This is a genomic window from Aurantimicrobium minutum (assembly GCF_029893825.1).
GTDB classification, from domain to species: domain Bacteria; phylum Actinomycetota; class Actinomycetes; order Actinomycetales; family Microbacteriaceae; genus Aurantimicrobium; species Aurantimicrobium minutum_C.
In genome coordinates, this window is record NZ_JARXXV010000001.1 from 746,588 (window position 1) to 861,121 (window position 114,534).

A 114,534-nucleotide genomic window follows, 5' to 3' on the forward strand; every position below is an offset into this window, starting at 1 on the left:
GGCCAACACCAGGACCGCCACCACCGTGTGGGATACAGAAAGTCTTGTGCAGGTTCAGGTGAGAGACGTCTCCGCCAAAGTCACCAAAGCGTGCAAAGCCGGTCATGGCGTTGAGGTTGGCACCATCGACATAAACCTGACCACCTGCAGCGTGAACTGCTGCGGTGATGTCGGTAACAGCGTGCTCATACACACCGTGGGTGGAGGGGTAGGTGATCATGAGTGCGGCCAGGCTGTCGCTGTGTTCAGCGATCTTGGCCCGCAGGTCATCAAGATCAACGTTTCCGACCTCGTCACAGGCCACCACAACCACACTCATTCCTGCCAACACGGCAGATGCTGCGTTGGTGCCGTGAGCACTGGAAGGGATCAAGCACACGGTGCGCTGTGCATCACCGTTAGCCAGGTGGTATCCACGAATGGCGAGAAGACCGGCAAGCTCACCCTGACTTCCAGCGTTGGGCTGGAGCGAGACAGTGTTGTAACCAGTGAGGTCGACCAGCCACTTTTCCAGCTGAGCAATGAGCTCAATGTAACCGGCAACATCTTCGGCAGGAGCGAAGGGGTGAAGCCCACCAAACTCTGGCCAGGTCACGGCTTCCATCTCGGTTGCCGCATTGAGCTTCATGGTGCAGGACCCCAGAGGAATCATGCCGCGGTCGAGCGCGTAGTCGAAGTCAGCTAGACGCTTGAGATAGCGCATCATGCTGGTTTCACTGCGGTGGGTGTTGAACACGGGGTGCTCAAGGTAGCTCGAGCTGCGCACCAAACCTGCGGGAACTGCAGCAGGCACTGCCTGATAGGCAGCATCTGCTCCGAAGAATCCAGCAACTTCTTCCACTTCACCGGGGGTAGTGGTCTCATCAACCGAGATGGTGATGGTGTCGACATCAACTAGGTTGAGCAGGTAGCCAGCATCCTTGGCAGCGGCAGCAATCGCTGCTGCCTTACCCGGCACCGACACGTGCAGGGTGTCAAAGAAGTTGTCGTGTGAGACGGTGACACCGCCGGCGCGAAGAATCGCTGCCAGTGCGGTGGCACGTTCGTGAACCTGGGTAGCGATTTCTTTCAGGCCTTCAGGGCCGTGATAGACCGCATACATTCCTGCCATCACGGCCAGGAGAACCTGTGCAGTACAAATGTTCGAGGTGGCCTTGTCACGACGAATGTGTTGTTCACGTGCCTGCAAAGTCAGGCGGTATGCAGGCTCACCATTGGCATCAAGGGAGACACCAACCAGACGACCAGGCATGCTGCGCTCAAGACCGGCACGAACGGCAAGGTATCCCGCGTGTGGACCACCAAAGCCCATAGGAACACCAAAACGCTGAGAAGAACCAATGGCCACGTCTGCACCAAGTTCTGCAGGCGAAGAAATGAGGGTTAGTGCCAGCAAATCTGCTGCCACGATGGTGATTGCTCCTGCAGCCTTAGCCTTGGCAATGACGTCACTGGGGTCCCAGATCCGGCCAGAAGCGCCAGGGTATTGAATCAAGACACCAAAGGCTTCGGGGAGTTCAGCACCTGCGGCCAGATCAAGTTCAACAACCTCAATACCCACAGCCGCCACACGACCAGCAATCAAGCTCTTGGTCTGAGCCAGGGTGTCCTTATCCACCACGAAGACGTTCGAATCCACCTTGGAGGAACGACGAGCCAGCAGCATTGCTTCGACAGCAGAGGTGCTCTCATCCAGCATCGAGCCGTTTGCTGTGTCCAAACCAGTGAGGTCGGTAACCATGGTCTGGAAGTTGATGATTGCTTCCAAGCGACCCTGAGAGATTTCAGGCTGGTAGGGGGTGTATGCGGTATACCAGCTGGGGTTTTCCAACACGTTGCGCTTGATTACTGCGGGAGTGATGGTGTCGTAGTAACCCTGACCAATCAGGGAGCGACGCAGGGTGTTCTTTGAAGCAAGCTCACGCAGTTCGGCAAGTGCCTCGCGCTCGGTTGCAGGCTCAGGGAGCAGAGTTGAGCCATCAGCACGGAACTGGTCGACATGAATCGACTCAGGAATAGCAGCCTCAATGAGGTGCTCAATGCTGTCATAACCCAGCTGCTTCAACATGTGTGCTTGAGCAGCAGAATCGGTTCCGATGTGGCGGTTGACGAACGCGTTCGACATTCTTGTTTCCTTGCGTGAAAGTGCACTAAAAGGTGGAGCTGAGCAGCCCAGCAGGCTGCGGTGAAATTACTCGCCGGTGAGAGCGGTGTATGCAGCTGCGTCGAGCAGTGCAGGCACGTCAGAGAAGCTGACCTTGATCAACCAGCCAGCGCCGAAGGGGTCTTCGTTGACGAGCTCTGGGCTAGAGACAACAGCGTCGTTGACCTCGGTGACGGTTCCGGTCACAGGTGCGTAAAGTTCACCAACACTCTTGGTGGACTCGATCTCACCCACCACGGTGCCCGCGGTGATGCTGGAGCCAACCTTGGGCAGCTCTACATAAACAACATCGCCGAGCTTCTCAGCTGCGTAGGCAGTGATACCCACGGTTGCGCTGTCGCCGTCGACAAGCAGCCATTCGTGCTCTTCGGTGTACTGGAGGTTGGTGGGGTTAGCCATGGTTAGTTCTTCTTTCTGCTGTAGAAGGGGAGAGCGGTAACGGTATAGGGAAGTCGGGTTCCGCGGATGTCCACATCCACGACGGTGCCAAGCTCAGACACCGAAGGATCGACGAATGCCATGGCGATGGGGTATTCCAGTGTGGGAGAGAGTGCACCAGAGGTAATCACACCCACCTTGGTATCCCCGGAATAAATCTCGTAGTCAGCGCGAGCAGCACGCTTGCCCTCTCCGACCAGTCCAACCAGCACGGGAGCGTCTGCGGAAACACCCTTCTCGCTAGCTGTGCGGCCGACGAAGTCGCCTTCTTTACTCATCGCAACGACTTTGCCTAAACCTGCCTGCACTGGTGCGGTGGTGAGGTTGAGTTCGTGACCATAGAGAGGCATACCTGCTTCTAAGCGCAGAGTGTCGCGGCACGCCAAACCGGTGGGCACAAGCCCACGGCTTTCCCCGGCAGCCATCAGTGAGTTCCACAGAACTGCTGCGTGCTGAACATCGACATAGAGCTCAAAGCCGTCTTCGCCGGTATAACCGGTGCGACCAATCAGCATGGGGTTACCCAAGAAGGTTGCTGGCAGTGACCAGTAGTACTTGAGGGTCTCCAGTGTTGACTCGGGACGATCAGCTGCGTCAGCAGCAAGCTCGAGGCCCACGGTGTGCTGCAGAATCTCCAAAGCGTTGGGGCCCTGAACAGCAATGAGTGCCGTGGCATCACTCTCGTCCATGACGTTGACATCAAAGCCGGTGGTGCGGTGGGTCAATGCTTCGACGGCAGGGAAACGGTTGCCTGCATTCGCAACAACCAACCAGTGCGTCTCCCCCAGGCGATAAACCACGAGGTCATCGATGATGCCGCCTGCTTCGTTAAGCAGGAGGGAGTACTTGGCCTGACCAATATTGATTGCTGAGAGCTTGCCCGCGAGTGCGTAGTCGAGGAATGCTCCTGCGTCTGGGCCGGTGACGGAGATCTCTGCCATGTGGGAGATGTCGAAGATTCCGGCAGCGGTGCGCACGGCGTGGTGTTCTGCCAGGTCACTGTCATAGCGCACGGGCATCATGAAGCCCGCAAAGTCGGTGAAGCTTGCACCGAGCGCTTCGTGCACAGCGTGCAGAGGCGAGTATCGAGGTGAGTCTGACATGAGTTCTCCGATCGGTTTAACACCTTCGTGTGGGAACTCCCCCTCTGTCATTGGTGCCTGAGAGCTTCGCTGCTGGTGCAGCTTTCACCGTGGGCGAGATGTGTTGTTCCACATCTTCTTTTCAGAGTGGTCCGTTCGGTGCGGTACGCGTACCTGAGAGATTGTCGGGGAGGATTGCTCCTTCGGTGTTCACCTCGGGGGTGAACTCTCCCGCATCGATCGTTTGACCTCGATATTCAGTTAGTTCCTCAAGTCTACGGCGCATAAGGCAGATAACCACCACGGTTTTTGGCGATATCGGAACGAATACAGAAACTGACCTCAAGTCAGGGTTGAAGGTAGAAAGACGTGCACGGGAGGATTTCCACTGCAGATAGTGCTCTTCTGGCGTTTGAGTCAGAATGACACTAAGATAGTTCTACTTAGAGTCATTCTGACTTTTACAAAGTAGGGACTATGTCAACTTCTGAGAGCCATGTCGCACTCGCCGTGTCCACGGTGATCTTTGCACTGCGCCCCTCAGCAGAAGGTGAGCCCGAACTCGTACTCCCCCTGGTCCGGCGCATCCGCGAACCCTATGAGGGACAGTGGGCACTACCCGGCGGTCCCCTCAACCTGCACGAAGACCTGGCAGAGGCAGCATCGCGCACACTTCTAGAAACCACCGCACTCGAGCCTCGCTACCTCGAACAGCTCTACGCCTTCGGACAGCTCGATCGCTCCCCCGATGACCGCGTGGTCTCGATTGTGTATTGGGCACTCGTGGCAGGTGAAGAAGCTGACCGTGCAATCCAGAGCGAAAACGTGCAGTGGTTTAGCGCAGATGACCTCCCCGAGCTCGCCTTTGATCACAACCTGATTGTGGATTACGCACTGTGGCGTTTGCGCACCAAGCTCGAATACTCCCGCATTGCTCACGGCTTCTTAGGTGAAACATTCACATTGGCGCAGCTGCGCGAGGTATATGAAGTCGTTCTGCGCAAGCCGGTAGACCCTGGAAACTTCCGACGCATGGTGGAAGCATCCGGAACCGTGGTTCCCACCGGCGAGCGCCTAGCGGGCACTCCCCACCGTCCACCCCAGCTCTATCGCTACAACACCTCTATCGATTTATCAGACCAAGGTCCACTCTCACGCCTGGGTGCACCCCGCACCCTGGCTTCCACCCGAGGAGAACACTGATGACCCCGACCGCCTCGGTCAACGACCGCATTCAACTCATTGCCCAAGGCAAGAGCAGCGACACCACCTGCTCCCCCTCGCTGGCGCAAGGCCCCTGGGAGTTCGACAAGGGAACACCTGGCTATGGCCCTGGTGCCTCGATGGGAGATGTCATCCCCACCGGGTCTCCTGTGCAGGGCGGATTGCCCGAGGAATACAAGGTTGCGAGCAATGACGAGCTCCACGAGCGCATTCGTGCGGCGAAGGAGACCCTCGGCGACAAGGTTGTCATCTTGGGCCACTTCTATCAGCGCGATGAGATTGTTCAGCATGCCGACTACCTCGGAGACTCTTTCCAGCTTGCCGTTGCCGCGAAGGGCCGCCCCGAAGCAGAAGCCATCGTGTTCTGCGGCGTGCACTTCATGGCAGAAACCGCAGACATTCTCTCCTCCGATAACCAGAAGGTCATCCTGCCCAACCTGGCTGCCGGCTGCTCTATGGCAGATATGGCCGATATTGACTCGGTGACCGCGTGCTGGGAACAGCTCGAAGAGCTCTATGGCACTGAACCAGATGAGCAGGGTCGCGTTCCTGTAATTCCTGTGACCTATATGAACTCATCTGCTGCCCTCAAGGGGTTCTGTGGTGAACATGGTGGCATTGTGTGCACGTCCTCGAACGCGGCAACAGTTCTGGAGTGGGCTTTTGAGCGTGGACAGCGCGTTCTGTTCTTCCCCGACCAGCACCTGGGCCGCAACACTGCCAAGGCGATGGGTATTCCGGTTGAACAGATGCCGTTGTGGTGGGGACGCAAGCCCCTGGGCGGAAACACCGAAGAAGACCTTCACGATGCGAAGGTGATTCTGTGGAACGGTTTCTGCTCTGTTCACAAGCGCTTCACCGTTGAGCAGATCGATAAGGCTCGTGCTGAGCACCCTGGCGTTCGTGTGATTGTTCACCCCGAAAGCCCCATGGCCGTGGTGGATGCCTCTGATGAATATGGCTCCACCGATTACATCCGAAAAGCCGTTGAGGCGGCTACTGAGCCAACCACCTTCGCTATCGGTACCGAGATCAACATGGTGCAGCGCCTGGCAGCTCAACACCCCGAGCACACCATCTTCTGCCTCGACCCTGTGGTCTGCCCCTGCTCCACGATGTATCGCATTCACCCCGGCTACCTAGCCTGGGTACTCGAGCGCCTCGTCGCCGGTGAAGTAGTCAACCAGATCACCGTGGATGAGTCTGTAGCTGAGCCTGCACGTGTTGCACTCGAGAGGATGTTGGCAGCAAAGCCAGCCAACTAAGTCATGGCCAAAGTAGTTGTTATCGGCAGCGGCGTCGCAGGTTTGATCGCCGCCGCACAGGCGAGCCGTGATCACGAGGTAGTCCTTGTGACCAAGGCAAACTTGGCCGAAAGCAACACTCACTATGCCCAGGGCGGTATTGCTGCGGTGGTCTCTAGCGAGGACACCGTGGCAGAACATGTGGCAGACACCATGTTTGCCGGTGCTGGCATGTGCTGGGAACCTGCCGTCGAAGTTCTCTGCACCGAAGGCCCTGCCTGCATTAATGACTTGGTCAACTACGGCGTTGAGTTTGACCGTAAAGATGGTGCCTTGGCGATGGGTTTGGAAGCAGCCCACTCCCACCCTCGAATCGTGCATGCCGGCGGGGATGCCACCGGTGCTGTCACAAGTTCTGCGCTGGTTGAGACCGTGAAGCGCACCGCTACCGATATTCACGAATATGCATTCGTGGCCGACATTGTGGTGGAGAACGGCAGAGCGTGTGGTGTTCAAGTCTTAGATGCCGACGGCCTGCATTTCATTGCAGCCGATGCCATTATTTTGGCCAGCGGTGGCGCTGGACAGCTTTACCGCCACACCACCAATCCCAGTGTCACAACTGGTGATGGTGTTGCAGCGGCGTTCCGCGCCGGTGCTCAGTTAGCGGATGTGGAGTTCTACCAATTCCATCCCACCGCCTTGGCTGTTCCGGGATCTTTCCTCATCTCAGAAGCAGTACGCGGTGAAGGTGCTGTGTTGGTCGATGCACACGGCAATCGCTTCATGCAAAAGATTCACCCCTTGGCAGAACTGGCACCACGTGACGTTGTTGCCCGGGGTATTCAGCGCACCATGATCGAACAGGGTGGTCAGCCTGTCCTGCTCGATGCCACCTCACTGGGTTCAGATTTCCTTTCCCAACGCTTCCCCAGCATTACCAAAGCGTGCCGCTCCTATGGCTTGAACTGGGGGAAGGAACCTATTCCGGTTACCCCGGCAGCCCACTATTGGATGGGTGGCATCGCCACCGATACCTTCGGTCGCACCTCTGTGCCGGGATTGTTTGCCGTGGGTGAAGTTGCCTGCACCGGAGCTCATGGGGCAAACCGCTTAGCTTCCAACTCTCTACTTGAATCAATCGTCTTTGCCTACCGGGCGGTATCCGCTATTGGTCAGGGCTGGCCTGCTGATGCCCCCAGCGTTCGCTGGGAGCAGGCAGGCCCCCTGCACGAGCTCGAGCTGAAAGAACCAGACCACACCCAGACAGCACAGGTGGTGGACCGTGTGGAGTTGCAAACACTGATGTGGGACAACGTGGGTCTTGCCAGAACCCGCAGTGAACTTGAGGCAGCCATGACTCAATTGCACTCCTGGCGCCCAGCTGATCCAGCACACCGCCTCTTCCCTGACTGGGAAGATGCGAACCTCTTACTTCTTGCTCGCACGGTGACCGAGGCTGCCCTTGCGCGTGAAGAATCACGCGGTGGACACTTCCGCCTCGATTTCCCCGAGACCGACCCCACCCAAGCACGACCTATCACCCTGGTTCGAAAGGCTTAACCATGTTGGATCAGAACACCATTGACCAGGTCGTGAAGGCAGCACTACTCGAAGATGCCCCCACCGGTGACATCACGTCCCTGCTGGCGATTACCGAAGAGGCGAGCGCAACCGCTGTCCTGGCAGCGCGTGAAGCAGGAACTTTCTCCGGTGCTGACGTGTTCGAAGCAGCATTTCGTCTGACTGACCCTCGCATTACTGTCGAGCTTCTCAAACACGATGGTGACCGGTTTGTTCCTGGTGACGAACTTGCAAGGGTGAGCGGACCTGCCAGAGGTATTCTCACCGCCGAACGCATTGGCTTGAACTTCACCCAGCGCATGTCCGGCATTGCCACGCTCACAGCCAGATATGTGGATGCCATTGCTGGCACCGGTGCCACCATCCTGGACACCAGAAAGACCACCCCGAACCTGCGAGCCTTCGAACGTCACGCAGTGGTCTGCGGTGGCGGAACAAACCACCGCCTCAACCTCTCCAGCGCCTTCATGGCTAAGGACAACCACTTGGCCGTCCTGTTGGCTGGTGGTAAGGATCTGACCACAGAATTACGCCGGGTGAAGTCTGAATTGCCAGCCGATGTGAAGTTCGAGGTTGAAGTTGACCGCCTCGACCAAATTGAACCGGTCATTGCCGGCGGTGTGGACATCATCATGCTCGATAACTTTTCACTCGAAGATCTCAAGACAGGTGTTGCTCAGGTTGCCGGTCGTGCCGTCGTGGAAGCAAGCGGCGGGGTGAACTTGGACACTGTCCGCGCCATTGCCGAAACCGGTGTGGACGTAATCTCGGTTGGTGCTCTCACACACTCTGCCCGTGCCCTGGATCTTGGCCTTGACGTCACGATTGATTCCTAGGCCCTGCTCATGATCTATCTCGATAACGCAGCGACAACGCCGGTCATCCCGAAGGCACTAGAAGTTGCGTGGTCCTATCTCACCACTGAGTTCGGCAATCCTTCGAGCACCCATGAACTTGGTCTGCGTGCTGGTACTGCACTAGAAGATGCCCGTGCCAGGTGCGCAAAGTGGCTGGATGTTCCAGGTGCTGACATCGTTTTCACCTCCGGAGGAACAGAGGGAGACAACCTCGCCATTACCGGCCTCGCTCTTGCCAATCCTCGAGGCAAACACATCATTTCTGTCCCCACCGAGCATGAGGCAGTGCTCGAAACCCTCAGATTCCTGGAGCGTGTGCACGGCTTCGAGATCACCTGGTTGAGCGTGGACCGTGAAGGCATGATTGATCTCCACGAGTTCACCTCCGACTTGCGCCCAGACACCTCGCTAGTCACGCTGATGTTGGCAAACAACGAGGTCGGCACCATTCACCCCCTGCCAGAGATCATTCAGGCAGCCCATGCCGCAGGTGCCCTGGTTCACACCGACGCAGTTCAGGCCGCCGGTTGGCTTGATATTCGCGGCGGGAAAAATGGAACACTTCTTTCCGGTGTTGATGCCCTGACCATCTCTGGCCACAAACTTGGTGCACCTAAGGGAAGTGGACTCACCTACATTCGTGGACGCTACGCAGTAGAACCTCTTCTTCACGGCGGAGGCCAGGAACAGGGTCGGCGCTCAGGCACTGAAAATGTGGCATGGGCACTCGCCCTGGCCACCGCACTCGAAGCACTGCCCGAACCCACAGCAGAAGCAGAGCGAATGGGCACACTGCGAGATGAATTCATCTCCGCCGTGACCAGCACCATTCCTCACGCTGCGCTCACCGGAAGCCCAGCACACCGCCACCCAGCCATTGCCAGCTTCACCTGCGCTGGACTGAACGGTGAAACACTGCTTCTCGAACTAGAACAACGAGGCGTCATCGTCTCGAGTGGATCGGCCTGTGCTGCAGGCAGCGATGAACCATCCCACGTGCTGCTTGCGTGTGGCATCGATGCCGACACCGCACAAACTTCAGTGCGGTTCAGTTTCTCCCACCACACCACGGCAGAAGAACTCCACCTCGCAGCAGCTGCCTTTGCCGAGGCAGTAGCAGCAGTCAGTTCACTTTCGAACTAGTTACTTCGCGGTCTTTGCTTCAACAACGCTCTTGAGCTTGCCGAGGCCATCGGCAAAGTTCTTAGCCATCATCTTGTCGAACTTGAACAATGCGTTCATAATCTGACCGCCGAGGCCACGCTCGCCACCCAGGAACCAGGTCACCGTGGTGACCCCGTCAGTTTCTGTGATGAGGTATTCACTCAGCGCTTTGTCTTTGCCATTGAACTCCATGTCAAAAGCAATCTTGTTGGGCTTGGTGCTGACCGTCATGGTCATAGAACCAGAACCAATGCGCTTGCCCTTCCATGCATACACAGCACCAACGCCGGTAGCTGGGGTGCTGATGCTGCTGACAATGCTGGGGTCCATAGCAACGAAGGGAGACCAGGCATCGAGCTGGTTGAGGTCGTTGAGAACATCAAACACCACGTCAATGGGGGCGTTGATGTCTTCGGAAACTTGGAGGGAATAAGGCTTAGGCATGCCCACAAGCTTAAAGGGTTGAACCTGTTGGCGCGAGCGCGATCAACACTTCATTGCGCTTGAGAAACCACGGCTTCCAGGGAGGATCAAAGCGAGCAAAATAGACGCCACCTTCGGTGACTAATCCCGCCTCTGCGACAAGGCGTTCAAGTTCTGTACCTTTACTTTCAAAACGTTCGGCATTCCACCCGCCACCAAACTTAATTGCCGCCACGTCATGTGCTGAAACAACCTGGGTGCTCACACGAGAGTTCGCAGGTAGGGGAATGCTGCTCACATCCATGCCTGCAGGGAGGACGAAGGACACTGTGTGCTCGTGGGCCGAAGCACTGTGTTGCAACACCGGTGCCGTCATTGCGATTTTCTGGTTATTTCTGTTATTTCCCGAGATGTAACTCACCAGTGGACCAAAGGCAACGTTTCCTGCCCGCATGAAATCACCTTGGACAGTTGTTTGCACGAGAACATACTGCGGGTAATGACGTATTTCGAAAGAACCCAACTCTTTCAGCACGGTGTAGGGCTGTTCTTCAGTCATAACGCCAGTGTAAACACCTGGACTGTTAGTCGACTGAGAATACTGAGCATCGGGCGTAGAGTTATTCAGCTATGCAGCAATCCCTCCTGCCTCCCACCTCCAGCAAAGACATCGCCAATATTGCGATTCCGGTCAGTCTGGAATTCGTCTTTATCCTGGTGTTGAACTTCATCAACCAGGTCGTTGTCGGCGCTCTGGGAGCCGTTGCTGTTGCGTCGGTGGGACTAGTCAACAGCTTGAACCTCATCCCCACCATGACCCTGGGCGCACTGGGAACAAGTGCGTCCATATTGGTCGCACGCGCCTATGGCGCCAAGCGAGAGAAAGAACTTAGCACTGCAGTTTCTTCCGCACTGGTGGTGGCCATCGGTATTTCTCTGATCATTGCCACCCCAATGATTGTGTTTCCTCACAACATCTTGCAATTCTTTGGCGCATCCACCGATGTGCTCAAGCAGGGGCCTGAATTTATGGCTGTGTTGGCACTGAGCCTTCCCTTTGCCGTCGTCTCTGCTGTGTTTAGCGGCATTCTGCGCTCTGCAGCACACCCCAAGTCTCCGATGGTTGCCACCATCATCACCACGGTGTTGAACACCCCCTTAGCCATCATCTTGGTTTTCGGCTGGGGTGTGATTCCTTCGATGGGAATCGTGGGTGCCGCCTGGGCAACACTGATTGTCAGCGTGATCAAGGCCATAGTGCTCGCCATTCAAACCTTTGGTCTCTACCGCATAGCCGGATGGGAACTGCCTGGTAACTGGGGTGGCTGGAAGTTCGTGCTTGTTCCCCTGTTTGTGTTGGCCGTGCCCCTGGCATTGACCACCATTTTCTGGACATCTGGCAACTTCATTTACAACGTCATTGCCCAGCAAATCAGCAACGATGCCCTAGCGGTGCTTCAGATTTTCGGCGCGCTTGAGGCAGTGTTCTTTGTTGCGAGCTTGGGTCTCATGAGTGCGGTCACTGCCCTTGCCGGCCGTGCCGTGGGTGCCGGTGACGGAGCGTTAGCCAAAGCGTGGATTGCCAAGATCAAGCGTGTGGGTATCTGGACTGGTGTCGGTTTTGGCGTGCTCTTTGCGTTGAGTTCCTTGGCCGTGCCTGACATGTTCCCCGAAATTGGTCCTTCGGTCTTGGTGCCGGTCACCTTTGCGATCTTGCTCAATGCCGCCATTCAGTTCGTGAAGGTGCGCATTGCCCTGCTGGGAGCAGCCATCTTGCCCAGTGGTGACGATGTGAAGGGTGTGGTCATGGGCGACTTCATTGCACCGTTCTTTGTCGGTGTTCCCATCGTGATCGCTCTCGCATTCTTCACACCGCTAGGAATTTATGGCCTCTTCATTGGCCGCACCATTGAAGAATTCTTCAAGGTGTTCTTCTTTAGTTGGCGCGAACGTCGAATTCAGTGGCAGGCCGTGGCGGATAAGCACTTCGTTCCTGAAGAGCTACCCGATGAGCCCACGACGGGCATCATTCAGATTCCTTAAGCAAAAGCTTGGTTCATGCGCACAGCAATGAGTTTTTCCACCAGTGCATCTGGCAAGGCACCATCTATGGGGAATTTCATTCCCCCGCCTTTTTCTGAGACTTCGTAACCTGCGAGGTCATCCATCATGACCTTGAATACCTGGCCTGAGTGCGGGTAATAGCCAATGTGTTTCTTATAGGAGGCGAAACCAGCCACAACCTTGCCGTTGACTCTAAACCCGGGCATGCCATAGGAAATGCACTGTTCAGCTTCAGGGATAACGTCCAAAATCTGCTCACGCAGGTGAGTCAGCGTGGAGCGTTGAGGCTCGGGCTGAGCAGCGATATAGGCATCAACTTCTGCAGTAGACATCAGAGACCGTTGTTCGCCCGATACACCGCAACCACAGCGTTGGCGTGGCCATGCCCCATGCCGTGCTCGGTTTTGAGGTAGTCGACCTGCTCCATGTGCTTCTTGTCTTTGACTGCGTCTAATTGGTCCATCCAGTGCGAGATTGGTTGACCATACTTCTTCTCAATAGAAGGGAAGTAGGAAGCGGGGCCTTGAACTTTTTCGGTCATGAAAATCAGAATACTCACTGCACTACAACTGGGGTAGTTAACGACACATGCCCCCGAATGTTCGGGGGCATGTGGTCAAAGATGAATCGTTAGCGGCGGTTGTCGTTGCCGTTGAATCCGCGACCAAACAGTGGTGCGAAGTAGCAGGTGTCAGATGCGCCGGCTGCAATAAGCAGAAGGCCGATCAGCATGAATACTGCACCAATGGGACCCCAGGTGAGTGCAGCAATTGCAAGAACCAGACCAACAATGATGCGTGCCCAACGACCGAAGGTCGATGACATGAAAGCGGTGAAACCCATAATGACTCCTTGTTCCGGGGGTAGTTCTAGATTACTGCCACGCGCCAATAATGAGGCCCATAATGGTCAGGTTCACCACATCACTGGAAACTTCAATTGCCCACACCTTGAATCCTTGACCTGCAAAAAGACGATGGGACAGCGACGACGCGGCAGCAAGACCAAGACCTAAGAGCAAACCAACAAGCCCACCTTCAAGAGCTCCGAAGTGGGGCGAAACCGCCGCGACAAAGTAAATAACCGTAGCTACAGCAATTGCTTCGACGAATGCAGCAATGGCGGTGGCGCCGAAAGTGACCGCCATATTGCCGGTAACTTCCATGTTGTTTGGATCTTTACCCATCGCTCTCCACCAGATAGGAAAAAACGTCTTGGGGCCAAACCAGATTGCACCGGCAATAAATGCGGCCACAAATGCAACAATTATGGCAAGCCAGTTGAGCTGGGTAAATACCCACACAGGGGCGAATAGTGGTGCTTCAAACATGAATTTTCCTTACGCGAATTGATTCCATGTTAGGACCGCTCAGTGGCATTACTCACTAACCTCTCACCCCATTTCAGGAGGATACTGAAACTGGAGGGGGTGCTCCCTTTCAGGAAGAGATACATCATGGATATCGCAGGCAAGGTTTTTGTTGTTACCGGTGGCGGTAACGGAATTGCACGAGAACTCGTTCTTCAGCTCCTGGCCAAAGGCGCAACAGTTGCTGCCGTGGATCTCAATGCCGAAGGTTTGAAAGAAACCAAGAAACTTGCTGGCAAAGATGCCAAGCTCTCCACCCACACCCTCAACATCACGGACCGCGCCAAGGTGATGGCACTGCCCAAGGCAGTGATCACCAAGCACGGTCAGGTCGATGCCCTGGTGAATGTTGCTGGAATTATTCAGCCGTTTGTGAAAGTGAATGACCTCGAATTCGATGCCATTGAGCGTGTGATCAATGTCAACCTCTATGGCACCATCAACACCGTGAAGGCCTTCCTGCCCGAATTGCTCAAGCGACCAGAGGGTTATGTTGCCAACGTTTCCAGCATGGGTGGCTATGCCCCTGTTCCAGGCCAAACCATCTATGGCGCCACTAAGGCAGCAGTGAAACTGCTGACTGAGGGGCTGCACTCCGAGTTGATGGACACCAACGTTCATGTCACTGCGATCTACCCTGGCGCCATTGAGACCAACATTGCTCAAAACTCAGGTATGGCTATGCCAGCAAATACTGATGTTCACGAAGGCAATAAGTTCAAAATGACCAGCGTGAAGGTGGCAGCAGAAACCATCATTGGCGCCATAGAGAAGAACGCCTACAAAGTCTTCATTGGTTCAGATGCCAAGACCATGGACAAGCTCACGCGCCTGATGCCACAGAAGGCAGCAGAGCTGATTTATAAGCAGATGAAGTCTCTGCTGGGCTAATTACCCCAGGTAGTCAGCAAGGGACTGGAAATAACTTTCCATTCCTGCTTTTGCCAGAGGAATGTGCTCTTCTGGAAGCTCGCCATACTGGCTGAAGCGAACCCACGTGCCAGTTGGACGCTCTTCGAAGTCGACTACAACCTTGGCGAACTCGCCTGAGAGGTCTTTCGCCACGAACTCGGCAGGGTCCTGGGTGTAGAACATGGTGTGTTCGAGGAGCTTGCCCTCTTCGACTGCGGTGTATTGACCCCAGAAGCAGGACTGCATGTTGTGCTCGGGCACATCAACCGCAATAGCCCAGTTACCGCCGACAACCGGCTCAGAAACTGACGAACCAACCACGTTCGTAAGAACGGTGGGGTGATACCAAGCCTCGAGCTGAGCTGCATCCGTCCATGCTTCCCAAATGCGTGCCATGGGCTGGCTGTATTCGCGCTCGACAGAGTAGAGGAAGTTGTGTTGCATTATTTCTCCTTCGGTAGGAACATCTTGCCCACCAACTTGATCACGGCTTTCTTGGGGAAGAAACGCACCAGCCCAGCAGCGAAAGCGTTCGATCCGCCAACAACAACGGAGGGAACATTCTTCTCCAGTGCTGAGAAGGTTGTCTCCACCACGGCAGAGGCTGGCATTGCCTTGCCCGCGGGTGAACCACCGGCAACAACAAAGAATTCAGACTCAGTGGAGCCAGGGCTCACAGCCAGGACACGAACCTTGGATTCACCGAGCTCTCCCCAGAGAGCTTCGGTGAAGCTGCGAACAAAGGCTTTTGTAGCGCCATAGACGGCCATGCCGGGCACCGGTTGGAAAGACGCGGTGCTGGCAATGTTGACCACAACACCACTGTTGCGCTGAACCATAGCTGGCAAGAATGCCGCGGTGAGATCCACCAGGACACCGATGTTGAGAGTGATCTCTTCTTGCGTCTTGCTGCGATCTTCCTTCACGAAGAAACCGTTGAGACCAAAACCTGCGTTGTTGATTAACACATCAACACTGAGCTTCTTCTTGGCAATCTCTTTCTCGAGCTTGGCCACAGCATCAGGTGCGGTCAGGTCATGAGGCACGACCTCTACCTCTACCGAGTACTGCTTCTTCAGACGAGTTGCGAGAGCTTCTAACCGGTCCTTGCGACGCGCAACAAGAATGAGGTTGCTGCCGCGGGCAGCAAAACCATCAGCATATGCAACGCCAATGCCCGAGCTCGCTCCCGTAATCAGAGCAGTTTTGCCGGTGTATTCCATGAAGAATCCTTCTGAACTCGCAAATAGTTGTTCGGCGTCAAGTCTAGGACTTCCCCGGTCTTTGTTACCGTTGTTTCATGACCGAGCACGCAGCTACTCCCCCCACAAAGCCAGACGTGACAGAGATGCTCTCTGAAGCAGCGGCAGCACTGGTGAGCTCGACCTACCCAGCACCGCAGGCCGAAGAAGTACTTCGAGGTCTCGCCGAGGCATATAACGCCGATGCTGAACTCGTTCTGCTGCCCACCCTGGTCCTCACCGAGACCAAGAAGCACGGGGTTCCGCAGCTGCGCGTGGTGAAGAACAGCTACCGATTCGACCAAATGGTGGAAGTTCAGTCAGTGATGGCGCATGCCCGCCACAACAAGGACGATGCCCACGATGTGGCGGAGAGTTTGCGAGCGATTGGCAGCAAAAAGCCGATATATCCTTCCTGGTTGCGGGTCATTGGTTACGCACTTTCGGCTCTGGGCTTTGGTGCGGCATTTCGTTTAGACCTTCCCGCATTGGCAGCAGTGACCCTCATGGGTTTACTGGTGGGCGTATTGGTCTTGAATTTGAGCCGCAGTACTCGTTTTGCTGCACTGCTACCTTTGATCGCCACTTTTGTCGCAGGTCTCATGGTTGCGGGAACGTCACTACTGTTGGACAAACCAGATCCTGTGCGCATGGTCGCTATGCTCATAGTTGTGCTCTTGCCGGGTGCAACCCTCACCTCAGGAATAATTGAACTGGTCAGTGGCTATATGGTTTCTGGGTCATCGAGGCTGATGTATGCGCTGATGATTTTGGGCAGCATGGCTTTCGGCGGAGCCTTGGCCATTGCTGCCAGTGGTATTCCTTCCTCTCGCCTGGAAGATGTCACCGCAACCTTGACGCCTGAATGGGTTGCTTGGGCAGGTGCTGCCATCTACGGCATCGGCACCTTCCTCTACTTCTGCACGCCAGTGCGACTGTGGTTGCCTAGCTTGTTTGTGATGATGCTGAGCTTCGCCATCTCCGTCTTAGCTGTGCCCAGCCTGGGAGTGCCCCTCTCGGCAGGTATTGCCACCGCATTCGGGCTCATTACTTCATGGGCAATCAATGCTCGCCTGGGTGGAGGTCCTGGTGATCTTGCGATCTTCTTGCCCACCTTCTGGCTGATTGTTCCCGGCTCCACCGGCTTTGTTGCCATGACCGGTGAATTGGAATCAGCAAAGAACCTCAGTGATGTTGCCAACACTGCCATGCTGACATTCTTTGCCATGGCCATCGGCATGATGTTGGCCACAGCGGTTTATCCGCTGCTGACCAAAATCACTCCTGATGCCAAGCTCATTATGCGCAACGGTAAGGGTCTGATTTTGAGTGCGGTGAATATCAAACCCACGAAGTAGTGGTTCTACTGATTCTTCGTTCTTCTGCGCATGATCAAGAAGAAGAGAATCATCAGCAACAGCAGCGCCGAGAAAACATACACCAGTACGGGCATCATGGGCTGAGGTGTGTGAGTTTCATCTGCTTGTGCTGTCTGCACCACCTTGACACCGATAGCAACTGTGATGACCTCGCCACTTGTGGACAGACCGTGCAACACAACTGTGTGCTGGCCAAGTTCTGCAGCTGAGCTGAGTGGGAATTGACCCGTGAATGCTCCGGTTTCATCAGCAACACCGGCGCCCAGGCGCACAGGCGTGGAGAAAATCCATGCCTCGAGAGGAGAACCCGGTGTGTAGCCATCAGCTTGCACTTCAACCATGGCGCCTGGGTTCAAAATGAGTGATGACCCAGAGGTTGATGAATTTGTTGTGTTTTGCAAGACCACAGAAACACCCTGCTCGGTTTGAACCGTCACCGATTGTCCCGTGACCGTCATCCATGCGTCGACCTGGTTTCCATCCACCAGAGCAACAACATTGCCGGTTTGTGGAGCATCAAATTGAATACCTGGGTAGGGTGCATTTTTGAATTCAGGGATGGCCGAAATCACCGCTGGAGTTTCGATTGTTGGTGCAGGTGTTGGAGACGCAGACACGATGCGTGGAGCAGCCACGATAACTGGTGCACTCGGCAGAGTTGCCGAGGCAGTTCCTGCCTCTGAACCACCCATCACGTTCATGGCCACGACAGAAACGGAGAGTGAAGAGTTTGGCGTTAGCCCCGTGTATTCACAACGCGCGGCTGTCGGAGAGCTGAAGATACATCCAGCGGGAGAAACCGAATATCCCGTGATTGCAGCGCCACCGTTAGAGATGGGAACTTCCCACGAAACAACGGCGGTAGTGGACGAGGTTGGCGTCACAACAACGTTGCGAGGTGCGCTAGCTTCCATCGCTGGAATACCTATTGCGGTTGCGCTGTTCGATCCCATGTCCGTGGTGTTGGCAGAGGTGATGACAACAACCTCCACGTCATAGGCCACGCCATTTGTCAGTCCAGTGAAGGCGTATCGACTCGCGGTCGAGGCATAGAGATTAACAGTTGGCAACGCAGTTCCGCCGTGTGGAGTCAGTGTGATTTCGTATCGGCTAAACGTTCCACCACCAAAGTTCGTTGGTGGTTGCCAGGTCACCGTCAATGTGGTGTTTCCTGGAACAGCAGCTAGCGAACGAACAGAATCTGGTGTTGTTGCAGGGGAAATAGCAGGTGAAGCGTTGGAATCAGCGCCGGTGCCTGCCGAGTTGATGGCGGCAACAGTGAGGGTGTAGCTCTCACCATTGGTCAACCCTGAAATGGTGCAGGCAGGAGGCGTTGCCGCGGGGACCGCAGCACAGTCACTCTTCGAGATTGCAGGGCCAGAAGTGGGGGTAGCGGTAACGATGTAATTGCTGATGGGAACACCGCCACGGCTGGCAGGAGCGGTAAAGGCAACTGTGATTGCGGAATCGCCGGCAGATACGGAGGTTATCTGAGGCGCAGTTGGAGCAATGGCGTGGATGCGGAATGTTCTGCTGACAGGGCTGGCTGGTGCATACACATCATTACCGGCAGGCTGGCTCACGGTGACGTTACAGATTCCCACCGCTAATGGAGTAATGAAACCTGAAGCATTCACACTACAGATCGAACCCGTCGAAGAAGAGTAGTTCAGAGTGAGCCCAGAGTTGACGGTGGCGGATGCTGAGAAACCGGCAGAACCATAATCACGATCGGCAATAGCCGGGAAGGTAATGGTTTGGTTGAGCATGCCGGCAACAATCGTCTGTGTTACAGAGGTTGCTGGCAGGTAGTTGCTTGTGCCCGACTGGCTGGCTGTGATGACACATTGACCTGAAGCGAGGAAAGTGACAACACCTGCATTGATCGAACACACGGTTGCCAAACCGTTTGTAATTGCCAATGAAACGCTCGTTCCACCACTGGAGCTTGCCGTTGGGGTGTAGACCGTGCCTGGCATAGGCTCTGCGGGAACATCAGAAGTGAAGTTCAGAGTTTGTGCGGCGCGAACTATTGAAATGTTTGCCGTGGTTGATTCCTCTAAATAGGTGGAATCAGCGGCACGAGTTGCCGTGACGGCACAGGTGCCGACACCGGTAGAGCTCAAAACATTGTTGGTCACCGTACACGGACCACTGGTGTGCACAATCGTCAGCGCACCACTACCAGAACCACCAGAGGCAACGAGGTTAAGACTTTGGCCATAGGGAACACTCGACGAGTTAGCAAAAGAAATCGGCGCTTGGTTGGTCTGGGTGATGGTCAGTTGTGGACTTCCCGCAACGGTCGGAAGAACATAGTTCCCCGCATCTGGACCTATCAGGTATCCCTCGTTGACAGCAACGGTGACGGGCTTGTTTGCCGCCACAGCAGGGGACGCCACGGTTGCAACAAGCTTGGAGTGGTCAACACTCACATCATCACCGGCAACAAGGCCAACTAGATCAGCGGCAGAGGTTGTCGCCAACTCCACTAGTGAGCTGCCGTTGTATTGACGAAGCCCGGGAGATACGATCACGTTCAGCGACAATGGCTTCTGCGAAATCGTGATGGTGACGTCATTTGACCATGCGGAAATGGCGTAGGAACTATCTGCGGCGCGACGTGCGTGGATCACACACTCCCCTGCAGACAGCGGAGTCAATGTCGTTCCAGAGACGGAACAAGCTCCAGATACTCGAGCAAACGAATACGCACCAGAACCTGTTCCACCAGTTGCGGAGAGTGCCAACGTTGACCCGTATTGAACAGTGGTACCGCTGGTGACAGTGACACCTGCCTGAGTTGCGGAAGCAATGGCAATAGTGGCGGTCTGAGTTTGATCGAGGTAGTTGGTATCACCTGCACGTGTGACGAGAACCACACAGCTACCAGCGCTAGTGGGAGTCATGATGGAAGACGCCACGTTACAGGGACCACTGGTGGTGGCAAAGGTCAGTGCACCAGTACCCGAACCACCTGTTGCGGATAGCGCGATGTTTTGACCGAAGATGGTACTCAGCGCACTGGTCACTGTCAGGGATGCCTGCGATGTTCGCGTGATGCTCAGAACTGGGGATCCAGTAACTGATGGCAACTGGTAGTTAGCGGCATGAGTACCGGTGAGGAAACCAGTGGCAACCGTCACGGTGACAGCTTTATTGGTTCCAACATCAGCACTAGAAACAATGGCAGAGAGTTTGCTGTCGTCTGTTCCCACTGAATCACCGTTGAGGATTCCCGTGAGATTCGCTGCAGAAGTAGCCGCGAGTGCAACACTGCGTGAGGTGTTGTACTGGCGCGAACTGGGATCGACAGTGACGGCAAGTGAGAGTGGCTTCGGAGTAATTGCCACAGTGAAGTCAGAAGTCCAGCTAGATGCGTTGTACCCAGAATCACCCAGCTTGCGTGCATGAATCACACAGTTGCCTGCTGCTGTTGTGCTCAATGTGGTGCCGCTGACCGAACAGGGGCCCGAGACTTTGGCAAAGGAGTAAAAACCTGTTCCTGAACCACCTGATGCACTCAACGTCAGAGTTGAACCATAGACAACCGTATTGGTGTTTGTCACACTCACCGCTGCTTGATCTGCGGCGGCAACGCTGACCGTGTAGGTCGCACTAACTGCTGAATAGTTCGCATCTTGCGCCTTGGTTGCTGTGATGACACAGTCACCTGCTGCGGTGGGGCTCAACGTTGCCGTTGAAATCAGACATGGTCCGCTGTCGACAACGTAGCTTGTTGCACCAGAACCACTACCACCGGTTGTGGCCAGAGCCAGACTCTGGCCATAGGTGAGTGTAGTTCCCGAAGTGAAGCTGAAGGCAGCCTGATCTGCTCGCGAGATGGTGACCTTGGGGGAGCCTGAAATGGTGGGAAGGAGGTAGTTGCCCGCATCAAGACCTTCGAGGAATCCGTTGGACACAGTGACGGTCACACTCTTGTTGTTCCCCACATCGGCTGTCGAAGTAGCCGCCGAGAGGAAGCTGGTGTTGATAGTGACATCGTCGCCGACTTCAATACCGCTCACATCTGCCACGGTAGGTGTGGCAAGGGAGACTGTAGTACTGCCATCCCACTTGCGATCTTGGGGGGAAACGGTGAGTGTCAATGGTTTTGGCGTCATTGACACGATCACATTAGAAGACCACGCCGAGGTGGTGAAGTTGGTGCTGCCGAGCTTGCGGGAGTGAATTTCACAATCACCCACGCCAAGTGGGGTGAGCTGGTCCCCTGTGATGGAACACAATCCACCCACCTTGGCGTATTCGTAAGCACCAGTGCCATCGCCACCGGAAGAGGTCAGCGTCAGAGTACTTCCATAGACCACAGTGGTGGCACTGGTCAGGCTCACGGTCGACTGGGTTGCTTGAGAGATTGCCACATTGCCCGTGAGGGTTTGAGCTGTGTAGTTTGTGTCAGCCGCGCGGGTGACCATAACCACACACGTTCCCACGCTGGTAGGAGTCACGATGGAGCTTGCCACCGTACACGGTCCACTTGTGGTGGCAAAGCTCAGAGCACCAGTGCCTGAACCGCCCGTGGCGGAGAGTGTTAAGTCCTGCCCATAAATGGTGCTGAGGACAGTTGTCCAGGACAGCGCAGACTGGCTCGCCTGCGTCACTGTCAGCACAGGTGTCCCCGAAACTGTAGGCAGTTGATAATTCGCTGCATGGGTTCCGGTGAGGTAGCCCGTAGCCACAGAAACAGTTACTGCTTTGTTCGTTCCCACATCAGCGGCTGCAATTGTGGCTGTCAGCTTGCTGTCATCTGTGCCGACCGAGTCGGAGTTGATGATTCCAGAAAGGTTGGCAGCAGTTGTTGATGCCAAGCTCACCGCACGAGAAGTGTTGTAGGCACGCGAGGCGGGAGAGACCGTCACTGACAGCGTCAGTGGTTTTGGCGTGATCGAAATTGCCACACTCGAAGACCAGCTTGAGGCGTTGTACCCGGCATCCCCGGCCTTACGAGCATGAATGACACAATCTCCAACCGCAGATGTGGAGAGTGTTAAGCCACTGACGCTACAAGGCCCCGAAAGGGATGCAAATTCCAAAGAACCAGAACCTGACCCGCCTGCTGCGGTCAACGACAACGTGTCGCCATAGACCACTGTTGAACCACTTGTCACACTCACAACAGCCTGATCTGCATGGTTTATCGTGACGGAGTAGCTGACAGTTTCAGCGAGGTAGGTGGAATCCTGTGCCTTCGTTGCCGTTACAACACAGGTTCCGGCAGCAGTAGGCGACAAAGTTGAGGCACTGACCGTACACGGACCACTCGTGACGGCGTAGCTTGTAGCGCCAGTACCAGTTCCACCGGTCGAAGACAGCGCGAGATCCTGGCCATACGTTGTAGCAGTCAAGGACGTAAAGCTCAGTGCAGCTTGGTTAGCCCGGGTAATGTCCACAACTGGCGAGCCAGCAATGGTGGGAAGTTGATAGTTCGCCACATCAAGACCACTAAGATAGCTTGCACCCACGACCACAGTCACGGCTTTGTTTGCTCCCACAGCAGCCGAAGCAACAGTGGCGCTCAGTTGTGAATGATCAACAGTGAGGACATCACCATCAACAACACCGCTTAGATCTGCCACAGTAGTGGCGCTCAAGGAGATGTTTCTGGTTCCGTCGTATTGACGTGAAACCGGTGACACACTCAGCGTCAAAGGCTTGGCAGTGATGGAAACCGTGACATCTGCCGACCAGGCAGAGGTGAGATAGTTTGTGCTCGATGCACGGCGTGCATGCACGACACAGTCGCCCACAGACAGCGGAGTCAGAGTTGTACCAGTGACATCACAGTCACCAGTGACCTTGCTGAAGATGTAGCTTCCTGTGCCATCTCCCCCACTGGCACTGAGTGTCAGCGTTGAACCATAGACAACTGTGGTTGCACTGGTCACCCTCACCGTGGACTGTGTTGCCTGCTCAATCGACACATTTCCAGACAGTGTTTGTGCCGTGTAGTTTGTATCCGCTGCACGGGTGACCACGACCACACACGTTCCCACGCTGGTGGGAGTCACGATGGAGCTAGATACGGTACACGGACCACCCGTGGTGGCATAGGAGAGTGCACCAGTTCCAGAACCGCCGGTTGCAGAAAGCGTGAGGTCTTGCCCATACACAGTTGTGAGTGCACTAACCCAGGACAGAGCACCCTGGTTGGCCTGAGTAATAGTCAGAACAGGAGTACCGGTCACTGCAGTCACCGAGTAGTTAGCCGCATTGGTGCCGGTAAGATATCCCGTCGCAACCGAGACAGTGACCGCTTTGTTGGTTCCCACATCAGCGGTTGCAACGGTGGCGGTCAACTTGGTGTCATCTGTGGTGACCGTGTCACCATTGATGATTCCAGTCAGGTTAGACGCACTCGTTGCAGCAAGTGCCACGTTTCGAGAGGTGTTGTATGCGCGCGAGGTGGGAGAGACGGTAACCGCGAGGCTGACAGGTTTAGGGGTGACCGAAACCGTGAAGTCTGCAGACCAATCTGAGGTGAGGTAGGAGCCGTCGGTGAGTTTGCGAGCATGCAGCACACAGTCACCAGCAGCGGTCGTCGACAATGTCGATCCGCTGATGGAACAAGGACCACTCAGCATTGCGTAGTCTGCTGCGCCAGAGCCAGTGCCTCCAGAAATACTCAGAGTGAGAGTCTGGCCATAGACAACAGTGTTTGCGCTGCTGACCGTAACCGTTGCTTGAGTCGCAGAGTTCACTGTGACGGTGTAGTCAACAGTGGTGACGAGATACGTAGAGTCTTGGGCCTTGGTAGCGCGAATGACACAGTCACCTGCTTGCGATGCGGTGAGTTGGTCCACGCTCAGTGAACAGCTTCCGCTGACTACGCTGTAAGAAAGTGCACCACTACCGCTACCACCGGTTGCGGCAACGGTGAGTGTTCCGCCATAGAACATGGAGGTGGCGCTGGTGAAGCTCAGGGATGCCTGGTTTGCTCGAGTGATGTTCACCGTTGGGCTACCGGCGATGGTGGGGAGTAAATAATTACCAGCATCAGCTCCGGTGAGATAGCCAGAAGCGACCGTCACAGTCACTGCCTTGTTTGATCCAACCGCTGCCGTGGTGACCGAAGCACTCAGTTTGGAATGATCCACTCCAACGCTGTCGCCAGCTTCCACCCCTGTCAGGCTAGAAGCGCTCGTCGTGGCCAACGAAACCGATGTTCCACCATTCCATTGGCGGTCTACCGGGGTGACCGAAACTGTCAATGGTTTAGCACTCACACTGATGGTGACCGTGCTTGACCAAGAACTCGTGGAGTAGTTGGTGCTGCTGAGCCTGCGGGCCTTGACCACACAGTCGCCGACGGATCCTGCAGTGAGCACATCACCGGTGAGGGTACAGTCACCAGTTGTGACCGCGAAGTCATAGTTACCAGTTCCGTCACCGCCACTGGCAGTAAGTGTTAGTGAACTTCCATAAACAAAGGTGGTTGTGTTGGTCACAGTTACAGCAGACTGTGTCGCTTGGGTGATACTGACGTTCCCCGTCAAGGTTTGTGCGGTGTAGTTCGTGTCAGCTGCACGGGTCACTACAACCACACAGGTTCCCACGCTGGTGGGAGTAACAATCGAGCTAGAAACCGTACACGGACCACTCGTTGTTGCATAGCTGAGTGCACCAGTGCCGGAGCCACCGGTAGCTGACAGGGTCAGTGTTGAGCCAAAGGCAGTTGTCAGCGCACTAGTCCACGACAGCGCAGATTGTGACGCCTGAACAATCGTGAGAACGGGAGTCCCGGAAACAGAGGACACATAGTAATTCGCTGCATTCGTTCCAGTGAGATAGCCCGTAGCCACCGAAACAGTAACTGCCTTGTTTGTTCCCACATCTGCCGTGGTCACGCTCGCTGTCAGCTTGGTGTCATCGGTAGTGACCGTGTCAGAGTTGATGATTCCGGTCAGATTCGAGGCCGAGGTTGACGCCAGGGCAACGTTCGTTGAGGTGTTGTAGGGCCTAGATGTGGGCGAAACTGTCACGCTCAGCGTCAACGGCTTTGCCGAAACAGTAATTGTTTGGTTCGCTGACCACGCAGAGTCGTTGTAGTTGGAGTCCCCGAGGTGACGACCACGAACCACACAGGTGCCCGCACCATTAGTGCTCAGAGTTGACGAAGAAATACCACACGGACCACTTACGACTTCGAACGAATATCCCAGCAGACTTTCACCACCGGAGGCGGTCAGCGAGAGAGTATTGCCATAGACAACAGTGGTGCCACTGGTCATGGTGACCGTACTTTGATCGGCCTTCACGATGTTGATGGTGGGTGAACCCGAAATAGTGGGCAGTTGGTAATTTCCCGCCTTTGTACCGGTTAAGTAGCCGGAGGCAACAGTGACCGTAACTGCCTTGTTATCTCCCACAATTGCTGTGGCAACCGTTGCTGAAAGCTTGGTGTTATCAACCGTGACGGCGTCGTTGTTAATGATTCCGGTCAAGTTAGCTACTGTTGTGGAGGCAAGCGTGACCGTCCGAGTGGTGTCATATGCCCGTGAAGGCGGAGAAACCGTTACAGCCAGGGTCAGCGGCTTGGGGGTGACGGACACTGTTTGTGTCGACGACCATGCAGAAATGTTGTAGCTGGCATCTGCAGCACGACGAGCTTTCACAACACAGGTATCTACACCACTAGCAGTGAGAGCATCACCTGTAACCGAACAGTTTCCTGAGACAACGGCATATTCATAAGCACCCGTTCCCGAACCACCGCTTGCCGTCAACGTCAGCGTCGAACCATACACAAATGTGGATGCGCTGGTCATGCTGACCGTTGACTGCGTGCCTAATGTAATAGTCAGCGTTGGAGAGTTGGAGACAGTTGGCTCAAAGTAGTTGCCTGCGTTTGTTCCACCCAAGAAACCAGAAGATACGACAGTGGTGACGGGTTTGTTCACTCCTACTGTTGCATCTGCAACAGTGGCAGAAATCTTGGTGTTATCGAGGGTAACAACGTCACTTCCGACAACACCCGTGAGGTTTGCTGCGGTGAGTGTGCCAAGTGTGACAACAGCCGAACCGTTGTATTCGCGAGAACTAGGAGTGGGGGTCACCACAACAGTGAGTGGCTTCTTGGTGATCGTAATGGTGGTGTCTGCACTCCATGCAGAGACGTTGTAACCACTGTCACCGGCGCGACGCGTTTTGACCACACAGTCACCAACGGCGGTGGGGGTCAGGGTGGAGCCAGTTAAAGTACAGTTGCCGGATACCTTGGCAAATTCGTACGCACCAGTACCGCTACCACCCTGAGCACCCAGGGTGAGGTTTGTTCCGTACTGCACGGTCGAAGCGCTACTGAAAGAGACCGCTGCCTGATCCGCATAGGCAATCGTGATGGTCTGGCTCGCACTTTGCACCAAATAGTTGGTGTCTGCAGCACGGGTGTAGGTAACCACACAGGTTCCCGCACTAACTGGAGTCAGGATCGACGAGGCAACCTGACACACACCCGTATTACTAACATAGGTCAATGCACCGGTACCACTACCGCCTGTAGCGGAGATAGAAATGGTTTGCCCAAAGACTGTAGACAGTGCACTCGTGACCGTAATGGCAGCTTGCGAAGCCTGCGTAATGGTGACAACAGGTGAGCCAGAAATGGTAGGCAACTGGTACTTGGACGCACTTGTTCCCGTGAGATAACCGTTGGCAACTGCAACGGTTACTGCTTTGTTTGTTCCCACGTCTGCTGTCGCGACCGTTGCACTGAGCTTCGTGTCATCAACTCCGAGTGTTGCTGAGTCACCTGCTATTACGCCAGTCAGATTGGCGATAGAGGTTGCACCCAAGGTCACTGACCTTGTGGTGTCATAGGGGCGAGAAGTTGGTGACACTGTCACTGCCAGTGTCAGTGGTTTAGCAGTAATCGTTGTGGTGAAGTTTGCTGACGTTGCCGACTGGTTGTAGTTGGAATCGCCCGCCTTGAAGGCGTTGTAAACACAGTCCCCCACACCAGTGGTGCTCAGTGTTGTGCCAGAGATAGTACAAGGCCCCGTCACCATGGTGAATGTGTAGCCAGAGGCACTACTGGAACCACCGGAAGCAGTCAAAGAGAGTGTGGATCCATAGACAAGTGTTGACGCATTCGTCACTGTCACGGTGGACTGATCTGCCTTGGCAATTACCAAGGTGCCAGAAGTACTACCTGTGTAGGTTGCATCACTGATCGTCGCGGTGACGTTGTAACTACCTGGTGCAGTAGGTGCTGTTGAACTCGAGGCATAAGTAGTGCCCGCAGTTCCGACGTAGGTCAGAACAACGTTCTTTCCAACAGGAGATGTAGTTGCGGTAACAGGTTTCGCGCTGCCGTTATAGGTCTGGGAAAGATTACTCAGAGTCACCGTTGCGAGGGCTCGAGAGGAGGTTGTGATGGTTGCTGGAGCAACATAGCCCGTGGCTGCAGTAAATGAAACGGAAATATCTACCAAATCACCAGGGTTAGCACCGCTCACTGTGTAGACGCCACTGACTGAACCTGAGACTGTTTTTGATACACCGCCGACAGAAGCTGTAGGGGTGATAGTTCCCACCCCTGTACTCGTGATGGTGAAGGTTGCACCAGAAGTGGTCGCAGTGACGTTTGCGATTGAAGCTGTTGCTTGCAGGTTGGTAGTCGCTGAACTTGTTGCAGAAACAAGGCCCATGGAAGTGGCATTGCTGTAGTACGGGATGACTCGGAAGTCATATGCAGTTCCCGAGCTCAGACCGGTCACTGTTGTCGAAGTCGAAGTAGAAGAAGCCGCAACAGTAGAGGTAGTGGCAACACTCCAGTAGTTAGCGCCAGATGCTGACTTTTCAACGCGATATCCAGATGGCGTTCCGGAAGATGCAGGCGCGCTCCATGACAAGTTGATTTCAGAAGTGGATCCTGATTTGGCAGATGCTGTGAATCCGGTTGCCTTCTGAACTGTGTATTTAACTACAACAATTCCGGAACCACCGTCGCCACCTTCATTCCAATACTGAGGACAGGGTGCGCCCGTTCCACCACCACCACCACCTGTGTTTGCAGTTCCTGAAGGAGCCTTGGTTATGCTGTTGTATCCAGTACCGTTTGCTCCACCACCGGTACCACCTGTACCGGCATACGCGTTTGAACTGTGGAAACCACCACCTCCACCACCGCCGTAGTAGCTACCGGTTATTGCAGAGAGTAAACCAGGTCCACCATTTCCAGAGGTGTAACCGCTGGCAGCACCACCAGCGCCACCAGCGCCAGCACCACCACCAGTGGGGTAACCGTATGCTCCTGAAGTTGAGCTATTTGAATAACCCCAACCACCTGTGTAGGAAGTTCCGATTCCACCTAAGTAGTAAGTGGATCCAGATCCACCACCACCATTGGCCCCGGTTCCCGGCGCCTGCCAGGTCCAACTAGCACCGTTTCCGCCACCGAGGACTGTGGTCGTTCCGAAAATAGAACTATTTCCGGTTGCTGCTGAGGTTGCATTACATGTCGATGCCGTCGTGATACTTCCGCGACCACCTGCACCCACCGTGACAGCAGTGTTTGCAGCTGGGGTGACGGCCTGTGCCAGGTTTTCGTAGACGCCACCGCCACCACCACCGCCTCCAACGTGGGAACCTCCACCGCCACCACCGCCGACGACAAGAACTTTGGGTGTAGTAACGCCTCGGGGAGCAACCCAGTTACCAGAACCAGCCGTGAACTGGATGGTGCAGTCATTACCTGAGGCGCTCACGGAATTCACAAGAGTAGTTCCTGATATTTGTTGCTCACAGGATCCCAGATCAGAAGAAACAACCGGGTAGTTATAGATTGCAACTTTCTGGATGCTTCCTTCGAAAGCAGAGTCAGCCCAGTTGCTTTTGCCTATGTAGTTTGAGGTTCTTGCTGCTGTAAGAGGTACCGCAGTTGTAGCGACAGTCGACTTGAGCACTCCGTCGATGTACAAGCGACAGTTGGTGCCATCCACAACAGCACGGTATTCCTTCAAACCTGAAGTAATAGTTCCTGGAGCCGTGCAGTTGAGAAGGATCGATGCGCCCGAGTACAGCTGGAAAGAGAGATTATTTGTTGTACCTTCACGTGCAAAAAGTATGTTGTTGGACTGTTGGCCCGAGCCAAAGTCAATCAGTCTTTCCCAGTTATCCGCTGAAGTTCCGAAGTCAGCAGTTACTGAGACTGTAATTCCCTTGGAAAAGTCCGGTGTGCCAATGTTGGCCATTGCATATTTGGCAGCGTTGGTATCAAAACTGAACTTGTTGGTAGAGAAAGTTGGTGAACCATAAACAGTGGCGTTGTTTCCATTTCCGCTCAGGTCATTCCACGTCGTTCCCGTTCCTGGATATGAAACAGATTGGGTCGCGTCCAGGTTCAGGACTACATTCGTGCCCGAAGGAACAATTACTTCTGGCGATGAGCGGGCATAGCGAATGACAACTACACCGGAACCACCATTACCACCAGCTTGAACAGTGTTATCGGCGTAAATACCACCACCACCACCTCCACCACCGGTGTTGGCTGTTCCAGAAGCTGAAACTCCAGTGCTGGTGGTACCGACGGCACCACCACCGATTCCTCGCCCACCACCGGTTCCTGACATGGCGGTACCACCACCACCACCACCAGCGAAGTAAACCGCACCGGAATAGGCTTCACCGACACCTAAAGAACTTTGTGCAGCAGTGGAAATCCAGGAAATGGATGCACCGTTACCGCCCTTTCCACCAACTGCGGAGGCAGCAGCAGTTCCAGCAGCGCCTGCACCACCACCACCACCACCTACCCACCAGGATGAGCCTGAGTAAGCACCTAGAGAACCGCTATTTCCCTGGCCAGCAGTTGCAGTACCTGCTGCGAGGCCACAGCAGCTACCACCACCACCAGAACCACCGTTTCCACCAGCAACCATTGAAACACCGCCACCGCCACCGACGGCAGTCTGTGTAGTTATTCCGGTTCCGGAAACAGTTGAATCCGAACCGTTAGCACCGTTGTAACCAGTTGCCGAACCACCGGCGCCCCCAGCTCCACCTGCACCAACTCGAATTGAAACTGTGTTGCTTGTTATTGGGAAACTAGTTTGTTGAATCAAACCACCGGCACCACCACCACCTGCGTGGCGGGAACCACCGCCACCACCACCGGCAACGACGAGGAGGTCAATGCTTGTGGCTGTAGCTGGTGGCGTCCACACATATGTGGTTGAGGCGGTCTTGAACGCAACGTAACAGTAGCTACCGTCGTCATAAACGGAAACACCGGAGGTGTTATCTACGTTTGCTACACACCAGTTATTTGTAACCGTCGCAGCTTGAACAGGGGTTAACCCTGCGATGATAACGGCGAAAATAATGCCTGTGGCAGTAAGGAAATGTCCCAGATTCCACGGTCCATGTTCAACGCGGTATTTCTGAATTCGGCGAGGAAGTTTACGCAAGAACTTCAGTACTGATCCGACAGAATTGAGCAGGAATTGAAAGGTTCCACCTACGACAATGAGCACCGTGACAAGCATGGGCACGATGCGTCGTTGCAAGAAATTCTTGGTGGGATTCATAACTGGTGCTGTGTATAAACTCAGCGCTTAAATTTACCCGTTTTTAGACCCCAGGTCTAACCTGTAAGTTCCCCGAAACCCTGCTGAAAACATGATTTCACCAGCACTTTTGCTTTACCGAGGAAGGATGAGCTCTGGCCCATTCCCGCGAATTGGATTAACGGGATGTTCCTGCAGTGCAGAGGCAACCGGAATAGCCGCTGCAACAGCAGCATCTACTAGCTCTTGAGTGCCCACCACAGTGGGATCCAACCACTGTTCCCACATGCCTTCAGGCAAGGGAACAGGGTTGCGATCGTGGATATAAGCAAGAGGTTCAACGGTGGCCATGGTCAAGATGGTGGCGGTGAGCATCCAGGGATCCTCTGGTTGTGCTCGCCACCACGAATACAACCCAGCAAAGGCAATGAGCTTGTCGTCATGAATATAGTGAGGGACTTTGACTCCGTCCTCAACAACCCATTCGTAGTAGCCCGAGGCAGGAACTAAACATCTCTTCGACTTCACCGCATCGCGCCACGACGCTTTGCTGGCTGCGTCCTCGCTGCGTGCATTGAAGGTGGAGAACTTGGGCGGCTCTCCCTTCACCCATGAAGGAATCAAGGACCAGCGTGCGCTTTCTAAGCGGCGCTGGATGGTGCCATTCTCATCCTGGGAGTCCACCACGATAGGAACCTGATTGGTGGGTCGAATGTTCCAGCTAGGAGCTGGAAGGTTCTCCCCCACCAATTCGACGTTGAAGACGTCTTCCAGCACTTCAGTGGGTTCCGCTAGAGCATAGCCTCCACACATGCTGGTCTCCTCCACAGTCTGGCCCGCGCTTTCAGCGCTGCAACCAGCTTAGATTCAGTCCTTCAGAGTAGATGAACGGCGTGTGTTGTGACGAGCAATCAATCCCGCTCCAAGACCGAGAAATACAGTGCCGAGTGAACCCCACAAGAGCGTCACTTCAAGGAGGTCCGATCCAGTGTTTGCAAGTTGTGCCGCAGGTGTTGCCGAGGGTGTTGCCGAAACAGAAGGCGTAGGACTAGGGGTGTTTTGCGGCGCAGGAGCTTCGACATACGTGGTGAAATTGATGCCCGTTGGAGCGTAACTATTCCATGCTGCAGACCCTTGCTTGTAGATAAATGCTCGCCCCGGCACTGAAGTAACCGTGGCCATACTGGCCTGTGCAGACGAGCTACACGAGGGGAAATCTAAGACAAAGGCATATCCAGTTCCACTTTGTACAGTTGCTGGGGACGTGAACGTAACGGAGAGCGTTCCACCCGAGGCAACAGAAGCCAATGCAGCGGGTGAAATAATTTGCACAGCTAGTGCCGACCCCGTTGGACGACCTGAACTGGTTGCATAAATGGAAACCTGCAGGTTATCTGACGTGTAAATCCATAACAATGGAATATCGATCGACGTCAGTGACCCCGTGATTCCAGCCGTAAAGGTTGTCCCTGCAGCGTCATTGATGCTCATAGGCCCCATAAAGGAACAGAGTGGTCCGCCACTGCCGCCGGTTGTCAGCGATTGGGTCTGATCTACTTGAGGTGTGGCATAGGCAGCTACTGGAGCACACAGACTAAGTACCACCGCCACAATCACGGTAAGACTTCTCACAAAATTTGGCACAACAACTCCTTCAGGTTTATCCCCTGAAGGAGGCTAATTCAGTCGTTACATGCAGATGAGAACTTCATACATGTGTGAATTGCGATTAGACGTTGAAGCGGAACTCGACTACGTCGCCATCTTGCATGACGTAGTCCTTACCTTCCATGCGGGCCTTGCCCTTGGCACGTGCTTCGGCAACAGAACCGGTTTCCACCAAGTCTTCGAAGGAAATGATTTCTGCCTTGATAAAGCCACGTTCAAAGTCGGTGTGGATCACACCAGCAGCCTGGGGAGCCTTCCAGCCCTTACCAATAGTCCAGGCGCGTGCTTCTTTAGGGCCTGCAGTGAGGTAGGTCTGAAGACCCAGTGTGTCAAAACCAATACGAGCAAGCTGGTCGAGACCGGACTCTTCCTGACCGGTTGAGGCCAGCAACTCGGCAGCATCTGCAGCATCGAGGTCGATGAGCTCTGATTCGAGCTTGGCGTCCAGCAGAACAGCCTTTGCAGGTGCAACCAGATCTTCGAGCTCCTTGCGCTTCGCGTCATCGCCGAGCACGTCTTCATCCACGTTGAACACATAGATAAAGGGCTTCGCGGTGAGGAGCCCCAGTTCCTTGATGGGGGTCAAGTCCAAAGAGGTAGAGGACAGAGGCTTGCCGTCGTTGAGCACCTTCTGTGCTTCCAGAGCAGTTTCCAGAGCAACAGGCTCAGCCTTCTTGCCCTTGACTTCCTTCTCAATACGAGGAATAGCCCTCTCCAGAGTCTGGAGGTCAGCCAAGATCAGCTCAGTGTTGATGGTGTCCATGTCAGAGGCAGGGTTGACCTTGCCATCAACGTGAACAACGTCAGGGTCGGAAAAGCCACGCACTACCTGTGCAATGGCGTCTGCTTCACGAATGTTGGCCAAGAACTTGTTCCCCAGGCCTTCACCTTCAGAAGCACCCTTCACAATGCCGGCAATGTCGACGAACGACACTGCTGCAGGCAGCAGGCGTTCGGAGCCGAAAATGCCGGCGAGAACACCCAGGCGCTCATCGGGGAGGTTGACCACTCCCACGTTGGGCTCAATCGTGGCGAACGGATAGTTCGCTGCGAGAACGGTGCTCTTGGTCAGAGCGTTGAACAGGGTTGACTTGCCGACATTGGGCAGTCCCACGATTGCGATAGTTAGAGCCACAAGGGTTAATCGTACCGGTCAGATTATCCACACTCTTGCCAATATCAAGTGTTACATGTAACAATTTCAGGTATGTCTAGTCGCATGAGAGTTGCACAACACCGCAAGCAGATGAAAGAGGAGGGCTACCGCCTTCTTCAAATCTGGGTACCCGACCGCACAAATGAAAAATATCTTGCTGACATGAAACGCGAATATGCCAGCATCAACAAAGCAGACGAGCAGGACGACATCATGGAATGGCTCGATAACGTTTCTGGTTGGATTTGGGAAGAATCTGAATGAGGCGTGGCGAAATATGGACAGTTGCTGGAGGAACCTTTTCCAGCAAACCTCGCCCTGGAATCATCATTCAAGATGATGCAGCATATGGATCGACAAGCGTGACGATCATTCCCCTCACTTCCATGCCGAGTGAGCTACAACGCGTTCGAGTGGCTATCCAACTTGAAGCGCCAGACGGCACAGCAATCGAAAGCTTTGCTCAAGTTGACAAAATCACAACCGTTAAAGCACAAGCAGTAAGCAAAAGAATTGGTGCGTTAACTCTTCCCGAAATGCGAGCAGTTGAACGATCACTTCTCGGCCACTTGGGGATCGGTTCGCTTCGTTAGCTATAGGTTGAGCTGCACAGTGTCTGCAAAAGCAAAGTGCCAACCAAACCACCACCACGCAGCAATCACGGCTACCCGGGTGGTTCTGGACTTCATTACGTGATCAAGCATGTCCCCTATGGGAACAACGATGTCGGGTTTCCGCTGCGCAAAGATTTCAACACAGATAGCCGCGAGGGCGATCAGGGCATAGCCGGCTGCAACAAGATTCCAGATCATGACTTTCTCCAGAAACGTAGAAGCCCATAACCTGCTGCAATCCACAGCCCCACAAAGACGAGACGTCCCCAGTGGTTTTCCACGAACGGGTCTAGGAGTACTGAAATAGTCGGGAAGTTTTCATTTCCATTAGGCATCGTGACGCTGAGAATAAATGCCGTAGCTTCCCACAAACACAATAGAACAGCAGCCATTGACCAGAACCACATCGAGCGGAGCATCGCTTTGCGCGGACGCTGGACTCGTTCCAGAGCAGGCTCCCACGCCACGATCAGCACTGTGACACCAATTGCGATGAAGAGGGCTAGATCAATCCAGCTATGACGTGGCGCGAGAACTAGAACTGCGCCCAATACGCCCGTAATACCAATGGTGATGACCTTAGGCGCAACTATCGGCCCCTTGAGAATAACAATCTTGCCGCCCGTGAGACGGTCTACCACCAGCATTGCTGCGAGGACGAAGAAAAGGATGCCGTCGACATATGCACCCCACCAGGTTTGGAAGCTGGCCATGATGGTGAGCACAACTATCCACAGGATAGAGCTCAGCGACCACCGAGGTCCGGAAACTTCGGTGGTCACTGGCATGGAATATCTAGTTCTGGGGAAAGCCCAGGTTGATGCCACCGTGGCTGGGGTCAAGCCAGCGGCTAGTGATGGCCTTGCCACGAGTGAAGAAGTGCACGCCTTCAGCACCGTGAGCCTTGGTGTCACCGAACAGTGAGTTCTTCCAACCCCCGAAGGAGTAATAGGCAACAGGCACAGGGATGGGCACGTTGATACCGATCATGCCGACCTCGATTTCGTTCTGGAAACGACGAGCAGCACCACCATCGTTGGTGAAGATCGCGGTTCCGTTACCGAATGCACCGTTGTTGATCAGTTCAACACCTTCGTCGTAGCTCTTCACGCGAACGATGGAGAGCACAGGGCCGAAGATTTCCTCGGTGTAGACCTTGGAGGTGGTGGGTACGTTGTCGATCAGGGTGGGGCCAAGCCAGAAACCGTTCTCGGCACCATCGAAGGTGTCGTTACGACCATCGTGAACAACGGTTGCACCATCAGCGATAGCAATATCGATGTAGCTTGCAACCTTGTCACGGTGAACCTGGGTAACCAATGGACCCATGTCGCAGTTGCGACGGCCGTCACCGGTGGTGAGCTTACCCATGCGCTCCACGATCTTCTCAATCAGTGGGTCAGCAACAGGCTCAACAGCAACAACAACGGAGATCGCCATGCAGCGCTCACCGGCAGAACCGAAGCCCGCGTTGATGGCAGAGTCAGCAACGAGGTCGAGGTCTGCATCTGGCAGAACCAGCATGTGGTTCTTTGCGCCACCGAGAGCCTGAACACGCTTACCGTTCTTTGCTGCGGTTTCGTAGATGTACTGCGCAATTGGAGTAGATCCTACGAAGGAGATGGCCTGAACATCAGGGTGTTCAAGCAGACCGTCAACGGCTTCCTTGTCACCGTTGAGAACATTAAAGACTCCGTCAGGAAGACCAGCTTCTTTCAGAAGCTGGGCAATCCACAGTGCAGCACTGGGGTCCTTCTCTGAAGGCTTGAGAACAACAGTATTACCTGCAGCAATTGCAACAGGGAAAAACCACATGGGAACCATTGCGGGAAAGTTGAAGGGAGAGATGACGCCCACAACACCCAGAGGCTGGCGGGTTGAGTAAACATCAACACCGGTGGAGGCGTTCTCAGAGTATTCACCCTTGAGCATCTGGTTCAAGCCACAGGCAAACTCAACAACTTCCTGGCCACGAGTGATTTCACCCATGGCGTCAGAAAGTACCTTGCCGTGCTCGGAGGTGATGATTTCAGCCAGTTCACCCTTGCGCTCGTTGAGCAGCTCGCGGAACTTGAAAATGATCTGCTGACGCTTTGCCAAAGAGGCATCACGCCATGCAGGGAAAGCAGCCTTTGCCGAAGCAATCGCGGCAGTAATTTCGGCCTGGTTAGCTAACGCAACTTCTTTGGTGATTTCACCAAGAGCTGGGTCATAAACAGGTGCGGTACGACCGGACGTGGAGGGGCACTCTGCCCCATCAATCCAGTGAGAAACAACGGGGAGTTGCGACATAAATATCAGTTCCTTCTGTGCTCCCCTACTCTAGCCGTGGCAACCCCTGATTGTCAGTACCTGCTGACACACTGGAAGCATGGACTCCACTCTGTTTCTTATTCTTGGGCTTATTGCGGGAATTATTGCCGGAATCGCTATTGGCTGGGCGTTGCGCGCCCGTAAGTCACTTCCTTCTGATGCAGGTGATCTTGCCGTTCGTGTAGCTACCGCAGAAGCGCGTGCTGCCGGTAAAGACGAGCAGATTCAGACTCTTGAACGCATGCTCTCAGAATTGCGCGATGCTCAAGAACGCAAGCAAGCAGACGAAGCAGAACGCGCCAAGGAACAACACAAGGTTCTTGAAGCTCTTGCTCCGGTGAAGGAAACTCTGCAGGCCATGCAGACCAAGGTCAATGACTTGGAGAACCAGCGCCAGGAACAGTACGGCCAAATTGCTCAGCAACTGACCGAGTCCCGTCAGTTTGGTGAAGAACTTCGTGCAACTACCCAGTCTTTGGCTTCAGCACTGAGCTCAAACAGTGTTCGTGGAACCTGGGGTGAAGCACAGCTTCGCCGCCTTGTTGAAGTGGCAGGTCTCACCGCTCACGTTGACTTTGATACCCAAACCACCATGACGACTGATGGTGGAACCATCCGCCCTGACATGGTGATCAACCTGCCCGGTGGAAAAACCATCGTGATTGACGCCAAGGTTCCTTTCAACTCCTACCTCGAGGCAAGCCAGATTCCTGTCACCGCGACCGGTGAAGAAGCAGCACGCCGTGATGCACTCATGAAAGCACACGTCAAGGCAGTTCGTTCTCACGTAGACGCACTGAGCTCCAAGAGCTACTGGAGTGGTTTCGACTTCAGCCCAGAATTCGTCCTGGCATTCATTCCCAGTGAATCGTTATTGGCATCAGCCCTCGAAGCAGACCCCACCCTGCTGGACTACGCCTTTGGTAAGCGCGTAGCACTCGCATCTCCGGTCAACCTCTGGGCAGTTCTGAAGACCGTCTCCTACACCTGGCAGCAGCAGGTCGTAACGGATGAAGCAAAGAAACTCTTTGATCTGGGTATTGAGCTTTACTCGCGTCTGAGCACAATGACCAAGCACACCGAAGACTTACGTAAGGCAATTGAGAACACGGTAAAGCACTACAACGGCTTCATTTCTTCACTGGAGACACGTGTGCTCTCTACCGCACGTAAGTTCCCCGGTATAGACCCCACCAAGATCTTGGCCGAAGGGATTGAGGTGCATGAAGCACCCAAGCCGTTGACTGCTGGTGAACTTGTTGATCCCGATCAAGCTGAACTAGAGAACTAGAAGGTCGAAACCTTTGCGGTAAACGATTCCGGATGCTCTTCCGAAACAGATTTACTGACCACCGCAGCCAGTATTAGCAGAATTGCTGGAACTGCAAAGGTCAGTAACAGTCCACCAATGTTCGAGAGTGCGCCAAGTGATGGACCGACACTGAGGTTTGCTGCGTAGCAAACAAGCCAGAAAAAGGTCATTCTTGTGTTCACTCTTCCTGGGTCATCTCCGAGAGCGGCAACGCACATGGCGACGCCGATGGAGTTACCCAACCCCCACAACAAAGCACCAGCGAGTGAAAGTTCAAAGACACTGCTTGTGGCAAAGACCACGATTCCAAGAGTTGCGATCAGCGACGAATAGAGAATGACTCGTCGACGACCAATTGCATCTGCAATAGGTCCACCCACGAAACGCATCAGGACGAATCCCAGCCCAAAGAGCGTGTAACCCCATGCCGCGAGCGCGGCTGAATATCCTTGCTGTACCAATGCAATAGGTAGCCACACCATGCCGGTGCTCTCCGAGAAGATAAAAGCTGCACCGATGAGCGCGATTTGCCTGGTTCGAGGTTCGGCAATGACTTCTTTCATTGACACTTTGACCACGTGATCTGGGTCATCGACATTACGAGCGAGTTTTCCGTTGTCCTTGGCAATAAAGCTCGAGGCCACTACGGAGATACCCAAAACGATCAGTCCTACAGCAACAAAATCTGCAGTAAGCGTCACGCCAGCTGAAATTGCCATACCAACAAGTGCTGCGCCAATAAGCACCCCGAGGCTGTAACCGCCGTGAAGGAGAGGGACCCGGTTCTTTGCAGACAACCGGTTAATGTTTGAGGCTTCCAAGTTGTTATCGAAGTCAGCAAGACCAAGCGGGATGCCCAGCAGGAAGGTGATGACGAAAGAAAGCGGCGCTATTTCCCAGAACATATTGAGTCCCAGGAATGCCATGCCCAATCCCAACAAGCTGAAGCTCAAGATTGAAACGAAGCGTGAACCAAATTTCCCCACCAAGTGTTCAGCAGCTAGAACTCCAATGATGGAACCCATCATCAGCGTTGCTGCATACCAACCCATAGTTGGGAGGTCGAAGGATAATGAGTCCTGAATTGCAGGTCCTTGAGTGGACCAGGTTGCAACGAGTAATCCACGCGTGAGGAATAGCGTGAATACAGCCCAAAACCAGGTTCTCATTGACATCACTATGTGAGCCTAGCGAGTATGTGAAGGACTTTTCGTTGAGAGTTTAACTGCCATGATGGAAACGTGAGTTCCCCATCTGCCAACGCGCCTAGGGCTCTTTTTGCCGGACGCGTTTTGGCATTCACAGGCATCGTTCTGGTTGCCTTCAGCATGCGTGCTGCTGTTGCTGCACTCTCTCCCCTGATTCCGCAGGTCAACCAAACCTACGAACTCAACACCACAGCAATTGGACTACTCGGTTCTATCGCTCCCCTGAGCTTTGCCTTTGGTGGCATCGTGACACCACGCATTGAAAAGCGCATCGGGCTTGAGCGCACGCTCATCGTTGCCGTGTTGTTCATGATTGTTGGACACCTCATTCGCGCGGCATCAGTGAACTGGCAAACTCTTTCACTTGGCACCCTGCTTGCGCTTGTGGGCATGGGCTTTGCCAATGTGGCTATGCCACCAACTGTGCGCAAGTACTTCCCCGACAAGGTCAGCACCATGACCGCCATCTACATGTCGGTGCTCTCGGTCAGCGCATTCCTTCCCGCTCTCATTGCTGTTCCTGTCGCAGATGCTGTGACCTGGCGTGGTTCGCTCCTGCAGTGGGCAATCTTCCCTTTGATTGCTTTGGTTCCGTGGGTTCTTGAGTTCCGATCTCACCGTAAAGACACCCACTTCACAGCTCCAGAAGCAGCACCTCAGGTCAAGCGAGTTCACGCCTGGCGCTCCCCCACTGCCTGGGCAGTGGGCATTGTGCTGGCTGTGAGCTCCGTTACTGGCTATGCCATGTATGCATGGATGCCACTGATCCTGATCGATATTGCAGGTGCAACCCCAGCAGAAGCAGGTGCCATCCTGGCACTGTTTGCAGGCGTGGGATTGCCCTTAGCTTTTGTCACCCCTGGCGTGGCCAAGCGCATGGGTAAGCATGCCCACTGGCTGGTCACCATCTCCAGCCTGTTTTATCTCGTCGGCTACCTGGGCTTCTTGCTCTCACCACAGCAAGGAACCTGGTTATGGGCAGCAATTCTAGGAACCGGATGCCTCGAGTTCCCGCTTGCCATGGTGCTGGTGAACCTGCGCACCGAAAACGTGCGCAGCTCTATGGCCCTCAGTGGCTTCGCTCAGATTGTTGCGTATCTCAGCGCTGCAGCAGTTGTCCCCATGATGGGGCTTATCTTTAGTGCAACAAGTAACTGGACGGACGTCCTCATTGCACTTTTAGTGCTCTCCGTTGCTGCAAACGTTCCTGCAGCGTTGATTCTGCGTCGCAACAAAACCGTTGACGCAGAACTACTTGCGAAGAATTAAACCTCGAGCCAACGGTCAGCGCGGTAGTCGGTCTGAACACGACGGATGGTTCCAGACTTACCGCGCAGAATGATGCTGTCGGTGCGAATGATGGGTCCCTTGCGGCGAACACCCTCTACCAGACCACCGTCTGTTACACCGGTTGCCACGAAGAAAGTGTTGTCACTGGTGACCAACGAGTCCTGGTCATAGACGAAGTCGAACTTGAGACCAGCGTCCAGACCCTTCTGCTTTTCTTCATCTGTCTTGGGAGCAAGCATGGTCTGGATCTGGCCGCCGAGTGCCTTAATGGCACATGCAGTCACAACGCCCTCGGGGCTTCCACCAATACCAACACACATGTCGATGCGTGATTCGTAGCGGGCGGCGTTGATACCACCAGCAACGTCACCGTCGAGGAGGAGACGTGTTCCAGCTCCGGCGTCACGGATTTCTTGGATCAGGCCTTCGTGACGTGGACGGTCAAGAACAGCAACGCGGATCTCTCCAACGGGCTTGCCCATTGCCTTGGCCAGGGCGCGGATGTTCTCACCGATGGGCTTGCGAATATCAACAACACCAATACCGGCTTCGCCGGTAACGATCTTGTTCATGTAGAAGACCGAGGAGGCATCCAGCATGGTGCCGCGGTCAGAGACGGCAATGACGGAGACCGCATTCTGACGGCCCGCAGCAGTCAGGCTGGTGCCGTCGATGGGGTCTACGGCAATGTCGCAGGCAGGGCCACGACCGGTTCCCACCTTTTCTCCGTTGAATAGCATGGGGGCTTCATCTTTTTCGCCCTCACCGATGACAACGACACCTTCGAAGTTCACGGTGGAAAGGAAGGCACGCATGGCGTCGACCGCAGCCTTGTCGGCTGCGTTCTTGTCGCCATGGCCGATGAAGGGCACTGCACGAATAGCTGCAGCTTCGGTGGCGCGCACCAGCTCCATACCTAGGTTGCGATCAGGGTGAAGGTTCAGGATTCCGGTGTTTGTCGTAGTCACATCTCCACCCTAGGCGTCGACGCGCGTCGCTTCCCAGACGACGGGCGTGTTACTGATGTATTCGTTTCGTTCTTACCCGAATCACGACTTGTGACAGCTGGTTAGACTAGGAGGTGCGCTTTCCCTCTTATATTCGCGCCACAATCAAGGAGATGACATGCCCGTCGCAACCCCGGAACAGTATGCAGAGATGCTCGACAAGGCAAAGGCCAAGGGCTTTGCATACCCCGCGTTCAACGTTTCGAGCTCACAGACGCTCAACGCTGTTCTCCAGGGTCTAACCGAAGCTGGTTCTGACGGCATCATCCAGGTCACCACCGGTGGTGCTGACTACTTTGCTGGTCACACCGTTAAGGCACGTGCAACCGGTGCTCTCGCTTTCGCAAAGTTTGCACACGAAGTAGCGAAGAGCTACCCCATCACCGTGGCACTTCACACCGACCACTGCCCCAAGAACGCACTCGATGACTTCGTTCTTCCTCTGATCGCAGCAAGCGAAGAAGAGGTCAAGGCTGGCCGTAACCCTATCTTCCAGTCACACATGTGGGACGGTTCTGCTGTTCCTCTGGCTGAGAACCTCGAGATTGCTCAGATGATGCTCGAGAAGACCAAGAACATCAACGCCATCCTTGAGGTTGAGATCGGTGTTGTTGGTGGCGAGGAAGACGGCGTCTCTCACGACATCAACGACAGCCTCTACACCACCATTGAAGACGGCATCAAGACCGTTGAAGCACTGGGTCTGGGCGAAAACGGTCGCTACATGGCCGCTATGACTTTCGGAAACGTTCACGGTGTCTACAAGCCCGGAAACGTAAAGCTTCGCCCCGAACTCCTCAAGGAAATCCAGGAAGGTGTTGCTGCCAAGTTCGGCACCGGCGCTAAGCCTTTCGACCTCGTATTCCACGGTGGTTCTGGTTCTACTGACGCTGAAATCGCAGAAGCTGTTGCCAACGGTGTCATCAAGATGAACGTTGACACCGACACCCAGTACGCCTTCACCCGCTCTGTTGCAGACACCATGTTCCGCAACTACGACGGTGTGCTCAAGGTTGATGGCGAAATGGGCAACAAGAAGATCTATGACCCTCGCGCATGGGGCAAGCTCGCTGAGACTGCCATGGCAGCACGTGTTGTGCAGTCGACCCAGCAGCTCGGTTCTGCTGGCCACTCGGGCAAGTAAGACACTCTGTATGGCTGAGTCACCTGAGAACACCCCTGCTCCCGTGAAGGAAGAGAAGGCTTCTCAGGTGACCCCGCCAGTGAAAAAACAAGACGACTCGAAGCAGGCTCCGACTCCTCTGACTCCTGAGCAGAAGAAGGAGCGGAGCCTTGCTCTCGATCGCATGATCACTTGGGGCTTGATTTTTGTCGCCGTGTATTCGGTGTTCTCTGGACTTGGCGATTACATCAACCCTCGAGCAGTGATGAATCAGCTCTTTGATGAGCTCAATACTCTCAACCCTGCTTTCAAGCTCGACACCTTCACGAACGTGGCATTCGCCGTGAAGATGGGCTGGGTTGCCGTGACCATGCAGGCTGTTGTCTTGGCCATGGTGGTGTGGATCTCACGCCAACGCATGAAAGCTAAGAAGTTCTCGTGGTGGATTCCTGTAGTTGGAGCACTGATCTCTAACGCACTGTCCACCGCGTGTATTTTTGTGATTCTGTTTGCAGACCCAAGCTTCCAAGAATCCATCACCGCGTTGATGAAATAACAAATAAGTTCACGACGAAGGCCCCGGCACTATGCCGGGGCCTTCGTGTTGTTCTATCCGTGAAACTACATTCGAACGAGTGAACCACCCGAGCGCTTACGAGAAAGAGCATCGATGGTTGCAGCTGCGATCAGAACGCCACCGGTAACCAGGAAGTTGATACCTGCTGGCAGACCGATCAGACCCAGACCGTTGTCGATGATGGCGATAACCAGTGCACCGATAGCTGCGTGGATGAGCTTTCCACGACCACCAAAGAGGCTCACGCCACCCACAACTGCGGCGGCAACACCGGAGAGCACAATGGAGCGTCCTGCGGATGCTTCCACCGAACCGAGGCGGCTGACGTGGAGGAGACCGGAAACCACAGCGAGTGTGGAACAGATCACGAATGCGGAGATGCGGATCGAGGCAACCTTGATACCGGAACGGCGGGCAGCTTCAGGGTTACCACCAACTGCGTAGAGGTGACGACCGAAACGGGTGCGGTCCAGTACGAAGGTTCCGATGAAGATGATGGCAATCACCACGGGGATGACGATGGGAACACCGCTAATGGGAAGAATCGAAACGCTTCTGTTCTCGTTCAGCACGGCAACCAGGATTGAGGAAAGACCACCAATCACAATCACCTTGGCAATCATGAGCGAGATGGGGCGAGAGGTGAGTCCTGCCTTGCTGCGGCGAGCGCGGTCCCACAGGGAAAGTCCCAAGGTAACAAGCACCATCACAACAACCATCAGCCAACCACCCCAGTCAGGCATGTTGGAGTTCATCAGCGCGAGGATCTCAGGGATGTCAACGCGGTAAAGACCACCGTCGCCGAGCATGATCAGCTGGAGACCCTGGAAGCCCAGGAATAGACCCAGTGTGACCACGAAGGAGGGAACACCAATCTTCGCCACGAAGAAACCAATGAAGGAACCAACGAGCAGACCAACACAGAGTGCACCGAGAACGGCAATAGGCCAAGGGAGTCCCATCTTCTGGTTCAAGATGATGAACAGACCCATACCTACACCGGCGGTCACACCAGCAGAGAGGTCGATTTCTGCAAGCAACAGAACAAACACCAGAGCACAGGCAAGAACGGTGAGTTCAGCTGCCTGGACGAAGAGGTTTGCCACGTTGAGCTTGGTGAGGAAGTAGGGGCTCAGGCCCGTGAAGAGCACGGCCAATGCAAGCAGTGCAACGACAGCGGGCAGTGCGCCCATGTCACCGTTCTTGATGCGCTGGAAGTAGCCAACGATCTGGTCTTTGAGGGTTCCCTCTTGACCGGAAGCAATCAGTTGTGGTGCAGACATTAGTTGACCTCTTCCAAGCTCTTGGTTCCAGTGATGTAACCAACGACGTCATCGCGGTTGGTTTCACTGGTCTTCAGGGATGCAACCATGCGACCGAGGTAGAGGACTGCGATGTCATCGCAGACCTGGAATACGTCAGCCAGGTTGTGGCTAATGATGATGACAGCGATACCGCTGTCTGCAAGGCGGCGAACCAGGTTGAGTACCTGCTCGGTCTGGGCAACACCCAGTGCAGCGGTGGGCTCATCGAGGATGACCATCTTGGCATTACGTAGAACGGAGCGACCAATCGCTACAGTCTGGCGCTGACCACCGGAGAGTGAGGACACCTTCTGACGTACAGACTTCACGGTGCGAACCGAGAGGGACTGCAGTGCCTTGGTGGCAGCGAATTCCATCTCGGCTTCGTTGAGGGTTCCCATGGTGGTCTCTTCGCGACCGAGGAACATGTTCTGCACGATGTCGAGGTTGTCGCACAATGCGAGGTCTTGGTACACAACTTCGATACCAAGAGCGCTGGACTGGCGTGGGGAGGTGAGGTGAACGTCTTCGCCTTCGAACTTCACTGTTCCCTCATCGAAAGGCTGAACGCCCGAGAGTCCCTTGATCAGTGTTGACTTACCTGCACCGTTGTCACCAACGAGTGCGGTCACGCGACCTGCATATGCCTTGAAGTCGATGCCTTTGAGAACCTCTACAGGTCCAAAGCTCTTCTTCACGCTTGCAAGTTCAATGAGTGGCACATCCATGCCCATCTCCCTTGATTCTGGCTAACCCATTTTTAGTTAGCGATTTATAAAAAACTTGTGGCCTCAGGCGAGGAATGTCACTCGCGCGGGCGGTGGTGCTGATGTAAATGACTTGGCGCCGATCGAGGGTACGACCGGCGCCAAGCCTGACTTACAAGGTTGTTACTTTACGCCGTACTTTGCACAAGCGTCCTTGAGAGCTGCGGTGCAGATCTCGGATGCCTTCGCGTCACCAGCGGTTACAACGTCGATGACCTTTTCAGGACCGACCTTGATGGGGGTTACTGCAATGAAGGGGGTTCCATCTGCAAGCTTCTTGTCTGCAGTTGGGTTCTCGCCCTTGAGGATTGCAATGATGGTGTCTGCAGCTGCGGTTGCTTCAAGCGCTACTGGCTTGTAAACGGTGCAGGTCTGCTTTCCGAGGAGTACGTTCTGCAGACCAGCTACAGATGCGTCCTGACCAGAAACAGGAACGGTCTTGCCGTTCTTGTCGAGGATGTTGATAACTGCAGCAGCGTTGGTGTCGTTTGCTACCCAAACAGCGTCAACGTTTCCACCGAGAGCGGTGTATGCCTGCTCGAATGCGGTTCCAGCCTTAGCGCCGTCCCAGGTACCAGGGGTTTCCTGAGCAGGCTTGATGCCAGCAGCCGACATTGCTGCAACAGCACCGTCGTAGAACATCTTTGCGTTACCGTCAGCGGGGTCTCCACCTACGTAAACAACAGAAGCAGTTGCGGGGTCCTTGCCAGCAGCCTTGAGGCCGTCAACGATGCACTCACCTTCGAGCTGACCAACGTACTCGTTGTCGAACGATACGTAGTAGTTAGCACCCTCGAGTGGGCGGTCGTAAGCGATAACTGGGATACCCGCCTTGGAAGCCTTAGCAGCTACCTGTACACCTGCACCGTTAAGGTCGTCGAGAACCATAACGCCACAACCCTTGCTCATCATCTGGTCAGCAATGGTTGCGTACTTTGCGGTGTCACCCTGTGCGTTCTGGATGTCAGCTTCGAAACCAGCAGCGGTCAGAGCCTTCTCCAGCTGGGGGCGGTCCTGCGACTCGTAACGAGGCGAAGACTCGGTGTCAGGAAGAATTACACATGCGCGCTTACCTGCAGCGTTGGTGTCGCTGCCAGGAGTGCCGTTGCTGGCACAGCCTGAAAGGGTAAGTGCTGCTACTGCGGTAAGTGCAGCAATTGAGATCAATGAAGACTTCTTCATTTCTCCCCCTTCATAAATAAAAAAGGATCCCGAGCGAGCTCGGGGGTGGTACGTCGGTGAACCACGTATTTATGTTGCCATAGCCAACAAATAATTTTCAAATCATTTTGGTCACAAACACATAACAAATAAGGGAAGTTTCGTTATTTGTTGTTTTACTCAACAAAAGGTTGAAGGTTAGTGTTGAGCATTTTGATCACTTATTTTGAACACTTTCTTTGGCTATTTGCGCCAAACTTCGCAACAATAGCTCTGTGAGCACAACCCCACCCATCCCCGCTCGTCATGCACTGACGACCAAGGGCAGCAACCGTGAAGACATTCGTCGACACAATCTCTCTGCTGTGCTCACTCTGCTTTCCCGAACCGGCGAGATGCCCCGCTCTGCACTAACTGAGTTGACCGGGCTCAACCGTTCCACCATCTCCGACCTCGTTACAGAGCTCGAAGACCTCGGGCTGGTTACCGAATCTGAGGCGGTGACAACGCAAGGCGTTGGCCGCCCCAGCTTGATGGTCTCCCCCGCCGAAGAAGTTGTTGCCTTTGCGGTAAACCCCGACATCGATGCCATCACCGTGGGCGTGGTGAGCTTTTCCGGCAAGGTCATTGCCAAGGTCCGCCAAACCACTGCTGTGCAGCCCGCGGCTGCAACGGCAGCAGATATTGCCAACAAACTCATTGATCAGCTTCGCAAGGACCTGCCCAACAATTACCGCATTGCCGGAATTGGAGTTGCTATCCCTGGTCAGGTTCGCCACGCAGACGGAGTTGTTCGACTTGCTCCCCACCTGAACTGGGTCGAAGTTCCCTTCGCGCGCATGTTGCAACAGCTCAGCGGCCTCCCTGTTTATATCGACAACGATGCTTCGCTCGGCTCACTTGCCGAACGTGACTTTGGTGCAGGTAAAGGCTTCCGCGAAATTGTCTACCTCTTCGGTTCTGCCGGTGGTATTGGTGGCGGTGTAATCCACGACGGTATTCCACTGCGGGGCTCCGCAGGCTATGCCGGTGAGCTCGGCCACGTCCGCATCTCTGACTCTCCTCAAGAAGATGGTTCTGGCCTCACCGGAACGCTAGAGTCCCTAGTTCGTCGTGACGTGCTGCTGGCGGCCCTTGGACTCGACAACGCTGACGATGAACAACTTGCTGCTGCCCTGGCTGCAGATAAGTCCGCCAAGGTGCGCAAGATTGCCGAAGCGCAGATAGATGCTCTGGCCATTGCCGTGGGCAACTTCGTGAATATCTTTAATCCGGAAGTCATCCTGCTTGCCGGTTATCTCTCCACGCTCTTTAGCTACGACCCCGATCGCTTGCTTAGCCGATTCCGCTGGAGTTCACTGACCGCTTCACAGGACCGCATGGTGGTTCGCCAGGCAGCGCTTGGAGCAAATCTGCTCATGGTTGGCGCTGCCGGTCTTGCCCTTGCTCCACTGGTGAATGCACCGGCGAGCACGCAGCTCACACCCGTTCGCGGAAAGTAGTCCTAGCGACTCTCGCCAGTCAGGAATGCGCCAATCTGGTGGCGTGCCTGCTGGATCAAGGTGATGTCAGAAACTGCCTCGGCCAGTGGTCGCACAGGTGAATCCCTCAGACCCTGCTCAACAAAAGATGCCAGAGCTGTTGCTTGGTAGCTCAAGCCCTCATGGGCAACAATGCCGGAGTTGTCATGCCAGGTGGCCACAGGAGCTGGGTTGAACTCAGAAGCAAACAGCGTCAGGGAAGTGGGCGTGAAGAAAGGCTCACCAACGGTGAGCATTCCTGCAGATCCTGAGATGGAAGCAGAGGTGGGAGTGAAAGCAGAGATGGAGGTCGTGATGCTTGCCTGCGCTCCGCTTGCATAACCCAGCAGCACAGACACAGTGTCATCCACGCCTGAGGGTGTCAGGGTTCCAGCGGCAGAGACCTTCTGTGCTGCACCGAGTACGAGCGAGGTGAAAGCAAAGTTATAAATACCCAGATCGAGTAATCCACCGCCGGCGATGGGATCCACCAAACGGGGAATGTGGAGCAGTGCTTGGCCAAAGTCTGATTGGACTAGCTTCACCTCACCCAAGATGCCCTCAGCAAGGACCTGGCGAATCACATCCGTTTGCGGCAGATAGCGGGTCCACATTGCTTCCATCACCAGCACACCTGCTGCCTGGGCGGCAGCAGCGATAGCTGCAGCGTCTTCAGCAGTGGGAGCCAGTGGCTTCTCAATCAGTACGTGCTTACCGGCAGCTATTGCGAGCTCTGCGTGTGCACGGTGGTGCTGCGGATGGGTTGCCACATAGACAACATCGATATCTGGGCGTGCAAGAAGGGCCTCATAGGACTCAAGAGCAACCTCAATACCGCGGGCGGAAGCAAATGCTTCAGCCCGTCCAAGTGTTTGCGAGGCAACTGCCACCACGCGCTGGGTGGTGTGCTTGTGGGTGGCGTCGGTGAAGACTTCGGCAATCATGCCCGGACCAATGATTCCCCAGCGCAGAGGAGGTACTGATTCGCTGGGAATCAGTCGAGGTGCGGGAAGACTGGTGGGCAACATAACTACGACGCGCGCTTAGGTCGAAGTTCTTTCGGCAGTGAGAAGATGAGGTCTTCTTCTGCGGTCTTTACTTCTTGGACATCGTGGAAACCTGCTGTGGCAAGAACGCCGAGCACATCTTGAACGAGTTCTTCAGGAACCGAGGCGCCACTGGTCACTCCAACGGTGGAGACTCCCTCGAACCATTCCTGCTGAATTTCATCCGCGAAGTCCACACGGTGAGAAGCCTTAGCTCCATACTCCAGAGCTACTTCAACCAAACGAACTGAGTTCGAGGAGTTGGCTGAACCCACCACTATCACCAGATCAGCATCTGCTGCCACCTTCTTGATGGCAACCTGACGGTTCTGTGTGGCATAGCAAATGTCATCACTGGGAGGATCTTGCAAGTTGGGGAAGCGCTCCCGAAGCAGGCGAACCGTTTCCATGGTTTCGTCCACACTCAATGTGGTTTGAGATAACCAGACAACCTTGTTGGGGTCTTTGACTTCAATGGAATCAACCGCGTGGGGACCATCCACGATGGTTACGTGGTCAGGAGCTTCTCCTGCTGTTCCTTCGACCTCTTCGTGGCCGATGTGTCCGATCAGAAGGATTTCGTAGTCGTCACGGGCAAAGCGGACAGCTTCACGGTGAACCTTGGTCACCAGCGGACAGGTGGCATCAATGGCTTGCATGTTGCGAGATTCCGCAGCAGCCACCACCGCTGGGGACACTCCATGAGCAGAGAAGACCAGGTGTGAACCTTCGGGAACTTCGTCTACTTCGTTGACGAAGATAGCCCCGGCTTCTTCCAAGGTGGAAACAACATGCTTGTTGTGAACAATCTCCTTGCGCACATACACCGGTGCACCATAGGTTTCGAGTGCTTTCTCCACGGTGACCACCGCACGGTCAACACCAGCGCAATAGCCGCGAGGGGATGCCAGCAGAACACGCTTAGGTTCTGGCGATGGCAATTCAACCAACGTCTTGGTGGGACGTGGGACTCGGGGCATACCTAGACCGATGTTTCGTGCACTCACAAGTTCCAGTGTAGGTGACAGGGGTGAGTGTTTGTCGGGAGTCTCGACTACCGTAGAAGGTATGAGTGAAGAGGCATCCACCCCGGAAGATCCGTGGCCCATTGCTGCACTCACCACCAAGCTCAAGGCGTATCTCGATCGCTTAGGCCTGGTCTGGGTTGAGGGCGAAATCACCCAGTGGGATCAACGCTCCTCTGGCATCTTCGGAAAGCTCAAAGATCTCACCGAAGACTCGACCATGGGCTTCACCATCTGGTCCAATGCCCGCACCAAGATGCCCGATGACATCAAGCAAGGCGACCGGGTTATTGCGCTGGTCAAAGTCGACTTCTGGAAGAAGAACGGCAACCTTGGGCTCAACATCTTGGAACTGCGTCATGTGGGTCTGGGCGATCTCTTAGAAAAGTTGGAGCGCTTACGCGCTCAGCTGGCTAAGGAGGGCCTGTTCGATGCAGACCGCAAGGTTCCGCTGCCGTTCTTGCCCCAATGCATTGGCCTCATTACCGGTCAAGACTCTGATGCAGAAAAAGATGTTCTGCGCAATGCGCATCTGCGTTGGCCACAGGTGGAATTCAAGGTGGTTCACACCAAGGTTCAAGGTGATCAAACTGTTCCTGAAGTTATTGCTGCCATACAGAAACTCGATGCTGACCCCGACGTAGACGTCATCATCGTTGCTCGCGGAGGTGGTGACTTCCAGAACCTTCTACCCTTCTCTGACGAGAAGTTGGTGCGCGTGGCAGCTGCCTGTGTGACACCACTGGTCAGCGCCATCGGCCATGAGGCCGATGCACCGCTACTAGATAACGTTGCCGATCTGCGCGCCTCCACCCCCACAGACGCTGCCAAGCGAGTCGTTCCTGATGTGGGCGAAGAGTTGGCACGTGTTGCAGATGCCCGCAGTCGCATCTCAAACCGCGTAACAAACTTCCTCACCCAGGAAATGGACCGACTTGAGACCTTACGTAGCAGGCCTGTGCTGGCAGATGCCGACTGGATCATTTCTACCCGTGCCGAAGAAATCGTGCGCAACGTTCAACGAGGCAGTGACTTAGTCGATCGTGCACTCCACAATGCCTCGGTAGAGACGCAGTCCTTGAAAACTCAACTCCGTGCACTCTCACCCCAGCAAACACTGGACCGCGGCTACGCCATTGCCGTGTTGCCGAACGGGAAAGTTGTTCGAACGGCAAAGGATGCACCGGCCAAGGCAGAGTTTTCTCTCACCCTCGCTGAGGGCACTATTGACGCGGTTTCGGCCGGTCCACGGAAGGTAGAATCGTAACCATGGCAGCACCAGTAGATGTCTCGAAGCTCAGCTACGAAGACGCACGCAATGAACTCGTTGCCGTTGTTTCTCAACTGGAGCAGGGCAGCCCTACTCTTGAAGAGACGCTGGCCTTGTGGGAACGCGGCGAAGCACTGGCTCAGCGCTGTGAAGAATGGCTCGTGGGCGCCAAGGAGCGTTTGAACGCTGCCCGCGCCGGACTTGAAAAAGAATGAGCAAGCAGCCCAAGATTGTCGCCGAGCTAGGTCGTCCTGAGACACCAGCTGAGACTGCCGCTCGCAAGGCAGAGAATTCCAGGCTGTATCGCTCTCGCAAGACGATCAATAACTTGATCTACTCTCTCTTGGTCACTGTTGGACTCGTTCTGGTGATCTACTTCATGGTTCCCCGCGCTGAGGGTGACCCCAACTGGAAGATTGACTACGTCGCCCAGAGCGAGATTGCGTCGCAATCTCTGGGTGAGGACTTACTCGTTCCCGCGATGCCTGAGCAGTGGCGCGCAAACGCAGCAGAGCTGCGTAACGCCACAAACGGTCAGGTCATCAGCTGGTATATCGGTTTCATCACTCCGGCAGATAAGTTCATTGCCTTCAATGAGGCATTCGATGCCGATGCCACGTGGATTTCAAACACGCTCAAGGACTACCCCGCCACCGGTGAAATCACTATTGATGGCCAGGTGTGGACTGTGTATGACAATCGCGCTATGAATGACGCAGGAAACGTTCAATACGCCCTGGTCACCACTTCTGGACGTTCAACAGTTGTGCTCTTTGGCACGGCAGACAACGCAGAATTTGAACAACTTGCCACATCCATCACGGCGGATCTGAGGAGCGCACAATGACCAGCTTGACTCCAGCTAAAGCATGGGCAGAGATGATTCGTGGCAACGAACGTTTCGTTTCGGGAGCTCCTGCACACCCCCGCCAGGATGTTGACCGCCGTGCTGAACTCGTAGATGAACAGCGCCCCACCTCTGCCCTGTTTGGATGCTCCGACTCCCGCCTTGCTGCGGAAATCATCTTCGATAAGGGCTTGGGGGATTTGTTCGTGGTTCGTAATGCGGGCCAGATCATCTCCGATTCGGTGGTTGGTTCACTGGAGTATGCAGTGGGTGTGCTTGAGGTGCCCCTCATAGTGGTGCTCGGTCACGACAACTGTGGTGCGGTCAATGGCGCCATCAACATGTTGGGCAAAGACTCCACTCCTCTGCCACCCCACATTGAATCTTTGGTTTCCCGGATTGTTCCGGCTATCCGTCGCGTTGCCGGCAAGGCAGGTCTCTTCGCACCAGATGGCACGCTGGATCCTCACGCCGTGGACGCACTCGAAGTTGGCCGTGAACACTTACGTGACACCATTGCCGAACTGATGGAAAGCTCAGAACTCATTACCCAGGCCATTGCAGATGGCAACCTCGCCATCGTGGGTGCTAACTATCGCCTGGGCCAAGGCCTGGTACAGCCCGATGTCGTTGTCGGCGACATCGGACAATAATTCTTCACTGGCACCTGAACCAAGGAGCGCTCATGGCAACGAATAAAGACTTCCGAGTCGAGCACGACACCATGGGTGAAGTGCTGGTCCCCCTCACCGCACTCTATGGAGCGCAGACTCAGCGCGCAGTGGAGAACTTCCCCATCTCGGGCACCACGCTTGAGCCTGCCCACATCGCTGCACTGGCACAGATTAAGAAGTCTGCTGCTCTGGCTAACGCCGAGCTGGGTGTGTTGAACCAGAGGATCGCAGACTCCATTGCCTGGGCAGCAGACCAGGTGATTGCTGGTAAATACAACGACCAGTTCCCGATTGATATCTACCAAACAGGTTCTGGCACCAGTTCAAACATGAACATGAATGAGGTGTTGGCCACCCTCGCCTCGGGCAAACTGAAAAAAGAAGTTCACCCCAACGACCACGTGAACTGCTCACAGTCTTCTAACGATGTCTTTCCCACCTCCGTTCACGTTGCCGTCACGAGTGCACTGCTGAAAGATCTCATTCCTTCTTTGGAATATTTGGCTAAGTCACTAGAAAAGAAGGCAAAGAAGTGGGCAACCGTGGTCAAGTCCGGTCGCACTCACCTGATGGATGCCACCCCGGTGACACTGGGTCAAGAATTTGGCGGCTATGCCGCACAGATTCGCCTGGGTGTTGAGCGCATCAAGGCTGCTCTGCCCCGCATCGCCGAAGTCCCCCTTGGCGGCACAGCAGTGGGCACGGGCATCAACACCCCCAAGGGCTTCCCTCAGTTAGTGATTAAGAAGCTGGCGAAAGAAACCAAGCTTCCCATCACCGAAGCACGTGATCATTTCGAAGCACAGGCTAACCGCGACGGTTTAGTCGAAGCCTCTGGTGTTCTGCGCACCATCGCGGTGTCTATGACCAAGATCTGTAACGACATTCGCTGGATGGGCTCAGGCCCCAACACTGGTCTTGCTGAGATCCACATCCCCGACCTCCAGCCAGGCTCCTCCATCATGCCCGGCAAGGTGAATCCTGTAGTTCCCGAGGCAGTGCTGATGGTGTGTATGCGGGTCATCGGCAACGATGCTGCCGTGGTGATGGGTGGGGCCTCTGGACTTTTTGAGCTCAACGTGGCCATCCCCGTGATGGGTAGCTCCGTGCTCGAATCTATTCGCTTGCTCTCTTCTGCCTCGCGCATTTTGGCTGATAAGACCATCGCGGGCCTCGAAGCAAACGTGAAGCGTGCGCGGGCAATGGCAGAGTCAAGCCCCTCCATCGTGACCCCGCTGAACAAATACATCGGCTACGAAGCAGCTGCCAAGATTGCCAAGCATGCCGTTGCCACCGGCAAGACCATACGTGAATCCACCATTGAACTTGGATACGTCGATGGAAAGAAACTCACTCTTGAACAACTCGATGCGGCACTGGATGTGCTGTCCATGACTCACCCCTAATTGTTTAGATCCTTATTCACACCCACTACTTGGAACATCAATGAAATACACACAACTGCGTGACTTGACCGTCTCTCGCATCGGCCTAGGCTGCATGGGCATGTCTCACCTCTTCACAGGGAAAGATCAGCCTGATGAAGTTCACATCGCCACCATTCACCGCGCCCTCGAACTCGGTGTGACCTTCTTTGACACCGCAGAGATTTATGGTCCCTTCAAGAACGAAGTTCTGGTCGGAAAGGCACTGAAAGCTCACCGTGATGAGGTTGTCATTGCCACGAAGTTTGGCCTGATGACCGGCGAGGGTGCTGACCGCAAGCTCGGTATGGACTCGAGCCCTGCCAACATTCGCTACGCCGTTGAACAGTCGTTGAAGCGCCTGGACATGGACTACATCGACCTCTACTACCAGCACCGCGTGGACAAGAGCATCCCTATCGAGGACGTCATTGGCACCCTCAAGGAGCTCATCGACGAGGGCAAGATTGGCCACATCGGTCTCTCTGAAGCAGGTCAGCAAACTCTGCGCCGCGCTAACGCAGTCCACCCCATCACCGCATTGCAGTCCGAGTATTCACTGTGGACCAGAGATGGTGAAGACGGAACCTTGGATCTTCTGCGCGAACTCGGTATTGGCTTTGTTCCCTACTCTCCCCTGAGCCGCGGAATGCTCAGCGGCAAGATCACCTCACTGGAGCAATTCAACGAGGATGACTGGCGTCTCACCAACCCGCGCTTTGAGCCTGAGGCATTCGAACAAAACAAGCTCATCGTTCAGAATGTGATTGAGATTGCCAACGAAGTTGGCTGCACACCTGCCCAGCTGGCCTTGGCATGGCTGCTGGCTAAGGGTGCTGACTGGTCACCCATTCCTGGCACCGTGCGCATCAGCCACCTCGAGGAAGACCTCGCAGCTGTTGATGTTGTTCTCACCGACGACCAGGTTGCCCGACTCGATAACATCACTCAGCCCATTGGTGATCACCACAATGCGGCACAAACCAAGATGTTTGACCGCTAGGAAACTCGCATGACCACCTTTGCTGTTATCGGCCTCACCGAGCCAAGTCTTCACTTGGCGGATGCCCTGCGTGCCGCAGGTGCGCAGGTGGTCGGCTTTGATGCAGCACCTCCGCAATATGCTCCGGTGGCTGTTGCCGAGAGCATCGATGATGCGGTGCAGGGTGCAGATGTTATCTTGAGCTTCACTGCCCCCAACCTTGCATTCAGCACGGCTGAGAAGGCAGCTTCAGCGCTCAAGAACGGTGCGCTGTATGCAGATTTCAGCGCCACGAGTCCTGAGACAAAGAGGCGCCTCTCAGAGGCACTTCCTGCTGGAGCATATATTGATGCGGCGCTGGTTTCAGACAGCACCGTCGAAGCCTCTGGTGCGAATGCTCAAGGCTTCGCCGATGCACTGAGCGCCCTGTCTGTGGAGACTGTTGCTGTTTCGTCTGTTCCAGGCGATGTTGCCGCCAGAATGCTGCTTCGCAGCCTGCTGGCAAAGTCTCTGGCGACAGCAGTGACAGACACCCTCTGGGCGGCCGAGAGCCTCGGACTCGAAGACTGGGCGTGGGAAGAAGTGCAACGCCAGCTCTCAGAGATGACCGGCCAGGATGCTCAAGACCTTATCGATGACACCGCGACAAACTTCAAGCGTCACCAGATTGAGATGCAAGACGTGGTGGAGCTCCTTGCGGGTAGTGAATATGAGAGCACCATGGTTGCCCCCATTCAGTTCAACCATGGCCGGATCATGCACGGCAAGAAGATTCCTCACAGCAAGGCACCACATAAGAAGTGGATTAGATAAGCAATCCCCGGACAGAAACCAATGTTTCCTCTGCTCGCGCTATCTCTGAGGCACTAAAACCAAACCACCAAGGTTGAAGGACATCTCCTATTTCAGCGCTGAGATGCCGGAGATACTTTTTGTCTTTCTTTGAAAGCTCTGCCAGTTCGAAATCTTTTCCTGGGGTTGCCGCTAGAAGCGTAACGAGATCCCGAAGATGTCGTTCTCTGTTGACTCGGTCAACCTGGTGGGCGGCAGATTTCGCAACAATCGCTCCCACACTGTCTGGAATCTGAATTGTAAAACTGCGCACTCCGTCGGAGAGGACGTATGTATCACGCCTCGCCAGAGCCTGTGCAGCGCCAGCGGTTTTCAAAACCTCATGACCTGCCCATTTCACAGGCCAGGTTATTTCCCTGCTCGCCATGATATCAATAACATCTTCACCGCGTCGAAACCGATGAAAGCCCCCTGCCCAGCTGGGTATTTGGGGTTCAAACCCTAATCGCTGGATGGGCGCAGCTATTGAACCGATGGAATTTCGAGACAGGTCTATTAGCGCATCTACGTCACGCGTCAATCGAGTTTGGCCAAGTCCCGCCCGGAGTGCATGCAGCTGAACCATGGCACCGCCAACAAGCACCCATGATCCTTCTGGTGTTGCTTCTGCAACCTCTTTGAGGAGATTCCAGAGTTGTTGATCCTTTTCAATTGTTATTGAGAATGTATTTCCTGCCACAATCTCAGCTCCTGTTCAACAAATTCAATACCAGCAGCTCGCACACGAGCATCGGTGCTTCTCGCAGCATCTATGGCGATGAGGATGGAGGGTGTATTCCCCACGACTCGCTGCTTTCCGTCTCGCCATCTATAAACAGCAAGATTTCCCTGAACGTAACTGACAGCATCAAAGGCTCGAGGAATATCTGCGATATCTGTGTACAAGTGCATCGCGGAACTGGTACCGAGGACATCATGATCGATCAAGGAAATCGCTGAATCAGCGGTGAGAAAAACCCGAGCACTTTGCTCGTCAATATTGCGTGCTTGAAACCACTCAACAGTGATGAGTCTGTGTATCTGTGAAACAAAGGTGAGCGCATCAGTGTTGAGAAGTCGAAGCTCAGCACGAGTTGATATCTCTCCGCCCAGTCCACTGATTGCAGTGATCATCTCCCAGGAAAGATCAGAATCCCAGGGCCGGCCATTGACTCTGTTGAGCACCCGATACTTTGCTACTTCGGCAGCATCAATGACCCAACGCCCAGCAACGTTTGTTGCTTCCAGGCCTCCAGTCCGCACAAGCTCCGTAACTCGCCTGCGAGAGAGCCCCAGTTCTCGGGCAACGCGTGAAGTTGATACATACATAAATAATACCTTTTGAGGAATAGTTTATTATTCGTTACTTAAACAAACAAGGGGCGCTGTAATCAGCGCCCCTTGTATTGAGTTTGAGACTAGTGGTCGAGCTGCTGCTGGAGCTGATCGAGCACGATGTAGCAGGGAAGAACCTGGGCAACGCTCGCGTTAGGTTCACGGCCTTCCTTGATCGCTGCCACGAACTCACGGTCCTGGAGTTCAATACCGTTCATCGAGACATCCACGTTAGAAACGTCAATGACTTCTTCCTTGCCGGTGACGAGGTCGTCATAGCGCGCGATGTAGGTGTTGGTGTCACCGATGTAACGGAAGAAAGTACCCAATGGTCCGTCGTTGTTGAACGAGAGCGAGAGGGTGCAGATCTTTCCAGTTTCGGTAGCCAACTGGATCGACATGTCCATTGCGATGCCGAGTTCTGGGTGCTTGGGTCCCTGAATAGCGTTCGCCTTCACGATCTTTTCACCGGTCTGGTACTGGAACAGGTCCACGGTGTGGGCTGCGTGGTGCCAGAGCAGGTGGTCAGTCCACGAGCGGGGCTGTCCCAGTGCATTCATGTTGGTGCGACGGAAGAAGTAGGTCTGCACATCCATCTGCTGGATGTTGAACTCTCCGGCAGTGATCTTGTTGTGAACGTACTGGTGAGAAGGGTTGAAACGGCGGGTGTGACCTGCCATCGCAATCAATCCTGTTTCCTTCTGCACATCCACGATGTCCTGAACACCGGCAAGGTTGTCTGCCATGGGGATTTCCACCATCACGTTCTTGCCAGCACGCAGTGCCTCAATGGTTTGGTCGTGGTGCATCTGAGTAGGGGTGGCCAGGATGACACCATCGAGATCTGGCTGTGCCAGAAGCTCGGTGTAGCTATCAAAGCCCTTGTCTGCACCATACTTTTCAGCCACTTCATCAGCCACATTCTGGCGGCTGTGAGCGACGTACTTAATGGTGGCGTCAGGAATATTGGCCAACGCATCCAAGTGCTTCTGACCGAAGGCTCCCAGGCCAACAACAGCAATATTGACGGTCATGTTTAGTCTTCCTTCGGAGTAAGAATCAGGTGCCCAACAGAGGTGTTCGATGCGGGGACGTGGTTGAAGCGGTAGACCTCGTTGACCTTATCTCCCAGTGCACCACGCATGATCAACCACATGATCAACTCAACACCTTCAGAGCCGGCTTCGATCATGTATTCCAGGTGTGGCTTGTATTGCAGAACCTCTGGTTGGTTGATTAGGTCATCCATGAATTGGATGTCCCAGGGCAGGTTTATCAAACCGGCGCGAGCGCCCTGGATTTGGTGGCTCATGCCACCGGTGCCCCAGACTTCAACGCGCAGGTCACCGTCGAACTGTTCCACCGCACGCTTGATGGCTTTACCCAGCGCCAAGCAGCGCTCACCGGATGGCTGAGGGTTCATCACCACGTTGACGGGCAGAGGAATGACTTTGGTGGGCCACTTCTCTGGTGAGCCATACATCAGCGACATGGGCACGGTCAGACCGTGGTCCACCTCAAGGGCGTTGAGGATGGTCATGTCGAAGTCATCCATGATCAGCGAAGCACCCAGGTGGGTTGCCAGCTCAGGAGCACCCTCGACGACAGGAATGGGACGGGGGCCATAACCCTCGTCGCAGATGGCGAAGCTATCTGCAATACCGAGGGCAAAGGTGGGCATGATGTCCATACCGAAGTAGGAAGCGTGGTCGTTATAGACAATGATCGCCACATCGGCAGGGTTGTCTTTTGCCCACTGCTTGGAGAATTCGTAGCCATCAAACATGGGCTTCCAGTAAGCATCTTGTGTCTTACCGGAGTCCACGGCGTGACCGACAGCGGGAACGTGACTGGTGGCAATACCAGCAACAATCTTGGCCATTACGCTTCACCTCGTTCCTTCTTGGAGCGCCATCCTTCGATGTTTCGACCACCGTTAATCATCATCTGCTGATATTCCTCAGGGTTCATATCTGTCATGGTGCTCACAGCCTGAACGTAGGAGAGTCCCTCAGCCGCAAAGATCTTGGAGAGGAAGTAGACATTCCCACCGAGATCCAGCATGCGCTGGAAGTCCCGATCAATGACTGCCTGCTTCTGCTCATCCGTCATGTCCCACTCAGCCAGGTAGGCAGGACCGTCAGCTAAGAAGCGTTCACGGTTCTTAGCATCGCGCAAGCTCATGCAGAACTGGTTGAGGTGGAAACCCTTCTGGGCTGACTCAATCGTGAAGATGGTCGTGCCAGGGATGTCCTTGTACTGCTCAAAGTTGGGCTTCATGATTAGCTCCAGTAGAGGTTGTTTGGGTTGGTAACAAGCAATTTCTCCTGCAGTTCCGGCGTCACTGCAATGGAGGGAACATAGTCAACCAAGATGCCGTCATCGGGCATCTCAGTTTTCATGTTGGGGTGCGGCCAGTCCGTGCCCCACAAAACGCGGTCGGGGAATTCCTCAACGATCTTCTTCGCGAAGGGAACAACGTCGGCGTATTCAGGTGAACCGCTCTTGGTGAGGCGATCTGGGCAGCTGACCTTGCACCACACGTCTGTGTTGCCGCGCATAAAGTCCAGGAACATTTCGAACTCTTCGTTCTCAACCGGCTTGGTCACATCAGGGCGACCCATGTGGTCAATAACCAGAGGAATATTCAACGAGTTGAAGAAGTCCTTCTTCTCTTTGAGATCAGCAGGCTCGAAGTAGAGCACAACGTGCCAACCCAAGGGGCGAATCTTTTCAATGATCTCGCGGTAGTAGTCATCTGGCTTGGGATCAACCAATCGCTTGACGTAGTTGAAACGCACGCCGCGCACACCCAGATCGTGCATGCGCTGCAGTTCTTCAGCGGTGATGTCGGGCTTCACGGTGACAACACCACGAGCCTTACCGTTTGCGCGTTCGAGCACATCTAAGAGTGCGGAATTGTCAGAGCCGTGACAAGTTGCTTGCACAACCACGTTCTTTTCAAACCCGAGGAAGTCACGCAAGGCAAAGAGCTGTTCCCAGCTGGCATCGCAGGGAGTGTATTTGCGCTCAGGAGCGAACGGGAACACATCTCCTGGTCCAAAGACGTGGCAGTGGGCGTCTACTGCCCCGGCAGGAACAACAAACTGTGGCTTGCTGGGGTTGGGGTGCCAATCGAGCCAGTCGGCATCTTTCACAAATGCGCTCATAGTCCACGCTCCGCCAGCTTGGCGTCCAGACGTGGGAAGACGGCGCGAGCGTTCCGAGAGAAGATGTTGGTGCGTTCTTCTTCCGAGATATCTGCTGCATCGATGTAACGCTTGGTGTCATCGAAGTACTGACCGGTCTGGGGGTCGATGCCGCGCACGGCACCAATCATTTCTGAACCGAACAGAATGTTCTTGTTGTCGATGACATCAACCAGTAGATCAATACCTGGCTGGTGGTAGACGCAGGTGTCAAAGAACACGTTGTTCATCAGGTGAGTGTCCACGCTGGGCTGCTTCAACATGTCAGCAAGACCACGGTAACGACCCCAGTGATAGGGAACAGCTCCACCACCATGAGGAATGATGAACTTCAAGGTGGGAAAGTCAGCAAAGAGGTTTCCCTGCAGCAACTGCATGAATGCCGTGGTGTCGGCGTTCATGTAGTGAGCACCGGTGGCGTGGAAGTTGTGGTTACACGAAGCCGACACGTGAATCATGGCTGGAACATCAAGTTCCACCATCTTCTCGTAGAGCGGGTACCAGAACTTATCCGTCAACGGAACGGTCTGCCACTGACCACCAGAGGGGTCTGGGTTTAGGTTCACACCAATGAATCCCAGCTCGTTGACGCAGCGTTCCATTTCTTTGATCGTCTCGGTTAGATCAGCACCGGGCGACTGGGGCAACTGAGCAACACCGACAAAGTCTTCGGGGAAGAGATCAACAACGCGTTTGATCAGGTTGTTGCAGGCAACTGTCCACTCGAGAGAAATACGCTGGTCACCTTCATGGTGACCCATGGCAGAAGCGCGAGGAGAGAAGATGGTGAGGTCCGAGCCACGTTCCTTAATGAGCTTGAGCTGGTTTTGCTCAATGGTCTCGCGGATAATCTCATCAGAGATCTCAGGGTATTCGGGGCTGGGCTGACCTGCTGCATAGGCAGCAAGCTGGTCAATGCGCCACTGGTTATGTAACTCAGGAGCCGTTGTGTAGTGGCCGTGGATATCGATGATCATGCGTTGTTCTCCCAAGCAGATTCGAGGACATAGATTGAGCCCGACATCAGCATGCGGGCGGTGCGCAGCAGCGCAGATTTGGTCACAACAGGTGAACCAGAAGAGTTATCAACTTCCATTTGGACGGTGAAGAACCCTGTGGGGTGCTCCACTTCAATGTCCATGCTGGAGCCAACTGAATCCAGGCCCGCAATCTCTGCAGCAACGCTGCCCTCGAGCATGCAGGCAGTGGCAACAGAGACAGCACCGAGAACACCAATGCTCTCGTGAACACGGTGAGGAATGAAGGTGCGAGTGGCAACCAGACCGCCATCTCGGGCGGGTGCCAGCAGGCTCATCTTGGGAACGGTCTTGTTGGTGACATCTCCAAGATTCATCATCGGACCAACCGCAAGACGAATCTCTTCAACCCGGGCCTTAAGTTCAGCATTCGCCTCGAGCTCGGCAGGAGTTTCATACCCGGTAATGCCAAAGTCTTGAGCATTCAGACAAACAACAGGCATTCCGTTATCAATACAGGTGACCTTGACCCCCACAACCTCATCCACCACATTGCCGGTGGGCAGCAGCGCACCACAGCTGGAGCCGGCAACATCTTCGAAGTTGATGTTGATGGGAGCATGTGTGCCAGGCACGCCATCAATGCGCGCAGAGCCTGCATAGTTGACCACTCCACCTGGAGTCTCCACGAAGGCTGTTGCCTTCGAGTCGGTGTTCTCCATGTAAATCGCAACCGGTGTCACGCCATCTACTGCGGGGACGAGTCCCTTTTCGATAGCGAAGGGTCCCACACCGGCCAGGATGTTGCCGCAGTTTTGTTGGTCACTGACCTCAGCACGGTCTGGCCACACCTGCAAAAACAGGTAATCCACATCAATGCCGTCGCGTTCAGACTTCTTCACCACAGCAACCTTGGAGGTCAGCGGGTGACCGCCACCCATGCCGTCAATCTCACGCACATCGGGTGAACCCATGGCGGCAAGCAAGAAGGTGTCTCGCGCTTCGCGGCGTGCTGGGAGATCACTTTCTAAGAAGTAGAGTCCCTTGGATGTTCCCCCGCGCATCACTGCGCAGGGAACAGCTACTTCAGAGTTATTCACCTGCGTAGTCCTCGTAGACCAGTCCCTTAGCAGCGAGCTTCTCGCGCATGTTGTAAATGTCGAGACCGAGCTCACCTGCAGCCAAGCGCTTGCGCTTGTCTGCTTCGTTTGCTTCGCGGGCACGTGCTGCTTCAAGTACTCGCTCAGCGTCTTCACGTTTGACCAAGCACACACCATCAATGTCAGCCACGATGACATCGCCTGGGCGAACCAGTTGGTCTGCCATCAAGATAGGTGTTTGAACGTTTGCAATGGTTTCCTTGACGGTTCCCTGCGAGCTAATGGTCTTGGACCATACAGGGAAACCCATCTCGGTGAGGGTTGCCACGTCGCGCACACCTGCGTCAATGACGAGGCCGCGCACGCCGTGTGCCATCAGGCTCTCGGCGAGCAGGTCACCGAGGTAGCCGTCATCACAGGGGCTGGTGGGGGTGACGACGAGGATGTCTCCGGGCTGTGCTTGTTCAACAGCAACGTGAATCATCCAGTTATCACCGGGGGCAACTTCACAGGTCAACGCGTTGCCGGCGATCATGGCTGGGAAGATGGGGCGCAGACGGCGGTTGAGCAGTCCAATTCGTCCTTGTGCCTCGTGCACGGTGGCGGAGCCGAGGGCGGCAAGACCGTCCACAATTTCCAGTGGGGTTCGTGGTGTTCCTCGAACGACGCGTGCCATGATTCTCCTTCGAATGTGCGCAAATAAGCCTGTTCTAAGCCAAGTGCATTGAAGGGAAGAAAACCAAGGAGCCTTCCGGATAGTGGAAGGGTAATCTTGGCGAGTTAGGAACCTGCTTGCAGGCGGGCGGCATCGCCCAGACCTGCCTCAACCAGCTTTCGTGACAGCGCAGCACCAGTAACCTGCATCACGGGCACCAACTTGCCCAGGTCGCGACCATCGCTCGGGGCAACAATTCCCAGCGCGGCGATGACATTGCCGCCCTTGCCGCGCAAGGGCACAGCAATGGAAACCGCGCCCTCTGCCAGCTCCTCCTGGGTCTTGGCAAATCCCTGAACCTTGATTGTTTTGAGCTGCGTTTCCAGAATTCCAGGATCCGTGATGGTTTGCTCGGTGAAACGATCAAGGGAATTCAGGACTGCCTTCTGGAGTTCCGCATCGCCGTGAGCCAGAAGCACCTTACCTACACCTGTGGCATGCAGGGCAAGCCTGGAACCCGGCTTACTAATAACTTCAAGGGTTCTTGAGCCGGCAATACGCTCCACGATCAAACAGCGCAGGCCGTCTAGTACTGCAATCTGCACAGCGTCGTTGTGGAGTTGATACACATCTTCCATATAGGGAAGAGCCACTTCTCGCAGTTCAGAGTGCACCGAAGCTAAGAGTCCTAGGCGCCAGATTTTGCTTCCGATTTCATAGTCACCATCAGAGCCACGCACCAGCGCATTCTGATTTTCCAGTTCGTGCACTAACCGGTGAACAGTGGTCAGGGGAAGCTCAGCTCGACGAGCAATGGACGCCAGTGACTGTCTGCGGTGCTTAGCATCGAATGTGTCGAGAACTGCGAGCGCGCGACCAGTCACGGTGCGAGTCGGAACACTCTTTTCAGCCACGGTTCGAGTCTAAGTCTCTAGTGACCGTCGAGTTCGGCAGCAATCGAGGCGGCAGCATCCGTCAACGTTGACACCAAGCGATTGACGTCAAGTCTGTTCAAGTGAACAATCACACCCACCGCAGCAACGCACCTACCGTTGCGCATGATGGGAACCGCTACAGATCCACTGCCTCTGGTCATTTCTTGGCGGGTAATCGAATACCCGTTCTTGCGCACCTCTGCCAAGTCTTTTCGCAAAGCATCAGGCTGCGTGATCGATTGTGGGGTTGGCCTGGTCAATGGTGTTGCCAAATACTGCTCAATGGCTTTTTCGGGTTGATAGGCCAACAGCACCTTGCCCACACCCGTGGTGTGCAGTGGCAGGTGCCCACCGGCACGACTGATGGTGGGAATACTTCGCTCCCCCACCAAGCGGTCCACATAGAGCGCTTGGCCGCGGTCGAGCACAGCCAAGGTCACGTTCTCCCCTGTCTCTTCATAGAGGCGGGCAAGTGTGGGCAATGCACTTTCACGCAACCGCTCACTCAAGGGAGCATGCTGAGCGATGGTCCACAGCTTGGTGCCCACACGAAACTTTCGATCAGAGCCTTTGGAGAGGAAGCCACCTTGTTCCAGGGTTCCCACGATGCGGTGGCAGGTGGACATGGGAAGCTTGGTGATTTCAGCAATCTGGGTGAGCGTGAGGGCACTGTGCTTGGGGTCAAAGCAGCCCAAGATGTCCATGGCGCGCTCAAGGAGCGCGGTGGGCGCACCGGTGTCTACTCGTGCTGGACTCATTGTGGGCTCCGTTCAGAAACTTCCATCACATGAAACTTTAGTCTTGTTGCCGCCTTTCGCATAAGCCTGAATAGACCTAGACGTTCACCCCAACACGAAAAGGTTCAATGATGACCATCTCTATTCGCACCCAGGTAGGAATTCTGGGCGCAGGCCCTGCAGGCCTGCAATTGGCTCACCTCCTTCAGCGCGCAGGCATTGACTCCGTTGTTATTGACGGCCGCAGCCGCGAAGACATTGAAGGCACCGTCAAGGCAGGCATCCTGGAAGCACCCGCCGTTGAGGTTCTCGTGGACACCGATGTTGTCTCTCGTGACTACGTCGAGACCATGCGTCACGACGGTATCGAGTTCCACTTCGACGGTCACGCTCACCGCTTCGACTTCCCTGCCCTCACCGGCAAGGGTGTCTACCTCTACCCCCAGCACGAAGTGCTCAAAGACCAAATCAAGGCCCGGGTTGCAGCTGGCGTGACTCCCCAGTTTGAGCACCTCGCCGACAAAGTAGTAGACGGCCCCAATGGCCCCATGATCGTGGGCAAGACCGCCACCGGCGAATCATTCGAGATTTCAGCTGACTTCGTCATCGGCGCAGATGGTTCGATGAGCATCGCTCGCGAATACGTCACCGGCGATCGCTTCAGCGGCATGGCACGTGAATATCCCTTCGGTTGGTATGGCATCCTCGTCGAAGCACCACCAAGCTCGGAAGAACTCATCTACTCTCGCTCCGAAGAAGGCTTCGTACTCATCTCTACTCGTGATGAGAACATCCAGCGTATGTACTTCCAGTGCGACCCCAACATGGATGTCAATGCTGTCACCGATGAGCAGATTTGGGACAAGCTCCAAGCTGGCGTGGCAACACATGAACTCAAGCGTGGAAACATCTTCCGCAAGGACGTTCTCAAGTTCCGCAGCTACGTCCACGACAGCCTGCGCAAGAACAAGGTCTTCCTCATGGGTGACGCAGCACACACCGTTCCGCCCACCGGCGCTAAGGGTCTCAACCTCGCATTTAGCGATGTCTTGTGGCTGAACCGCGCACTGCGCGAGTACTACCGCTCCGGTTCTGAGAAGTACTTGGACACCTACCAGGAAGACGCACTCAAGCGCATCTGGAAGGCAACCAACTACTCCTACATGATGACCACCATGCTTCACATCGCACCGGATGCAACCGAGTTCGACAAGAAGCGTCAGGTTGCTGACCTTTACTCACACACCGAGTCTCTAGCTGGCCAGACCTACATTGCCGAAGGATATGTCGGTTGGGACTATAGCGCAGACGACTGGCGCTAACCAGCACTTAACCAAGAAGAGCCTCCGACCCAGCAGTCGGAGGCTCATCTTTTTGTTAACTCTTTAGAACGGGTAGGGAGCAATCTCACTGCGGACAGTGAGCCATTGCATTTCGGTGAAGGCCTCAATGTTTGCTTCAGCACCACCAAAGCGTGAACCGTTACCCGAGTTACCTACACCACCGAAGGGGATGTTGGGTTCATCGGCAACGGTCTGCTCGTTGATGTGGACCAAACCAGTGGGAACAGAGTCTGCAATCTCCATTGCGATACCCACATCTCCCAAGATGCTCAAAGACAGACCGTATTCCGTGTCGGAAACCAGGTCTATGGCTTCTTTGGTGGTGGAGTACTTGAATACGCTGGCAACGGGGCCAAAGATTTCCTCACTGTAAGCGGGCATATTTTTTGTCACGCCGGTGAGTACGGTGGGCTTGTAGAACAAGTCCTGGTGAGTTCCACCAGCGACCAACGTTGCACCAGCATTGACCGTGGCCTTCACGAGGGAGTCCATACGTTCAAGCTGCTTGTGGTCGATAACGGGCCCAAGAGCAACCTGCTCGGTGTGAGGGTTACCCACGGGAAGGTGCTGTGCCTTGCCCGCAAGAATCTCTACGAATTCGTCATACAGAGACTCATGCACAACGATGCGGCCGGTGGACATGCAGATTTGACCCTGGTGCAGGAACGAACCAAAGGCAGCTGCGCTTGCTGCCTTGGCTACGTCAGCACCGGGAAGAACGATGATTGAGTTTTTTCCACCAAGTTCGAGGTGAACACGCTTGAGGTTGGCTGAAGCAAGTTCGCCCACCTTGCGGCCCGCAGCGGTGGATCCAGTGAAGGAGACCACACGGACATCTGGAGCTTCAACGACAGCAACGCCAACATCTGCAGCACCAGGAATGACCTGGAGCAGACCCTTGGGAAGTCCGGCTTCTTCGAAGACACGAGCGATCACATGACCACCGGTGATGGGTGTGCGGGGGTCAGGCTTGAGCACGACGGCATTGCCGAGCGCAAGCGCAGGTGCTACTGAACGAATGGAGAGGATCAGTGGGAAATTAAAGGGCGAGATCACACTGACAACACCGGCAGGGCGACGGCGAGAGATACTCCAGTGGTCGTTGTTCGACGGGTGAACTGATCCCATGGTGTGTGAGGGCAATGCGGATGCTTCGTAACAAATACCTTGAGCCATGTGGGTCTCAAGACCAGCCTTTGGGGGGATTGCTCCTGTTTCGCGCATGATCCACTGACCGATCTCTGCCTCATGCTCGTGCCAAAGGTCTCCCGCTTTACGCAAAATGGCAGCACGCTCTTCAGGTTTTGTTGCAGCCCATGCAACCTGGGCTTTGGCAGCATCCTTGGCAGCACGGTGAGCGTCCTGCACTGAGCCGAGTCCCACAGAAGTCAGTACTTGTCCCGTGGCTGGCTCAAAGACGTCCAGGTTGCCACCGCTGGCTGCAACCCAGTCACCATTGAAGATTTTTCCAGCCCACGTGGTGGGGTCTAAAAAGTTCATTACTACTCCTCGTTGATTAGTAAATAAGGTCGAATAACTAAGTGTTCAGTTACGGGTTTTCAGCAGGTCTTAGCTCACGATGTTTCGAATGAGGCCAAGAGTTCAAGACCACGGTCAGCCCAGAGAATTTCCTGTTCTGCGCGTGAGATAAGCCCTTCATAGGTGTAACGCTTAAATGCAACAACCTTCTGATGGTCTTCTGGCGAGGAAATCTCCAGACGCTTGACCAACAAGGGGTTGGTCAAGGTGTTGATTTCAATAAGTCGGGAAGTCCAGTCCTGGAGCAGCGCTGCGAAATGCGCTTTGTGCTCATTCAGAATGACGCGAGCATTCTCTGGCTCAGCCCATTCCAGATAGGCAGCCTTGAGGTGGGCAGGGTCACGCTCAAGAAAATAGGTGATGGGCTCGTTCATCCACGACCTGAATGCATCTCTTCCAGAGCTAGAGATGGCATATTGGCGCTTACGCCCACGTGGACCCCAGGGAATATCACTACCTTCAAGGAGGCCTTCGGCCTCCATCTTGCGAAGTTCAGGGTAAATCTGCGAGTCAGGCGCATTCCACACGTGGGCAACAGATTGCTGGAAAAGCTTGGAGAGATCATACCCCGTCATGGGCTCGACAGTAAGGACAGCAAGGAGTGCGTATCGAAGACTCATCTCAACTCCCTAAGTCGAATTGTTGTAACTAACTATAGACATATGTATTGTGTCTTTAACACTATCTATAGTGATAGTTAGTTTCAACGAGGAGACATGATGGTTGCTCAGAACTTAGGCAGCACAACAACGACCAAGATTACGAACTACCCACTCAACGCGTGGTACGTGGCTGCATGGGATTACGAGGTCACTCGGAAACCTATGTCACGCACAATCGCTGACCGCCCACTTGCCCTCTATCGCACCGAGGACGGAAAGCCTGTTGCATTGGCAGATGCCTGCTGGCACCGCCTCGCTCCTCTTTCTATGGGAAAGGTTGTCGGCAAAGACGGAATCCAGTGCCCTTACCACGGCATCGTATTCAACGCAGCAGGTCGCTGCATATCTATGCCCGCTCAGGAAACCGTTAACCCCAGCGCCACTGTTCCCTCGTTCCCTGCAGTTCAGCGTCACCGTTACGTCTGGGTCTGGCTCGGTGACCCCACCCTCGCTGACCCGGACACTATTCCCAATATGTTCCAGATGGATCACCCCGAGTGGACCGGCGATGGTCGCACAATCCACGCCGACTGCAACTACCAACTCATCGTGGACAACCTCATGGACCTCACCCACGAAGAATTTGTTCACGGCTCCAGCATCGGCCAAGCAGAACTGAGCGAGTCAGACTTCACCACTACTCACGATGACACCTCCGTCACGGTGACCCGCTGGATGAAGGGCATCTACCCTCCTCCTTTCTGGAAGAAAAACCTGCACGATGTCTTCCCCGGCTATGAGGGCAAAGTCGACCGTTGGCAGATCATTCGCTTTGAGGCCCCCGGAACCATCTGCATCGACGTCGGCGTAGCTAAGGCAGACACCGGAGCACCCGAAGGTGACCGCAGCCAAGGCGTCAATGCGTTCGTGATGAACACCATCTCCCCAGAATCTTCCAAGACCAGCCACTACTTCTGGTCCATCCAGCGCAACTACCGACTGGAAAGCCAAACCATTACAACTCAAATGCGTGAAGGTGTGCACGGCGTATTCGGCGAAGACGAAGTCATGCTTCGTGCCCAGCAGAGGGCCATCGACGCGAACCCTGACTACGAGTTCTACAACATCAACATTGATGCAGGTGGAATGTGGGTACGTCGCCTCCTTGAACGCCAACTCCTCAAAGAAGGACGCCTTGGAACGAAGCAAGAAGAGGGTTGGACAGAGTAACAATGGCTGCCACAAATATCGAAATTTGGCAGCAAGGCGAAATCATTGAGATTTCGCAAGCTGCCAATGACATCAAAAAAATCGTCATTCGTCAGTCGAATCCCGCAAAAGCTGACCCTGGATCTCACATTGACCTGATGGTGAACGTTGACGGCGAAATGGTTCGTCGTTCCTACTCTGTGGCCTCCCAGAGCGAAGACCTTCGCGATCTCACTCTGGGAGTGTTTTTGGTTCCCAACTCTCGCGGTGGCTCTATTGCAGTCCACGAGCTCGCGGTGGGGGATCAACTCGACATCACCCAGCCCCTTCAGAACTTCCCGCTGCGCGTAGGTGCCGAGCGTTATGTTCTTATCGCTGGTGGTATCGGCGTTACCGCCATCATGGCAATGGCGGCTGTCCTCAAACGCATTGGGGCAAACTACACACTGATGTATGCAGCGCGCAGCAAAGAAGCCATGGCCTTCCGGGAGGAACTCCAAGCTATCCATGGGGACAACCTTCAGATCTTTTTAGATGAGGACAAGAACTTCATCCAGATTCCAGAGCTGATCGCCTCGTTGGATGACAACACAGAGCTATATATCTGTGGCCCGATTCGACTGATGGATGCTGTGCGCCGTATTTGGTTGGAAAGCGAACTAGAAAACACGAACCTTCGCTTTGAAACCTTCGGTGCTAGCGGTTGGTATGACCCCGAAGAATTCATTGTTCGAATTCCCGCGAAAAATGTTGAAGTCCTAGTGGGCAAGCAGCACTCAATGTTAGAAGCCCTTGAAGCAGCTGGTGTTGACATGCTCTCAGATTGCCGGAAGGGCGAGTGTGGCTTGTGTGAGGTTCGCGTGCTCAGCCTCAACGGCCGAGTTGATCACCGCGATGTCTTCTACAGCGAACGCCAAAAGGAACAGAACGAGAAGATTTCCTGTTGCGTCTCACGAATCGTGACCTCAGAGTCAGGCCTAGCTGCTGATGCTTCTGGACCCGCAGTTGTGGAAATTGTCACAACCTAATCACCGGTTAGTCCTCGAGCGGTGAAATGACGACCGAGGTGGGTGAAAGGTCGGGAATCTCTAACATCATCTTGGTCAAGAGCTTGCGCAGCTGTGTCTGCTCGCGTGAGCTCAATCTGCTCAAAATGATGTCCTCGCCTGAAAGGGAAATAGGCATCATTTTGTCGTGCATCTCTGCTCCCTCAGGAGTGAGATAAAGGTGACGTGAACCACGAGGTCCGTCACTGACGGCGATGAGCTTGCGATCGATTAACGTATTGACCGCCTTGGATACTACGGCCTTATTCATGGCCAAAAACTCTGAAACGTCAGTTGCAGTGCTTCCTGGCGTATTGGCCAATGCTGAAATAACTCGCCAGTCATTGGTTCCGAGGTTGAACTCTTGCCGCAGCAACATTGACTCACGCCACACGAGTGCATTTGAAAGCAACGCAAGTAGGCGAGGAGTAAAGGCGTCACTATCGATCAGCTTTGCGAGCGGCTCAGTAATTATTTGTTGCTTGCCGATATGAGGAACGCTGGAACCCGAGGCGACAGTAATTGCCTTAACGGTTCTTTTTGTAGCAGTCATTTCCCCAACCAGATTGTTCTGTGCTGAAAGTAGTTAATCAACATCGACCAACGAACCCAAAGTTTAACAGTGGATTCGTTGGCCAATGTTGAAAGAAACGCTAGTGAGCCTGAGCCGCTAGCGCCTCTGCATCGATGGTTGCGATAGAGCGGGTGTCCTGGAAAGCACGGATACCTTCGATGCCTTGTTCGCGGCCAAAGCCGGAGTTCTTCATGCCGCCGAAGGGTGCGCGAAGGTCAAGACGGGTTGCGCCGTGGTCATTAATCCAGACGTAACCGCACTGCAACTGAGAACCAACACGTTTCGCAGCAACGGGGTCAGCAGTCCATACCGAACCTGCTAGACCAGCCCAAGTGTCATTTGCAGCAGCGATTGCTTCTGATTCAGCGCTGAAAGGAATCAGCGGAATAACTGGTCCGAACTGTTCCTCAACGACGACTCCCAAGGAAGGGTCTGGGTTGATAACAAGTGCAGGGCGGACGAAGTTACCTGCAGCAAGTTCACCAGTTGGGAGTTCACCAAACTCGCGAACATCTGCACCAGCATCTTTAGCTTCACGGATGAGCTTCTCCACAAAAGCCTTCTGGCTTGGTGCGTGGAGTGGCCCCATGGTGGTTTCGGGGTCAAGACCGTAGCCGAGCTTCACCTTCTCGAGACGAGCAGTCAGACCAGCAACGACCTCGTCCATTCGAGATTCATGAACGTAAATACGCTTGGCGTTCATGCAGATCTGTCCAGTTGTGTCGAAAATGGCACCATATAGGCGGTCGAGGTGAGTGTCATCGATGATGGCATCTTCGAGGAAGATAGCTGCATCGTTTCCACCGAGCTCCAAGGTCACGCGAGTAAGCGCCTTGGACGCCATGGACATAATGCGCTTTCCACCGCCAACGCTTCCTGTGAAGCAAACTTTGGCAATGTCTTCACTCTCAATGAGTGCAGCCATGTCCTCGTCCTTACCGGTGACAACATTGAGAACACCAGCTGGCAACTTGGCAGCAATTCGTTCAATGACCCGAGTGGTTGCCAAAGGCGCTGTCAGGGGTGGCTTAACGATGACCGTGTTTCCTGCGAGTAATGCGTGTGGCAGTGCAGCACCGAGGATAGCGATGGGCCAGTTGAATGGCACGATGATGGTAACCACACCGAGGGGCTGGTGCTGCACCTCTGTGGAGACGGGGATTCCAGGGGCTACCGGAAGAGTCTTTCCGGTGTCGACTTGGTCTGCAATCATAAGCGCCAGATTCCAGCGGATTTCGAAGACGAGAGAGTCGATCCAACCCTCGAAACGGACCTTGCCGTTCTCGCGGGAGAGAACTGCTGCATCGTCATCACGTGCTTCGGCGATACCTTGAATAGCTTCAGACATCAGGTCTGCACGTTCAATTGCCGACATGGATGACCATGAGGGGAATGCGTTCTTTGCTACAGATATTGCGTAGTCAACATTTTGCTTAGTAGCCGCAGCCGCGTAGCCAACAACTTCGCCGCGCTTGGCGGGGTCTGCAATTTCTAGGTGTTCTACGGTGTCGCGCGATGCGCCACCGATAAACAACCCCGTACGGATGATGTCTTTATCGCCCATTATCAAAGCACCTCTCTGTGTTCTGAATCTTGTGTGCCAACTGTCTTAGTTTGCATCTGTTGAGTCAGCCTAAAGTACAAATGGTTTACTTGTAAACAAGATTTCATAACTTTATGTTTACAAGTAAACAACGAAATGATAACGTTCTAGAAAATCTTGTTTATGTGTAAACAGGAATCGTGTTACTGTCATCACATCAACCCAGTTCGCTGGTGTTGATAAACCGAAACTTTGATCTCGAAGGAGAGATCGCCAACCAGGGTCATCAACGAGGAGGCACCTGATGAGTACATCAATTTCACTCAGCAGTGAACCGAAGCACACGGTCGCTGAGCTCGAAGACTTGGCATATGAACTACGCGAAAAGCTTCTATACCTCTGCGGAACCTACGAAGGGGCGGTCCACATCGGTGGCGACTTGTCCTTAGCTGACATGCTCACCGCGCTGTACCACTACGGCCTCAACGTAGACCCTGATGACATTTCAAACCCCCACCGCGACCGCTTCATCTTGAGCAAGGGTCACGCAGCTGTGTGCATGTATATCAGCATGGCCATGCGCGGTTTCTTCGACTTTGACGACATCGTTGCCACCTACGGTCAACTTGGAAGTGCCTACGGAATGCATCCCTGCAAAGTCCAGCTTCGCGGTGTTGAAGCATCTACAGGATCGCTAGGTCACGGCCTTCCTATTGCTGTTGGCATGGCAAAGAGTGCCCGCCAGAAGGGAGAGAAGCACCGCGTCTTCTGTGTCCTCGGCGATGGCGAAACTGGAGAGGGATCCGTCTGGGAAGCAGCCATGGCAGCACGCAGCAGCCAGCTCGGTAATCTCATTGCTTTTGTTGACCGCAACCACCAGCTGATGACCAGCTTCAGCGAAGACCGGGTCGTGCTGGAGCCTTACCTTGGCAAGTGGGCATCCTTCGGCTGGAACGTTGTTTCCGTTGATGGCCACAACATGCAAGACCTCGTCAACATCATTGACAACCTGCCTAGTTCTGACAGCACCCGCCCCACTGTCGTCATCTGCGAAACCATCAAGGGTAAAGGCGTTGACTTCATGGAGCGCAATATTGCTTGGCACGCTGGCTCGCTTGGTGCTGCTGATTTAGAACGAGCGATGGCCGCTCTCGAGTCCACACGTAAGGTGGTGTCGGCATAATGCCCGTTACATTTACATTCGGCGAATGGCTTTCAGCCCGTTCCGTTATTGGGTCCACTCTTGCTGAGCTTGGCGGGGAATACGACAATCTCTGGACAATAACCCCAGAAATCGGAGCTACCCTCGGTGAATTCCGAGCACTCTATCCAGACCGCTTTCTCGATGTCGGTATCGCGGAGCAAGTCAGCATTGGTGTTGCTGCAGGCCTGGCATACGAGGGAAACATTCCCGTTGTTTCGGGAATGCTCCCCTTCCTCAGTATGCGTGCGTTGGAGCAAATTCGCTCTGACGTCTGTTACCCCAATCTTCCAGTAAAGATCATTGGTACTCATGGAGGTTTGGTAGGTAACGGTGGATCCACACACTATGCAGTTGAAGACCTTGCTCTGATGTGCGCTCTCACCAACATGACTGTGACATCCATCGCTGACCCGCTCATGGCAGGAGATATTCTCCGCCAGTCTATGAAGATGTCTGGACCTATTTACATCCGTTTGGGCGTAGGTAAGTCAGACATGGTTCTCTACGAACCAGGCCAACACGACATTCAAATTGGCAAGGGTATCGTCGCACGAGATGGATACGACGCAACCATATTCACGCACGGAACCACCGTTGCACAGGCATTGGAAGCCGCCGAAACTCTCGGCGCGTTAGGCCACTCAATCCGAGTGATCGATATGTTCACCCTCAAGCCCATCGATGCAGACCTCATTGAACGCTGCGCCAAGGAGACAGGTGGACGTTTCGTGGTACTGGAGGACCACCTTGCCTACGGAGGTCTTGCCTCGCGCATAGCTGATGTATTGGTTGACCGAAACATTAACCTCACCGCATTTGAACGACTGGGTATCCCCCAGGTTTACGCGGGATTCGGCGGAGATGAGGAACTGCGTGACAAGTACGGCTACGGACTGACTTCAACTATCAGCGCAATCATGCGAGTGTTAGCTACGAAATAGTTCGTATCCAAACAATTACACATTCAACGGAGAATTTGATGAAAACAGTAGCGGTCACCAAGATTGGTAGCCTGCGTGATGCCAATGAGGACACTCGTGGCGTCATCGGGGTTGTCGATTTCCCGGAACAACCACTCGGCCCCGAAGATGTGTGCGTTCGGGTTGCATACGCTGCTATTTGTGGATCAGATCCACACCTAGCAGAAGGTTTCTTCGGCACAGATGTTCCTATTGGCCTGGGACACGAAATCTCCGGTGTGATCGAAGCCCTCGGCGAACGCGCAACACGCACAGGACTGAAAGTCGGCGATCGCGTTGCAGGTAACTTCCTGCGTTTTTGTGGAACGTGTGGGCCGTGCCGTGACGGCCAGCAACAATTCTGTGAATTTATTCAGGACTACAACCGTCCCGGCATGGCTGAGACAGTTACATGGCACGAATCACAGGTATACAAGCTTCCGGAAAATATCAGTCTTCTTAAGGGTTGCCTGCTTGAGCCCACCTCTGTTGCAGTACGCATTGCCGACAAGACCAACATACGTGTCGGCGACCGTGTTGCAATCTGTGGTGGTGGCCCTATCGGTCAACTCGCTCTTCAGATGATGAAGATGAATGGCGCCACTTCTTTGACTCTCATTGAACCAATTGCAGAACGGCGCGAAATGGCGCTGCGTCACGGTGCAGACTTTGTGATTGACCCGATCTCTGAGAACCAGGGTGAGCGCACCAAAGAGATTACCGATGGTCGCGGATATGACATTGTCATTGACGCATCAGGTTCTCCCCGCGCAGTTAAGGGTCTTTTAGATATTGCCGCCAAGGGCGGAACGGTTATTTATGGGGCAATGTATCCCCACGACTTCGAGATGCCCCTGAATCTCTCGGACTACCTCTACTTAAAGGAGCTGACCCTTACCGGGGTCTTTATCTCTCCCTACACATTCCCTCGCGCATTGCAGATTCTTCCTCACTTGAATCTAGATGAGCTCACCCAGTCAGTGATTGACCTAGACAACGCCGCAGAAGCGTTCGAGGTTCACATCAGCGGCAAATACCCAAAGGTTGTAATCCGTTGTAACAACCTGGAAGACAAAGGAAGTAAGTAATGAGTGCAACAAATGCTTCCACTGAAGTACCTATGGCACTTGAAGCCAGAGACATTTTCAAACACTTCGACGGGGTCCACGCCCTGAGCGGTGTCAAACTGTCAGTTAAGACTGGTGAAATTCACGCTTTGCTAGGTGAAAACGGTGCTGGAAAGTCCACACTGGTCAAAGTAATCACCGGTATTTACACTCCTGACTCTGGAGAGATTCTCCGAAATGGAGAATCTGTGGAGTTTGCCAATGTTCGTGTGGCTAATCGTGCGGGCATCGTTGCCCTGTACCAAGAACTCTCGATCATTCCTTCTATCAGCGTTGCAGAAAACATCATGCTCGGCGAGCAAACCCCAAGCAAGGGTGGCATCGTGCAGTGGGCTGAACTCCGTAAGCGCGCACAGGAACAACTTGACCGCCTAAATCAGAAGATCCCCCTCAACAGGCTTGCTGGTGAACTCTCCCCTGTCCAACAGACCATGGTTGCTTTTGCTCGTGCCCTAGCAACGGATGCTCGTGTTCTCATCCTCGATGAACCCACAGCTTCGCTGACTGACACTGAAATCAAGGACCTTTTCGCTGTTTTGCGAAAACTTCGCGACCAAGGTGTAGCAATCATTTACGTTTCGCACCGCCTCGAAGAGGTTTTTGAGCTGTGTGATCGCCTTACCATCATGCGTAACGGCGAGACCATCATTACTAAAGATGTCCAAGAATCCAACATTGAAGAAGTTATTTCCAACATGGTGGGTCGGGCAGCGGGACAGCTCTATCCAGAGCGTGGAACCGCAACAACAGAAGTTGCGCTCACGGTTGAAGGACTCAATGGGCGGCGTGTTAAAAACGTCAGTTTCACTGCCCACAAGGGTGAAGTCCTCGGCATTGGAGGCCTCGCTGGCTCCGGTCGAAGCGAACTTCTTCGTATTCTTGCCGGCGCACAGAAACACTCAACTGGCACAGTCACAGTTGGCGAAGAAGCACTGCCAAGTTCTCCTAGCGTGGGGAAAGCGCTTGATGCTGGAATTGCGCTGGTTCCTGAAGAACGTCGCAGTCAGGGTGTAATTCTTAGCGCAAGCATTCAAGACAACATTGCACTGGCAAACATCCCTTCTGTGAGTTCATTGGGAATTGTCTCCGGAGTCAAGATTTCGACCATTACCAAGCGTGGAATGCTCGATCTGCAAATCAAGGCTCGCGGACCTCACCAAAACGTTGGTGAGCTCTCCGGCGGAAACCAGCAAAAAGTTGTTCTTGCCAAAATGCTTGCACGCAAACCCAAGGTGCTCCTCATGGATGAGCCCACCCGAGGCATCGACGTTGGGACAAAGGCGGAGATTTACCGCCTCATTCGCGAACTAGCTGCCGGCGGAACCACCGTCATTGCAGTTAGCTCTGAACTTCCCGAGCTCATCGGTATGAGCGACCGCATCATCATCATGCACGAAGGACAAATTTCTGGGGAAGTCGAGGCAGCGGTTGCTGACGACGAACTTCTCCTCACTTACTGCTACGGAAAGGCAAACTGAGATGACAACCACTAACGCACCTGCACGTGCAGGGCAAGCAATCGGAAGAATGCTGCTCCAGGGCGGAACTGTTGTTGCGCTTTTGCTGCTGATTATCTTCTTCTTCGCGATGCGTCCAGACATTTTCTTGACGTTCGTGAACGTGAAGAACATCCTCTATCAGGTATCAATCCTGGCCATTATTGCTGGCGCACAGACTGTCGTCATGGTCGTTGGTGACTTTGACCTTTCTGTAGGCGCCACATCCAGCCTTGCTGGGGCGGTAGCAGGTGCTCAAATGATCGGCGGAGCACCAATCTGGCAGGCAATATCTGTGGCTCTTCTTGTCGGCCTGATCGTCGGTCTTGTCAACGGTGTGCTCATTGCCTACCTCAACCTGACGGCTTTCGTGGCGACTCTGGCAACCATGACTTCAGTTGTCGGTTTTGCATTCCTTGTCACTGAGGGAACGACGTTGTTCAACTTCCCCGCTGAATTCAACGAACTCGGGCAGGGAAAGTTCCTCAATATTCCCATTCCTGTCTACTTCGCACTCGTAATTTCGGTCATCATTTGGGCAGTACTTAAGTTCACAACTATTGGTCGAAGCTGGCACGCTATCGGCGGAAACGTAGAAGTGTCTCGCCTTTCTGGTGTGAACGTTCGTCGTGCACGCCTTCTTGCTTTCACTGTCGCTGGCCTGGTGTCAGCAATTGGTGGAATCCTGCTCGCCGCCCGTCTCGGTAGCGCAAGCGCCGTTCAGGGCAGCGACAACATGATGTTCTCTGTCGCCGCGGTATTCCTCGGTATGACAGTGATCAAGTCCGGCATGGCCAACCTCGGCGGAACCATGATCGGCGTCGGCATCATCGGCGTGATGAGCAACGGCCTGAACATCCTGGGTGTAAATGCATACATCCAGCAGGTTGTCACCGGCATCATCATCATCCTGGCAGTGACTCTGTCAGGCCTTAAGACTCGTGAGAGATAGCTCCAGTTACCTCTCGCTAGAAGCTGGGCGAAAGTCATTTCGTTCGGAGTTCCAAGTAAAAAATCGCAATCACAACAAAGGAGTAATGAAATGCGAAACAAGTTCAAGTTGTTGGTGGCTGCTGCAGCTGTTGTTGCACTGTCACTGACCGGCTGTGCCGCTTCCGGCGGTGGAGAGGCTGACAAGCCTTTCAAGGTCATTGCATTCACATCTGGTAACCAGACACCTGTTGGTGCATGGTGGGTCAAGGCAGTAACTGCTAAGGCTAAGGAACTGGGTTGGGATCTCACCATGATTCAGGGTGACTTCGACTTCCAGAAAATGAACCCTGCAGTTGAAAGCGCAATCGGTCAGGGTGCAGATGTCATCCTCGATGGATACACCGACTACGCATCGATTGGTTCTATTGTTTCTGCTGCTAAGGATGCTGGCATCCCTATCTTCGCAATGGACAGCGGCACCGAACCAACTGACGCTTTCGTTTCAAACGTCACCACTGACCAGCAGGGCATCGTAGACAGCACCGTTGAGGCACTGTCGACCGAACTCGGTGGCCTCAAGGGCAAAAACGTCATGATCATTGGTCACGACCCACACCCTGGTATCCGCATGCGTGCCGGCCTTGCTGAGGAAGCATTCAAGGCAGCTGGCGCAAACATCGCTGGTGGAGAAATCCAGAAGGTTCAGTCTCCTGCTACCGGTCGCACCGAGGCACTTGCTCTCGTAGCTGACTACCTCGCAGCAAACCCTAACGGTCTTGACGCTGTGTGGGTTGGCTGGGATGACGCAGCACTGGGTGCTTCGAAGGCACTTGCTGAGGCTGGTTCTTCCGCCAAGGTAACTGGTGTTGACGCAACCAGTGAGGCAATTGCTGAGATCACTGCAGGTGGAAACTTCCTCGCAACGATCGAGCAGCCTTGGCCTGCAATTCTGGACACCGTCATTGGCTACATCGTGACCTACCAGAAGGATGGCACGCTGCCTTCAACCAACTTCGAGACCGTGGGTACCACCCTGGTCAACAAGGTGAACGCAGCAAAGATCACCCCTTCGGACAAGCTGTAAAGCTCATCCATTAGCAGTGGGGGCGGGACAGTCCCCCGCCCCCACTGCACCACTCCCTTCCCACCAATTCTTAGAAAGTTCAACTCATGCGTTTAGAAGGCAAAGTCGCCATTATTACTGGTGGAGCTAGCGGCATCGGTCTCGCGACCGTCAAAAAGTTTGTGCGCGAAGGCGCAAAGGTTCTCATTGCCGACATCAACCTTGCTCAGGCAGAGGCAGCCGTTGCAGAAATCGACGCCCTAGGTTTCCCGGGGGCAACCGCAGCTGGCCAGGTCAATGTCTCCATCTACCAAGAGGTCGAAGCAATGGTTGCACTCACCGTTAAAACTTTCGGCAAACTCGACATCATTTTCAACAATGCGGGGATCGCCGGCGGTAAACCTCTCCTCGATCATGATCCCGAGGTTGACTACATGCCCATGATTCGCGTTGACCAGGACGGTGTTTACTACGGCATCCTGGCGGCAGGTCGTCAGTTCCGTGACCAAGGCACTGGTGGTGTCATCATCAGCACCTCCTCCATCTATGGTGAGCAGGCTGCTGAGTTGGCCTTCTCCTACAGCGCCGCCAAGGCAGCTGTTATCTCGTTCACACGCTCGGCCGCATACGAACTGGCTGAATACGGCGTTCGTGCTGTCGCGATTACACCTGGTCGCGTGGGAACCCCCATTATCAACCAGTTCAGTGATGAGCTGAAGACCCTGTTTGCCTCTGAGCAATTACGCAACAAGCTCACCCTGCCCGAAGAAATCGCAGATACTGTCGCCTTCTTGGCATCAGACGAAGCCAATGCCATCAACGGAACCGTGGTTCACGTTGATGATGGCTACTCGGCATTCAAGCAGCGCTTCGACCTTCCCTCTTTCTAGTAGTGATTAGGAGAGCCTCATGACGATCGTTAACCCCGTGGCATGTCTGATCAATGTCCTCATTGGTGATGCATCTCCTGAGGCTCTCCCTAGCTCTTTAGACTCCCTCAAGAATCTGGGCTACACCCACGTGGTGTTGGGTCCCATGGATCCTGCAACACCCGATGCTCCCGTCATCAAGCAACTCTTCGCTGAACGTGGGCTCTCCCCTATCACCATCTTCGGCGGCCAATCTCCTGAAACCTCAGTGGGATCCGAAGATGCCGATGTTCGTGCTGCTGGCCTGGCTAGCATGAAAGCGACCGTGGACCTCACGGTCGCACTCGGTGGAACCCAGATGAATGGGGTTCCTTACGGAGTATTTGGAAAGCCATATGCACCAGCACCTGCCGGGTATTTTGCCCGCGCAGCTCGAGAAGTAGGTAAGGCCGCGGAGTACGCCCACGAACGGGGCGTAACGATGACGTTCGAGGTTCTCAACCGCTATGAAACGTCTCTCATCAATACAGCTGTACAAGCAATGGACTTTGCCGAGCTCAGCGAATCAGAGCACCTCAAGATTCACCTCGATACGTTCCACATGGCCGTTGAAGAAGCCGACATGTTTGCAGCAATTACCCACGCACTGCCTCGTCTGGGATACCTCGAGTTGGGCCAGTCAGGTCGTGGAAAACTGGGCACAGGCGTCGTAGATCCCGTTGCTGTTGTGTCACACGCACTCAAAGCCGGATACACCGGACCTCTCGGAGTAGAAGCCTTCACACGCACGATTCTCCCCGGTTTTGTCAGCGATGCTCTCGCTATTTGGCGTGAACCCTACACTTATGGACTTTCACTTGCGTCAGAGGCTGTTGAGCTGATTCAGCAAGGCGTGCACGCCAGCAAGAACTAAAGAAATTGCCACACCTTCCCTCCACACATCACTGAAGAGACTGCAGATACGAGAAGACAATGAAGATCGGAATTCTTACCTCCGGAGGCGACTGCCCCGGTCTGAATGCCGTGATTCGTGGCATCGTACTCAAAGGCTCAGAAGCCTATGGTTTTGATTTTGTCGGCTTCAAACACGGCTGGCGAGGTGTCGTCGAGGGAAGCTTCATTCCCCTCGCCGAGGAACAAGTCCGTTTCCTCGGTAACCAAGGCGGAACAATCCTTGGCTCATCTCGCACTAACCCTTATGAAGGCCCCTTTGGTGGTCCCGACAACATCAAGCGCATGATGCTCAAGCACGGGATTGACGCCATCATTGCTATTGGCGGTGAAGGTACGCTCACTGCAGCACGCCGACTTTCAGAAGAAGGCATCAATATTGTGGGTGTCCCCAAGACCATTGACAATGACATCCAAGAAACTGATTATTCGTTTGGCTTCACCACGGCGGTGGAGATTGCAACAGAAGCTCTCGATAGGATTCGCACCACTGCTGAATCACACGACCGCTGCATCATCGTTGAGGTAATGGGACGTCATGCAGGCTGGATTGCTCTGCATGCAGGAATGGCCGCAGGCGCTAATGCCATTCTGATCCCGGAACATCCTGTGAGCCTGGGCCAGATTGCCGAATGGGCGATAGAGGTCCGAGATCGCGGCAGCGCTCCCGTTTTTGTGGTCTCGGAGGGCTTCACACTTGACGAGATGGATGAAGCTCACTCTCACAAGGGGCTTGATCCCTTCAATCGTCCACTTCTGGGCGGAATCGCAGATATTCTCGCTCCCCAGATAGAAGCACTCACCGGCATTGAGACACGCTCTGTTTCACTCGGTCACGTTCAACGAGGTGGTGTCCCCAGCGCATATGACAGGGTCTTGGCCACTCGATTAGGTATCGCTGCTGTCGACGCTGCACACGACGAACAATGGGGTTACACGGTAGTTCTCAAAGGCACAGAAATTGAAAGCGTCAGCCTTTCTTCAGCAACACAGAAACAAAAGTACGTTCCCGAATACCGCTATCACGAGGCATCAGCCCTCTTTGGCTAATGGCGAGTGAAATGGAGATGAACCATGGAATTCTTAGTCAGATTTGAGATCAATCAACCCGAATCGATGACACAGGACGAGCGTGAACGGTTGCGCACGATTGAACGTGCTCGAGCGATGGAATTGCGGGAACAAGGAATTCTGAAGCGACTGTGGCGCATCCCTGGCCGCCGCGCAGTGGTAGGCCTGTGGGACACAGTAGATGCAACGGCACTTCATGAGGCCCTCGCCTCATTGCCCATGTTCCCGTGGATGGATGTCCACGTGGAAGCCCTCGCCACACATCCCCAGGAGATGTGATGTCGAGCAAACCTGACATCGAAGGAACATACGTTTTCGGCATAGAAGATAACCGTCGCGGTTATGCCCTCAATAAGTTGTGCTCCACATTCACTTCGGCCGAAAACCGTCAGCTATTTCTTGGTGATGAAGCTTCTTATTGCGACAAATTTGATCTCTCCCCCGAACAGCGTTCGGCCATCCTCGAGCGTGATTGGGTGAAAATGCTCGATCTTGGCGGATCCATTTTCTACATTTTCAAACTTGCACAGTTGGATAAGAAATCTGTTCAGTATTTGGGAGGCATCTTCACCGGGATGAGTACCGAAGAGTTTATTGCTGAACTCAAAGCAGGAGGGCGGCACTTTGGCTGAAATTATCTGGGGCTTGGCAACAAGCCACGTCCCATCCATTGGTGCCGCCATGGACAATGCAAAGACTCACGACGAATACTGGAGTCCCCTATTTGAGGGATACCAACCAGCTCGTGACTGGATGGCACAACACACTCCTGACGTAGTTTTGGTTATTTATAACGACCACGCCAATGCCATAGATCTTGATTTGATGCCTACATTTGCAATAGGCACTGCGTCCCATTTCCCTGTTGCGGACGAGGGCTGGGGACCAAGGCCCGTTCCACCCGTTCTTGGGCACCCTGAACTTGCTACACACATCGTTGAAAGCCTGGTTGATGATGAGTTCGACATCACTGTGGCAAACCAACTTCAGGTAGATCATGGTCTCACCGTTCCGCTATCGGTGTACACGCCTGAACCTGGAGACTCCTGGCCTTGCCCCGTCATCCCGGTGCTGGTCAATGTTCTGCAATACCCCCAACCCACTGCCAAGCGCTGCTATGCCCTCGGTCAAGCAATTGGCCGAGCCATCGCTTCCTACCCAGAGAACATCAAGGTCGCCATTTTTGGAACTGGTGGCATGTCCCATCAACTCTCTGGGGAACGTGCCGGGTTGATCAATGAATCCTTTGATCACATGTTCCTCGACAAAATTCAAACCGATCCCGAGGAACTCACTCGCATCACTCGGGAAGAATACATTCGCGAAGCCGGTTCTGAAGGCATTGAATTGATTATGTGGCTTGTCATGCGCGGAGCTATGAATCCCGTCATCACGCGTATCGCTGAGACCTACCACGTGCCGGCATCCAACACTGCAGCAGCACTTGCCCTGTTTGAGAACTCGGAGAACCCATCATGACCACTTTTGTCCTCGTTCACGGCGCATGGCACGGTGGCTGGTGCTGGGGCCGCGTAGCGCCCCGATTGCGTGACGCCGGCCACGCTGTCTTCACACCATCACTCACTGGGCTGAGTGACCGAGCACACCTTATTTCCCCTTCGGTGAACCTCAGCACCCACGTTGAGGACATCGTTCGCATGCTCGACGCTGAAGACCTCACAGATGTCATTCTCGTCGGCCACAGCTATGCCGGCATGGTCATCAGCGGTGTAGCTGAACAACGCCCAGAACGCCTTCGTCTGCGCATTCACCTCGACGGTTTCTTGCCCGAAAATGGCGAAGCAGCCATTGACATCCTTCCCGAGGTTCCCGCTTCTCACTATCGGGAAGCTGTTAAGGGCCCCGGCTTCGGTTGGATGATTCCACCACGTTCTCTTAAGAAACTCGGGGTAACAGATCAGGCAGACATCGACTGGCTCACTCCTCGCCTCACACCACAACCCTTTGGCACATACTGGGAGCACATCGTGCTTACCGAGGCATCAGAGTCTGTGCCAGGGGTCTATATCGAGTGCGTGGACTGGATGCGTGTATTCACTCGCTTTGCAGAACGCGCTGCCGCCAAAGGATGGCCAACCTATGAACTCGCCACATGCCATGAAGCCATGGTGACGGCACCCACAGAGCTCACCGCGATGCTCCATGAGATTGACGCTCAACACTAAAACAGTGTGTTCTAAACTTCGAGGCCCCCAGACCAGCAGGATGGGGGCCTCGAACTTGTGAGAGAAATCTAACTCAGTCCTAATAAACGCAGTGCGTTCTCTCTCATAATCAACGGACGAACCTCGTCCTTGAAGGGTGCATTCTCGAAGTCACTCATCCAGCGATCTGGGGTGAGCAGCGGGTAGTCAGAACCAAACAAAACCTTGTTTCGCAGGAGTGAGTTTGCCTGGCGAACCAGTGCTTCAGGGAAGTACTTAGGTGACCATCCCGAGAGATCTATCCAGGTGTTGGCTTTGTGGGTGGCAACCGCGATTGCTTCATCCTGCCAGGGCACAGAGGGGTGGGCCATGATGATCTGCAGTTCAGGAAAGCGTGCAGCAACCTCATCTAAGTGAATGGGGTTAGACAGCCCGATCTTCATACCGCTGCCACCGGGAGTTCCTGCGCCAATACCGGTTTGGCCAGTGTGGAACAGGGCAGGGACTCCTGCTTCTTGCAGCACCTCATAGATGGGGAACACTGCCTCGTCATGGGGAGCAAAGTTCTGCACGGTGGGGTGGAACTTAAAGCCCTTCACTCCGGCATCGCCAATGAGCTTCTTGGCACTCTCGGCTGCCTTCTTGGGCTGGAGGGGATCAACTGAACCAAAGGGAATGAGCACGTCGTTGTTCTTGGCAGCACCTGCTGCAATTTCACAGCTGTCAATCGGGTTGTGACCCAGAGCAGTTTCTGCATCCACGGTGAACACCACGGCAGCCATCTTGCGCTCCCGGTAGTAGTCAGCAATCTCATCCAGAGTCGGACGAGCTGGCTCAGAGCGGAAGTAGGAAGTAGCGGCATCGATGAGCTTCTGAGGCAGCGAGGCGTGCCCGTGTGAGTCCACTTCAATGTGGACGTGCATATCGATGGCAACCAGGTTCTCTACATCGAGACCGTATTCATAGCTCATAACTTCATTATCCCTGAGGTGGTTCGGTAGCGACGTGCGCATGCATCCTGCGCTTGGGCCAAGCGGCCCAGGCAGCGGCAACAAATGCCAAGCAAGCACCCAGCAAGATCATGAGTCCGGTGGTCTGCGCACTGGGGAAGAAAAAGTCCAGAATCAGAGCCATCAACAGCTGCCCGGCGATAGAGCCCAGCCCCATCAGAAGAACACCAATCTCCCGCACCACAACAGCCGTGATCCCAATAAAGATGACGCCGATGGCACCGCCTAAATAGAAATAAGGCTGGCTAGGCAAAGAAGAGGGTAGCCCCACAGAGAACGAGTTGAACATGGCGACAATCAACAGCACGCCGGTTCCCACCATGAAGTTGAGGAAGGTGGACGTCAGTGGCGTGCCCGCAATCACGGTCATGCGACCGTTTGCGGCATCTTGCCACGCCACCATGACGCCACACACCAGTGGTAACAGCAGAGGAAGCAAAGCTGAGGCTGCCATCGAATGCCCAACCAGAGACAGTGCCACCGCAGCAATACCCAACGCAGCACCGCCCACGCGGTTCACGGACAATGGCTTCTTGCCGGCAGGTCCAATACCCCACAGATCCAAGAACAAACCGCCCATGGACAAACCCGCAACAAATGCCACGGTGTAAAGGGCAACGCCCGTGATTCCCACCACCAGGGTTTGCGAGAGCACATATGCAGCACCAGCGCTCCCAGCGAGGGTGAACCACTTAGAAATTCCCCCCGAGCGCAGCGCAGCGATGAGCTTGCGCCACCCTTCCTTGCCCTTCTTGTTGAAGGAGAAAATCAGCAACAGGATCAAGAAACCTGAGCCGAAGGAAATCACACCCGAGAGGAAAGCATCCTGGATCTCAACAGCTAGTGCACCGTTGATGCGTGCTTGGCTTGTGCGCAGAACACCGGCAACAACGGCGAGCAATATTGCCACCCACGCAGCCATCACTGGCTTGTGGGTGTGGTGAGTCATATCTCTAGGGTAGGCGGTAACCAGAGCAGTTAACGAAAGAACCCCTGGCCATCGGCCAGGGGTCTTCGTCTTTGAGGAGAACTAGTTAGTTGTTGCTGTTGCCGAAGGCAGGTCGGTTGGAGAGGGCATCATGTGGCCACCCTGCATACCCTTGACGTCACCTTCGAGGCCGCGCATCATGTCGTCCATGTCACCTGGCATCTGCATGCCACCGACGCCAGGCTGGCCGGGCATGATCTGAACTGTGCCACCGCCGAAGCGAACGTCATCGTGACCGCGGTCAAAGCCACCAAAAACAGCACCTGCGAATGCGAGCCACAGACCAAAGAGGAAGATACCAATCACGGCAAAGGCACCGCTGACACCAACAGCAACCTTGGCAAGAACGTTGTTCTTGCCTGCCTTAGAGGACCACACCCACGCGATGATACCCAGCGCTAATGCGGGAATGGGCAGGAAGAAAGCAAGGACCAGCGCGACAATACCGAGAGTCTGACCGGGGTAGGTGGTGTGTTCACCAGCTGCAGCTGCCGAGGACTTGGGTGCGGCAGTCTTAGCTGCAGCTGCCTGTGGAGCTTTTGACTCTTCTGCTGGATCAAAGTTTGTGGGGGTGGACTTAGCCATTGAATTCTCCAATAAGGGGATGTTGTGCTTTCACGCTACCCAGGCTTCTTATGAACCAGCTGAGAGAAATATAAGAGCTAGCCTAGAAAGATGGCGCACCCGAAGAAACCCGTTTCCGTTCACATCCGAGCTTTCGCAACGTGGATTGTGATTTTTCCCTTGGTTGCACTTGGACTGACGTTCTTAGGTCCTGCACTCGGCCCACTTCACCCCGTGCTGAAGGCCTTTATTCTGACCATCATCATCGTGCCGCTGGCTGTGTACCTGTTGGTGCCCAACCTGCTGGCCTTCTATGAGAAAGTCACTGAGAAAAAGTCTTCAGGAAAGTAATTAGGAAGGGTTGATGCCGAAGGCAACTGCCAACTTCTCGATCTTTTCTGCACGACCCAAACGGGGCAGGTCGGAACCATCGCGGACGACACGTCCGCGTGCTTCGAAGTCCGCCAGGAAGCTCCTAGCCCAGGCAACATCGGACTGAGTGGGGCTAATGGCTTCGTTAATGACCGGGATCTGGTCGTGATGAAGACACAGCTTTCCGGTCATGCCCAAAGCAACGGCGTGCTCGGACTTTTCACGCAAGATTCCATAGCTGGTTCCCACCGTTGGACCATCAATAGGACCAGGGATATTGCCAATACGGCTGGCAACAACCAGGCGTGAGCGAGGATAGGCCATGGCGATGTCTTCAACGCTGGTTCCGGTGTCGCGGCGGTAGTCGCCACTGCCGAAGGCCAGGCGAAATGCGCCGCGAGCGCAAGCAATCTCTCGTGCTTCTTCAATACCGAGCGCTGATTCAACCAGTGCCAGCACACGGGTCTTTCCGCCGAGGCGGTCAAAGGTTTCGGTGACGTGAGAGCCATCTTCAGTCTTGGCGAGCATGACGCCCAAGAGTCCTGGAACATCGCGGAGCTGGTCAATGTCGTCTGACCAGAAGTCGGAGGAACGGTCGTTGATGCGAACCCAGGCCTGCTTAGTTTCTAGCCACTTGGCAACCTCGTCGCGGGCAACACTTTTCTGCGTGGGGTCAACGGCATCTTCAATGTCGAGGACAATCTGGTCTGCTTTGGAAGCAAAAGCGGAGTCAAAGTCTTCTGTCTTTGCACCGTTGACAAGCAGCCAGGAACGAGAAATTTCTGCAGAAACCATTCCTCAACCTTATTGGAACGAGTGAGTTACTTCCCCACGAAGGCGGTGATGGCTTTAGCCACCTCAAGAGGAGCTTCCACCACTGCTTGGTGGGATGCGCCAGAGATGATGACCTGCTGTGCCCCTGGAACACCGTCCTTGATGATGGCGCCTGCTGCTGGTGGAGATCCTGGGTCGATTTCTCCTGAGATCACCAGCACAGGCACGGTGATGTCTTTCAAGAAGGGTCGTGCGTCATAGGTGCCCAATGCTTCACAAGTCTTGATATAGGAAGAGTCATCAGTGGTGGCAACCATATCCAGCAGTGCCTTCACTGCACCTGGGTCTTTGGTGATGAAGTCATCAGAGAACCAGCGTGAAGGCAGTGAGGGAACTAGTGATGCTGTGCCATTGGCTTGCACCTGAGCAATGCGCTCGGTCCAGCCTTCAGGGCCCCCCATATATGGGGCAGAACACACCACAACCGAGTGGGTCACACGGTCCGGGTATTTGTGAGCAATTTCAAGAGCAATGGCACCGGCGACCGAGACTCCGGCATAGGCAAAGCGTGAGACACCGAGTTCATCCAGTGCCTTGACGACCGCATCTGCTACTTCTTCGAGAGTGTAAGACTCGGTGGGTATGGGAGATTTTCCATGACCTGGCATATCGAAGCGCACGATGGAATAGTGCGCGGCGAGCGCAGGCATTGCTCGCTCCCACAGGTGGATATCGGTGCCCAGGGCATTACCGAGTACGAGTACGTTCTGTGCTCCTGCAAGCTGGGCTGCGGGAACTTCTGAGGTGACGTAGATCTGAGGGATGGTCATATTTTCACCTTAGCCAGTGTTCTTTCTTAGGCAAGCACTGCTTTCAGTGCAGCAACAATGCCATCAAGATCTTCAGGGTGAACCAGCACTCCACGATCAATAGTGTTTCCAGTGTTGATGCCCTGCACCAAACGCTTGAGTGGGATCTCCAAACGCTTGCCCGTGGCGGTTCTGGGCACCGAAGGAACCCAGATAATCACGTCGGGGACGTGTCGTGGTGAAAGCTCGGTGCGGATGAAGGTCTTCAGTGCTTTCTCTGTCGCTTCTTTATCCAGCTCGCCATTGGCCACAGCCAACAGCGCAAGCACACCCATGCCGCCATCTGGATCTTCGAAGTGAAGAACGAGTGAGTCTTTCAACTCTGGACGGGGATCCAAGATGGCATAGAACTCTGCAGTTCCTAGGCGAACACCACCGCGGTTGAGCGTGGCATCGCTTCGACCGGTGATGGCCCAGGTGTTGCGTTCGGTGTGAATGAGCCAGTCTCCGTGACGCCAGATTCCTGGCCAAGTGTCGAAGTAGCTGGCGGTGTAGCGGTCAAAGTTCTCATCACCCCAGAAGAAAGCAGGCATTGAGGGAAGTGGTGCAACACAGACGAGCTCGCCTGGCTCTCCCGAGACTTCCTGTCCATCTGGGCCCCAGCTGTAAACAGCTGCGCCCAGCGGGCGTACCGCCATTTCACCGGCGTTGACGGGGCTCAGCGGTGACCCACAGACGAATCCACTACAAATGTCTGTTCCACCAGAAGCAGGTGCCAACATCAGATCTGGGCCAACCTCGGCATAGACCCAGCCGGCAACATCTGCTGCCAGGGGTGAACCCGAGCATTGGATTTCACGCAGGCGTGACAGATCCCAGGTCTTTCCTGGGGTCAGTCCCGAGTGGGCACAGACAGCAAGATAAGCAGAACCGGTGGTGAGGTAGGTGGACTTGGTTTCTGCCAGTACTGCCCATTGCGACCATTCACCATCGAGCGCAGGCCAGCCAGGGTCTCCATCCATGAGCACCATGGCTGCGCCCACCAGGAGCGAGGAGACGCTGAGGGTCCACACCATCCAGCCCGTTGTGGAATACCAGAACGTGCGGTCACGGTCAGTGATGTCGAACTGGAGTGAAATGTCTTTGTAGTGCTCGAGCAAAAGTCCACCATGGCAGTGCACGATGGCCTTGGGTTTACCGGTAGTGCCAGAAGAGAACAGAATCACAAGAGGGTACTCAAAGGCAACAGGGACAAACTCCATGGGTGCAGTGTTCTTAGTGAACTCGGCATAAGAGAGAGCTCCTGCTGGAATCTCACACTCCGCATCGAGATAAGGCAACACAACTGCCTTCATAGCTGGCAGTGCTGCACGAATACGATCGAGCTCATCTGCACGAGAAATCGACTTTGCTCCCCACTTGTAGCCATCAATGGCAACAATGAGACTGGGGTCGAGCTGCTCTATGCGATCGAGCACACTCTGTGGCCCCATCTCAGGTGGTACCGAGCACCAGATGGCACCCAACGATGCGGTGGCAAAGTAGAGAGCCACGGTCTGGGGAATGTTGGGCAGGTAGCCCACTACCCGGTCACCCTCGCCAATTCCTTGTGCAATCAGTCCAGTACGCAGTGCTGCAATTTCATCCAGTAGCTGCTGTCCGGTCCATTCGGAAGAACCGGTGGTCTGGCTCCGATTAATCAAGATGGGTACATCAGCGTGCTCAACCAGTGCACGATGAATGTGCTCAGCAAAGTTGATGCGTGCACCGGGGAACCACTGGGCTCCGGGCATCGTGCGAGAGCCGAGGACAGCGGTGTGGGGTGCGTGCGAGATGATCTCGAAGTGATCCCAGATCTGCTGCCAGAAGTCGTCGAGGTTTGCTACAGACCATGCCCAGGCCTGGTCATAATTCTCGAAGTGAACGCCATATGTGTTCTCGATCTTCTCGAGGAAACGACCCATCTCGGTGGTGTTCCACTGATCGCGTGGAAGTGCTGGGCGAAGCTCAGTTCCTAGCGCAGTCGACATTGACGTTCCTTTCATTACAGGTGAGCTTTAGAAGCTCTGACCTGCTGCCTTGAGTTCATTGAGCCGAGCAGAGAATCCCCGGCATGCTTCTTGAAGTGCGGCATAGCACTGTTCAATATCTGCTCGATTGTCGTAGTTGACCACACCGCAGGCTGCCTCGATCGCGCCATCAACAAATACGGGTGCGGCAATAGCAACTGCGCCGGGGAGGTACTCACTGGCGGAGTAGGCATAGCCCCGGTCTCTCACGTTGGAGAGTTCACGAAGAAGTGCACGCTTACCGGTAATGGTGTCTGGGGTGTATTCAGCAAGGGGTAGCTCAACTACCTCATCGATGAGTGCCGCATCAGAATATGCGAGTAAAACCTGGCCCACCGCGGTTGCGTGCAGAGGGATCCTGGAACCGATCCGGCTTTGAACCGGAACATCCACCACATTGGTCAGCTTCTCCACATATACAGCGTCCAGGCCGTCAATGACCGCAAGCTGCACTGTTTCGTGGGTGACATATTGCAGGTTGAGCAAAAAAGGCATCGCGATTTCACGCAAGCGGCCATGCACGGGAGTGAGGAGACCCATCTCCCAAAGCTTGATTCCCAGACTGTAGTAGTTGGAGGAGTCTCGCTGTAAGAAGCCGCCTTCTTCCAACTCGCCGGCTAAACGAAACACGGTGGCAACAGGTAGCCCGGTTGCTCGCGATATCTGGCTCAGGGTAAGCCGTGGTGTCAATGCACTAAATGCTCCGAGCACACTCAACGCCCTCGCCGTGACGGACTTGGAGGGTGTGGGAGGAGTAGAGCTCGTGGTGGACATCGTGTTTTTACTCTAGGTCAGATAGATGCCCCGCGGAAGAAAGTTTTTCACTCAATGAAAAAGAAACTTGCGTAGGCGCATAGATACGGGAAAACTGAGGTCAGGTTTTAAGTGATGTCACTGTCGACTCCACCTAAATAACGAGGTCCCCATGTCTGAAACTCCTAGCTGGCAAGAACTACTTGATCTGGTAGAACAGCTCAACAACAGCGATTACGAGAACGCCAGCGTTCAGTTTGGAAATGTCTCTGTTCGACTCTCAAAGAGTGAGAACTTCGTCGACGCAACACCCGTTGCCGCCGCACCTGTCGCTGCACCCGCACCTGCACCTGCACCTGTAGTTGCCCCAGCAGCTTCTGCTGCTGCTGCGCCAGCAGCCCCGGCAGCTCCCGTCGTTACAGGTGACACCATTGACGCTCCCATGATTGGTGTGTTCTATCGCCGCCCAGCACCTGGCGCTGATGAGTTCGTGAAGCCCGGAGACACCGTCACTGCCGAAACCACCATCGGCATCATCGAGATTATGAAACTGATGAACCCCGTGGTTGCAGGTAAGGCTGGTGTGCTGGGTGAATTCTTGGCCGAAGATGCTCAGGCTGTTGAGTTCGGTCAGCCACTAGTTCAGATCACCCTGAACTAACTTAGGCCGCAGTCAGATCATGACCACAACAACCAAGCCAGTCGTCCTGGTGGCAAACCGTGGCGAAATAGCCATGCGTATCATTGCGGCAGCTCGCCGTATTGGCGCCTCCCCCGTTCTCGCTGCCAGCGTGGCAGATGCCAACTCTCCCGCAGCGCGTGCAGCTGACCGCGTCATAGTTATTGGCGCTGCCCAGGCAAACCTTTCCTACCTTCGACCTGAGCAGGTTGCCCAGGCCGCCGTGAACGCAGGCGCAGCCGTCGTTCACCCGGGCTATGGCTTCTTGAGTGAACAGCCCAAACTGTGTGAACTTCTTGAAGAAGAAGGCATTGCTTTTGCTGGCCCCCGCCCTGAAACCCTGCGTGCTGTGGGAGATAAGGGAAGTGCTCGCCTGGTAGCTATTGAGGCAGATGTTCCCGTTGCACAAGGCGTTGAAATCGACGACCCTTCACAGGTTCGCGCCCTCGGCGAGAAGCTGGGATTCCCACTGCTCATCAAAGCTATTCACGGTGGTGGCGGACGCGGTATTCGCCTCGTCACCAACCTGGATGAACTCGAAGAACTCGCACCACAGGCAGCACAAGAAGCAGAAGTTGCCTTTGGTAATGGTGCTCTCTACCTCGAGCGCTACTACGGCCGCGCTCGCCACGTTGAGGTGCAGGTCTTCGGCGATGGCGAAGGCAACGCCTGGATCTTCGGCGACCGCGACTGCTCCGTGCAGCGCCGCCACCAAAAACTCATTGAAGAATGTCCAGCACCTGGCTTGAGCCAATCTCGCCGCAAAATTCTGCACGACTCTTCACGCCGCCTTGTGGAGGCATTGAAGTATCGAGGCGCTGGAACCGTCGAGTTCTTGGTCGATACCCAGAGCGAAGATGTGGTCTTCCTCGAGGTCAATGCCCGTATTCAGGTAGAGCACCCCGTCACCGAAGAAGCCTTCGGCGTTGACCTAGTAGCTGCCCAACTTCGCTTGGCATTGGGCATGGATCCCGAATTGCCACAGGTGGGACCTGTTCCTCCTGCCAGCGTGATTGAACTGCGTATCAACTCCGAAGACCCCGACAACAACTTCATGCCCAACTCAGGAGTTCTCACCGAAGTGAGCTGGCCCAAGGGTCCCGGTATTCGTATCGATACTCAGGTAGAGACCGGTTACAGCTTCCCTCCCTACTACGACAGCTTGATGGCCAAGCTCATTGTTCGAGCCCACGACCGCAAGGCAGCTGTAGCGGGAGCGCTCGCAGCGGCACAAAACACCACCATTGCAGGACTGAAGACCACCCTGCCCATGCTCGAGTATGTGCTCTCGCACGAAGATTTCATTGCCGGAGAAGTCCCCACCAGCTGGTTTGGACCGATCTGGGAAGAACGAAAGGCAGATAGCAATGTCTGAGATGACTCTCACGGGCCAGAAGCGTCGCCAAGGGCCGATCAAGATTGTGGACACGAGTATTCGTGACGGCAATCAGAGCCTGTGGGCTGCCACCGGCATCACCACCGGCATGGCCGAGGCTATGGCTCCCATCTATGAGCGCATGGGCCTCCACGCCCTGGACTTCACCAGCTCCACTCACCTGGTGATGGGAACCAAGTTTCATGGCGAGAACCCCTGGGAGCGCATCAGCCGCGTGCGCGCTGCTGCACCCAACACTCACCTCTCGTGCATCACCACCGGCATGCGCTTCATGTCATGGGAGAAGGCAGAAGAGTCTGTCTACCGGATGTCGTTGCGCGTCATGGCTCGCCATGGCCTCAGCAGACTCATGATTGCCGAGCCAGGTAATGACATTGCCCAGACCATCAAGGTTGCAGGCTGGGCCAAGGAAGAGGGCATCACCGATGTTCTCGCTGGTGTTGTGTACACCACCAGCCCCGTGCACACCGATGAGAAGTTCCTGGCGGCAACCACTGCCTATGCGAACTGCCCCGATATTGACTCTGTCTATTTGAAAGATCCTGGTGGTCTGCTCACTGCTGAGCGCACCCGTGAACTGGTTCCCAAGATGCGTGCAGCGCTGGGCACGAAAACCTTTGAACTACACAGCCACTGCACAACTGGTGCTGCGCCACACCTGTACCTCGTTGCCGCAGAGCTTGGTGTGGACGTTCTCCACACCGGTATGGGTCCGCTTTCGAATGGAACTGCCCAGCCCAGCCTGGAACACGTGCTGGCAAACCTTGACGCCCTAGGTATTGAGGTTGATCTAGACCGTGACGCAGCTGCCGAAGGTTCTGCACTGCTGTGGGATTTTGCTAAGAAGCAGAAGCTTCTGCCAGGTACTCCTAACGAGTATGACCTCAGCTTCCACAGCCACCAGGTTCCTGGCGGCATGATGGGGACTCTCAAGCGTCAGCTAGCCGAAATCGGTATGAGTGATGCGCTTCCTGCCGTGATTGAGGAAGCTGGTCGCGTCCGCGCAGACCTCGGCTACCCCATTATGGTGACCCCCTTTAGCCAGTTCGTGGGCAGCCAGGCACTGATGAATGTCTTGGCCGAAAAGAGTGGCCAAGAGCGTTACAGCCGCATTCCCGATGAGGTTGTGAAGTTTGTCATTGGCGACTTTGGTAGCCCTGAAGGTGAGATCCTTCCCGAGATCTTGCAGCGTGTGGCAGATAACCCTCGTGTTGCTGAGCTCAAGGCAGCTCAGCGTGAACGCTCCTTGGAAGAGCTTCACGCCGAATACACCGGCAAGTTTGGCAAGAAGCTCAGCGAAGAAGATCTTCTGCTGCGCATCGTGATGCCTCACGACCAGGCAGAAATTGCCATCAATGCCGCTCCTGCTCCCGCGTGGAGTCCCGGAGCTCGCCTAGGCTCAGGTTCAGGTGCCGTGAATTCTGTTCAAGAATTCATTGATGCTGCCAACAACTTGCCCACCTGGAAATCTCTGTCCGTCCAGCGCGATGGCGCCACCGTTTCTCTCTCTCGATAACTCACTGCACTAGGAATACTCATGACCAACGCAAGCCTGCTCCCCCGCCTCAAGGCAACCAAGGGCATCATGTTCGATATTGATGGCTGCTTGGTCATCTCTGATGGCCCCAGTGGCGCTGGCGGAAGCGTGCTTCCGGGCGCCATTGAGTCCATCAAAATGGCAGAAGACACTGGCCGCGCGTACTGCGTGTTTACCAACGGAACCGCGCAGCGCCCCAAGGAGATTGCTCACCACCTGCGTGAACTCGGCTTTGATATTCCTGACGAGCTCGTATTCACCCCTGCCGTGGTCGCCGCAGAGGTCATGAAAGAGAAGTATGGCGACCAGCCCATCTTGGTTTTTGCTGCCGAGGGTATGCTCGAAGACTTCCGCGAGCGCGGCGTGAACGTGGTGGACACCGCCGCTGCCATGGCTGGTGCAAAGCACGGCGCTGTGGCTGTGGTGATCGGTTGGGACACCAACTTCGGCAAGGACAAGATCCAGCTCGCAGCTGAAGCTATTCGCGACGGTGCTGAGTTGTACACCACCAGCTATGCGCCCATGTTTGCCTCGGCAGAGCGTTTAAACGTGGGCGTCTCCGGCTTCATCACTTCCGGTCTCATGTTTGTCACCGGTAAGAAAGACTTCGAAATCTTAGGCAAGCCATCCCAGCACTCCATGAATGTGGTCAGCCGCGTCCTGGGAACCCCTAAGGAAGAGATCTTGGTCATAGGTGATGACATCAAGCTCGAATCCGCGATGGCCCGCAAGGGCGGAGCACTTGCCGGCCTGGTCCTCACCGGCACCAGCTCCCGCGAAGATGCAGCAAATGCAGACCCCGCAATACAGCCTGAGCTGATTGTGGAGTCCATGACTGAACTCAATGGGCTCTTTGCCGAGGCAGACGCCTCCTAAACACCTTCACAGCAGTAATGGCCTCTCCATTTCGGAGAGGCCATCTGTGTTAATTCGTTTGTTGAATTACTTGGGTTCACCAATGCGGTGGATGGACTGCAGGCGGGTGTAGGCATTGATGCCTTCAGGGCCGTATTCCATACCCAGGCCTGAATCCTTCCAGCCACCAAAGGGTGCGGCTAGGTTGGATGCGTAGAAGTTGATACCCATTGAACCGGTTTCGATCTGTGCCGCTAGCTCAGCACCGTGATCTGTATCGGTGGTGAAGATGTTTCCACCCAAACCATAGGGGGACTGGTTCGCAATGCGAACTGCGTCCTGTTCGTTCTCATAAGGAACCACAACAAGAACAGGGCCAAAGATTTCTTCCTGAGCCACGCGCATGGAGTTATCCACGTTGGCGAAGACGGTGGGCTTGGCGAAGTAACCGCGGTCAAGACCCTCTGGTCGACCAGAGCCACCAGTAGCAACTGAGGCACCTTCTTCTTGACCAATCTTGATGTAGTTGGTCACCGTGTCATATTGCTTCTTCGAAGCTGAAGGTCCGAAGACGGTGCTCTCGTTGAAGGGGTCACCCTGCTGAGAATTCTTCACAGCAGTGGCCACTGCATCAACAACCTCGTCATAGCGTGAGCGGGGAGCAAGAATGCGGGTGGCGTTGTAGCAGGTCTGGCCAGTATTACGCAGTGAGGTGCGAGTCACCATCTTGCCGAAGTACTCCAGGTCAGCATCTTCGAGCACGATCGAAGCTGACTTACCACCGAGTTCGAGGGTGACGGGCTTGAGTAAACGACCACACTGTTCAGCAAGGAATCGACCCACTTCGGTGGAGCCGGTGAAGGCCACCTTGGCAACATCAGGGTGCTCCACGAGTGCGCCCACGGTGTGGCGGGTGCAGGTAACTAGGTTGATCACACCTTCAGGAAGCCCTGCAGCAACTGATGCTTCCATCAGAATGCGCAGATCCAGTGGAGTTTCACTGGCAGGCTTGATCACGACGGTGCACCCAGCAATGAGTGCTGGTGCGAGTTTGATCATGACCAAGGCAACCGGATAGTTCCAGGGCGCAATCAGTGCACACACACCACGGGGGTGACGGTGAACCTCGGTGTAGTGACCGGGACGGTCGGGGTAGGGACGAGAGTCCTTCTTCTCGACGAAGTCGGCCAGACCTGCGTAGTAACGCAGCAAACCTGCACCGTGACCTGCCGCCAGGCGGGTCTCCGAGATGGGGGTTCCATTCTCACTGGTGATGATCTGGGCCAGTGCTTCCGCACGGGATTCAAACTCATCTGCCAGTTTGCGCATGTAGTTGGCACGCTCGTGGGCGCTGATGTCGCGCCAGCCCTTGCCGCGGAAAGCTGCGGAAGCGGCAGCAACTGCCTTGTTGATGTCTGCTTCGTCTGCGGCAGGAACCTTTGCCCAGATTTCTTCCGTAGCGGGGTCGGTGACGTCGATGAATGCACCGGAGCCAGACTTGACCCACTGACCACCAATGAACAGGTCATCGGTATACATCTCTAAAGCAGTCATTGTTTTACTTCTTTCACGCGTGTGGCGTTAGTGATTACAGATTGTCGAGGCAGAGCACACGAATAGAGTGCTGAAGCTCAGCTTCAGCCATCGCACGTCCTGTAGGAGTGATCATTTCGGGCATGATGTCCTGCTCAAGTTTGAGTCGAATCTGCTGAGGTGTCTTCCCGAACCATTCCGCGGAGAAGCCAAGCCCAACAGGGTTGAAACGCCAAAGCCGGTCAGCATCACGCATGATGGAATCTTCGATACTGTGACTGACCGGACGGGTGTCGTGACCGTCAATGATGTCGGTGACTTTCTTGATGAATTCATCGTCATAACCACATCCAGGAAGGATCTCTCGGGCAATGTCGCAACCAAAAATCTCGTGCTGAACACGGACATCGCTGGTCATGAAGTTTTCGCTACGGAAACCTTCAGACAGAATCTTGCTTTCATCAACCCGTGACCACCCTGCGTCATGAAGCATTGCCGCAACACGGGTAACTTGAGGATCAGCTTCAGGGTGTGCGTCTAGGAGGAACTCAGCAAAGAGAAGTGTGAGAGGGAGGTGTATGTCGTTCATCCGTGAGCGGGTGTAGGGCTCAACAGCTTTCCAGATGTTGTCCACGCTTGCATAGGTCCCTGAAGGCAGTGCACCGTTACCCAGAGTAGGAACATCCTGAAGAGAGTGAGTAAATTCCATCTACTTTTTCCTTGCTAGTCCGTCACGATTGTTTTCAAGGCGACAGCAGAGTCTGCTGCCAAGTCTGCGGGGATGTTTTGACCGGCGGTCAGCGCACGGCGCACCGCCATGTAATCAAGCACGTCATTGACGGCATCGACAGCAATGATGCGACCGTTCTTGTAATACAGAACGCTGAATTTGTCTTCGTCAAGGTTTCCACGAACCACCTGCTGGTCGTAGCCCTGGAGCAGTCCTGCCATCTGGAGCTTGAGGTCTGCCTGGTCACTCCAGAACCACGGAACAGCGCGGTATTCCTCTTCGCCACCAAGCAGGCTCTTAGCTGCCAGCTTGGCCTGGTCGACCGCATTCTGAACAGATTCGAGCATGACCATACCTTCACCACCGAGTGGGTGGGGCAGGTAAGCAACATCACCGCAGGCCACAACACGGGGATCTGAGGTGCGAGCATGAGAATCCACCACAATGGCACCGTTCTCAGCACGCTCAAGACCCAGCTGGTCGGCCAATTCGCCACGAGGGGCAACACCAATACCGACCATCACAGCATCGGCTGGGATGACGTTGCCATCTTGGAGTTCAACACCGGTAACTGTGCCGTTTTCACCGTGGAGCTTGGTCAGTCGCTTCTCCAGCAACACCTTTGCACCACGCTTGGTGTGAGCCTCTAAGAAGAAGTCACTGACAACAGGTCCCACGGCGCGAGACATCAAACGATCACGCGAGTGCACCACGGTGACGTTCTTGTTGTATTTGCGGGCCACCGCAGCAACTTCCAGGCCAATGAATCCGCCACCAATAACAACAATGTCGTTGATGTCTGCCCAGCGAGCCTTCAGCTCGTTGGCGTCATCGAGGCCTCGCATGTAGAGCACACCGTCGAGGTCGGCACCATCACAGGTGAGACGCTTGGGGTCAGCACCGGTGGTGAGAGCAAGCTTGTGGAACGGAAGTTCACGGCCAGTGTCTGTCACAGCAACACCGTGCTCAGCACCCCAGGAAAGGGACACCACCTTCTCCGACGGAATCACAACAATCTTGTTGTCGACATAGAACTGGGGCAGACGAAGTTCCAGAGATTCTTCATCAGCTTCCCCCGCAAGATAAGCCTTGGAAAGCGGCGGGCGCTGGTAAGGGCCGTGGTGTTCTTCGCCCACAATGGTGACCGAGCCCTCAAAGCCGTCTTCGCGCAGCGAAACAGCGATCTGCATACCTGCTTGACCGCCACCAACGATGAGGATGTGCTCGGTCATGATTAGTACTGTTCTGGTGCGATGTTGATGCGAAGACCGTCGAGGTCTTCACGCATCTTGAGCTGGCAGCTCAGACGTGAAACGGGAAGACGCTCAGCAGCGGTGCCATCGAGCATGTCATCCTCAAGGGGACCCATCTCGTCGAACTTGTCAATGAACGCTGCATCGACGTAAACGTGGCAGGTTGCACATGCGCAGGAGCCACCACACTCGGCAACAATTCCCTTAACGCCGTTCTTGACTGCGGTCTCCATCACGGAGTCGCCCACGCGAGCTTCCAGAGTGGTTTCGGTTCCGTCGGGGCTGATGTAGGTGACGTGTGGCATAAGTTTTCTTTCTTGGAGGGATGAAAAGGGATAAATGGTTTAGATGAACTGCTTGCCACCATCAACGATGATGGTTTGGCCCGTGATGTAGCCAGCATTGCTGGAAGCTAAGAACAGGGCAGTTCCCACAATGTCTTCGGGCTGGCTCGCGCGCTTAATGGAGCGACTACTCACACCGTAGTTGGCTGCGTCATCGATCTGAGCCAGGCTTGCCTCGGTGAGGGTGAATCCTGGAGCAATCGCGTTGACGGTGACGTTCTTGGCGCCTGCTTCGCGGGCCATAACGCGGGTCATACCAACCAGTGCACCCTTCGAGGTGACGTAGTGCATCCACAGCGGTGAACCGCTGAAGAAGGTTGCCGAAGCAATGTTGATGATTGAGCCACCATCCATGTGCTTGTAGCAGGCAGCAGAAGCAAGCCAGGGGCCCTTCACGTTGACGGCCATGACCTTGTCCCACTCATCGGGGTCAATGTCCCAGAAGTCACTGCGCTCGAGCGTGGCATAGATCGCAGCGTTGTTGACCAGAACATCAATACGACCGAAAGCATCCAGGGCATCTTCTGCCATCTGCTCACAGCTGGCCTTATCTGCCACGTTCACCGAGACGGCGATAGCACTGGCGCCCTGCGCCTCAACTAACGCAACGGTTTCGGCGGCCCCTGCTGCATTCATATCAGCAATGACGAGGTTCGCACCCTCCTTGGCAAAGCCCAAGGCAAATGCGCGGCCGAGACCACCGGCTGCACCGGTGATGATGACCGTCTTACCAGTCAGTTGTAGTGACATTGGCACGTCCTCTTTCTTGCATGTCGTTCATTTGTGGACTCATGTCCATGCTTTCCATCGCGATGAAGGCTAGAGACATTGCTTTTCCTTCATCTGTGAATAGGTCGTCATAGGCACGGTAAGCATTGATGCGCAGTGACTCATCACGGTCTAAACCAAATCGTGGCATTGCCACATCCACACCGTGATAGCTCACACGCCAAATCTTGTCTGCGTCTTTGACGCAGGAATCGTTGATGCTCAGTGAGGTCAGACGAGTGTCGTGACCGTCAATGATTTCGCAGATTTCGTTAATGTCCGCTTCGTCATATCCGATCTCAGTCAGGATTTCACGGGCAATGCGGGCGCCCTCTTTTTCGTGCTGGTAGACAGCCCAGTTGTAGCTGCCGTCACGGTCAGGAGCAATCGCCTGGAAAGCAATTGCTTCCTCGACTGTGGACCAGCCGGTGTCGTGCAAAATGATTGCGGGAAGCACGATGTGCTCGTTCGCCTCAGGAATGCGCGTCACCAGCTGAGACGCAATACCGAAGGAGTACAGGGTGTGTACATCGTTATCGCGAGTCTGGAGATAGGGAGTAGCAAGCTCCCAGATACGCGCATCCCGTTCCCCCATCTTCACCAGGCCGGGGACGTTCTGCCACAAGGGAATCTTGTGTGAGACGTCACGACCTAAGTGATTGATCGGGGAACGGGATACACGCTTCATTGCTGGAAGTTGCTACTTCTTGAGGATCTCAACAGTTCCATTAGTACCGTCAACGCGCAGCGTCATACCGGTCTTAATGGTGGTTGATGCACTACCGGTACCGGTCACAGCAGGAAGTCCGTACTCACGGCAGACGATAGCTGCGTGAGACATCATTCCACCGATGTCAGTAACTGTTGCGCTGATCTTTCCGAATACTGGACCCCATGAAGGAGCAGTAACGGGAGCAACCAGAATTTCACCCTGAACGAGTTCACCGAGCTGGTCTGGGCTGAAGATAACGCGAGCCTTACCTTCAACAACACCACCAGAAGCGGCCATACCCTTCAGCTCGTTCTTGTTGCCGGAGTCGGCACCAAGCCACTGCTGAACCTGCTCAGTGGTGATACCCCACAGCATGACAGTGAATGGTTCACTGATTTCTGCTGGAGGCTCGTTGAATGCAGGAGCGGGACGGTTCTGAGCAAGAGCGTTGATGATCTTTGCACGGCGAGCAATTTCTGCAGGCCAGTACGAAGGACCAATAGGCTCGGTGCCCACTGCCCATGCGCTTGCGTAGTCGAAGAGGACTTCGCGAACACGGTTGCGGTCGATGTAGAGGATGTCCTCAGCGTTAGCCCAGAAGCCCTGGTCAGCAAGAAGCTGACCGAGCTGACGAACCTTGCGCCAGAACACACCCATGGTCCAGTGCTCGATGTAGAAGTTGTGGTCTTCTACATAGGGGTATACCGCACGAGCAAGACCCAGCTTGCCCTGGAAGGTTTCAGCTGCTTCACCCGAAAGTGCCTCAGCGTATTCACCAGCGATACGGTCGCGCTCTGCGATGAGTGCATCCTTGGGGCGGTGGAGCTGTTCACCCTTAGCTGCGCGCTCGACGTAGTCAGCGATGTAGCCAACGGGCAGGTCGAGGTTGTCACGCCAGTAGACGTCGGTTCCGTAGAAACCGTTACCTACGGTGTAGTTGAACCAAGGGTCCTGTGCCTTCTCGAATGCAGCAATCCACTCAGCACCCTTAGGAGCTGCAGCAACAGCTGCGAGAGTCTTCTCAGCACTCTGGTGACCAGCGAACTGTGCGGTCAGGCCCAGCTTGACCGCGAGGTCAGCGAGGTCCTTGAGCTCGTCATCTGGACGGAAGAGAACCGAGTCCACACCCATAACCATCTTCGCGATAGCAAGGTCAGGAATTCCGGGGAATGCTTCCTTGCAGAACATGAAGAAGTCAAGGTAAGCAACGTAACCGAGGTTGAGGAACTCGAAGTGGTGTTCCCAGTTGCGGTAGACGAGGTTGATCAGTCGGTCGTAGTCTTCGAACATCTTGACGGAGGGGTCCATACCCACACCGTTCTTGATGTCCTCGAGTGGAACCATGTCTGGAAGTGCTTCAAAGTTGATCGCGTCGATCTCTTCGATGTTCTTGAGAACCTTCTTCTTCCAGTTCTCGAGCAAGTCGCCCCAGTTCTGGAAGTAGTGACCAGCACGCTCCAGGAAGTGAGGAACACGGTCAGGAATGAGCTCAGGAGCTACACCGACGGGGCTGAAGTAGTTGTAACCCATGTGGATACGGAAGTCGATACCGTTCGCAGGGGGAACAATGTAGTGACGAGTGTTGTAAGCACCGAGGCAGCGAGAAGCGAACTCCACACCAATAACCTCGAAGGGCTTGAACACGTTAGGCCAGTGCTGGCTGTCACAGAACCAGAACTTGGCTTCTTCTGCCTTGCGCTGGTTGTCCTGGAAAACCAGGTAATAAGGGTAGAGATCCTGCCATCCTTCGGCACCCTTGGGTGTCTTCAGAGAGTATGGCGAAGGAAAGCTCTTTGCGGCACGTGGCGACATTGCTACGACCTTTCTTTTCTTAGTTTTACTCGAGTGGGGTAAGTAGTACTACTTTTTGTTTTTTTCCAACGAACTCAGAAGCGAGCGCGTAATGGCCTCGATTCCAGCTCCGCCGGAAAGACTTGCTACCGGCGTCTCCTTCTGCGACCAGACCGTTTCGGGCCTAGATTGCAGCAGAAGAACATTTGCGCCAGCGGGCAGATCGGCATCGATCGCCCATTCGACGTCTTGAACGCAGCCGTAGTGCTTGTCGGCTGCCTTGGCGAGCTTGGCGACAGCGACTACTTCTTCTTCGCTCAGGCTCGGGGAGTTACGACGCTCTTCATCAACTTCGCGGCGGGTAATACCACCACGTCCGTTGGGTACGAGCTCTTCGTGCTTGTCAGAAATGATGCGGTTGACCACAGAAAGCATGACCTTGTCGACCACGAAGTTATCTGGGGTTACTTCTCCAGAAACAACCATTTCGCCGAGGCCCCAGCTGGAGTCGATGACGATCTTGGTCTTATCTCCCGTGGTGGGATCAATAGTCATGGCAACACCGGACGAACGTGAGTTCACCATCTTCTGGATAGCCACTGCGATGGAGAGTCCTTCGCTCGGGATGTTGTTTGCTTCGCGGTAGCTGATCGCACGTGCGGTGTAGAGAGAAGCCCAGCACTCGCGAACCTTCTGCATCACGTTGTGCTCACCAATGATCCATAGGTAGGTGTCCTGCTGACCTGCGAAGCTGGCATCTGGGAGGTCTTCAGCTGTTGCAGATGAGCGCACAGCAACAGGAACTTCCCCACCGCACAGGTTCATCAGGTTCTGGTAGGCCTCAACAACTTCGAGACGAACTGCTTCAGGAACTTCCTGGGTCAGGATGAGCTCACGGATGAGAGCTGCCTGGCGGTCAATCTCAGCAGGGTTGTTGTAGTCCAGGCCCTTGAGGTGTTCCTCGATCTGGGCGTGCAACTTGGTGTCGTTCATCACGGCGTCAAAGGCATCCGTGGTGACGGCGAATCCGGGAGGAACAGGCATTCCTGCGCTGGTCATGATGGCCAACGAGGTGCACTTTCCACCTAGACGCTCGTGCTGAGGAGTCTCGGTGCTATCGAACGGGAAAGAGTACAGCGACATTGCATGTTTCCTTTTGAGGTTGGGGTGATTACCAGACGACGGGTACTGCGACAGGAACGCGGAAGGAGAGGTTGTCTCCGAACTCAATGTCAGTTCCGGGCGCGAATTGCATAGTTGGCACATTTTTGACCAATTCTTCGAGAGCAACCTTGGTCTGCAGCTTTCCGAGCATGTTTCCGATGCAGTAGTGAATACCGAATCCGAAGGAAAGGTGCTGACGAGCGTTCTCACGGGTGATATCGAACTTGTTGGGGTTTTCGAACATCTGTGGGTCACGGTTTGCGCTTCCCATAAGTACGAGGATCTGAGAGTTCTTTGGAATAGCAACACCGTTGATTTCGGTGTCTACCTCAGCGGTGCGACGCCAGGAGAAGATCGAACCTGCTGTGCGCAGTACTTCTTCAACAGCGCCAGGAATCAGCGCAGGATCTGCCTTGATGGCTTCCCATGCGTCTGGGTTAGACATCAACTGAACGGTGGAGTTCGAGATCAGGGTCGTGGTGGTCTCGTGACCTGCGAAGAGAAGGCTGTAGAGGAAGGACGCAATCTCGTGGTCGGAGATTTCTTCGCCCGCTGCCTGCAGGTTCACCATGTCGGTAACCAGGTTGTCTCCTGGGTTCACCTTGGCATCTGCCACGAGCTTCTGGCAGAAGTCCCAGTAAGCAACCATGTTGTGTGCGTGAGGAACCTGCTCTTCATCGCTGAGGTCGCCCCAGGTCAGGGTTGCGCGGGAACCAGCCCACTCCTTGACCTGCTCAATCATGTCGTTGGGAACACCAATCAACGCGAAGATGGTCAGGGTTGGCAGGTCATAGGCGAGGTCAACCAGGATGTCTCCAGAGTTTCCCTTTGCCTTCATGTCGTTGATCAGACGGTCAGCGTTCTCACGAATGAAAGGCTCGAGAACCTTGTAGCGGCGAGGAGTGAATGCCTTGGTTGCTACTGCGCGAATGCGGGTGTGCTCTGGCGGAATGCGAGCAGAAAGACCTGAGTAGGTGGTGAAGTTTCCGTCAGCCATGACCTTCTTGGCAGATGCGCCGAGGGGACGAATGGGTGCTTGTGCATCCTTGGAGGAGAAGAGTTCCCAGTTCTCGAAGACGTACTTGACGTCTTCGTAGCGGGAAACAACGAACATGTTGATGCGGTCATCCCACATGACGGGTGCTTCGGCACGAAGCTCTTCGCACGCGGGGAAAGGATCGGTCAGCTTGAAGGGCACGAATCCGTGGTAATCCTTGCTGAAGTGGACCTGATCAACTGTTGCGTTAGGCATGAACCTATTCCTCCTTGAATACGTTGGTTCTCATCCTGTACCTGAAATCAAGGCCGGTATACAGAAACTTCTCACTGAATGAGAATGTCATTCTGAGAATTTTATGGAAGAAGAAGCGGGCTATTTACTGCAGGTTTGCCATGCCACCACGCATGGAATTTTCGATCCGCTCCACTGTTCCGCGCAGCATCGGAAGCAGCCTGCTGGTGTCTCTGGTTCGGGCAGATTCAACGACTAAGCCCACGGCGGCAACAACCTGATTGTTGAACACCACAGGAACAGCAACGCTCATTGCGTCCAGGCGCATTTGTTCATAGGTAATGGAGTAGTTCTGAGCACGCACCTCTTCCACGATGGCGCGCAGCTCCACCGGATCGGTCACGGTCTTAGGCGTGGGTGCTTCTAATTCGCGTTCGAGATAGGCATCCACAAACCAGTCAGGTTGTGCGGCAAAGAGCACGCGGCCCACGGCAGTGGCGTGCAGAGGCAAACGGCTTCCCACGCGCGTGACCTTGGGCATGTGCTTGGTGCCATAAATCTTGTCGACATAAAGCGACTGAACACCCTCACGAATAGCCATGTGCACGTTCTCGTGAGCGAGATCAAAGAGGTCTTGCAAGAACGGGTGGGCTCTGTCGCGCAAGCGACGGCCCGCCATTTGCCCCAATTCCCAAATACGGAAACCGATCTGATACTTCCCGTCAGAGCCTCGGCGAAGACCACCCCACTCTTCCAACTCAGCAATGAGGCGATAAGTCGTGGACAGCGGGAGATGTGCACGCTGCGCAATACGCGAGACCGAGAGCGACCCAGTGGTGTTTTCAAACGCAGCGAGAATACTCAGAGCACGCGAGGTGACAGACTGACCGCTTTCGCGGGGTTCTGCTTCGCCCATACCTTCACCTCTTCGTTGACTGTGCCTGTGTGAAGTCTATTGAGAGTGGAGCGTTTCATTCAACGAAAAGCGGCAGCAGCATGGCCAGCCAGAAACCCAACAACATCATCGGGCCAAAAGGGATCTTGGTTTGCTTCGTTACTGCCCATGCTTGCGACAGGGGCAATTTCTTCTGCACCAGCGTCATCACAAGAACCAGCACTGCGACCAGACCGCCGGAAATAAACCCCAGCACTGGCGAGAGTATTGCTGCCGGAACGCTGATTAACCCGGCAGCACCGCCGAGCACACCAGCGAGCTTCACATCACCCATGCCCATACCCCCGCCGAAACTCAGAATCAGCATGAACGTGAAATACCCGGCAGCAGAAAGTGCTGGAATCAGCGGATACTCCCCCGAGCTCACCCACAGCCCCACCCACGAGATCACAAGAGCAACATATCCCGGCATGACCCAGGAATTCGGAAGCTTGTGGGTCTTCCAATCAATGCGCACCAGCGGAATCGTCACCACGGCAAGATATGCCACAGGAATCATCTGCCACAGTGTCATGCCAGCGAGACTAATGCAGAAAGCCCTCGCTGCGCGAGGGCTATCCACAGTCCGCGGGTGAGCCGACGACGAGTGTTCTCCTCCTTGGGCTTTCGCGTGGCGCCTAGAGGACTTCCTGGCGCTCCAGGAGGTCGGTGACAAGAGCCGCAATAGCGGAGCGCTCAGAACGGGTCAAGGTGATGTGACCAAAGAGGGGTTGCCCCTTCAGGCTTTCAATCACGCTGGCAATACCGTCATGGCGACCCACTCGGAGGTTATCCCGCTGGGCAACATCGTGCGTCAAGATCACGCGCGAGTTCTGACCAATACGACTGAGCACCGTCAGCAACACATTGCGCTCAAGAGACTGCGCCTCATCCACGATGACGAAAGCATCGTGGAGTGAACGGCCACGAATGTGGGTCAGAGGAAGCACTTCGAGAATGCCGCGATCAACAACCTCGTTCATGACGTTGTCGGAGACGAGAGCTCCCAGGGTGTCAAAGATGGCTTGACCCCAGGGATTCATCTTCTCTTCCTTATCCCCAGGAAGGTAACCAAGCTCTTGACCTCCGACTGCATAAAGCGGACGGAAGACAATGATCTTCTTGTGTTGCTGTCGCTCCAGAACGGCCTCAAGACCAGCACACAGTGCCAGTGCCGACTTACCGGTACCAGCAGAACCACCTAGGGAGATGATTCCCATGCTGGGGTCAAGCAGCATGTCAATGGCCAGGCGCTGCTCGGCAGAGCGGCCATGTAGTCCAAAGAGGTCACGGTCTCCACGAACCAGGGAGATCTCACCCTTATCCATCACGCGACCTAAGGCAGAGCCGCGGTCTGAGTGAATCACGAGGCCGGTGTTGATGGGGGTGTCCTTGACCTGTGAGGAACGCAGGAACTCCTCTTCATAGAGGATGGCCATCTCGTCGGCACTGAGAGAAATTTCTTCCATACCCGTCCAGCCGCTGTCAACGGCCAGCTCAGCACGGTATTCCTCCGCACTCATACCGATAGAAGATGCCTTCACACGCATAGGTAGGTCTTTAGACACCACCGTGACGTTGAGTCCATCATTGGCCAGGTTCATGGCCACAGCAAGAATGCGGCTGTCGTTATCGCCGAGTTGCAAGCCGGAAGGAAGTACTGCCTGGTTGGAGTGATTGAGCTCCACACGAAGTGAACCACCCTCACCGATAGGGATGGGGAAGTCCAGACGCTCGTGCTTGATGCGTAGGTCATCCAGGATGCGCAAAGCCTGTCGAGCGAAGTAACCAATCTCAGGATCGTGACGCTTTTTCTCGAGCTCACTAATCACCACAACAGGAATGACCACCGCATGCTCCGCAAAGCGGAAGAGTGCCTGGGGGTCAGACAACAAAACCGAGGTATCTAAGACATAGACACGCTCGGTTGTGGATGAGGAAGTGGACTTCTGGCGCTGACCGGATTGACCAGTCTTGGCGCCACTGCTTTGTGGGCTCATGTCATGAAACTAAGACCGCGATGACACACTTGCCGTGCGACACGCCCTGAGTTCATCTAAGTGTCATCTGCGTGACACAGACCGAGAAAAACTTAGCCGCCGAAGCGTCGCTCGCGGCGAGAATAGTCACGCATCGCACGCAAGAAATCGACCTCGCGCAAGTCAGGGTAGAGGGCCTCTACGAAGTAAAACTCTGAGTGTGCGCTCTGCCACAACATGAAGTCCGACAGCCTCTGTTCACCCGAGGTGCGGATGACGAGATCAGGGTCTGGCAACCCGCCGGTGTAGAGATGATCACTGATGAGCTCCGGGGTGAGCTTCTCTGCGAGATCGTCCAGGTTGCCGCCATGATCTTGGTGTTCGGCAATGATGCTCCGGACCGCATCAGCGATCTCTGCACGCCCGCCATACCCAATAGCAAGGTTCACGTGAAGCCCGGTGTTGTTCTTGGTGCGCTCTTCTGCAGCCAGGAGTGTGCTCAGAAGCTCTGCGGGCAACACATCATCCTTGCCCACGTGGTTGATCTTCCAGTTGCGGAAGTGAGAAAGACCTTCGGCAAGCTCGCCGATGATGGCGTAGAGCTCGGTGAGTTCACCCGCATCACGACCGGTGAGGTTGTCAGTGGAAAGCAAGTAGAGGGTGACCATGCCAATGCCGAGGTCATCACACCACACCAAGAACTCGGGCACTTTCTGCGCACCGGCCCGGTGGCCCAGCGACGTGTTCTCGAGGAAACGCTCTCTGGCCCAACGTCGGTTGCCATCCACGATCATTCCGATGTGGTGCGGAAGATTGTTCTTGTTGAGCCCCCGACGCAGACGCTTTTGGTAGAGGCCATAGAGCAGGCCTGTCTTATTCGCGCGCGACATCACGCCCATGACTTTACCGAAACAAGACCGCCAGCATCACCGGCTACGCCCAGCAATGTCACATTGTGACGGCGTAATCTAACAAGTATGAGCCTGCCGCTACTTGAAGATGCCGAATCGCACCCCCACGTTGAGGTCAAACCTTCCTGGCGTGGCTGGATTCACACTGGCACTTTCCCGCTGGCTATCGCCGCCGGAATTGTGCTCATCGTCCTAGCTCACGGCCCTGCAGCAAAGTGGAGCTCGGCAGTCTTCATGGCAACCTCGATGTTGCTCTTTGGTATTTCTGCGCTCTATCACCGCTTCAACTGGAAGCCGAAAACCAAGGTGATGCTCAAGCGTTTTGATCACGCCAACATTTTCTTGCTCATTGCCGGTACTTACACGCCTTTGGCGGTGCTGGCGCTGCCACCTGGCAAAGGTATTCCTCTGCTGTTTATGGTGTGGAGCGGTGCTCTTCTGGGCATCTTCTTTAGGGTGTTCTGGGTGCACGCACCCCGCTGGCTCTATGTTGCGCTGTACATCCTTTTGGGCTGGGCCGCGATGATGTACATCGTTGACCTGTTCCAGGCCAACGCCGCCATGATGGTGCTCGTTGTGGTCGGTGGACTTGCCTACACCGCCGGTGCCATCATCTATGCACTCAAGAAGCCCAACCCCATTCCTGGAGTTTTTGGCTTCCACGAAATCTTCCACACACTCACCGTGGTCGCATTTATGTGCCACTGGACGGCAATCTTGCTGATTGCTCTCAACCCTGCGTATAACGCCTAAAGGTTCTGATCTGCCCAGATCACTATCGCGTCGTAGTGATACTTTCCTAAGCCTTCGGCGATGCCCTCATAGGTGTCCCGATAGGGCGAAGGCATGATGTAGCTCAAGGCGAGGTTCTTATATGCCTCGCGCGTGGGCTTCCAGAATTGGGAACAAAACTCGTAGTGCGCTCGAACTGCTTCCTGCACTGACTCGGCACGAGCTGGCAAGCCCTCAGCCATTGCCGCAACGAATTGCTGAGTAATCGCATCAAAGGCAGCAGTGAACTGCTCGTTCTGTTCCTTCGAGTAGTCGTTGGCGTATTGCTCGGAATACATTCCGAATTGCTGCGACACCGTGATCTACTTCTGAGACTCAGCAGTGCCTTCTGCAGCCTGCTCGGCATCGAGCTTTGCCTGAATATCTGCACGCATGTTCACGCGGCGCATGCGACGAACCATGTCCAGCAGCAACAGCACTGTAATGACTCCCACAAAGGCAGTGGCAAAGAAACCGACAGCACCGGGGGAGACCAACTGTGGGTCAATGGTTTCTTCTGCAAAGAGCACGGTTCCTCCGAGGGGTTTCTAGCTAATAGCCTTATTAAAAGCGTACTGCTGAAACCTGAAAGTCTTTCTCAGTATGTTCCACCCCAAGGAGTCTGATGAGCACCGAGAACACCCTCGCTGATCGCTATGGTCGATCCGCGAATCCTCGCGGCCCGATGAGGCGCAACCTCAACGTGATTATTCCCTCGATCGTCATCATTATTGGGCTCGTGATCTGGGGTGCAAGTACCGACGTGTTGGGCTTTGGCCCCCAAGCAGAGGTTCGTGACCTCGGTTATAGCAATCTGACTGACTCCAGTGTCACCGTGAAATTCGAATTGACAGCAACACCAGGGCGTGAAGTTGCCTGTGCTGTGCAAGCACAGAACACTGCCTTTGCGATTGTTGGTTGGAAGGTATTTGTTTACCCTCCCTCAACACAGCGCATCCGTGACATAGAGGAGACCATCAAGACTTCTCAACCGGCCACCACCGGTTTGGTCTACCAATGTTGGCTCACCTAGGCTAAAACCTATGGCTAGCGAAGAAATCAAAGAAACATGGCTTACTCAAGAGGCGTATGACCGCCTCAAGGGAGAACTCGACACCCTGTCCACCACAGGCCGTGAAGAGATTGCCAAACGTATTGAAGCTGCCCGTGAAGAGGGTGACCTCAAAGAGAACGGTGGCTACCACGCCGCTAAGGACGAGCAGGGCAAGATCGAGGCACGTATTCGCACCCTCACCGCACTGCTCAAAGACGTTAAGGTGGGCGAAGCTCCCGAAAGCTCTGGCGTCGTCGAAACTGGCACAGTCATCACCGCCACCATTGCTGGCGATGAAGCAACCTTCCTCCTGGGTAATCGCGAGATTGCCGCTGGCACTGACTACACCGTCTACAGCGAGTCCAGCCCCATGGGTGCTGCCATCCTGGGCCTGAAGGTTGGAGAGAAGAGCACCTTCACTGCACCTAACGGTAAAGACATTGAAGTTGAGGTCATCAACGTGGCCACCTTCACTGGCTAAGAACGACTTAAATGAGATAACGCCTCCTGAGATTCAGGAGGCGTTATTCGTTAAGACTTAGATGTCATCGCTGATGCGAACCTTGTAGCCCTCATCACGCAGTGCCTTGACGACCTGCTTACGGTGTTCCTTGCCACGGGTTTCTATGTGGAGTTCGAGCTCCACTTCGCTGATCTGCAGTCCACGTCCGTGGCGGGTGTGCAGTACCTCAACCACATTGGCATTTTGTTCCGAAACAATTTCGGCGGTGCGAGCTAACTGACCTGGACGGTCAGGAAGCATCACGCGTAGCTTGAGATAGCGCTCAGAAGCAGCAAGGCCGTGGCCCACGATGCGCTGCAGAAGCAGTGGGTCAATGTTTCCACCCGAGAGAATGGCAACAGTCTTTCCACTCTTCTTGATCTTCTTTGCCATGATGGCGGCAACGCCCACAGCACCGGCAGGTTCAACCACCAGTTTTGCGCGCTCGAGCAACATCACCAGTGCGCGAGCGGTGTCATCGTCAGAGACGGTGACAACTTCATCTACGGTGTCCTTGATGATGTCGAAGTTCAACGTTCCGGGGCGGGCAACGGCAATACCGTCACAGATGGTGGGGTTGACCTCCACCGTGACGGGCTCTTTGGCCTCTAAAGAGGGTGGGTAGGCAGCGGCGTTTTCTGCCTGCACTCCTATGATGCGCACGGTGCGACCCAGAGTAGCCGCCTTTTGCTTCACAGCAGAAGCCACACCCGAGATCAATCCACCGCCACCAATGGGAACAATAATGGTGTCCACATCGGGAACCTCTTCGAGGATTTCTAATCCAAGTGTTCCTTGACCAATCACGACATCTTCGTGGTCAAAAGGTGCAATGAAGATTCCACCGGTTTCAGCAGCAAAGTCTTTTGCTGCCTTGAGCGACTCGTTGAAGATGTTTCCAGTCAAGACAACTTCAGCACCGTATTCACGTGTGGCTTCCAGCTTGGGAAGAGCAACACCCAGGGGCATAAAGATGGTGGCTTTGATTCCGAGTTCGCGAGCAGCAAGGGCAACACCTTGAGCATGGTTACCTGCTGAGGCAGCAATGACACCCTTGGCCCGCTCTTCGGGGCTCAGCTGCGACAGGCGGTTATAGGCACCGCGAAGTTTGTAACTTCCCGTGCGCTGCAAGTTCTCACATTTGAGGAAAACATCCGAGCCCAGAACACCACTCAAATAGCGTGAGGTCTCCATCGGAGTGGACTGTGCAACCATGGCCACCGTCGCACGCGCAGCGTCAAACTGAGCAAGAGTGGGGCCAGCGAGGTGCTTCGAGGTCATAACCAAATCTTAGGGCAGTGGAGCAGCTTAGAACTTGCCACCCATTTCGTGGAGACGCTCAATACGCTCCGCGATAGGTGGGTGGGTGGAGAGTAGGCGTTCAGCAAGGCCCGGCTTTTCAGGGTCGGCAATCCACATGTGGGCCATGCTGGAACTTTGTTTCTGCAAGGGACGCCCATAGGCAGCCAGCTTCTGCAGTGCACTGGCGAGTGCTTCGGGGTGGCGAGTGGTGAGAGCACCGGTGGCATCAGCGAGATATTCACGCTGGCGGGAAATAGCCAGCTGAACCATGGTTGCCACCAGGGGCGCAATGATCATTGCCAATAGGCCAAAAATCATCACAACCGGGTTGCCACCATTACCGTTGTCGTCGCGGCGGTTGCCGGCAAAGAATGACATCCGCACGAGCATGTCTGCCAGGAAACCGACGGCGACAACCAAGCCAAAGACAATCATTGAGACGCGGATGTCGTAGTTGCGCACATGGCCTAGCTCGTGCGCCATGACACCTTCTAGCTCCGCGTCATCCATGAGGTCTAACAAACCAGAAGTTGCCGCAACGGCTGCGTGCTGGGGGTCCCGTCCGGTAGCAAAAGCATTCGGCGCCTGGTCGTTGATGATGTACACCCTGGGCATGGGGGTGCCGGTCGCGATGCACAAGTTCTCGATAATGCGAAAGAAGCGAGGGTTATCTGACTTCTGAATCTCGATAGCTCCGGCCATCGAGAGAGCTTGCGAGCTCGCGAGGTAGTACTGGAAGAAGGCATAGGCGGCGGCAATAACCACCGTGAAGATGGCGATATTGATATCGCCATACATATAGGCGGCGAACCAGCCCAGACCGCCAATAATCACCAAAAACACCAGCATTATGAAGACGGTGTTGCGCTTATTCGCAGCTATTGCGGAATACATGGAGCAAGAGCTCTTTCTAAACGATGGTTAGAACTGAATGCGGGGAGGCTCAGCAATTGCTGCTGCGTCTGCCACATCGAAGAAGTCGCGCTTGCCGAACTTCAGCTTGTTTGCCCACATGTTGTTGGGGAAGGTGAGGATCTTGGTGTTGAACTCACGCACTCCACCGTTGTAAAAGCGACGAGCTGCCTGAATCTTGTCTTCGGTGTCGACCAGTTCTCCCTGGAGCTGGAGGAAGTTCTCACTAGCGTGTAGCTGAGGGTATGCCTCGGCAACGGCAAAGATGCTCTTCAGTGCAGCCTGCATGTGGCCTTCAGCCTCTGCAGCGGCTGCAGGTGTCGTTGCCGAAAGAGTTTCAGCACGTGCCTTGGTAACTGCTTCAAAGACTCCCTTTTCGTGAGCAGCATATCCCTTGACCGT

111 protein-coding genes and 2 riboswitches (2 of these 113 only partly in view) are annotated in these 114,534 nt (G+C 54.7%); of the genes, 46 read left to right on the top strand and 65 right to left on the bottom strand.

Annotation, left to right across the window (positions count from 1 at the left end):
* The 3 genes from gcvP to gcvT form a co-directional block, all read right to left on the bottom strand.
* On the bottom strand, positions 1–2,125 hold the 5' portion of the coding sequence (gcvP, locus tag M2120_RS03575; RefSeq protein WP_280797344.1) for an aminomethyl-transferring glycine dehydrogenase. Its footprint begins 776 nt before the window's first position; only the first 2,125 of its 2,901 coding nucleotides appear in the window; the start codon lies at positions 2,123–2,125; its stop codon lies beyond the left edge, outside the window.
* Positions 2,126–2,191: 66 nt separating this feature from the next.
* Entirely contained in the window at positions 2,192–2,563 is a 372-nt protein-coding gene (gene gcvH, locus M2120_RS03580; RefSeq protein WP_280797345.1) for a glycine cleavage system protein GcvH, read from the bottom strand.
* 2 nt (positions 2,564–2,565) lie between these two features.
* Entirely contained in the window at positions 2,566–3,705 is a 1,140-nt protein-coding gene (gene gcvT, locus M2120_RS03585) for a glycine cleavage system aminomethyltransferase GcvT (RefSeq protein WP_280797346.1), read from the bottom strand.
* Positions 3,706–3,739: 34 nt separating this feature from the next.
* A riboswitch (glycine riboswitch) is annotated at positions 3,740–3,836 on the bottom strand.
* A riboswitch (glycine riboswitch) is annotated at positions 3,837–3,928 on the bottom strand.
* A 233-nt stretch (positions 3,929–4,161) separates the two neighbouring features.
* Here gcvT and M2120_RS03590 point away from each other — a divergent pair.
* Genes M2120_RS03590 through M2120_RS03610 form a run of 5 tightly spaced genes read left to right on the top strand, consistent with a single transcriptional unit; the run spans position 4,162 to position 9,736 of the window.
* Positions 4,162–4,887, top strand: a complete 726-nt coding sequence (locus M2120_RS03590; RefSeq protein ID WP_280797347.1) for an NUDIX hydrolase — start codon at positions 4,162–4,164, stop codon at positions 4,885–4,887.
* On the top strand, positions 4,887–6,173 hold the full coding sequence (nadA, locus tag M2120_RS03595) for a quinolinate synthase NadA (protein ID WP_280797348.1): 1,287 nt from the start codon (positions 4,887–4,889) through the stop codon (positions 6,171–6,173). Before M2120_RS03590 ends, nadA begins: the two co-directional genes overlap by 1 nt.
* Positions 6,174–6,176: 3 nt before the next feature.
* The gene (nadB, locus tag M2120_RS03600; RefSeq protein ID WP_280797349.1) at positions 6,177–7,715 is read left to right on the top strand and encodes an L-aspartate oxidase; all 1,539 of its coding nucleotides are present in this window, start codon (positions 6,177–6,179) and stop codon (positions 7,713–7,715) included.
* Positions 7,716–7,717: 2 nt separating this feature from the next.
* Positions 7,718–8,572 (top strand): carboxylating nicotinate-nucleotide diphosphorylase, encoded by an 855-nt coding sequence (gene nadC / locus M2120_RS03605; RefSeq protein ID WP_280797350.1) that lies wholly within the window; start codon positions 7,718–7,720, stop codon positions 8,570–8,572.
* A 9-nt stretch (positions 8,573–8,581) separates the two neighbouring features.
* Positions 8,582–9,736: a cysteine desulfurase family protein gene (locus M2120_RS03610; RefSeq protein WP_280797351.1), complete on the top strand. Its 1,155-nt coding sequence runs from the start codon at positions 8,582–8,584 to the stop codon at positions 9,734–9,736.
* Here the strand turns inward: M2120_RS03610 and M2120_RS03615 are convergent, their stop codons facing one another.
* Together M2120_RS03615 and M2120_RS03620 are read right to left on the bottom strand one after the other, a co-directional pair.
* Entirely contained in the window at positions 9,737–10,201 is a 465-nt protein-coding gene (locus M2120_RS03615) for an SRPBCC family protein (RefSeq protein ID WP_280797352.1), read from the bottom strand.
* A gap of 10 nt (positions 10,202–10,211) precedes the next feature.
* The gene (locus M2120_RS03620; RefSeq protein ID WP_280797353.1) at positions 10,212–10,739 is read right to left on the bottom strand and encodes an SOUL family heme-binding protein; all 528 of its coding nucleotides are present in this window, start codon (positions 10,737–10,739) and stop codon (positions 10,212–10,214) included.
* Between the two features lie 71 nt (positions 10,740–10,810).
* Here M2120_RS03620 and M2120_RS03625 point away from each other — a divergent pair, with 71 nt between their 5' ends.
* Entirely contained in the window at positions 10,811–12,223 is a 1,413-nt protein-coding gene (locus M2120_RS03625) for an MATE family efflux transporter (protein WP_280797354.1), read from the top strand.
* Here the strand turns inward: M2120_RS03625 and M2120_RS03630 are convergent.
* The 4 genes from M2120_RS03630 to M2120_RS03645 form a co-directional block, all read right to left on the bottom strand.
* Positions 12,220–12,576, bottom strand: a complete 357-nt coding sequence (locus M2120_RS03630) for an iron chaperone (protein ID WP_280797355.1) — start codon at positions 12,574–12,576, stop codon at positions 12,220–12,222. The two genes, M2120_RS03625 and M2120_RS03630, sit on opposite strands and share 4 nt — an antisense overlap.
* The gene (locus tag M2120_RS03635) at positions 12,576–12,785 is read right to left on the bottom strand and encodes a DUF4287 domain-containing protein (protein WP_280797356.1); all 210 of its coding nucleotides are present in this window, start codon (positions 12,783–12,785) and stop codon (positions 12,576–12,578) included. Before M2120_RS03635 ends, M2120_RS03630 begins: the two co-directional genes overlap by 1 nt.
* An 89-nt stretch (positions 12,786–12,874) precedes the next feature.
* Complete coding sequence (locus M2120_RS03640; protein ID WP_280797357.1) at positions 12,875–13,087, bottom strand: YgaP-like transmembrane domain; 213 nt, start codon at positions 13,085–13,087, stop codon at positions 12,875–12,877.
* 31 nt (positions 13,088–13,118) lie between these two features.
* Complete coding sequence (locus tag M2120_RS03645) at positions 13,119–13,574, bottom strand: DUF1761 domain-containing protein (RefSeq protein WP_280797358.1); 456 nt, start codon at positions 13,572–13,574, stop codon at positions 13,119–13,121.
* Between the two features lie 126 nt (positions 13,575–13,700).
* Between M2120_RS03645 and M2120_RS03650 the strand changes: the two genes are divergently transcribed.
* Positions 13,701–14,504 carry an SDR family NAD(P)-dependent oxidoreductase gene (locus M2120_RS03650; protein ID WP_280797359.1) on the top strand — a complete coding sequence of 268 codons (804 nt, stop codon included), beginning with the start codon at positions 13,701–13,703 and terminating at the stop codon, positions 14,502–14,504.
* On the opposite strand, the gene M2120_RS03655 is transcribed toward M2120_RS03650, so the two are convergent.
* Together M2120_RS03655 and M2120_RS03660 are read right to left on the bottom strand one after the other, a co-directional pair.
* Positions 14,505–14,969 (bottom strand): SRPBCC family protein, encoded by a 465-nt coding sequence (locus M2120_RS03655; RefSeq protein WP_280797360.1) that lies wholly within the window; start codon positions 14,967–14,969, stop codon positions 14,505–14,507.
* Entirely contained in the window at positions 14,969–15,748 is a 780-nt protein-coding gene (locus M2120_RS03660; protein WP_280797361.1) for an SDR family NAD(P)-dependent oxidoreductase, read from the bottom strand. The genes M2120_RS03655 and M2120_RS03660 overlap by 1 nt, the downstream gene beginning before the upstream one ends.
* Before the next feature lie 77 nt (positions 15,749–15,825).
* Between M2120_RS03660 and M2120_RS03665 the strand changes: the two genes are divergently transcribed.
* Positions 15,826–17,124, top strand: coding sequence for a threonine/serine ThrE exporter family protein (locus tag M2120_RS03665; protein ID WP_280797362.1), 1,299 nt, complete (start codon positions 15,826–15,828; stop codon positions 17,122–17,124).
* A gap of 5 nt (positions 17,125–17,129) precedes the next feature.
* Here M2120_RS03665 and M2120_RS03670 read toward each other — a convergent pair whose 3' ends face one another.
* The 4 genes from M2120_RS03670 to ychF form a co-directional block, all read right to left on the bottom strand.
* The gene (locus tag M2120_RS03670) at positions 17,130–30,695 is read right to left on the bottom strand and encodes a beta strand repeat-containing protein (RefSeq protein WP_280797363.1); all 13,566 of its coding nucleotides are present in this window, start codon (positions 30,693–30,695) and stop codon (positions 17,130–17,132) included.
* Positions 30,696–30,809: 114 nt separating this feature from the next.
* Complete coding sequence (locus tag M2120_RS03675; RefSeq protein ID WP_280797364.1) at positions 30,810–31,487, bottom strand: SOS response-associated peptidase; 678 nt, start codon at positions 31,485–31,487, stop codon at positions 30,810–30,812.
* A gap of 54 nt (positions 31,488–31,541) precedes the next feature.
* Complete coding sequence (locus M2120_RS03680; protein ID WP_280797365.1) at positions 31,542–32,318, bottom strand: hypothetical protein; 777 nt, start codon at positions 32,316–32,318, stop codon at positions 31,542–31,544.
* Between the two features lie 85 nt (positions 32,319–32,403).
* Positions 32,404–33,477, bottom strand: coding sequence for a redox-regulated ATPase YchF (gene ychF, locus M2120_RS03685; RefSeq protein WP_280797366.1), 1,074 nt, complete (start codon positions 33,475–33,477; stop codon positions 32,404–32,406).
* Positions 33,478–33,549: 72 nt separating this feature from the next.
* Here ychF and M2120_RS03690 point away from each other — a divergent pair, with 72 nt between their 5' ends.
* Both M2120_RS03690 and M2120_RS03695 read left to right on the top strand, forming a co-directional pair.
* Positions 33,550–33,762 (top strand): antitoxin MazE-like protein, encoded by a 213-nt coding sequence (locus tag M2120_RS03690; protein WP_280797367.1) that lies wholly within the window; start codon positions 33,550–33,552, stop codon positions 33,760–33,762.
* Complete coding sequence (locus tag M2120_RS03695; protein WP_280797368.1) at positions 33,759–34,091, top strand: type II toxin-antitoxin system PemK/MazF family toxin; 333 nt, start codon at positions 33,759–33,761, stop codon at positions 34,089–34,091. Before M2120_RS03690 ends, M2120_RS03695 begins: the two co-directional genes overlap by 4 nt.
* Here the strand turns inward: M2120_RS03695 and M2120_RS03700 are convergent, their stop codons facing one another.
* The 3 genes from M2120_RS03700 to M2120_RS03710 are packed head-to-tail and all read right to left on the bottom strand — an operon-like array spanning position 34,092 to position 36,404.
* A complete protein-coding gene (locus M2120_RS03700) occupies positions 34,092–34,310 on the bottom strand; it encodes a DUF6186 family protein (protein WP_280797369.1) in 219 nt (72 codons plus the stop codon).
* Complete coding sequence (locus M2120_RS03705) at positions 34,307–34,900, bottom strand: hypothetical protein (protein WP_280797370.1); 594 nt, start codon at positions 34,898–34,900, stop codon at positions 34,307–34,309. Before M2120_RS03705 ends, M2120_RS03700 begins: the two co-directional genes overlap by 4 nt.
* Positions 34,901–34,907: 7 nt before the next feature.
* Positions 34,908–36,404: a CoA-acylating methylmalonate-semialdehyde dehydrogenase gene (locus tag M2120_RS03710; protein ID WP_280797371.1), complete on the bottom strand. Its 1,497-nt coding sequence runs from the start codon at positions 36,402–36,404 to the stop codon at positions 34,908–34,910.
* A 79-nt stretch (positions 36,405–36,483) separates the two neighbouring features.
* Between M2120_RS03710 and rmuC the strand changes: the two genes are divergently transcribed.
* On the top strand, positions 36,484–37,716 hold the full coding sequence (gene rmuC / locus M2120_RS03715; RefSeq protein ID WP_280797372.1) for a DNA recombination protein RmuC: 1,233 nt from the start codon (positions 36,484–36,486) through the stop codon (positions 37,714–37,716).
* On the opposite strand, the gene M2120_RS03720 is transcribed toward rmuC, so the two are convergent.
* Entirely contained in the window at positions 37,713–38,906 is a 1,194-nt protein-coding gene (locus M2120_RS03720) for an MFS transporter (protein ID WP_280797373.1), read from the bottom strand. The genes rmuC and M2120_RS03720 overlap by 4 nt on opposite strands.
* A 72-nt stretch (positions 38,907–38,978) precedes the next feature.
* Between M2120_RS03720 and M2120_RS03725 the strand changes: the two genes are divergently transcribed.
* On the top strand, positions 38,979–40,214 hold the full coding sequence (locus tag M2120_RS03725; protein ID WP_280797374.1) for an MFS transporter: 1,236 nt from the start codon (positions 38,979–38,981) through the stop codon (positions 40,212–40,214).
* On the opposite strand, the gene glpX is transcribed toward M2120_RS03725, so the two are convergent.
* Positions 40,211–41,149 (bottom strand): class II fructose-bisphosphatase, encoded by a 939-nt coding sequence (glpX, locus tag M2120_RS03730; protein WP_280798154.1) that lies wholly within the window; start codon positions 41,147–41,149, stop codon positions 40,211–40,213. The genes M2120_RS03725 and glpX overlap by 4 nt on opposite strands.
* Before the next feature lie 211 nt (positions 41,150–41,360).
* Here glpX and fbaA point away from each other — a divergent pair, with 211 nt between their 5' ends.
* The gene (gene fbaA, locus M2120_RS03735) at positions 41,361–42,386 is read left to right on the top strand and encodes a class II fructose-bisphosphate aldolase (protein WP_280797375.1); all 1,026 of its coding nucleotides are present in this window, start codon (positions 41,361–41,363) and stop codon (positions 42,384–42,386) included.
* Between the two features lie 10 nt (positions 42,387–42,396).
* Complete coding sequence (locus tag M2120_RS03740; protein ID WP_280797376.1) at positions 42,397–42,921, top strand: DUF6264 family protein; 525 nt, start codon at positions 42,397–42,399, stop codon at positions 42,919–42,921.
* Positions 42,922–42,986: 65 nt separating this feature from the next.
* Here M2120_RS03740 and M2120_RS03745 read toward each other — a convergent pair whose 3' ends face one another.
* The 3 genes from M2120_RS03745 to M2120_RS03755 form a co-directional block, all read right to left on the bottom strand.
* On the bottom strand, positions 42,987–44,225 hold the full coding sequence (locus M2120_RS03745; RefSeq protein WP_280797377.1) for a sugar ABC transporter permease: 1,239 nt from the start codon (positions 44,223–44,225) through the stop codon (positions 42,987–42,989).
* Positions 44,225–44,974 (bottom strand): ATP-binding cassette domain-containing protein, encoded by a 750-nt coding sequence (locus tag M2120_RS03750; protein WP_280797378.1) that lies wholly within the window; start codon positions 44,972–44,974, stop codon positions 44,225–44,227. Before M2120_RS03750 ends, M2120_RS03745 begins: the two co-directional genes overlap by 1 nt.
* 162 nt (positions 44,975–45,136) lie before the next feature.
* Positions 45,137–46,195, bottom strand: coding sequence for a substrate-binding domain-containing protein (locus M2120_RS03755; RefSeq protein ID WP_280797379.1), 1,059 nt, complete (start codon positions 46,193–46,195; stop codon positions 45,137–45,139).
* A gap of 254 nt (positions 46,196–46,449) precedes the next feature.
* On the opposite strand from M2120_RS03755, the gene M2120_RS03760 reads away from it, so the two are divergent.
* Positions 46,450–47,676, top strand: coding sequence for an ROK family transcriptional regulator (locus M2120_RS03760; RefSeq protein ID WP_280797380.1), 1,227 nt, complete (start codon positions 46,450–46,452; stop codon positions 47,674–47,676).
* Positions 47,677–47,678: 2 nt separating this feature from the next.
* On the opposite strand, the gene M2120_RS03765 is transcribed toward M2120_RS03760, so the two are convergent.
* The gene (locus M2120_RS03765; protein ID WP_280797381.1) at positions 47,679–48,722 is read right to left on the bottom strand and encodes a Gfo/Idh/MocA family protein; all 1,044 of its coding nucleotides are present in this window, start codon (positions 48,720–48,722) and stop codon (positions 47,679–47,681) included.
* A 2-nt stretch (positions 48,723–48,724) separates the two neighbouring features.
* Positions 48,725–49,720 (bottom strand): 4-hydroxy-3-methylbut-2-enyl diphosphate reductase, encoded by a 996-nt coding sequence (locus tag M2120_RS03770; protein ID WP_280798155.1) that lies wholly within the window; start codon positions 49,718–49,720, stop codon positions 48,725–48,727.
* A gap of 88 nt (positions 49,721–49,808) precedes the next feature.
* Between M2120_RS03770 and xseA the strand changes: the two genes are divergently transcribed.
* From xseA to M2120_RS03805, 7 genes are read left to right on the top strand one after another with little or no spacing between them, the layout of a single operon-like run.
* Positions 49,809–51,032, top strand: coding sequence for an exodeoxyribonuclease VII large subunit (gene xseA / locus M2120_RS03775; protein ID WP_280797382.1), 1,224 nt, complete (start codon positions 49,809–49,811; stop codon positions 51,030–51,032).
* Positions 51,033–51,034: 2 nt separating this feature from the next.
* Positions 51,035–51,250 (top strand): exodeoxyribonuclease VII small subunit, encoded by a 216-nt coding sequence (locus M2120_RS03780; RefSeq protein ID WP_280797383.1) that lies wholly within the window; start codon positions 51,035–51,037, stop codon positions 51,248–51,250.
* Positions 51,247–51,882 carry a DUF4245 domain-containing protein gene (locus M2120_RS03785; protein WP_280797384.1) on the top strand — a complete coding sequence of 212 codons (636 nt, stop codon included), beginning with the start codon at positions 51,247–51,249 and terminating at the stop codon, positions 51,880–51,882. Before M2120_RS03780 ends, M2120_RS03785 begins: the two co-directional genes overlap by 4 nt.
* A complete protein-coding gene (locus tag M2120_RS03790) occupies positions 51,879–52,535 on the top strand; it encodes a carbonic anhydrase (protein ID WP_280797385.1) in 657 nt (218 codons plus the stop codon). The genes M2120_RS03785 and M2120_RS03790 overlap by 4 nt, the downstream gene beginning before the upstream one ends.
* A gap of 32 nt (positions 52,536–52,567) precedes the next feature.
* Positions 52,568–53,962, top strand: a complete 1,395-nt coding sequence (locus M2120_RS03795) for a class II fumarate hydratase (protein WP_280797386.1) — start codon at positions 52,568–52,570, stop codon at positions 53,960–53,962.
* 40 nt (positions 53,963–54,002) lie between these two features.
* A complete protein-coding gene (locus tag M2120_RS03800) occupies positions 54,003–54,983 on the top strand; it encodes an aldo/keto reductase (RefSeq protein WP_280797387.1) in 981 nt (326 codons plus the stop codon).
* Between the two features lie 9 nt (positions 54,984–54,992).
* On the top strand, positions 54,993–55,775 hold the full coding sequence (locus M2120_RS03805; RefSeq protein ID WP_280797388.1) for an NAD(P)-binding domain-containing protein: 783 nt from the start codon (positions 54,993–54,995) through the stop codon (positions 55,773–55,775).
* On the opposite strand, the gene M2120_RS03810 is transcribed toward M2120_RS03805, so the two are convergent.
* From M2120_RS03810 to M2120_RS03860, 11 genes are all read right to left on the bottom strand, one after another.
* The gene (locus M2120_RS03810) at positions 55,768–56,493 is read right to left on the bottom strand and encodes a hypothetical protein (RefSeq protein ID WP_280797389.1); all 726 of its coding nucleotides are present in this window, start codon (positions 56,491–56,493) and stop codon (positions 55,768–55,770) included. The genes M2120_RS03805 and M2120_RS03810 overlap by 8 nt on opposite strands.
* The gene (locus M2120_RS03815; RefSeq protein ID WP_280797390.1) at positions 56,469–57,122 is read right to left on the bottom strand and encodes a helix-turn-helix domain-containing protein; all 654 of its coding nucleotides are present in this window, start codon (positions 57,120–57,122) and stop codon (positions 56,469–56,471) included. The genes M2120_RS03810 and M2120_RS03815 overlap by 25 nt, the downstream gene beginning before the upstream one ends.
* A gap of 89 nt (positions 57,123–57,211) precedes the next feature.
* Complete coding sequence (locus tag M2120_RS03820; protein ID WP_280797391.1) at positions 57,212–58,162, bottom strand: Gfo/Idh/MocA family oxidoreductase; 951 nt, start codon at positions 58,160–58,162, stop codon at positions 57,212–57,214.
* 2 nt (positions 58,163–58,164) lie between these two features.
* Positions 58,165–59,010, bottom strand: coding sequence for a class III extradiol dioxygenase subunit beta (locus tag M2120_RS03825; protein ID WP_280797392.1), 846 nt, complete (start codon positions 59,008–59,010; stop codon positions 58,165–58,167).
* Positions 59,010–59,408, bottom strand: a complete 399-nt coding sequence (ligA, locus tag M2120_RS03830; RefSeq protein WP_280797393.1) for a protocatechuate 4,5-dioxygenase subunit alpha — start codon at positions 59,406–59,408, stop codon at positions 59,010–59,012. Before ligA ends, M2120_RS03825 begins: the two co-directional genes overlap by 1 nt.
* Positions 59,409–59,410: 2 nt before the next feature.
* Complete coding sequence (locus M2120_RS03835) at positions 59,411–60,298, bottom strand: amidohydrolase family protein (protein WP_280797394.1); 888 nt, start codon at positions 60,296–60,298, stop codon at positions 59,411–59,413.
* Positions 60,295–61,314: an amidohydrolase family protein gene (locus M2120_RS03840; protein ID WP_280797395.1), complete on the bottom strand. Its 1,020-nt coding sequence runs from the start codon at positions 61,312–61,314 to the stop codon at positions 60,295–60,297. The genes M2120_RS03835 and M2120_RS03840 overlap by 4 nt, the downstream gene beginning before the upstream one ends.
* Positions 61,311–62,414, bottom strand: coding sequence for a 4-oxalomesaconate tautomerase (locus M2120_RS03845; protein WP_280797396.1), 1,104 nt, complete (start codon positions 62,412–62,414; stop codon positions 61,311–61,313). Before M2120_RS03845 ends, M2120_RS03840 begins: the two co-directional genes overlap by 4 nt.
* On the bottom strand, positions 62,407–63,090 hold the full coding sequence (locus M2120_RS03850; protein WP_280797397.1) for a 4-carboxy-4-hydroxy-2-oxoadipate aldolase/oxaloacetate decarboxylase: 684 nt from the start codon (positions 63,088–63,090) through the stop codon (positions 62,407–62,409). The genes M2120_RS03845 and M2120_RS03850 overlap by 8 nt, the downstream gene beginning before the upstream one ends.
* 104 nt (positions 63,091–63,194) lie before the next feature.
* Entirely contained in the window at positions 63,195–63,983 is a 789-nt protein-coding gene (locus M2120_RS03855; RefSeq protein WP_280797398.1) for an IclR family transcriptional regulator, read from the bottom strand.
* A gap of 17 nt (positions 63,984–64,000) precedes the next feature.
* Positions 64,001–64,762: an IclR family transcriptional regulator gene (locus tag M2120_RS03860; RefSeq protein WP_280797399.1), complete on the bottom strand. Its 762-nt coding sequence runs from the start codon at positions 64,760–64,762 to the stop codon at positions 64,001–64,003.
* A gap of 107 nt (positions 64,763–64,869) precedes the next feature.
* Between M2120_RS03860 and M2120_RS03865 the strand changes: the two genes are divergently transcribed.
* Positions 64,870–66,063 carry a 4-hydroxybenzoate 3-monooxygenase gene (locus M2120_RS03865; RefSeq protein ID WP_348519938.1) on the top strand — a complete coding sequence of 398 codons (1,194 nt, stop codon included), beginning with the start codon at positions 64,870–64,872 and terminating at the stop codon, positions 66,061–66,063.
* Between the two features lie 63 nt (positions 66,064–66,126).
* Here M2120_RS03865 and M2120_RS03870 read toward each other — a convergent pair whose 3' ends face one another.
* Positions 66,127–67,584, bottom strand: a complete 1,458-nt coding sequence (locus M2120_RS03870; protein ID WP_280797400.1) for a benzaldehyde dehydrogenase — start codon at positions 67,582–67,584, stop codon at positions 66,127–66,129.
* Between the two features lie 74 nt (positions 67,585–67,658).
* Positions 67,659–68,243: a PadR family transcriptional regulator gene (locus M2120_RS03875; RefSeq protein ID WP_280797401.1), complete on the bottom strand. Its 585-nt coding sequence runs from the start codon at positions 68,241–68,243 to the stop codon at positions 67,659–67,661.
* A gap of 99 nt (positions 68,244–68,342) precedes the next feature.
* On the opposite strand from M2120_RS03875, the gene M2120_RS03880 reads away from it, so the two are divergent.
* The gene (locus M2120_RS03880; protein WP_432418546.1) at positions 68,343–69,455 is read left to right on the top strand and encodes an aromatic ring-hydroxylating dioxygenase subunit alpha; all 1,113 of its coding nucleotides are present in this window, start codon (positions 68,343–68,345) and stop codon (positions 69,453–69,455) included.
* Between the two features lie 2 nt (positions 69,456–69,457).
* A complete protein-coding gene (locus M2120_RS03885) occupies positions 69,458–70,462 on the top strand; it encodes a PDR/VanB family oxidoreductase (protein WP_280797403.1) in 1,005 nt (334 codons plus the stop codon).
* Positions 70,463–70,469: 7 nt separating this feature from the next.
* Here the strand turns inward: M2120_RS03885 and M2120_RS03890 are convergent, their stop codons facing one another.
* Together M2120_RS03890 and M2120_RS03895 are read right to left on the bottom strand one after the other, a co-directional pair.
* Entirely contained in the window at positions 70,470–71,033 is a 564-nt protein-coding gene (locus tag M2120_RS03890) for a MarR family winged helix-turn-helix transcriptional regulator (protein WP_280797404.1), read from the bottom strand.
* A 100-nt stretch (positions 71,034–71,133) separates the two neighbouring features.
* Positions 71,134–72,618 (bottom strand): aldehyde dehydrogenase family protein, encoded by a 1,485-nt coding sequence (locus M2120_RS03895; RefSeq protein ID WP_280797405.1) that lies wholly within the window; start codon positions 72,616–72,618, stop codon positions 71,134–71,136.
* A gap of 283 nt (positions 72,619–72,901) precedes the next feature.
* Here M2120_RS03895 and M2120_RS03900 point away from each other — a divergent pair, with 283 nt between their 5' ends.
* The 13 genes from M2120_RS03900 (at position 72,902) to M2120_RS03960 (ending at position 84,456) form a co-directional block, all read left to right on the top strand.
* Positions 72,902–73,780, top strand: coding sequence for a transketolase (locus M2120_RS03900; RefSeq protein WP_280797406.1), 879 nt, complete (start codon positions 72,902–72,904; stop codon positions 73,778–73,780).
* Positions 73,780–74,742 (top strand): transketolase family protein, encoded by a 963-nt coding sequence (locus tag M2120_RS03905; protein ID WP_280797407.1) that lies wholly within the window; start codon positions 73,780–73,782, stop codon positions 74,740–74,742. The genes M2120_RS03900 and M2120_RS03905 overlap by 1 nt, the downstream gene beginning before the upstream one ends.
* Before the next feature lie 38 nt (positions 74,743–74,780).
* A complete protein-coding gene (locus M2120_RS03910; protein WP_280797408.1) occupies positions 74,781–75,848 on the top strand; it encodes a zinc-dependent alcohol dehydrogenase in 1,068 nt (355 codons plus the stop codon).
* The gene (locus M2120_RS03915; protein ID WP_280797409.1) at positions 75,848–77,365 is read left to right on the top strand and encodes a sugar ABC transporter ATP-binding protein; all 1,518 of its coding nucleotides are present in this window, start codon (positions 75,848–75,850) and stop codon (positions 77,363–77,365) included. Before M2120_RS03910 ends, M2120_RS03915 begins: the two co-directional genes overlap by 1 nt.
* Before the next feature lies 1 nt (position 77,366).
* Positions 77,367–78,335, top strand: a complete 969-nt coding sequence (locus M2120_RS03920) for an ABC transporter permease (RefSeq protein ID WP_280797410.1) — start codon at positions 77,367–77,369, stop codon at positions 78,333–78,335.
* A gap of 90 nt (positions 78,336–78,425) precedes the next feature.
* Positions 78,426–79,400 (top strand): sugar ABC transporter substrate-binding protein, encoded by a 975-nt coding sequence (locus M2120_RS03925; RefSeq protein WP_280797411.1) that lies wholly within the window; start codon positions 78,426–78,428, stop codon positions 79,398–79,400.
* Between the two features lie 86 nt (positions 79,401–79,486).
* A complete protein-coding gene (locus tag M2120_RS03930; RefSeq protein WP_280797412.1) occupies positions 79,487–80,269 on the top strand; it encodes an SDR family NAD(P)-dependent oxidoreductase in 783 nt (260 codons plus the stop codon).
* Between the two features lie 19 nt (positions 80,270–80,288).
* The gene (locus M2120_RS03935) at positions 80,289–81,161 is read left to right on the top strand and encodes a sugar phosphate isomerase/epimerase family protein (protein ID WP_280797413.1); all 873 of its coding nucleotides are present in this window, start codon (positions 80,289–80,291) and stop codon (positions 81,159–81,161) included.
* A 59-nt stretch (positions 81,162–81,220) separates the two neighbouring features.
* Positions 81,221–82,249 carry a 6-phosphofructokinase gene (locus tag M2120_RS03940; RefSeq protein WP_280797414.1) on the top strand — a complete coding sequence of 343 codons (1,029 nt, stop codon included), beginning with the start codon at positions 81,221–81,223 and terminating at the stop codon, positions 82,247–82,249.
* 24 nt (positions 82,250–82,273) lie between these two features.
* Positions 82,274–82,549 (top strand): muconolactone Delta-isomerase, encoded by a 276-nt coding sequence (locus M2120_RS03945; RefSeq protein ID WP_280797415.1) that lies wholly within the window; start codon positions 82,274–82,276, stop codon positions 82,547–82,549.
* A complete protein-coding gene (locus M2120_RS03950; RefSeq protein ID WP_280797416.1) occupies positions 82,549–82,902 on the top strand; it encodes a protocatechuate 3,4-dioxygenase in 354 nt (117 codons plus the stop codon). The genes M2120_RS03945 and M2120_RS03950 overlap by 1 nt, the downstream gene beginning before the upstream one ends.
* The gene (locus M2120_RS03955; RefSeq protein WP_280797417.1) at positions 82,895–83,749 is read left to right on the top strand and encodes a class III extradiol dioxygenase subunit beta; all 855 of its coding nucleotides are present in this window, start codon (positions 82,895–82,897) and stop codon (positions 83,747–83,749) included. Before M2120_RS03950 ends, M2120_RS03955 begins: the two co-directional genes overlap by 8 nt.
* Positions 83,746–84,456 carry an alpha/beta hydrolase gene (locus M2120_RS03960; protein ID WP_280797418.1) on the top strand — a complete coding sequence of 237 codons (711 nt, stop codon included), beginning with the start codon at positions 83,746–83,748 and terminating at the stop codon, positions 84,454–84,456. Before M2120_RS03955 ends, M2120_RS03960 begins: the two co-directional genes overlap by 4 nt.
* Positions 84,457–84,524: 68 nt before the next feature.
* Here the strand turns inward: M2120_RS03960 and M2120_RS03965 are convergent, their stop codons facing one another.
* The 3 genes from M2120_RS03965 to M2120_RS03975 form a co-directional block, all read right to left on the bottom strand.
* The gene (locus tag M2120_RS03965; protein WP_280797419.1) at positions 84,525–85,406 is read right to left on the bottom strand and encodes an amidohydrolase family protein; all 882 of its coding nucleotides are present in this window, start codon (positions 85,404–85,406) and stop codon (positions 84,525–84,527) included.
* A 7-nt stretch (positions 85,407–85,413) separates the two neighbouring features.
* Positions 85,414–86,394 carry a DMT family transporter gene (locus tag M2120_RS03970; protein WP_280797420.1) on the bottom strand — a complete coding sequence of 327 codons (981 nt, stop codon included), beginning with the start codon at positions 86,392–86,394 and terminating at the stop codon, positions 85,414–85,416.
* An 81-nt stretch (positions 86,395–86,475) separates the two neighbouring features.
* Entirely contained in the window at positions 86,476–87,018 is a 543-nt protein-coding gene (locus tag M2120_RS03975) for a hypothetical protein (RefSeq protein ID WP_280797421.1), read from the bottom strand.
* Positions 87,019–87,108: 90 nt separating this feature from the next.
* On the opposite strand from M2120_RS03975, the gene M2120_RS03980 reads away from it, so the two are divergent.
* Positions 87,109–87,348: a hypothetical protein gene (locus M2120_RS03980; RefSeq protein ID WP_280797422.1), complete on the top strand. Its 240-nt coding sequence runs from the start codon at positions 87,109–87,111 to the stop codon at positions 87,346–87,348.
* Here M2120_RS03980 and M2120_RS03985 read toward each other — a convergent pair whose 3' ends face one another.
* From M2120_RS03985 to M2120_RS04000, 4 genes are read right to left on the bottom strand one after another with little or no spacing between them, the layout of a single operon-like run.
* The gene (locus tag M2120_RS03985; protein ID WP_280797423.1) at positions 87,349–88,164 is read right to left on the bottom strand and encodes an HpcH/HpaI aldolase/citrate lyase family protein; all 816 of its coding nucleotides are present in this window, start codon (positions 88,162–88,164) and stop codon (positions 87,349–87,351) included.
* A 26-nt stretch (positions 88,165–88,190) separates the two neighbouring features.
* A complete protein-coding gene (locus tag M2120_RS03990) occupies positions 88,191–88,973 on the bottom strand; it encodes an alpha/beta fold hydrolase (protein WP_280797424.1) in 783 nt (260 codons plus the stop codon).
* Between the two features lie 26 nt (positions 88,974–88,999).
* On the bottom strand, positions 89,000–90,982 hold the full coding sequence (locus tag M2120_RS03995; protein WP_280797425.1) for an acetoacetate--CoA ligase: 1,983 nt from the start codon (positions 90,980–90,982) through the stop codon (positions 89,000–89,002).
* Between the two features lie 27 nt (positions 90,983–91,009).
* Positions 91,010–91,795: an IclR family transcriptional regulator gene (locus M2120_RS04000; RefSeq protein ID WP_280797426.1), complete on the bottom strand. Its 786-nt coding sequence runs from the start codon at positions 91,793–91,795 to the stop codon at positions 91,010–91,012.
* Between the two features lie 151 nt (positions 91,796–91,946).
* Between M2120_RS04000 and accB the strand changes: the two genes are divergently transcribed.
* Genes accB through M2120_RS04020 form a run of 4 tightly spaced genes read left to right on the top strand, consistent with a single transcriptional unit; the run spans position 91,947 to position 96,262 of the window.
* Positions 91,947–92,435, top strand: coding sequence for an acetyl-CoA carboxylase biotin carboxyl carrier protein (gene accB, locus M2120_RS04005; protein ID WP_280797427.1), 489 nt, complete (start codon positions 91,947–91,949; stop codon positions 92,433–92,435).
* Between the two features lie 19 nt (positions 92,436–92,454).
* Positions 92,455–93,828, top strand: a complete 1,374-nt coding sequence (locus M2120_RS04010) for a biotin carboxylase N-terminal domain-containing protein (protein ID WP_280797428.1) — start codon at positions 92,455–92,457, stop codon at positions 93,826–93,828.
* A complete protein-coding gene (locus M2120_RS04015; RefSeq protein WP_280797429.1) occupies positions 93,821–95,365 on the top strand; it encodes a pyruvate/oxaloacetate carboxyltransferase in 1,545 nt (514 codons plus the stop codon). The genes M2120_RS04010 and M2120_RS04015 overlap by 8 nt, the downstream gene beginning before the upstream one ends.
* A gap of 21 nt (positions 95,366–95,386) precedes the next feature.
* Entirely contained in the window at positions 95,387–96,262 is an 876-nt protein-coding gene (locus M2120_RS04020) for an HAD-IIA family hydrolase (protein ID WP_280797430.1), read from the top strand.
* A gap of 66 nt (positions 96,263–96,328) precedes the next feature.
* Here the strand turns inward: M2120_RS04020 and M2120_RS04025 are convergent, their stop codons facing one another.
* From M2120_RS04025 to M2120_RS04085, 13 genes are all read right to left on the bottom strand, one after another.
* Positions 96,329–97,795, bottom strand: coding sequence for an aldehyde dehydrogenase (locus M2120_RS04025; protein WP_280797431.1), 1,467 nt, complete (start codon positions 97,793–97,795; stop codon positions 96,329–96,331).
* 34 nt (positions 97,796–97,829) lie between these two features.
* Positions 97,830–98,483 carry an HD domain-containing protein gene (locus M2120_RS04030; protein WP_280797432.1) on the bottom strand — a complete coding sequence of 218 codons (654 nt, stop codon included), beginning with the start codon at positions 98,481–98,483 and terminating at the stop codon, positions 97,830–97,832.
* A gap of 14 nt (positions 98,484–98,497) precedes the next feature.
* Complete coding sequence (locus M2120_RS04035; protein ID WP_280797433.1) at positions 98,498–99,736, bottom strand: NAD(P)/FAD-dependent oxidoreductase; 1,239 nt, start codon at positions 99,734–99,736, stop codon at positions 98,498–98,500.
* Between the two features lie 2 nt (positions 99,737–99,738).
* Positions 99,739–100,062: a 2Fe-2S iron-sulfur cluster-binding protein gene (locus M2120_RS04040; RefSeq protein WP_280797434.1), complete on the bottom strand. Its 324-nt coding sequence runs from the start codon at positions 100,060–100,062 to the stop codon at positions 99,739–99,741.
* 39 nt (positions 100,063–100,101) lie between these two features.
* A complete protein-coding gene (locus tag M2120_RS04045) occupies positions 100,102–100,851 on the bottom strand; it encodes an SDR family NAD(P)-dependent oxidoreductase (RefSeq protein ID WP_280797435.1) in 750 nt (249 codons plus the stop codon).
* Complete coding sequence (locus M2120_RS04050) at positions 100,829–101,557, bottom strand: HD domain-containing protein (RefSeq protein ID WP_280797436.1); 729 nt, start codon at positions 101,555–101,557, stop codon at positions 100,829–100,831. The genes M2120_RS04045 and M2120_RS04050 overlap by 23 nt, the downstream gene beginning before the upstream one ends.
* 12 nt (positions 101,558–101,569) lie before the next feature.
* Positions 101,570–103,393, bottom strand: coding sequence for a PEP-utilizing enzyme (locus M2120_RS04055; protein WP_280797437.1), 1,824 nt, complete (start codon positions 103,391–103,393; stop codon positions 101,570–101,572).
* A 48-nt stretch (positions 103,394–103,441) separates the two neighbouring features.
* Positions 103,442–104,515, bottom strand: a complete 1,074-nt coding sequence (locus M2120_RS04060; RefSeq protein WP_280797438.1) for a PEP/pyruvate-binding domain-containing protein — start codon at positions 104,513–104,515, stop codon at positions 103,442–103,444.
* Between the two features lie 28 nt (positions 104,516–104,543).
* Complete coding sequence (locus tag M2120_RS04065) at positions 104,544–105,788, bottom strand: cytochrome P450 (protein WP_280797439.1); 1,245 nt, start codon at positions 105,786–105,788, stop codon at positions 104,544–104,546.
* 124 nt (positions 105,789–105,912) lie between these two features.
* On the bottom strand, positions 105,913–106,683 hold the full coding sequence (locus M2120_RS04070; protein WP_280797441.1) for an IclR family transcriptional regulator: 771 nt from the start codon (positions 106,681–106,683) through the stop codon (positions 105,913–105,915).
* Positions 106,684–106,738: 55 nt separating this feature from the next.
* Positions 106,739–107,236, bottom strand: coding sequence for a prepilin peptidase (locus M2120_RS04075; protein ID WP_280797442.1), 498 nt, complete (start codon positions 107,234–107,236; stop codon positions 106,739–106,741).
* Positions 107,237–107,339: 103 nt separating this feature from the next.
* Complete coding sequence (locus M2120_RS04080; protein WP_280797443.1) at positions 107,340–108,701, bottom strand: PhoH family protein; 1,362 nt, start codon at positions 108,699–108,701, stop codon at positions 107,340–107,342.
* Between the two features lie 92 nt (positions 108,702–108,793).
* Entirely contained in the window at positions 108,794–109,570 is a 777-nt protein-coding gene (locus tag M2120_RS04085; RefSeq protein WP_280797444.1) for an isoprenyl transferase, read from the bottom strand.
* A gap of 87 nt (positions 109,571–109,657) precedes the next feature.
* Here M2120_RS04085 and trhA point away from each other — a divergent pair, with 87 nt between their 5' ends.
* Positions 109,658–110,344: a PAQR family membrane homeostasis protein TrhA gene (trhA, locus tag M2120_RS04090; protein ID WP_280797445.1), complete on the top strand. Its 687-nt coding sequence runs from the start codon at positions 109,658–109,660 to the stop codon at positions 110,342–110,344.
* Here the strand turns inward: trhA and M2120_RS04095 are convergent.
* Both M2120_RS04095 and M2120_RS04100 read right to left on the bottom strand, forming a co-directional pair.
* Positions 110,341–110,679, bottom strand: a complete 339-nt coding sequence (locus M2120_RS04095) for a TipAS antibiotic-recognition domain-containing protein (protein ID WP_280797446.1) — start codon at positions 110,677–110,679, stop codon at positions 110,341–110,343. The two genes, trhA and M2120_RS04095, sit on opposite strands and share 4 nt — an antisense overlap.
* A 6-nt stretch (positions 110,680–110,685) precedes the next feature.
* Entirely contained in the window at positions 110,686–110,892 is a 207-nt protein-coding gene (locus M2120_RS04100) for a hypothetical protein (protein WP_280797447.1), read from the bottom strand.
* 95 nt (positions 110,893–110,987) lie between these two features.
* On the opposite strand from M2120_RS04100, the gene M2120_RS04105 reads away from it, so the two are divergent.
* Entirely contained in the window at positions 110,988–111,395 is a 408-nt protein-coding gene (locus M2120_RS04105; RefSeq protein ID WP_280797448.1) for a DUF4307 domain-containing protein, read from the top strand.
* 10 nt (positions 111,396–111,405) lie between these two features.
* Positions 111,406–111,897, top strand: a complete 492-nt coding sequence (greA, locus tag M2120_RS04110) for a transcription elongation factor GreA (RefSeq protein ID WP_280797449.1) — start codon at positions 111,406–111,408, stop codon at positions 111,895–111,897.
* Between the two features lie 57 nt (positions 111,898–111,954).
* On the opposite strand, the gene ilvA is transcribed toward greA, so the two are convergent.
* The 3 genes in view from ilvA to M2120_RS04125 are tightly spaced (at most 27 nt apart) and all read right to left on the bottom strand, a layout consistent with a single transcriptional unit that may run on beyond the window.
* The gene (ilvA, locus tag M2120_RS04115) at positions 111,955–113,199 is read right to left on the bottom strand and encodes a threonine ammonia-lyase (protein ID WP_280797450.1); all 1,245 of its coding nucleotides are present in this window, start codon (positions 113,197–113,199) and stop codon (positions 111,955–111,957) included.
* Positions 113,200–113,226: 27 nt separating this feature from the next.
* On the bottom strand, positions 113,227–114,114 hold the full coding sequence (locus M2120_RS04120; RefSeq protein WP_280797451.1) for a M48 family metalloprotease: 888 nt from the start codon (positions 114,112–114,114) through the stop codon (positions 113,227–113,229).
* A 27-nt stretch (positions 114,115–114,141) separates the two neighbouring features.
* Positions 114,142–114,534, bottom strand: partial view of a LemA family protein gene (locus tag M2120_RS04125; RefSeq protein ID WP_280797452.1) — the 3' portion only. It continues 177 nt past the right edge of the window; 393 of the gene's 570 nt are visible here — the last part of the coding sequence; the start codon falls outside the window, past its right edge; its stop codon occupies positions 114,142–114,144.

Excerpts from the sequence above, each read along its gene's own strand:
- M2120_RS03910 (WP_280797408.1), top strand. The coding sequence starts at position 74,781 with ATGAAAACAGTAGCGGTCACCAAGATTGGTAGCCTGCGTGATGCCAAT.
- M2120_RS03885 (WP_280797403.1), top strand. The coding sequence starts at position 69,458 with ATGGCTGCCACAAATATCGAAATTTGGCAGCAAGGCGAAATCATTGAG.
- M2120_RS03665 (WP_280797362.1), top strand. The coding sequence starts at position 15,826 with ATGACCGAGCACGCAGCTACTCCCCCCACAAAGCCAGACGTGACAGAG.
- M2120_RS03825 (WP_280797392.1), bottom strand. The coding sequence starts at position 59,010 with ATGGCCAAGATTGTTGCTGGTATTGCCACCAGTCACGTTCCCGCTGTC.
- M2120_RS03790 (WP_280797385.1), top strand. The coding sequence starts at position 51,879 with ATGACCAGCTTGACTCCAGCTAAAGCATGGGCAGAGATGATTCGTGGC.
- M2120_RS04010 (WP_280797428.1), top strand. The coding sequence starts at position 92,455 with ATGACCACAACAACCAAGCCAGTCGTCCTGGTGGCAAACCGTGGCGAA.
- M2120_RS03670 (WP_280797363.1), bottom strand. The coding sequence starts at position 30,695 with ATGAATCCCACCAAGAATTTCTTGCAACGACGCATCGTGCCCATGCTT.
- M2120_RS03720 (WP_280797373.1), bottom strand. The coding sequence starts at position 38,906 with ATGAGAACCTGGTTTTGGGCTGTATTCACGCTATTCCTCACGCGTGGA.
- M2120_RS03945 (WP_280797415.1), top strand. The coding sequence starts at position 82,274 with ATGGAATTCTTAGTCAGATTTGAGATCAATCAACCCGAATCGATGACA.
- M2120_RS04065 (WP_280797439.1), bottom strand. The coding sequence starts at position 105,788 with ATGCCTAACGCAACAGTTGATCAGGTCCACTTCAGCAAGGATTACCAC.
- M2120_RS03655 (WP_280797360.1), bottom strand. The coding sequence starts at position 14,969 with ATGCAACACAACTTCCTCTACTCTGTCGAGCGCGAATACAGCCAGCCC.
- M2120_RS03820 (WP_280797391.1), bottom strand. The coding sequence starts at position 58,162 with ATGACCGTCAATATTGCTGTTGTTGGCCTGGGAGCCTTCGGTCAGAAG.
- M2120_RS04030 (WP_280797432.1), bottom strand. The coding sequence starts at position 98,483 with ATGGAATTTACTCACTCTCTTCAGGATGTTCCTACTCTGGGTAACGGT.
- M2120_RS03805 (WP_280797388.1), top strand. The coding sequence starts at position 54,993 with ATGACCACCTTTGCTGTTATCGGCCTCACCGAGCCAAGTCTTCACTTG.
- M2120_RS03965 (WP_280797419.1), bottom strand. The coding sequence starts at position 85,406 with ATGAGCTATGAATACGGTCTCGATGTAGAGAACCTGGTTGCCATCGAT.
- M2120_RS03905 (WP_280797407.1), top strand. The coding sequence starts at position 73,780 with ATGCCCGTTACATTTACATTCGGCGAATGGCTTTCAGCCCGTTCCGTT.
- M2120_RS03815 (WP_280797390.1), bottom strand. The coding sequence starts at position 57,122 with ATGTATGTATCAACTTCACGCGTTGCCCGAGAACTGGGGCTCTCTCGC.
- M2120_RS03770 (WP_280798155.1), bottom strand. The coding sequence starts at position 49,720 with ATGCCCCGAGTCCCACGTCCCACCAAGACGTTGGTTGAATTGCCATCG.
- M2120_RS03995 (WP_280797425.1), bottom strand. The coding sequence starts at position 90,982 with ATGTCGACTGCGCTAGGAACTGAGCTTCGCCCAGCACTTCCACGCGAT.
- M2120_RS03615 (WP_280797352.1), bottom strand. The coding sequence starts at position 10,201 with ATGCCTAAGCCTTATTCCCTCCAAGTTTCCGAAGACATCAACGCCCCC.
- xseA (WP_280797382.1), top strand. The coding sequence starts at position 49,809 with ATGAGTGAAGAGGCATCCACCCCGGAAGATCCGTGGCCCATTGCTGCA.
- M2120_RS03865 (WP_348519938.1), top strand. The coding sequence starts at position 64,870 with ATGATGACCATCTCTATTCGCACCCAGGTAGGAATTCTGGGCGCAGGC.
- M2120_RS03980 (WP_280797422.1), top strand. The coding sequence starts at position 87,109 with ATGGCGCACCCGAAGAAACCCGTTTCCGTTCACATCCGAGCTTTCGCA.
- M2120_RS03625 (WP_280797354.1), top strand. The coding sequence starts at position 10,811 with ATGCAGCAATCCCTCCTGCCTCCCACCTCCAGCAAAGACATCGCCAAT.
- M2120_RS04050 (WP_280797436.1), bottom strand. The coding sequence starts at position 101,557 with ATGAAGCGTGTATCCCGTTCCCCGATCAATCACTTAGGTCGTGACGTC.
- M2120_RS03850 (WP_280797397.1), bottom strand. The coding sequence starts at position 63,090 with ATGGCACGCGTCGTTCGAGGAACACCACGAACCCCACTGGAAATTGTG.
- M2120_RS03900 (WP_280797406.1), top strand. The coding sequence starts at position 72,902 with ATGAGTACATCAATTTCACTCAGCAGTGAACCGAAGCACACGGTCGCT.
- M2120_RS03690 (WP_280797367.1), top strand. The coding sequence starts at position 33,550 with ATGTCTAGTCGCATGAGAGTTGCACAACACCGCAAGCAGATGAAAGAG.
- M2120_RS03915 (WP_280797409.1), top strand. The coding sequence starts at position 75,848 with ATGAGTGCAACAAATGCTTCCACTGAAGTACCTATGGCACTTGAAGCC.
- nadA (WP_280797348.1), top strand. The coding sequence starts at position 4,887 with ATGACCCCGACCGCCTCGGTCAACGACCGCATTCAACTCATTGCCCAA.
- M2120_RS03785 (WP_280797384.1), top strand. The coding sequence starts at position 51,247 with ATGAGCAAGCAGCCCAAGATTGTCGCCGAGCTAGGTCGTCCTGAGACA.
- M2120_RS04105 (WP_280797448.1), top strand. The coding sequence starts at position 110,988 with ATGAGCACCGAGAACACCCTCGCTGATCGCTATGGTCGATCCGCGAAT.
- M2120_RS03635 (WP_280797356.1), bottom strand. The coding sequence starts at position 12,785 with ATGACCGAAAAAGTTCAAGGCCCCGCTTCCTACTTCCCTTCTATTGAG.
- M2120_RS03870 (WP_280797400.1), bottom strand. The coding sequence starts at position 67,584 with ATGAACTTTTTAGACCCCACCACGTGGGCTGGAAAAATCTTCAATGGT.
- M2120_RS03920 (WP_280797410.1), top strand. The coding sequence starts at position 77,367 with ATGACAACCACTAACGCACCTGCACGTGCAGGGCAAGCAATCGGAAGA.
- M2120_RS04070 (WP_280797441.1), bottom strand. The coding sequence starts at position 106,683 with ATGGGCGAAGCAGAACCCCGCGAAAGCGGTCAGTCTGTCACCTCGCGT.
- M2120_RS03740 (WP_280797376.1), top strand. The coding sequence starts at position 42,397 with ATGGCTGAGTCACCTGAGAACACCCCTGCTCCCGTGAAGGAAGAGAAG.
- M2120_RS03970 (WP_280797420.1), bottom strand. The coding sequence starts at position 86,394 with ATGACTCACCACACCCACAAGCCAGTGATGGCTGCGTGGGTGGCAATA.
- M2120_RS03780 (WP_280797383.1), top strand. The coding sequence starts at position 51,035 with ATGGCAGCACCAGTAGATGTCTCGAAGCTCAGCTACGAAGACGCACGC.
- M2120_RS03610 (WP_280797351.1), top strand. The coding sequence starts at position 8,582 with ATGATCTATCTCGATAACGCAGCGACAACGCCGGTCATCCCGAAGGCA.
- M2120_RS03620 (WP_280797353.1), bottom strand. The coding sequence starts at position 10,739 with ATGACTGAAGAACAGCCCTACACCGTGCTGAAAGAGTTGGGTTCTTTC.
- ilvA (WP_280797450.1), bottom strand. The coding sequence starts at position 113,199 with ATGACCTCGAAGCACCTCGCTGGCCCCACTCTTGCTCAGTTTGACGCT.
- M2120_RS04000 (WP_280797426.1), bottom strand. The coding sequence starts at position 91,795 with ATGTCCACCACGAGCTCTACTCCTCCCACACCCTCCAAGTCCGTCACG.
- trhA (WP_280797445.1), top strand. The coding sequence starts at position 109,658 with ATGAGCCTGCCGCTACTTGAAGATGCCGAATCGCACCCCCACGTTGAG.
- M2120_RS03835 (WP_280797394.1), bottom strand. The coding sequence starts at position 60,298 with ATGAGCGCATTTGTGAAAGATGCCGACTGGCTCGATTGGCACCCCAAC.
- M2120_RS04035 (WP_280797433.1), bottom strand. The coding sequence starts at position 99,736 with ATGACCGAGCACATCCTCATCGTTGGTGGCGGTCAAGCAGGTATGCAG.
- M2120_RS03660 (WP_280797361.1), bottom strand. The coding sequence starts at position 15,748 with ATGGAATACACCGGCAAAACTGCTCTGATTACGGGAGCGAGCTCGGGC.
- M2120_RS03590 (WP_280797347.1), top strand. The coding sequence starts at position 4,162 with ATGTCAACTTCTGAGAGCCATGTCGCACTCGCCGTGTCCACGGTGATC.
- gcvT (WP_280797346.1), bottom strand. The coding sequence starts at position 3,705 with ATGTCAGACTCACCTCGATACTCGCCTCTGCACGCTGTGCACGAAGCG.
- M2120_RS04020 (WP_280797430.1), top strand. The coding sequence starts at position 95,387 with ATGACCAACGCAAGCCTGCTCCCCCGCCTCAAGGCAACCAAGGGCATC.
- M2120_RS03710 (WP_280797371.1), bottom strand. The coding sequence starts at position 36,404 with ATGTCGCAACTCCCCGTTGTTTCTCACTGGATTGATGGGGCAGAGTGC.
- M2120_RS03940 (WP_280797414.1), top strand. The coding sequence starts at position 81,221 with ATGAAGATCGGAATTCTTACCTCCGGAGGCGACTGCCCCGGTCTGAAT.
- M2120_RS03675 (WP_280797364.1), bottom strand. The coding sequence starts at position 31,487 with ATGTGTGGAGGCTATGCTCTAGCGGAACCCACTGAAGTGCTGGAAGAC.
- gcvH (WP_280797345.1), bottom strand. The coding sequence starts at position 2,563 with ATGGCTAACCCCACCAACCTCCAGTACACCGAAGAGCACGAATGGCTG.
- M2120_RS03695 (WP_280797368.1), top strand. The coding sequence starts at position 33,759 with ATGAGGCGTGGCGAAATATGGACAGTTGCTGGAGGAACCTTTTCCAGC.
- M2120_RS03985 (WP_280797423.1), bottom strand. The coding sequence starts at position 88,164 with ATGGTTTCTGCAGAAATTTCTCGTTCCTGGCTGCTTGTCAACGGTGCA.
- M2120_RS03925 (WP_280797411.1), top strand. The coding sequence starts at position 78,426 with ATGCGAAACAAGTTCAAGTTGTTGGTGGCTGCTGCAGCTGTTGTTGCA.
- nadB (WP_280797349.1), top strand. The coding sequence starts at position 6,177 with ATGGCCAAAGTAGTTGTTATCGGCAGCGGCGTCGCAGGTTTGATCGCC.
- M2120_RS03630 (WP_280797355.1), bottom strand. The coding sequence starts at position 12,576 with ATGTCTACTGCAGAAGTTGATGCCTATATCGCTGCTCAGCCCGAGCCT.
- M2120_RS03875 (WP_280797401.1), bottom strand. The coding sequence starts at position 68,243 with ATGAGTCTTCGATACGCACTCCTTGCTGTCCTTACTGTCGAGCCCATG.
- accB (WP_280797427.1), top strand. The coding sequence starts at position 91,947 with ATGTCTGAAACTCCTAGCTGGCAAGAACTACTTGATCTGGTAGAACAG.
- M2120_RS03750 (WP_280797378.1), bottom strand. The coding sequence starts at position 44,974 with ATGGATGTGCCACTCATTGAACTTGCAAGCGTGAAGAAGAGCTTTGGA.
- M2120_RS03840 (WP_280797395.1), bottom strand. The coding sequence starts at position 61,314 with ATGATCATCGATATCCACGGCCACTACACAACGGCTCCTGAGTTACAT.
- M2120_RS04045 (WP_280797435.1), bottom strand. The coding sequence starts at position 100,851 with ATGTCACTACAACTGACTGGTAAGACGGTCATCATCACCGGTGCAGCC.
- M2120_RS03930 (WP_280797412.1), top strand. The coding sequence starts at position 79,487 with ATGCGTTTAGAAGGCAAAGTCGCCATTATTACTGGTGGAGCTAGCGGC.
- ligA (WP_280797393.1), bottom strand. The coding sequence starts at position 59,408 with ATGAAGCCCAACTTTGAGCAGTACAAGGACATCCCTGGCACGACCATC.
- M2120_RS03935 (WP_280797413.1), top strand. The coding sequence starts at position 80,289 with ATGACGATCGTTAACCCCGTGGCATGTCTGATCAATGTCCTCATTGGT.
- M2120_RS04040 (WP_280797434.1), bottom strand. The coding sequence starts at position 100,062 with ATGCCACACGTCACCTACATCAGCCCCGACGGAACCGAAACCACTCTG.
- glpX (WP_280798154.1), bottom strand. The coding sequence starts at position 41,149 with ATGGAGCTGGTGCGCGCCACCGAAGCTGCAGCTATTCGTGCAGTGCCC.
- M2120_RS03950 (WP_280797416.1), top strand. The coding sequence starts at position 82,549 with ATGTCGAGCAAACCTGACATCGAAGGAACATACGTTTTCGGCATAGAA.
- M2120_RS03700 (WP_280797369.1), bottom strand. The coding sequence starts at position 34,310 with ATGATCTGGAATCTTGTTGCAGCCGGCTATGCCCTGATCGCCCTCGCG.
- M2120_RS03990 (WP_280797424.1), bottom strand. The coding sequence starts at position 88,973 with ATGACCATCCCTCAGATCTACGTCACCTCAGAAGTTCCCGCAGCCCAG.
- M2120_RS03650 (WP_280797359.1), top strand. The coding sequence starts at position 13,701 with ATGGATATCGCAGGCAAGGTTTTTGTTGTTACCGGTGGCGGTAACGGA.
- M2120_RS03975 (WP_280797421.1), bottom strand. The coding sequence starts at position 87,018 with ATGGCTAAGTCCACCCCCACAAACTTTGATCCAGCAGAAGAGTCAAAA.
- M2120_RS03800 (WP_280797387.1), top strand. The coding sequence starts at position 54,003 with ATGAAATACACACAACTGCGTGACTTGACCGTCTCTCGCATCGGCCTA.
- M2120_RS04085 (WP_280797444.1), bottom strand. The coding sequence starts at position 109,570 with ATGTCGCGCGCGAATAAGACAGGCCTGCTCTATGGCCTCTACCAAAAG.
- M2120_RS03645 (WP_280797358.1), bottom strand. The coding sequence starts at position 13,574 with ATGTTTGAAGCACCACTATTCGCCCCTGTGTGGGTATTTACCCAGCTC.
- M2120_RS03890 (WP_280797404.1), bottom strand. The coding sequence starts at position 71,033 with ATGACTGCTACAAAAAGAACCGTTAAGGCAATTACTGTCGCCTCGGGT.
- M2120_RS04080 (WP_280797443.1), bottom strand. The coding sequence starts at position 108,701 with ATGAGCCCACAAAGCAGTGGCGCCAAGACTGGTCAATCCGGTCAGCGC.
- M2120_RS03745 (WP_280797377.1), bottom strand. The coding sequence starts at position 44,225 with ATGTCTGCACCACAACTGATTGCTTCCGGTCAAGAGGGAACCCTCAAA.
- M2120_RS03895 (WP_280797405.1), bottom strand. The coding sequence starts at position 72,618 with ATGGGCGATAAAGACATCATCCGTACGGGGTTGTTTATCGGTGGCGCA.
- M2120_RS03640 (WP_280797357.1), bottom strand. The coding sequence starts at position 13,087 with ATGGGTTTCACCGCTTTCATGTCATCGACCTTCGGTCGTTGGGCACGC.
- M2120_RS03705 (WP_280797370.1), bottom strand. The coding sequence starts at position 34,900 with ATGCCAGTGACCACCGAAGTTTCCGGACCTCGGTGGTCGCTGAGCTCT.
- M2120_RS04055 (WP_280797437.1), bottom strand. The coding sequence starts at position 103,393 with ATGTCGCCACGTGCCGCAAAGAGCTTTCCTTCGCCATACTCTCTGAAG.
- M2120_RS04120 (WP_280797451.1), bottom strand. The coding sequence starts at position 114,114 with ATGTATTCCGCAATAGCTGCGAATAAGCGCAACACCGTCTTCATAATG.
- nadC (WP_280797350.1), top strand. The coding sequence starts at position 7,718 with ATGTTGGATCAGAACACCATTGACCAGGTCGTGAAGGCAGCACTACTC.
- M2120_RS04025 (WP_280797431.1), bottom strand. The coding sequence starts at position 97,795 with ATGACTGCTTTAGAGATGTATACCGATGACCTGTTCATTGGTGGTCAG.
- M2120_RS03960 (WP_280797418.1), top strand. The coding sequence starts at position 83,746 with ATGACCACTTTTGTCCTCGTTCACGGCGCATGGCACGGTGGCTGGTGC.
- fbaA (WP_280797375.1), top strand. The coding sequence starts at position 41,361 with ATGCCCGTCGCAACCCCGGAACAGTATGCAGAGATGCTCGACAAGGCA.
- M2120_RS03880 (WP_432418546.1), top strand. The coding sequence starts at position 68,343 with ATGGTTGCTCAGAACTTAGGCAGCACAACAACGACCAAGATTACGAAC.
- greA (WP_280797449.1), top strand. The coding sequence starts at position 111,406 with ATGGCTAGCGAAGAAATCAAAGAAACATGGCTTACTCAAGAGGCGTAT.
- M2120_RS04075 (WP_280797442.1), bottom strand. The coding sequence starts at position 107,236 with ATGACACTGTGGCAGATGATTCCTGTGGCATATCTTGCCGTGGTGACG.
- rmuC (WP_280797372.1), top strand. The coding sequence starts at position 36,484 with ATGGACTCCACTCTGTTTCTTATTCTTGGGCTTATTGCGGGAATTATT.
- M2120_RS03860 (WP_280797399.1), bottom strand. The coding sequence starts at position 64,762 with ATGAGTCCAGCACGAGTAGACACCGGTGCGCCCACCGCGCTCCTTGAG.
- M2120_RS03765 (WP_280797381.1), bottom strand. The coding sequence starts at position 48,722 with ATGTTGCCCACCAGTCTTCCCGCACCTCGACTGATTCCCAGCGAATCA.
- M2120_RS04060 (WP_280797438.1), bottom strand. The coding sequence starts at position 104,515 with ATGTCGCTGTACTCTTTCCCGTTCGATAGCACCGAGACTCCTCAGCAC.
- M2120_RS04015 (WP_280797429.1), top strand. The coding sequence starts at position 93,821 with ATGTCTGAGATGACTCTCACGGGCCAGAAGCGTCGCCAAGGGCCGATC.
- M2120_RS03755 (WP_280797379.1), bottom strand. The coding sequence starts at position 46,195 with ATGAAGAAGTCTTCATTGATCTCAATTGCTGCACTTACCGCAGTAGCA.
- M2120_RS03795 (WP_280797386.1), top strand. The coding sequence starts at position 52,568 with ATGGCAACGAATAAAGACTTCCGAGTCGAGCACGACACCATGGGTGAA.